This window comes from Paenibacillus sp. GM1FR (genome assembly GCF_002803315.1).
Classification (GTDB): domain Bacteria; phylum Bacillota; class Bacilli; order Paenibacillales; family Paenibacillaceae; genus Paenibacillus; species Paenibacillus amylolyticus.
Genome location: NZ_MKZL01000011.1, coordinates 403701 through 519043, shown reverse-complemented (window position 1 = coordinate 519043; position 115343 = coordinate 403701). Strand labels below are relative to the sequence as shown.

69 protein-coding genes (2 of these 69 cut by a window edge) are annotated in these 115343 nt (G+C 44.9%); 16 read left to right on the top strand and 53 right to left on the bottom strand.

The annotated features are described in order from the left end of the window. Nucleotides 1-384 carry the 3' end of a DUF1385 domain-containing protein gene (locus tag PAEAM_RS08050; protein ID WP_047843628.1) on the top strand. It extends 609 nt beyond the left edge of the window, so only the last 384 of its 993 coding nucleotides appear in the window; its start codon lies beyond the left edge, outside the window; it ends in the stop codon at nt 382-384. Between the two features lie 5 nt (nt 385-389). Beyond that, nucleotides 390-722 carry a hypothetical protein gene (locus PAEAM_RS08045; RefSeq protein WP_017687575.1) on the top strand — a complete coding sequence of 111 codons (333 nt, stop codon included), beginning with the start codon at nt 390-392 and terminating at the stop codon, nt 720-722. A gap of 61 nt (nt 723-783) precedes the next feature. Here the strand turns inward: PAEAM_RS08045 and PAEAM_RS08040 are convergent, their stop codons facing one another. The 3 genes from PAEAM_RS08040 to mntR all read right to left on the bottom strand — a co-directional run bounded on the left by PAEAM_RS08040 (nt 784) and on the right by mntR (nt 4125). After that, nucleotides 784-1785: a patatin-like phospholipase family protein gene (locus PAEAM_RS08040; protein WP_100527181.1), complete on the bottom strand. Its 1002-nt coding sequence runs from the start codon at nt 1783-1785 to the stop codon at nt 784-786. A 91-nt stretch (nt 1786-1876) separates the two neighbouring features. Continuing rightward, nucleotides 1877-3487: a family 10 glycosylhydrolase gene (locus PAEAM_RS08035; RefSeq protein WP_100527180.1), complete on the bottom strand. Its 1611-nt coding sequence runs from the start codon at nt 3485-3487 to the stop codon at nt 1877-1879. Nucleotides 3488-3696: 209 nt separating this feature from the next. After that, complete coding sequence (mntR, locus tag PAEAM_RS08030; RefSeq protein WP_036614415.1) at nt 3697-4125, bottom strand: transcriptional regulator MntR; 429 nt, start codon at nt 4123-4125, stop codon at nt 3697-3699. 192 nt (nt 4126-4317) lie between these two features. On the opposite strand from mntR, the gene splB reads away from it, so the two are divergent. Then, complete coding sequence (gene splB / locus PAEAM_RS08025; RefSeq protein WP_047843632.1) at nt 4318-5388, top strand: spore photoproduct lyase; 1071 nt, start codon at nt 4318-4320, stop codon at nt 5386-5388. Nucleotides 5389-5533: 145 nt separating this feature from the next. Here the strand turns inward: splB and PAEAM_RS08020 are convergent, their stop codons facing one another. The 17 genes from PAEAM_RS08020 to adhE form a co-directional block, all read right to left on the bottom strand. Then, nucleotides 5534-6247 (bottom strand): cytochrome c biogenesis CcdA family protein, encoded by a 714-nt coding sequence (locus tag PAEAM_RS08020; RefSeq protein WP_017687570.1) that lies wholly within the window; start codon nt 6245-6247, stop codon nt 5534-5536. 49 nt (nt 6248-6296) lie between these two features. Further along, on the bottom strand, nt 6297-7100 hold the full coding sequence (locus PAEAM_RS08015) for a metal ABC transporter permease (RefSeq protein ID WP_017687569.1): 804 nt from the start codon (nt 7098-7100) through the stop codon (nt 6297-6299). Between the two features lie 52 nt (nt 7101-7152). Beyond that, entirely contained in the window at nt 7153-7911 is a 759-nt protein-coding gene (locus PAEAM_RS08010; protein ID WP_100527644.1) for a metal ABC transporter ATP-binding protein, read from the bottom strand. Between the two features lie 99 nt (nt 7912-8010). Then, nucleotides 8011-9069, bottom strand: a complete 1059-nt coding sequence (locus PAEAM_RS08005; protein WP_100527179.1) for a metal ABC transporter solute-binding protein, Zn/Mn family — start codon at nt 9067-9069, stop codon at nt 8011-8013. 226 nt (nt 9070-9295) lie between these two features. Further along, nucleotides 9296-11356 carry a methionine--tRNA ligase gene (gene metG / locus PAEAM_RS08000; protein WP_100527178.1) on the bottom strand — a complete coding sequence of 687 codons (2061 nt, stop codon included), beginning with the start codon at nt 11354-11356 and terminating at the stop codon, nt 9296-9298. A 601-nt stretch (nt 11357-11957) separates the two neighbouring features. Further along, nucleotides 11958-12209 (bottom strand): membrane protein insertion efficiency factor YidD, encoded by a 252-nt coding sequence (gene yidD, locus PAEAM_RS07995; RefSeq protein ID WP_017687565.1) that lies wholly within the window; start codon nt 12207-12209, stop codon nt 11958-11960. 2 nt (nt 12210-12211) lie between these two features. Beyond that, nucleotides 12212-12676 carry a Fur family transcriptional regulator gene (locus PAEAM_RS07990; protein ID WP_017687564.1) on the bottom strand — a complete coding sequence of 155 codons (465 nt, stop codon included), beginning with the start codon at nt 12674-12676 and terminating at the stop codon, nt 12212-12214. 338 nt (nt 12677-13014) lie between these two features. Further along, entirely contained in the window at nt 13015-15267 is a 2253-nt protein-coding gene (locus tag PAEAM_RS07985; protein WP_100527177.1) for a stalk domain-containing protein, read from the bottom strand. Between the two features lie 275 nt (nt 15268-15542). Further along, a complete protein-coding gene (nagZ, locus tag PAEAM_RS07980; RefSeq protein WP_100527176.1) occupies nt 15543-17180 on the bottom strand; it encodes a beta-N-acetylhexosaminidase in 1638 nt (545 codons plus the stop codon). A gap of 28 nt (nt 17181-17208) precedes the next feature. Beyond that, nucleotides 17209-18840, bottom strand: a complete 1632-nt coding sequence (locus tag PAEAM_RS07975; RefSeq protein WP_100527175.1) for a response regulator transcription factor — start codon at nt 18838-18840, stop codon at nt 17209-17211. Then, entirely contained in the window at nt 18837-20672 is a 1836-nt protein-coding gene (locus PAEAM_RS07970) for a cache domain-containing sensor histidine kinase (RefSeq protein ID WP_100527174.1), read from the bottom strand. The genes PAEAM_RS07975 and PAEAM_RS07970 overlap by 4 nt, the downstream gene beginning before the upstream one ends. Nucleotides 20673-20704: 32 nt before the next feature. Further along, entirely contained in the window at nt 20705-21535 is an 831-nt protein-coding gene (locus PAEAM_RS07965) for a carbohydrate ABC transporter permease (RefSeq protein ID WP_100527173.1), read from the bottom strand. After that, nucleotides 21535-22419: a carbohydrate ABC transporter permease gene (locus PAEAM_RS07960; RefSeq protein ID WP_036674966.1), complete on the bottom strand. Its 885-nt coding sequence runs from the start codon at nt 22417-22419 to the stop codon at nt 21535-21537. Before PAEAM_RS07960 ends, PAEAM_RS07965 begins: the two co-directional genes overlap by 1 nt. 51 nt (nt 22420-22470) lie before the next feature. Further along, nucleotides 22471-23838 (bottom strand): ABC transporter substrate-binding protein, encoded by a 1368-nt coding sequence (locus tag PAEAM_RS07955; protein WP_100527172.1) that lies wholly within the window; start codon nt 23836-23838, stop codon nt 22471-22473. Between the two features lie 221 nt (nt 23839-24059). Beyond that, entirely contained in the window at nt 24060-24812 is a 753-nt protein-coding gene (pflA, locus tag PAEAM_RS07950) for a pyruvate formate-lyase-activating protein (RefSeq protein ID WP_036614436.1), read from the bottom strand. Between the two features lie 89 nt (nt 24813-24901). After that, on the bottom strand, nt 24902-27160 hold the full coding sequence (gene pflB, locus PAEAM_RS07945) for a formate C-acetyltransferase (protein WP_076327975.1): 2259 nt from the start codon (nt 27158-27160) through the stop codon (nt 24902-24904). A 788-nt stretch (nt 27161-27948) separates the two neighbouring features. Further along, nucleotides 27949-30561 carry a bifunctional acetaldehyde-CoA/alcohol dehydrogenase gene (gene adhE, locus PAEAM_RS07940; RefSeq protein WP_100527171.1) on the bottom strand — a complete coding sequence of 871 codons (2613 nt, stop codon included), beginning with the start codon at nt 30559-30561 and terminating at the stop codon, nt 27949-27951. A gap of 430 nt (nt 30562-30991) precedes the next feature. On the opposite strand from adhE, the gene PAEAM_RS07935 reads away from it, so the two are divergent. Further along, nucleotides 30992-31708: a Crp/Fnr family transcriptional regulator gene (locus PAEAM_RS07935; RefSeq protein WP_036614443.1), complete on the top strand. Its 717-nt coding sequence runs from the start codon at nt 30992-30994 to the stop codon at nt 31706-31708. A gap of 87 nt (nt 31709-31795) precedes the next feature. Here the strand turns inward: PAEAM_RS07935 and PAEAM_RS07930 are convergent, their stop codons facing one another. From PAEAM_RS07930 to PAEAM_RS07905, 6 genes are all read right to left on the bottom strand, one after another. Continuing rightward, nucleotides 31796-32509, bottom strand: a complete 714-nt coding sequence (locus tag PAEAM_RS07930) for a hypothetical protein (protein ID WP_017687552.1) — start codon at nt 32507-32509, stop codon at nt 31796-31798. 197 nt (nt 32510-32706) lie between these two features. Then, nucleotides 32707-33438: a hypothetical protein gene (locus tag PAEAM_RS07925; protein WP_100527170.1), complete on the bottom strand. Its 732-nt coding sequence runs from the start codon at nt 33436-33438 to the stop codon at nt 32707-32709. A gap of 194 nt (nt 33439-33632) precedes the next feature. Then, the gene (locus PAEAM_RS07920; protein ID WP_074096966.1) at nt 33633-33929 is read right to left on the bottom strand and encodes a winged helix-turn-helix transcriptional regulator; all 297 of its coding nucleotides are present in this window, start codon (nt 33927-33929) and stop codon (nt 33633-33635) included. Nucleotides 33930-34442: 513 nt separating this feature from the next. After that, entirely contained in the window at nt 34443-35171 is a 729-nt protein-coding gene (locus PAEAM_RS07915; RefSeq protein WP_017687549.1) for a ThuA domain-containing protein, read from the bottom strand. Between the two features lie 24 nt (nt 35172-35195). Continuing rightward, entirely contained in the window at nt 35196-36164 is a 969-nt protein-coding gene (locus PAEAM_RS07910) for a sugar phosphate isomerase/epimerase family protein (protein WP_017687548.1), read from the bottom strand. A 201-nt stretch (nt 36165-36365) separates the two neighbouring features. After that, a complete protein-coding gene (locus PAEAM_RS07905; RefSeq protein WP_100527169.1) occupies nt 36366-37478 on the bottom strand; it encodes a Gfo/Idh/MocA family protein in 1113 nt (370 codons plus the stop codon). 190 nt (nt 37479-37668) lie between these two features. On the opposite strand from PAEAM_RS07905, the gene PAEAM_RS07900 reads away from it, so the two are divergent. Then, complete coding sequence (locus PAEAM_RS07900) at nt 37669-38487, top strand: AraC family transcriptional regulator (protein WP_036674960.1); 819 nt, start codon at nt 37669-37671, stop codon at nt 38485-38487. 25 nt (nt 38488-38512) lie between these two features. On the opposite strand, the gene PAEAM_RS07895 is transcribed toward PAEAM_RS07900, so the two are convergent. Next, nucleotides 38513-38827 carry a hypothetical protein gene (locus PAEAM_RS07895; protein ID WP_100527168.1) on the bottom strand — a complete coding sequence of 105 codons (315 nt, stop codon included), beginning with the start codon at nt 38825-38827 and terminating at the stop codon, nt 38513-38515. 32 nt (nt 38828-38859) lie between these two features. Continuing rightward, a complete protein-coding gene (locus PAEAM_RS07890; protein ID WP_100527167.1) occupies nt 38860-39798 on the bottom strand; it encodes a Gfo/Idh/MocA family protein in 939 nt (312 codons plus the stop codon). Nucleotides 39799-39919: 121 nt separating this feature from the next. Here PAEAM_RS07890 and PAEAM_RS07885 point away from each other — a divergent pair, with 121 nt between their 5' ends. Together PAEAM_RS07885 and msrA are read left to right on the top strand one after the other, a co-directional pair. After that, the gene (locus tag PAEAM_RS07885) at nt 39920-40609 is read left to right on the top strand and encodes a TVP38/TMEM64 family protein (RefSeq protein WP_165789860.1); all 690 of its coding nucleotides are present in this window, start codon (nt 39920-39922) and stop codon (nt 40607-40609) included. 181 nt (nt 40610-40790) lie between these two features. Beyond that, nucleotides 40791-41753, top strand: coding sequence for a peptide-methionine (S)-S-oxide reductase MsrA (msrA, locus tag PAEAM_RS07880; RefSeq protein WP_100527166.1), 963 nt, complete (start codon nt 40791-40793; stop codon nt 41751-41753). Nucleotides 41754-41959: 206 nt separating this feature from the next. Here msrA and PAEAM_RS07875 read toward each other — a convergent pair whose 3' ends face one another. The 11 genes from PAEAM_RS07875 to PAEAM_RS07830 form a co-directional block, all read right to left on the bottom strand. Next, complete coding sequence (locus PAEAM_RS07875; protein ID WP_100527165.1) at nt 41960-42670, bottom strand: thioesterase II family protein; 711 nt, start codon at nt 42668-42670, stop codon at nt 41960-41962. A 17-nt stretch (nt 42671-42687) separates the two neighbouring features. Further along, nucleotides 42688-43926 (bottom strand): MFS transporter, encoded by a 1239-nt coding sequence (locus PAEAM_RS07870; RefSeq protein ID WP_100527164.1) that lies wholly within the window; start codon nt 43924-43926, stop codon nt 42688-42690. 72 nt (nt 43927-43998) lie between these two features. Next, on the bottom strand, nt 43999-44613 hold the full coding sequence (locus tag PAEAM_RS07865; protein WP_100527643.1) for a TetR/AcrR family transcriptional regulator: 615 nt from the start codon (nt 44611-44613) through the stop codon (nt 43999-44001). Between the two features lie 140 nt (nt 44614-44753). Continuing rightward, a complete protein-coding gene (locus PAEAM_RS31745; RefSeq protein WP_165789859.1) occupies nt 44754-44900 on the bottom strand; it encodes a hypothetical protein in 147 nt (48 codons plus the stop codon). A 28-nt stretch (nt 44901-44928) separates the two neighbouring features. Further along, nucleotides 44929-58911 carry a non-ribosomal peptide synthetase gene (locus PAEAM_RS07860; protein ID WP_100527163.1) on the bottom strand — a complete coding sequence of 4661 codons (13983 nt, stop codon included), beginning with the start codon at nt 58909-58911 and terminating at the stop codon, nt 44929-44931. An 83-nt stretch (nt 58912-58994) separates the two neighbouring features. Beyond that, entirely contained in the window at nt 58995-72509 is a 13515-nt protein-coding gene (locus PAEAM_RS07855) for a non-ribosomal peptide synthetase (protein ID WP_133120420.1), read from the bottom strand. Further along, nucleotides 72502-74940: a non-ribosomal peptide synthetase gene (locus PAEAM_RS32465; protein WP_165789858.1), complete on the bottom strand. Its 2439-nt coding sequence runs from the start codon at nt 74938-74940 to the stop codon at nt 72502-72504. Before PAEAM_RS32465 ends, PAEAM_RS07855 begins: the two co-directional genes overlap by 8 nt. Before the next feature lie 19 nt (nt 74941-74959). Continuing rightward, nucleotides 74960-78736 carry a condensation domain-containing protein gene (locus PAEAM_RS07845; RefSeq protein WP_100527160.1) on the bottom strand — a complete coding sequence of 1259 codons (3777 nt, stop codon included), beginning with the start codon at nt 78734-78736 and terminating at the stop codon, nt 74960-74962. Nucleotides 78737-78753: 17 nt separating this feature from the next. Continuing rightward, nucleotides 78754-80550 carry an aminodeoxychorismate synthase component I gene (pabB, locus tag PAEAM_RS07840; protein WP_100527159.1) on the bottom strand — a complete coding sequence of 599 codons (1797 nt, stop codon included), beginning with the start codon at nt 80548-80550 and terminating at the stop codon, nt 78754-78756. Between the two features lie 27 nt (nt 80551-80577). Further along, the gene (locus PAEAM_RS07835; protein ID WP_100527158.1) at nt 80578-81183 is read right to left on the bottom strand and encodes an anthranilate synthase component II; all 606 of its coding nucleotides are present in this window, start codon (nt 81181-81183) and stop codon (nt 80578-80580) included. Between the two features lie 580 nt (nt 81184-81763). Beyond that, nucleotides 81764-82564, bottom strand: coding sequence for a lipid II flippase Amj family protein (locus PAEAM_RS07830; protein ID WP_100527157.1), 801 nt, complete (start codon nt 82562-82564; stop codon nt 81764-81766). Nucleotides 82565-82955: 391 nt separating this feature from the next. Between PAEAM_RS07830 and PAEAM_RS07825 the strand changes: the two genes are divergently transcribed. Beyond that, entirely contained in the window at nt 82956-83426 is a 471-nt protein-coding gene (locus tag PAEAM_RS07825; protein ID WP_100527156.1) for a DUF2188 domain-containing protein, read from the top strand. 125 nt (nt 83427-83551) lie between these two features. Here the strand turns inward: PAEAM_RS07825 and PAEAM_RS07820 are convergent, their stop codons facing one another. Continuing rightward, complete coding sequence (locus PAEAM_RS07820) at nt 83552-84286, bottom strand: YitT family protein (protein WP_100527155.1); 735 nt, start codon at nt 84284-84286, stop codon at nt 83552-83554. A 292-nt stretch (nt 84287-84578) separates the two neighbouring features. Further along, nucleotides 84579-84806, bottom strand: a complete 228-nt coding sequence (locus PAEAM_RS31740; RefSeq protein ID WP_165789857.1) for a hypothetical protein — start codon at nt 84804-84806, stop codon at nt 84579-84581. A 428-nt stretch (nt 84807-85234) separates the two neighbouring features. On the opposite strand from PAEAM_RS31740, the gene PAEAM_RS07815 reads away from it, so the two are divergent. The 4 genes from PAEAM_RS07815 (at nt 85235) to cysK (ending at nt 88473) form a co-directional block, all read left to right on the top strand. Next, nucleotides 85235-86272, top strand: coding sequence for a nucleotide-binding protein (locus PAEAM_RS07815; RefSeq protein ID WP_083677397.1), 1038 nt, complete (start codon nt 85235-85237; stop codon nt 86270-86272). Continuing rightward, on the top strand, nt 86269-86502 hold the full coding sequence (locus PAEAM_RS07810) for a hypothetical protein (protein WP_091018200.1): 234 nt from the start codon (nt 86269-86271) through the stop codon (nt 86500-86502). The genes PAEAM_RS07815 and PAEAM_RS07810 overlap by 4 nt, the downstream gene beginning before the upstream one ends. Nucleotides 86503-86969: 467 nt before the next feature. Continuing rightward, entirely contained in the window at nt 86970-87353 is a 384-nt protein-coding gene (locus PAEAM_RS07805; protein ID WP_036614473.1) for a YhjD family protein, read from the top strand. A 163-nt stretch (nt 87354-87516) separates the two neighbouring features. After that, the gene (gene cysK, locus PAEAM_RS07800; protein WP_100527154.1) at nt 87517-88473 is read left to right on the top strand and encodes a cysteine synthase A; all 957 of its coding nucleotides are present in this window, start codon (nt 87517-87519) and stop codon (nt 88471-88473) included. Between the two features lie 492 nt (nt 88474-88965). On the opposite strand, the gene PAEAM_RS07795 is transcribed toward cysK, so the two are convergent. Beyond that, nucleotides 88966-90948: an ATP-dependent DNA helicase gene (locus PAEAM_RS07795; RefSeq protein ID WP_076250967.1), complete on the bottom strand. Its 1983-nt coding sequence runs from the start codon at nt 90946-90948 to the stop codon at nt 88966-88968. A 187-nt stretch (nt 90949-91135) separates the two neighbouring features. Here PAEAM_RS07795 and PAEAM_RS07790 point away from each other — a divergent pair, with 187 nt between their 5' ends. After that, nucleotides 91136-92728 (top strand): catalase, encoded by a 1593-nt coding sequence (locus PAEAM_RS07790; protein WP_100527153.1) that lies wholly within the window; start codon nt 91136-91138, stop codon nt 92726-92728. A gap of 553 nt (nt 92729-93281) precedes the next feature. Continuing rightward, the gene (locus PAEAM_RS07785) at nt 93282-94649 is read left to right on the top strand and encodes a right-handed parallel beta-helix repeat-containing protein (protein WP_100527152.1); all 1368 of its coding nucleotides are present in this window, start codon (nt 93282-93284) and stop codon (nt 94647-94649) included. 136 nt (nt 94650-94785) lie between these two features. On the opposite strand, the gene PAEAM_RS07780 is transcribed toward PAEAM_RS07785, so the two are convergent. The 6 genes from PAEAM_RS07780 to PAEAM_RS07755 all read right to left on the bottom strand — a co-directional run bounded on the left by PAEAM_RS07780 (nt 94786) and on the right by PAEAM_RS07755 (nt 103617). Continuing rightward, a complete protein-coding gene (locus PAEAM_RS07780; RefSeq protein ID WP_100527151.1) occupies nt 94786-95067 on the bottom strand; it encodes a DUF6809 family protein in 282 nt (93 codons plus the stop codon). A gap of 112 nt (nt 95068-95179) precedes the next feature. Then, nucleotides 95180-98932 carry an AAA domain-containing protein gene (locus PAEAM_RS07775; protein WP_100527150.1) on the bottom strand — a complete coding sequence of 1251 codons (3753 nt, stop codon included), beginning with the start codon at nt 98930-98932 and terminating at the stop codon, nt 95180-95182. Between the two features lie 270 nt (nt 98933-99202). Beyond that, nucleotides 99203-100642: an ATP-binding protein gene (locus PAEAM_RS07770; protein ID WP_100527149.1), complete on the bottom strand. Its 1440-nt coding sequence runs from the start codon at nt 100640-100642 to the stop codon at nt 99203-99205. Between the two features lie 712 nt (nt 100643-101354). Next, nucleotides 101355-101606 (bottom strand): hypothetical protein, encoded by a 252-nt coding sequence (locus PAEAM_RS07765; protein ID WP_100527148.1) that lies wholly within the window; start codon nt 101604-101606, stop codon nt 101355-101357. Between the two features lie 330 nt (nt 101607-101936). Continuing rightward, nucleotides 101937-102392: a hypothetical protein gene (locus tag PAEAM_RS07760; protein WP_100527147.1), complete on the bottom strand. Its 456-nt coding sequence runs from the start codon at nt 102390-102392 to the stop codon at nt 101937-101939. A 19-nt stretch (nt 102393-102411) separates the two neighbouring features. Then, the gene (locus tag PAEAM_RS07755; protein ID WP_100527146.1) at nt 102412-103617 is read right to left on the bottom strand and encodes a WXG100 family type VII secretion target; all 1206 of its coding nucleotides are present in this window, start codon (nt 103615-103617) and stop codon (nt 102412-102414) included. Between the two features lie 650 nt (nt 103618-104267). Between PAEAM_RS07755 and PAEAM_RS07750 the strand changes: the two genes are divergently transcribed. Beyond that, a complete protein-coding gene (locus PAEAM_RS07750; RefSeq protein WP_100527145.1) occupies nt 104268-104831 on the top strand; it encodes a DUF4879 domain-containing protein in 564 nt (187 codons plus the stop codon). 405 nt (nt 104832-105236) lie between these two features. On the opposite strand, the gene PAEAM_RS07745 is transcribed toward PAEAM_RS07750, so the two are convergent. Beyond that, complete coding sequence (locus tag PAEAM_RS07745) at nt 105237-106124, bottom strand: AraC family transcriptional regulator (protein WP_100527144.1); 888 nt, start codon at nt 106122-106124, stop codon at nt 105237-105239. 213 nt (nt 106125-106337) lie between these two features. On the opposite strand from PAEAM_RS07745, the gene PAEAM_RS07740 reads away from it, so the two are divergent. After that, nucleotides 106338-107096 carry an SDR family NAD(P)-dependent oxidoreductase gene (locus PAEAM_RS07740; RefSeq protein ID WP_243391317.1) on the top strand — a complete coding sequence of 253 codons (759 nt, stop codon included), beginning with the start codon at nt 106338-106340 and terminating at the stop codon, nt 107094-107096. A 656-nt stretch (nt 107097-107752) separates the two neighbouring features. On the opposite strand, the gene yaaA is transcribed toward PAEAM_RS07740, so the two are convergent. The 4 genes from yaaA to PAEAM_RS07720 form a co-directional block, all read right to left on the bottom strand. Further along, nucleotides 107753-108505 carry a peroxide stress protein YaaA gene (yaaA, locus tag PAEAM_RS07735; RefSeq protein ID WP_100527143.1) on the bottom strand — a complete coding sequence of 251 codons (753 nt, stop codon included), beginning with the start codon at nt 108503-108505 and terminating at the stop codon, nt 107753-107755. Between the two features lie 340 nt (nt 108506-108845). Continuing rightward, nucleotides 108846-109511 carry a tetratricopeptide repeat protein gene (locus tag PAEAM_RS07730; protein ID WP_100527142.1) on the bottom strand — a complete coding sequence of 222 codons (666 nt, stop codon included), beginning with the start codon at nt 109509-109511 and terminating at the stop codon, nt 108846-108848. Between the two features lie 14 nt (nt 109512-109525). Next, on the bottom strand, nt 109526-114367 hold the full coding sequence (locus tag PAEAM_RS07725) for an RHS repeat-associated core domain-containing protein (RefSeq protein ID WP_100527141.1): 4842 nt from the start codon (nt 114365-114367) through the stop codon (nt 109526-109528). A 31-nt stretch (nt 114368-114398) separates the two neighbouring features. Next, nucleotides 114399-115343, bottom strand: the end of a protein-coding gene (locus PAEAM_RS07720) for an RHS repeat domain-containing protein (RefSeq protein WP_100527140.1). 2352 nt of this gene lie beyond the right edge of the window; the window shows 945 of its 3297 coding nt (coding positions 2353-3297); its start codon lies beyond the right edge, outside the window; it ends in the stop codon at nt 114399-114401.

The window sequence follows — 115343 nt, the reverse complement described above, 5'->3', positions numbered from 1 at the left end:
CAAAAGTACAGCCGACTGCACTACCGCTGCGGAAGCAGTTTCATTATGTTGACTGTTATCATTGGAGTGTTTCTATACTCCCTCTTCACGTACGATAACCTCTGGGAACGGATGGGTCAGCGTCTATTGTTATTGCCAGTTGTGCTAGGTATTTCTTTTGAACTCTTAAAGCTCACGAATTCGGTACGTGATATTCCTGTACTGCGTTATCTCGGATACCCGGGATTGTGGCTGCAATTGCTGACAACAAAAGAACCGACCAACGAACAGGTAGAAGTATCCATTGCTTCGTTTAACCGCATGCGTGAGTTGGATGCCAAGCTTGCCAATGTCTCTGCTACGTCAGAAGTACCTGTTGCAACACTCGATCCTGTGAAAGGGTGAATGATATGAACAAGCAGGCAATCTTATTTTGGACGTTCATCGCACTAGCTGCTGTTGGAGTCTTGACTTGGCTGGGGAACGCTAGTCCATCCAGGATCATTATTCCTCTGGTCGTGTTCGGAGCCGTATTCCTGCTGTACAAATATCCGCCTCGTCGCTGGGCACAAAAAGCCAAATCACCAAAGATTAAGCCATCTGCACGAACCATGGCAAAAGTCAATGCACAGTCCAGTGCCAGAAAGAGCAGCGGCTCTTCAAAGAAACGCAAGGATTATCCTTTCCAAGTGATTCAGGGACAAAAAGGGAAAAGCGATGAAGATATACCGAAATTTCACTAAAAGGTACTGAACAACCAAAAAAGCAATTCTCCCAACATGCGGAGAATTGCTTTTTTCACGTTTATACAGGAATCAGAGGTGGAGCTTCTGCCTGTTTCTTGCGTAATTCTTTTCTTTGTTTGTCCAGCTGTTCACCATACATTTTTGTATTCCATCCGTTGAAAAACTCGTTCCCTGCGGTTGCGCCTGATCGATATAAAGCTGTGCTATCCTGTAACGATAAATGAAATTGCGTCGGTTTAATGCCAAGCGTTGGTATCTTCACTGTACGAAACCGGTTAATCTGTTCGATGTAGCGTTCATCATGTGCTGTGAGCATCGTCTCCACAAGGGCCTGAAGCATGCTTAGCGGTCCTTTAATCCGGGCAGGTTCCACTTCCGTCTTTCCCACCATTTTGAATCCAACAACCGGAATAACGTCTCCTCCTCGTTCCGAACGATCACCATCGAAGAGCCACAACGGAAAATTGCTAAGTAATCCACCATCCACGACATACACAAACTGATCTTGAAAAGGAAGTCCTTTGGAGAATACTGGTGATTTGCGTATGACTACCGGATCGAAAAAATACGGGATACTGCAACTCATACGAACCGCCTTTGCAACATCCAGCTTCGCAGGGTCAATGCCGAACCGCCGAATATCGTCTGGCAGCACCAGAATGGTCCCATTGGATATATCGGATGCGGTAATAAGCAACTTACCTTGTGGCAAGTCAGCGAATGTGCGAATCCCTTTCTGCTCCAGCATCTTGCGAATCCATGATTCCAGCGCTTCTCCCGAATATAGTCCTTTCTTCAAGAACAGCCTTGCCGTGGGTCCGATCCATCGAGTATTAAATATGGGGGAACGACGAAGCAATGAAACAAAGGGGGTATTCTCAATAATGACTTTCATCTCCTCGGCCCTGTAACCAGCCGCTAGCAGAGCAGCTACAATGGAACCGGATGATGTGCCTGCCACTCGATTAAACTGAATGCCGCAGTCTTGAGCACCCTGCACAGCACCTGCAAGCGAGATCCCTTTGACGCCTCCACCTTCAAACACCGCGTTAATTAACATAACAAAAAACCCCCGTTCTCCAGGCAGCCACGTTTCTACTGCCACTCTATGAGAACAAGGGTTTGTCTTATCACTATATTGTTAAAATGTTTTATAGACCATAGTAGGCTTTTAATTTGGCAATCAAGCCGAGAGGGTTCTTCGTCAGGTACTGTGAACTGAAGAATATATCCCCTTTGACCGAACCATACTTCTTGTTGTAGTTCAGCTGATCGATGATCTCCTGTGATGTCTGCCAGCCAATCTCTGGCGTACCTAACTTATAAGGAGAGTGACCGATATACAATTTTACATTTGTGTTAGCCACTTCATTCGCCCACCAGTCCACGACTTTGTCGTATCGGGCTACGTTCAATGTCATACTCCAATATACCTGAGGGGCAACATAGTCAATCCACTCCTGATTAATCCATGTCCGCACATCTGCATTCATGCTGTCATACGCGGTTACTCCTGCTTTGGTATCAGAGCCTGTCAGATCAACGGATTTATTACGCCATACACCAAATGGACTAATTCCATATTCAACGTTAGCTTTCACGCTGTGAATACTCTGTCCGAGCTGCTTAACAAACTGATTGATATTGTCCCGACGCCATTCAGCACGGTCTTTGGTATTCAATGTGTTGTAAGTTTTGAAGGCTGCATCATCATTAAACATCACATTGGATGGATAGAAATAATCATCCAGATGTACACCATCAATATCATACTGATTGACCACTTCCATGATCGTATCGATAATATGCTGTCTGGCTTCCGGGATACCCGGGTTAATATACATTTTGCCTGATGCATTCACAATCCAGTCGGGATGAAGCTTTGAGATATGGTTTGCAGCCAAGTTTGATGTACTTGCTGAGTTCGTTGCTCTAAACGGATTAAACCAGGCGTGGAACTCCAGACCCCGTTTGTGTGCTTCCTCAACCATAAACGCGAGGGGATCATAACCTGGATCTTTACCTTGTGTTCCTGTCAATACGCTGTTCCAAGGTACCAGACCGGAAGGATAGATGGCATCCCCATTGGCTCTCACTTGGACAAATACGGCATTAATGCCCATACCTTGCAACGTATCTAGCTGTTTCGTATACTCCTGTTTTTGCTTCTCTACATTTCCCTTGGCACCGGATGTAGGCCAGTCTCCATTCACAGTGGAAATCCAGGCTCCCCGCATCTCTTCAGAAGCTGGTACAGTGCCCGTGCCCCCAGGCTCCGCTGGGGTTACCGGGGTTGGTTCAGGAGTTGGGACTGATTCGTCTCCTGTGTAAAGATCAATGGTCTGGGCAGCCTGATTCCAGTTCACTCGAATGCCCAGGTTCTCACTGACGAATCGAATGGGTACCATGACCCGACCCTGTTTCAATTCGACCGATGCATCCAGACCAACTACAGCGTTATCCACCGTCGCCTGCTGGCGTCCGCTCGTCATAGAGATGACCGAATCGGATTTCTTAATGGTCACGGTACGAGTAGCTTGAGACCATAGAACAGACGCACCTAGTCCTTCGCTAATAACACGCAGAGGCACCATCGTTACATTTACTTTAGGCAAGATGTAGGGTGATACATCCGATTCCAAACGGTTGCCGTCTAGAAAAATAGCGATTTCCTTCTGCCCGGCCGCTTGTGCCGTCATACCTGCTGTCTGTAATCCAAGTACAAAAATGAGCAGCAACATCAATCCTTTACGAACGTTCATTAGTGCAGTCCTCCAAAATCATTATAAATTTGCGGTAAATTCTACTAGTTTAATAGACGCTCTTACCGTTCGTTTAGTTGCGAAAATCACCAAATTTTGGTGTGATTGCAGACAAAAAAATGCTTCCTGCCATTGAAACGGCAAGAAGCATCCTTTGATCACGGGATACGATTCATTGTATATCACCATGTGTATTCCACTGCTGAAACTTAAGACTCCGTATTACTCATGACGTCCTGAAGGTTTTTGAGGTCACGCAAACGGCTCTCATCCTGACGGAAGTATTCAACCAAGGACTCGATGCATGTAATGGAGTCCCAGCTCAGATGATGTTCAATGCCTTCAACATCATTGTAGATATTTTGTTCCTGAACACCAATCGTTGTCAAAAATTGTTCAAGCAGATGATGGCGCTCCATCAAACGTTTGCCCATCTTTTTGCCTTTTGGCGTAAGCACCAGTCCGCGGTACTTTTCATAGATCAGGTACTCGTCTTTGTCCAGCTTTTGGATCATCTTCGTCACCGATGAAGGATGTACTTCCAGTCCTTCAGCTATATCAGACACACGAGCATAGCCCTTTTCATCAATTAATTTGTATATACGCTCCAAATAATCTTCCATACTGGGCGTTGGCATCTGCTTCCCTCTTTTCTCTCTGACCGGCCCCTATTCGTGCCTGGTCCCTATCTTATAATGATACATGTTATCAATACGCATTGGCAAGTCCTGTACAGTTCGGAGCGCGCTGTTACACAAGTAATTGGCAGGCGTGACTTCTCCCCAAACGAGGCAAACTAAGCAAAGTTCCGCATCGAAAGGAGTGATTTCGTGAGTACAAGTGTAGCCTCACCGCCAGTTCGTAAAGCAAAAGGTACTAAACCCTTTATTCCCGATTTGGTGTATTTTGAACCCGGTGCGTTGGAATATGACAAAGGCAAACGGATTATGGAATGGGTGACATCCAAAAACATACCTTATCAGATGACCACATCCCATAATCGAATCACAAACTTGCCGGGTGAAACCGAACAAGAAAAATATCGAATGGCAAAGCGTACTCTGGTCGTTGGTGTGCGCAAGACACTCAAGTTTGACCAGTCGAAACCTTCAGCGGAATATGCCATTCCCATCTCTACCGGTTGTATGGGGCACTGTCATTATTGTTATCTTCAAACTACACTTGGTGCGAAACCTTATGTCCGTGTCTATGTCAATACCGAGGAGATCATTCAGGCAGCCAAAGGATACATCGAAGAACGCGCGCCTGAAATCACACGATTTGAAGCTGCCTGTACGTCTGATCCCGTAGGACTCGAGCATATCACGGAGAATTTAAGTGACCTGATTCGTTTTATGGCGGAGGAAGAATATGGACGCCTGCGATTTGTAACCAAATATCATCACGTTGATCCGTTGCTGAACATTAAGCATAACGGCCACACCCGTATCCGGTTTAGTGTCAATTCGGATTATGTCATCAAAAACTTTGAACCGGCTACCTCCAGATTTGAGGAACGCATTGAAGCTGCTGGCAAAATTGCACATGCCGGTTATCCCCTTGGATTCATTATCGCTCCGATCATGTGGTATGAAGGCTGGGAAGAAGGATACTCGGATCTGTTGCAGAAGCTGGCAGATACGCTTCCAGAGGAAGCAACCAAGGATCTTACCTTTGAGATGATCCAGCACCGTTTTACCAAAACGGCCAAAGCAACCATTGAGAAACGTTATCCTAAAACCAAGCTGGAGATGGATATCGAGAAACGCAAGATGAAATGGGGCCGCTGGGGTCAGTACAAGTATGTGTATAAGGATGACCAGCAAGATGCGCTGCGCGAATTCATTACGGAACGGATTTTTGAACATTTCCCACTAGCCAGTATTGATTACTTCACCTAAACGAAAAACAGGATTCCCCAAAATCATATGCAGTTAAAAGCATTCCTAACAAACGATTAAAAAGCAGGTTACATGACCCAGATTGACTCTGGTAACATGTAGCCTGCTTTGTCATGCATTTTAAATTCAAATTCAGTTCATCCGTTTAAATGATCATCCAGTCTGGTGTAATCTGCTGCAACCAGATCGTAATCTTCGTCATCTGATCTGTAAAAAGCAATACCCCAAGGAACAACATTAATGCTCCCCCGACTTTCATCATGACATTGGAATACCGTAAGATCCAGCGTGTTGAACCGATGAAAAAGGCCAAAATGAAAAACGGGATTGCAAACCCTGCCGTATAACCTGTAATCAGCGCCAGCCAGGTTGTGGGCTCACTTGCAGCCATAGCAATGATTGTTGCCAGAATAGGGCCAATACACGGCGACCAGCCTGCTGAGAAACCGATGCCAAATATAAAAGAGCCCAGATAGCCTGCTGGTTTCCATTTCATATCCAGCTTGCGTTCCTTCATCAGAAACTGTGGCTTGAACACACCAAGCAAAAATAACCCCATAAGCATAATCAAAATCGCAGACAATTGCCGAATCAGTTCTCGGTTATCATTGAAAAATTGGCCAAACAGTCCAGCACCCAGGCCAAGCGAATAAAATACAGCCGAGAAGCCTAAAATAAACGCCAGCGTATGCGTCATCGTCTTAAAGCGGACTTCGCGCTGATTGCGGTCATCCTTCAATTGTTGCACCGTCATACCTGTAATGTAGGAGAGGTATGATGGATACAACGGAAGACAACATGGTGATATAAATGAGACTAAACCTGCTACAAAAGCCATCCATACATTAACATCAGGCATGAAGCGGATGTCTCCCTTCCCCGGGCTCTCGTGCTTGTTCGTTTAGCCGTCAGGCTCGGAACCCTTTTTTTCCAATCATCGTCAGAATCAGCATCATGATCAGCAATAATACAATCGTTGCTCCAGGTGCGAGGTTCCAGATACCTGCTACAACCAGTCCAAGGACTACGGCAATTTCGCCAATCACCACGGACAAAATAATAGCGGATTTGAAACTTCGGGCCATCAACAGGCTGACCGCTACCGGAATGGTCAATAGCGCTGACACCAGGAGCGCACCGACAATCTTGATCGCCGTGCTTATGACAAGTGCTGTCATCACAGTGATTAACATGTTCAGAATTCTCACAGGCAACCCTGTAACCGCTGCCGCATCTTCCTCAAAGCTGAGCAGGAAAAATTCCTTATGTAACAATGCCACTACAATCACCACGATCAGCGTAACCACACCTACGAGCTTCAGATCCGTAGCGTCTAATGTATATATACTGCCGAATAAATAACTCATGACATCTGCATTATATCCTTTGCCCAGCGTGAAGAACAAGGAAGCAAGAGCCACGCCACCGGACATGATAATGGCAATCGATAATTCGGCGTAACTCTTGTACGCTTTGCGCAATTTCTCTATCGCAAATGAAGCAAGCACGGCAAATATCAAGCCCACTGCAATGGGATACACTTCAATCAGGAATCCAAGTGCAACACCGGCAATGGTCACATGAGACAAGGTGTCTCCGATCATGGATAACCGCCGCAAGACCAGGAACAGTCCGATTAACGGAGCGGTAATGCCAATTAACAACCCACCCGCCAGGGCACGCTGAAAAAAATCACTCATTAATATTTCCAAAACAAACACGACTCCTTCGGCCTTACTCTAATCTAATGGGCCATAAATACGGCTAGCGAACCTGTGCAGTGGTATGTTGCAGATTGGTCTCAGCACAATCCTGTACCTCATGCGAATGACGGACATGGAAATTAATTTTGCCATTCGTTACCGCAGCTTCAGAACCCAGATAACTCTCCATCCGATCCATATCATGAGACACCATTAGAAAAGTCATGCGGTGATGTTCATGCATATGGGTAATCAGTTCAAAGAAACTGGCCTGTGATTCAGCATCAATACCAACGGTAGGTTCATCCAGAATCAATAGATCCGGGTGATTGATAAGCGCTCGTGCCAAAAATACACGCTGCTGCTGCCCGCCGGACAATTGACCAATACGTTTGTTCGCCAGATCCTCGATCCGCATGACCTGCATCGCATCCGTGCACTGTTGCTGACATTTGCGAGACATTCGACGGAACATGTTTTTGTTATTATACAAGCCTGACATGACCACTTCACGAACGGTCGCAGGGAACAACGGGTTAAATGCATTCTTTTGTGGCACATACCCGATTCTGTCCCAGTCCTTGAACCTGCGGATCGACTCTCCGAATAGTTTGATATCTCCCTGCGCAGGAGGAAGAAGTCCTACCAGCATGCGCAGCAATGTCGTTTTACCCGCCCCATTGGAACCGATAATCCCGACAAAGTCCCGTTCCTGGGCCATAAAATCGAGATTCTCAATCACTCGCTGGTCCCCGTAGGAAAATGATAGTTTCTCGATCTCTATAATTGGATCATGACATAGTGGCATGATTTGCTGCATGGCAAAGCCGCCCTTCATTATATATAAGAATCCCATAGCGTCCTAAGAGCCTTCACCGTGAACGGTAAAGACTCTTCGATCTGAATTCTTCATTATATCTTATTTTAATGCGATCAGCAGATTTTGCAAATTTTTCTCCATGAGGGTGAAATAATCATCCCCGTTTGTTGCCTGCTCCTTGGTCAATCCCTCAACCGGATTAAGGACCATGGTCTCCACTCCTGCTTCACTTGCCAATGTTTTCGCCAATTTGTCAGATACTAGCTCTTCGAAGAAAATGTATTTAATGCCTTCATCTTTAACGAGTTTCGCAAGCTTCACAATATCCTGTCCTGTCGGTTCAGCATCCGGGGAAAGTCCCATAATGGCATGCTGGGTTAATCCATAATCACGTGCAAGGTAGCCAAACGCTTGGTGCGAGACAACAATCTCGTTGTTTGGTACGTTAGCCAATTCATCTGTAAAACGCTGATCCAGCGTCTCAAGCTTCGTACGAAGCGCTTCATAACGTTGTTCGTAACCTGCTTTGTGATCAGGATCTGCCTCGACCAGACTATTTTTGATGTTTTCAGCCATGATCATCGCTGATTTCGGACTAACCCACGTATGTGGATCAATATGATGATCAGCGACATCTTCACTGGTAGCCTCATCTGTTTGTTCATCTGTATGCTCGTCTTCGTGCTCTTCGCCGTGACCGTGCCCATCATCACCCTCAGCGGTTAACAGCTTAACACCTTCGCTAACGGCAACAGACTTCACCTGTGTATCACTATTCAGCGACTTCAGGAAATTTGGCACCCATCCTTCCAGTCCAGCTCCATTATAGAAAAACAGCTGTGCCTTGGACGTATTAACAATATCCTGACTCTTCGGAGTCCAGTCATGTGGCTCTACTCCCGTTGGCAGCAGGTTAATAACATTGGCATCCTCACCACCGATTGCAATCGCAAAAGCATATACAGGATAAAATGTCGTCACAACGTTTACCTTGCCTTCCACAATCTTCGCACTATTAGAACTATCCTGCCCACACGCTGACAATACCAGCAAAGTGAGAATAAGCAAACCCGTCCAAAGTAACTTCATGTTGCCTCTTTTGCTCGTCTTCCCTGTCCGGTTATCCTGAGCTTGATGTTGCACTTTATAAAATGTCATTATGATTCACTCCGCATCTCTTAATCGTAAACATTACTGAAAGAATTATAGGTAACCTGAACCTACTTGTCAAGTTATCTCGTCCTATTCATTCTTTCCTGAAGTACGGAGTTCATAACAGTATATGCTTGTTCTCTTCCCTTAAGATGCGATTTATATCAACAAAAAAAGGGACCCGAATTATATCGGGCCACCTTGAGTCATTTTTATGACAGAATTTGATTTCTTATTTCACTTGTGCGCCATTAGGCATGTTGTCTGGTACTGTAGCCAGTGTAAGTTGGTCGCCATGGGATGCTGCAAGGATCATACCCTGAGACAATTCACCACGAAGTTTCACCGGTTTGAGGTTCGTGACACAGATGACTTTGCGTCCAACCATCTCTTCTGGCGAATAGAACTTCGCAATTCCAGATACGACCTGGCGCTGCTCATAACCGAGATCGAGCTGCAATTTCAGCAACTTATCCGCTTTTTTGACCGGTTCGCAGGCAATGACTTGCGCGACACGCAGTTCAACTTTGGCAAAATCGTCAATACCGATCTCTTCCGTACCTTCAGGTGCGGTTACCGGTTCAACAGGTGCTGAAGCTCCAGCATTTGCTTGACTTGTTTCAGGCTGTGCTGCTTTTTGGCCACCAGTCATTGCTTCGGAAATATAAGCAATTTCCTGTTCGGAATCCAAACGCGGGAAGATTGGATCACCTTTTTGCAATGCGTTTCCAGCTGGAACCAGACCCCATTGCTTGGCTGTATCCCAAGCCGTAAGTTCACCTTCCTGAATGCCGAGCTGTGCCCAGATTTTATGAGGAGCACGTGTCAGGAACGGTTGCAACAGAATCGAAGCAATTCGCAAGCTTTCGATCAGGTGAGCCATAACGGATGCCAATTCATCACGTTTTGCTTCATCACGAGCCAGCGCCCATGGCTGCGTCTCATCAATATATTTGTTGGTGCGGCTGACAAACTGGCTGATCGCTGTCAGTGCTACGGAAAACTGCAGGTTTTCCATCGCCTGTTCCACTTTTTCCACCGTAGCATGGCCTGCTTCTTCCAGCGAAGCATCAAATTCCGTTACATTCGATGCAAACGCAGGGGCTTTGCCTTCAAAATATTTGTCTACCATGGCAACGGTACGGTTCAACAAGTTACCCAGATCGTTCGCGAGGTCGGAGTTAACACGTTCTACGAAGCTCTCTGGTGTAAAGGTACCATCGGAACCAAACGGTACTTCACGCAGCAGGTAATAACGCAGTGCATCGAGACCGTAACGGTCAATCAGAGTCACTGGATCAACGACATTACCTTTGGATTTGGACATTTTGCCATCCTTCATCAACAACCAGCCATGTGCAAACACTTTCTTCGGCAAAGGCAGATCCAATGCCATCAACATAATTGGCCAGTAGATCGTATGGAAACGAACAATTTCTTTCCCTACCAGATGTACATCCGCAGGCCAGAACTTGTTATACAGGGATGCATCGGATGAACCGTAGCCCAGTGCTGTAATATAGTTGGACAACGCATCAATCCACACATAAACCACGTGTTTTGGATCACCTTTAACTTTGACGCCCCATTCAAATGTAGTCCGCGATACGGCCAAATCTTCAAGACCTGGCTTGATGAAGTTGTTGATCATCTCGTTCTTACGGGATTCCGGCTGAATAAAGCCCGGGTTCTCTTCATAATATTTCAACAAACGATCTGCATATTTGCTCATACGGAAGAAGTAAGATTCTTCTTTGACCAATTCAACCGGGTGTCCGCTATCCGGGCTCTTGGCCGAGATAATCTCACCCTTCTCATTTTTCTCTACATCCACCAGTTGAGTCTCCGTGTAATACGTCTCATCCGGAATGCTGTACCAGCCTTCGTACTCACCTTTGTATATATCTCCCTGTTTCAGCAAACGGTCAAAGATATCCTGAACAATGGTTTTGTGACGTTCTTCGGTTGTACGGATAAAGTCGTCATTGGAAATGTCCAACTTGTTCCACAGTTCCTTGATCCCCACAACGATATCGTCGATAAAAGCTTGCGGTGTCTGACCTTTCTCTTGTGCCTTGCGCTCAATCTTCTGGCCATGTTCGTCGGTTCCTGTCAGATAATGAGCATCATAACCACGTAGACGCTTATAACGAACCATCGCATCTCCCGCTACAGTTGTATACGCATGCCCAATATGCAATTTGTCACTCGGATAATAAATCGGGGTTGTCAGATAAAATGTTTTTTGGTCAGCCATGAATGACTTCTCCTCCTTCAAATGTTCCTGCTTCATGTGATCCCTTCGTCCAAATCAACTAAAAAAGAACACAAAAAACTCCCGCCCCTATGGGACGAGAGTTGCTCTCACGTGTTACCACCCAAATTCCCCATGTTTTTCACAAAACACAGGCTCTGTCGGTCCTTCGACCGCCCATTAACGCTGGATCACGCCTCAGCCTTACGACAGCAGCTCTGAAATCACTGTCTGCACGCTCGAAAGAGGTTCCTCCGGGACCATATTCCATCCTCCTCCCAGACCGGTTCTCAGCTCATCCGGCTCTCTGCACTGGGGGTGTGTCTGTACTTATCCCTTCACTGGAAATCATATAGAAGTTGCTCAAAAAGTCCACTTTTGATTACGAATCATGCCTACCGGCATCATCAGCATCGAAGTTGAAATTCAGCCGAAATGTCCGTTGCTCACGTAGGTTTCCTACGCTCCGCTACTCCATTTCTAACTTCATCCCATCTTCTTGGTACTGAAAACTAGACTTTTTGAACTCGCATATATAGGAAAAATATACTGAAATGCGGACCCCTTTGTCAAGTGGACAGCATACTCAAGTTCAATCCTGGCCTGCTTCCAGGCCACCCGAATACTTCAAGTTACATCGTTACTCTGATACCATCATGGATTTCTCCGCCTTTGGTGGCACCAGATCTACACCGCCTGGATGAAACGGGTGACATTTGGCAATACGTTTCGCTGTTAACAACGAACCTTTGAGCGCACCGTGCACTTCAATCGCCTCCATGGCGTAAGCCGAACAGCTCGGATAGAACCGACATGTTGGCGGTGTTAATGGAGAGATATAGTTGCGGTACACCCGAATGGGTGCCTGAGCAATTCTGCGCGATAACTTCATGGTCAGTGCTTCCCATGAGCGTGTGTATGTCCCGATGCCGCTTTGGCCGGAGCATGCTCTGCACAGTCCTTGCAATATCCAAATACCTCGAACTTGTGGTCTACAACCTGAAATTGCTCAGGCGCATCCGCAAGCTGCATCGGGCAAAAAATAATAGGATATGTCTTCTGACACTTCAGACAGATCATATGATGGTGATGATGATCTTCACTACAGTGCGCTTTGAATTTAACGCCATCTTCGAAGATGACCTGTTCCAGTACACCCAGTTCCTGCATCACCCGCAAATTACGATATACTGTGTCAAAACTCAGTCCGCTGTAAGTCTTACCCATATATTCATAGACGTCCTTAGGTGTAAGATACCCCGGAGACTCGGCAAATAACCGGGCCAGTGTTTTCCGCTGATCGGTAATGCGAAGCCCCTGTGAGGACATGGTCGAAATAATCTGTTCTGTCGACAGCATGATCTAAAGCACCTCCTGTCATACGAGCATTTTGCATCATTCATAGAGCGACAGTTTATTCGGCAAAAGCGAAAACTTTTGCTTTCTTGTATACCTCTAATAATGCATCAAATTACGATTAGAGTCAACGAAGACACCGGGTTAGGTCATTCCAACCTCACATAAAAAGGACTCCATGCACATGCATTGCCATCAGTCTAGCTTGAGCTAATGACATTACATTTTGATGGAGTCCCTTCCTGACGGTTCAGATGATCAATCGTTCGGGCGACTTTTGGGGTGAACGGGTATATATGATATAAGCTTTCACTCCAAACCGTCCGTGCATGTTCATGGTATTACTTTTCAGCCGGAAGCGGCGTGAACAGCAGGTTAACAGGCAAGTTACTTCCTGGTGCCGCCGAGAAGAGAATAGTTACACTCTCGCCGTACGAACCTGTGCGATACATAACACTTTGCTCATTAGGTGCAGTTACAGATTTACCTGTGGAAATCTGAACGACCTGTCCATTCACGAGTGCCACACCTGAATATCTGCCTCCACGAGGGTTGAATGAAATCAACGTGCGCGGAGCAACATTATTCAATGTAATTTTGTACAATACACCGAAGTTACCTGCGTTGGACGCTTCAGTGAAAGCCATAGGGTCCGTTCCCACAAGGTTTGGATCACTTGCATTGTCTCCAAGTGGAAGACGTGCAGGTTTCGACCCTACTTCTTGATCATACGTAATGATCCGTGTTGCATTTGGATAGGTACCACGGTTGTGAACTCCATCACGATCCAGAACCGGCAGGCTCGATAACACTTCCATCGGGTCCTTGTTTTCTTCGATCATGATAATGTTGTAATCCAGTTCATAGTCACTGAATACATCCGAATACAAGGAAATGACTTGTCCCTGTTTCATCGGAAGAACGCTCAGATCATTAAGAATCAGCTTGCTTTCTCCTGGCTGGATGTACACTTTCTTTTGTCCGGTACCATTCTGCATGGACTGGAACCAACGGTCAATGGACAGCTTTCCAGCTACCGTTGCAAAAGGAGACGGTCCTGCAAAACCCATGTTTTGCTGGTCAATGGACGCCGTGTATGCATTGTTATTTGTCGCTACAACATACATTTTTACGCTTTTGCCCGTGTTGTTCACATGGTGAATCATGAAACGTGTCTGTCCAAAGGAAGATTCCTTGTACACAATACCTTCCGTATTCACGGTTTCAGGGCTGTTACTGCGGATCAACAGACTTGGTTCATCATAATAAGTGAAAGGTACTTTCTCCAATGCCGGTACTCCACCACCGTCAAAAGTGAACTTCTCACCGACTGGTGTGAACAATTGATTAAAGTCAGTCACACTATAAAGTGTTTCTCCCGTAATATTGATCATCTTGGTATAGCTATCGCTAGCACCATGTTTATCGGTAACTGTAATCGTTACGGTCTTCGGTCCTGGAACAAAGAATGCAAGTGCATTGTTATCCCATTCTGTTTTTACAATTGCGTTCTCATCATCTGTACTTTGATCAATATAAGTGATTTTCTCACCCATTTTGTATTCTTCTTTATCTGTCGTAAACATCGCGACAGGTGGCAGATTCGGTCTTTCAACCTTAATCGTAACCGAATACGGATCGCTCCATTGACCACTTGAATCCTGGACCGCATAGGTTACTGTGTATACACCTGGTTGGTCGAATGAATCCTGACGGCCTGTCCAACGCTCATCTACAATGCTGAGTCCCTTGGGAGAGCTGGATCTGGTTGTGTAGGTTACCTGGTCTCCGGCAAAAACCTCTTTTTGTACCGTGAAGCTTGCCACCGGTTTGGTACTCAGATTCAATACAACCGTTTTGGCAGATTGGTTTACTTTATACGTAATGTCCAGAGCCAGTGTAATTGAAGTCAACGGCACCATGAACGTATTTTTTTGTTGATAAGCCGCGCCCTTCATCGTTCTGGACACACCATTAACGGTATAGATCTTGCTGTTTGTTTTGAAACGCAGCTCATCTTCACCACTAATAATGATCGTTTCTTTAGTTGTGTTATCATATTTAACATCATAGCCAACCCGATCAACGAGAGCACGGATCGCTACATAGGATACACCATTTTTTACAGCCATCGGCTGTCCAGCAAGATATGTTTTGCCATCTTGCATCATTTTATTACTGTTCATATAAAGAGTGAGGTCTCCACCCCGGCCTCCAGCAACAGATGAACCACCTGTAGATGGTTGCTCCACTTCTACTGGTGCAGGTGCTGGTGTTTCCTCAGCTGTACCTTCTTCGTCCGTAGGTTCAATTACCGGCTCAACAGGAGTCGCGTCTGTTCCTGTAGGAACATCTGTCTCAGGGTTCACTTCTTCTGTTGTTTCATTATTTGATGTTGGAGTGTTTGTTCCGGATTTCACTTCGGATTCCGCGATGGTCTGTTCTTTCTTCACAACCTCCACGGATTTAACTTTGGCTGTATTCACTGATGTAGTATCGCTCTGATCTGCTGATTGTGCATTGGCAGGAATCACTGCAAACGCCTGAAACACAGCAAAAGCGGTAAGTATGGACAATTTCTTCTTCAAATTCATTCTTTGTCTTTGGCTCCTTCTGCTCCCATTTTATAAATATCCCCCTCAAAAAGTCATATTATTAGACGCTTGGAACCGGGAAAAGTTGCTAAAAAGTTAAGAGGAGAATTGTAAACTTTTAATAGAAGGAAAATACTATGAAAATAGTTATCTATTAATTATCTTTTTGGCATTCATATCCCATAATTAACCAATAGAAAATTCCAACAAAAAAATCTCTCCGGGAGATGGTCAATCAGCACCATATCGCAGAGAGATGTAAGGATTGAATAGGCCTAGCGCAAACGAACAGGCAGACTTCCTGTTGGCTGCAGTCCACCGGTTAACACATGGGACAGTACCCGAACAACTGCAGGTGTATTCTCATACGTACACACATAACTACCCGGCCTCGAAATCTCCAGCAGATCATATGGATTGCGCAGAGCAATTACAATCAGCGAATGATTCTTACTAAGCTTTTCAACCAAATACTGTTGCCCTTTCGGAAGATGACCTGCCGATGTGTACGTACATACGATAACTTGTTCATTATCCGACACATCAGCCAATATCCGATCTGCTTCATCATAAGTGGGCTGAGTAGTAATTTTGTGCTCACGAACTCTGCCTCGCAGCTGCGATAGCGCCATACCCAGCGATTCTGTATGGGACCATGGTTCATCCACCTCTGTCCGTTGCACAACCTCAGGCCAGATGACATATACGCCCTTCTCTGGGTCCAGGGGCAGCAACCCATCATTATGAACGATGGTAATACTGCTTGAAGCAATCTTGAACAACGTCAATTCGTTGGGCACACTGGGTTTAGTGGATTCAGTGCAATCAACAGGTTCGACATCGGTTGCTTCGACCGGTTCACTCGCTTTCGGCGAAACAAGAAGATCATTCTGCTGGCCACAGCGCTTTTTTTTCCATGTCATAATGCGTTCCAACGCCTGATGAATAACCTCTTCCGATACTCGCCCCGTTCGAACTGCTTCCACAATGGCTTCCAGCGCAGCAACCTGATCTTGCAAGGTATGACTCACCAGAATCAGATCTGCTCCTGCTTCCACAGCACGAACGGCAGCTTCAGCTACCCCATATGGCTTGGATATTGCATGCATTTCAAGACAGTCTGTAATAATAATGCCTTCAAAACCCATTTCCTCACGTAGCAGACCCGTTAACACCTTATGTGACAACGTAGCCGGAATGGGCTCGGGCTCAATCGAAGGGAACATCACATGAGCTGTCATAATAGCATCAACTCCGGCCTCAATCGCCTTGCGGAACGGTAACAACTCCATCTGTTCCAGCCTGTTTCGATCATGAGGTACCGTAACCATACCAAGATGAGAATCTACAGCGGTATCTCCATGTCCAGGAAAATGTTTGGCAGTAGCAGCTATGCCCTGTGATTGATATCCGGTGATGGCTGCTACGCCATGAGTGGCCACACTTTCAGCATGTTCACCATACGAACGCACGCCGATGACCGGGTTAAGCGGGTTGTTATTCACGTCGACCACTGGCGCAAGGTTCATATCAATACCGATGTTTTTTAACTCACGACCCAGAATTTGAGCACACTCCAGGGTATATTCCGGATTGCCTGTCGCACCAAGTGCCATATTACCCGGCACTTGAGTCATTCCCTCTTTATCAATCCGTGCAACCATGCCACCTTCCTGGTCCACCGAAATCATGAGTGGTAGGGCCCCCACTTCAGCAGCTATATCTTGCAGTTCGGCGGACAGCCGTGTCAATTGATCTATACTTTCGACATTACGCCGGAAATAAATGACACCCCCGACGTGATAGTCACGGATTAAGCGAGTAACCTGTTCATCTGCGTGCTGACCGTGAAATCCACACATCAACAATTGGCCTACCTTTTGCTCCAATGTCAGATCATTCAAGGGTTTCATTCGACCTCTCCTCCCGTTTCCCTTGCTACTACAAACCCAATTGTTTACTCTGCCTGTACTCGGAGGGTTTCATGTGAAAGTGTTTATGAAACACCTTGGAGAAGTAACGGCGCTCCTTGAAACCTGTGGCTTCCCCAATCGCTGTAATGCTCCATTCGGTTGTACTCAACAATAAAGCGGCACTTTCCATCCGTTTCTGCGTCATATATTCCACAAAAGTAACACCCATTTGAGTTTTAAATAGCTGGCAAAAGTATCCCGGGCTGATTCCAAGCCAATCTGAGACTTCATCTATTCCCAAGTCCTGTTGCAGCCGTGCGTCCATATACTCACATGCAGAGAGGATCAGTTCCGATACAGAAGGACGTGGTTGCGTTTGTTTGCCCTGACAGGCATGGGCAACAACCTCTGCAAGTTCAAGAAGTTCCCTCATGGATACGGCCCCTTGCAGTGCATTCCAATAATTCACTTCGTGTTCTTCAGCGAGGACCTGTACTTCACGCAATTCCCGAAGCATGTGTACAAGCATAAACCGAAGATTGGTTTCATCTATCTTGCTGAAGGATTGTCCTGAATTCCCTATTTGCTGTTTAAGCCGATCCAATACATCACGTAACCCCTGCTTGTTCCCTTGACGAATCCACCGAGTAACCAACTCCAGATCTTCTCTTGTAATCCATGAGTTAGCCCCTTTGGAGGCCGTATGATTATACGATAAGGTGGTTTCGGGACAACCTGCCTTCAGCACCTTGTCTTCACTCTCCGAATGGGACATCAGTATTTTTTGACAATGCCGGTATCGCTCCAGAATTTGACTTTCCAGGTTCACGGGCACAGCATCCTGAACAATCCTAACCTTCACATTTGAATCCAGAGACAATATCACATTTAATTCGAGACACAGTTGATGGGCCAGTTCCTCTGAGCGACGTTTCCACTCACCTGATGCCTCCAGCAGGATGCACCACTCCCCTTTGCGGGTCGAAAGAATCTGACAGTCCTCCGTAATTCGATCTGCCACTTCCCTAAGTCTGGAACTTATGGTCTCATGCCATCGTTGATGATGAAGCTCGGACCAGCCGATAGAATGGCGAAAATAACCGACCGCATCCACCAGCAGCAACGTATACGGTGTAGCAGTTGTTATGAATTCAGGAACAGAGGCAGGATAGACAACCTTCAATGGTGCTTCTCCTCGTAACAGGTCAATCAACTGTTTGTGTCTGATCCAGCTTTCCATCTCTTGGCTGCGATAACGTTGCGATTCGTTTTCCAGACGTCTCTTCTGGATCTGCCCGGCAAGCTCACGCAGTTTATGTTCCAGATTCAAATAATCAATTGGCTTACATATGTATTCATGTACGTTATACTTGATAGCGGTTCGAGCATATTCAAACTGCTGATAACCGGTCAGCAAAATAATCTCACACGTTTCACCCTGCTCTCGCAGCAAACGAATAAGTTCCAATCCATCCATAGACGGCATCCGAATATCACACAAGAGAATGTCTGGATGACTTTCTGTTACTTTCCCCAGCGCTTCTACACCACTTCTCGCTGTACCTGTGATTTCAATCCCCATCTCTTCCCAGGGTAAAATGTAGTTCAGATTCTCCAGAATCGGCAGCTCATCGTCAACCAGCATTGCAGTCAGATTCATCCGGCTTCCTCCTGCTCATATAATGGAATGATGCATCGAATAACTGTGCCATACCCCGTTGCTGAACATATAAATATGCCATACCCGGCCCCATATTGAATACGAATTCGATCTGCCACACTTCGTAATCCCAATCCCCTGCGTTCAGTTATGGACGATAATGATTCCGCCCCTTCCGCGAGCATATCTTCCGGTGGATCTTCTGCCATATACTCAAATCGTGCGAGCATTTCCTGGGGAATACCGATCCCATTATCCTCAACACATAACACCAGATGACCCCGTTCCGCATATGCGCTTATCCGCAGTACACCTGGGTAGGTGATCCCCTCAAACCCGTGTTGAATGCTATTTTCCACCAGAGGCTGAAGGGTAAGCTTAAGCAGAATTGAGCTGTATAGATGGGGTGGAATGTCAATCTCATAGGTGAACAAATCACTGAATCTGTACTGTTGAATCTCCAGATAACTCTGCAAATGCCTGATTTCCTCACCCAGCGGAATCTCCTCCTGATCCTGAATGCTGATACGAAGCATATTGCCAAGTCTGGTCACCATCTCGCTTACTTTGCGGCCCTCCCCTCGCAGCGCTAATCCATTAATGGATTCCAATGTGTTAAACAGAAAATGAGGTTTGATCTGGGCCTGTAGTACACGCAGTTCCGCTTGGGCCTTCTGCTGTTGCTCTGCCCGAACACGACGGAATAATCCCCCGATCCGATCCAATAGTTCATTGAACCCTTGCGCAAGCAGCTGCATTTCATCGAATCCTTTTCCTTCCACCCTCGCATTAAAGTCACCATCATCCACACGACGCATAAACCTTACAAGTACAGCAATGTTACCCGTAATGCGATTCATGAAAAAAAGATTAAAGATCATCGCTGCGAGCAGGCATGACAGAATAATGATGACAGACCAACCTGCAAAGGCATTGGTTTCCGCAGATAAGGCTTCCCATGAAGTCACACTGACGAGACTCCAGTTATAGTTCTTCAGATGATATTGCGAAATGATGCTCTCTTTGCCGTCAAAGACCGTTCTGACACTGCTAAAACCGGGACCGTACCTGCTGGATTGAGCACCAAGGTTTTGCATGTTCTCACCGTTATAAATCCCTGCAGGATCATAAACGACCAGCCCTTCTTCGTTAATTAACAGGAACGACGTATCCTGTGCCGAATCGCTGATCTGCAGGTGACGGAAGATCCGGTCGATCTCTCCTTTTTTGATCTGAACAACAAGCACGCCGATATTTTGAAAATAACTGAGTTCTTTGACCAGTCTGATCTGGGTGAAGACAGGTTCTACCCCGGTTAATTCGGGATATTCCAGAGGTGCGAGCCATTTAGGCACGCCATTAAGTTGCTGAATTTCGTTGAATAAGGGATGCACTTTGAATTGCTGAAAAGGAAGGGCTTGAAAGTTTTCTTTGGTGAAAATGGAGACAATCTGGTTATTCTCGGACGAACGCAAATCATATAAAAAGGCATAACTGATGAATGGATAATTATATAGAAGGGAACGGAAATTGCGCTGGCTGGCATTCAGGGATAACTGATTACCGGTTCCCAGATCCTGCTTGGTTGGATCTTTGGCGTTCAACGCCATTTGAAAAACCGATGTCGCTATCCCGTTGTCAGTCACATTGTTAATCTGCTGAAATACATTCTCGATATTATAACTAATGGCCTGAAGCGCATATTCGGCCTGTTGATTGTATTTTTTCTCAATCGTATGTGATGTGACCAGAAACATGCCAATGCCCAGTGCACACATCGGTACAATAATCAGCAGCAGAAATGCCAAGGCCAGCTTCATTCGCAAGTTCATATCCCGTTCTCCCTATTAACTGGTTCATGGTATTAACCTTTGACACCACCTGCAGTTACTCCTTCTATAATTTTCTCCTGGAGTATAGCGTAGATCACAAGTACAGGTACAACGCTGTATACAATACCTGCCGACATCTGAGCATAGTTCATCTGATATTGATCCCGAAACTGGACCATGCCCACTGGCAGCGTACGCAATTTATCGGTGGATAAAAAATAGTTGGCGAGTAAAAATTCGTTCCAGTTGCCGAGGAAATTAACGATAAAAACCGTAACAATGGCTGGAACTGTAAGAGGTATCACTATTTTAGCAAAGATACCCGGGGCCCTCAAGCCGTCCATGACCGCCGCTTCCTCAATCTCCCCAGGCAGAGAACGCATAAAAGCCGCCAGGATAATAATTGTAAAGGGGATCGCATTGGCCACATAGGGCACGATCAACGCCAGATGCGTATCCAATATGCCCATTTTGCGTACAAGCAGATAAATCGGCAGCATGAGTGCATTGTTGGGAATAAGCATACCCGCCAGAATCAGACTGTACAGAAACAGGCTCCATTTCCGGTGTCTCATCCGGGTTACGGCAAAAGCAAACATGGCACCGAGCACAATCGTACACGCCGACGATAAAATCGAAATGTACAGGCTGTTCCAGAAATACGTACCAATCTTGGCATTCACCCAGGCCTCCACATAATTGTTAAACTCCCATGTTGTAGGCAAACCGAATGGATTCAGGGCGATTTCATTGTTATCCTGCTTGAAGGAAGAGAAAATTACAAATAAAAAGGGAAACAAAATCGCGATTAAATACAACATTAACAACACATGAGGTATACTGCTTTTTATGCTTTTCGCCATCAATATTCCACCTTCTCGCCCCGCCTCGCCACCAGCAGTTGATACACCGCAGTGAGCACAAGCGTCAGAGCAAAGATCAACACTGCAATGGTATTGCCATAACCATATTTGAAGTTGGTAATTGCATATTTGATCATGTATGTCGCCAGAACCTCGGTGGACCCAGCGGGCCCACCTTTGGTCATGACAATCACGATGTCGGCTGCTTTCATGGCACCTGCGATGGACAACATGATCACCACCGAAATGATCGGCCGGATCAGCGGCAACGTAATTCGCATTGCACGTTGTACCGCCGTTGCACCATCGATTGCGGCCGCTTCATCCAGATCACGGGGAATCGCCAGTATGGCCGCCAGCACCATGACAATGTAAAATCCCGTCCACTGCCAGGCATTGGTCACCAAGATGGACAACATGGCAAATCGGTTATCCGATAACCAGTAGATTGGATCGATTCCCAGCACATGAAGCATTTTGTTTAATAGCCCGATATTCGGTTCATAGATGAATCCCCATAAAATACCGATAACGGCTGTCGACATGATGGATGGTAAAAAAACAGCGGTTTTATACAAACCTTTCAGCCTTTTCACATTGGCAATCAGAAGCGAAAACAGGACGATCAAGGGTACCTGAATCAGTACCGAAAATCCGATGAAAAAGCCGTTATTCCGTGTGGAAATCCAAAACCGTTCATCGGTCAGTGCCTTCACATAATTGGATAAACCCACAAAACGTGGCTCAGCCGATACCCCATTCCAACTCGTCAGACTGTAATACAGGGAGCTACCAATAGGGTATAGAAAGAACATTACAAACAGGATTAGGGCTGGCATTACAAACAACGTATAGATTAACGGGCTGCGGAGTGAAGTATTCATGGTCAGCCTCCTTCAGTCACTTCAACGATCGCAGTTTCGACTTGAATTGGTTTATTCCACTGAAGCGTTTGCTTCTTCCTGTACCTTTTGCAGCTCTTCTGCCATTTTCTCTGGCGTCGTCTGCCCACCAATCAACTTCTGAATCTGTAGATTGCTGATCTCTGTCGTCACATCGGCCTGAACGAGTGCATCAAATGCCGGGAACGACGTCTTGGACGCATTAAGCACGGCCACAATTTCTTTCATCAGATCATCGGTAATGCTATCGGTCAGCACTTTCTCGTCCAGCTTCATGGCAGGCAACACACCATCTTCCACAAGGCCGCGGATCTGCATATCTTCATTGTAGAAATTTTTGATAAAAGCTTTCACTGCTTCCAGCTTCTGCGGGTCATCCGCCACTGCTGCCGAGAATCCGTATCCATTGTTCACATCCCGCATCAAAGACGTCTGATCTCCTGCTCCGTTCTCTACCGGAGGCATATTGAAGAATCCAACCTTGCCAATGAGCGATTCACCGCTCTGACCTTCCTTAAATACAGATGATTTCCATGTTCCGTCATACATTAATACCACTTCTCCGCTCGTAAATTGCGTGGTATATTCGGCATACTCAAAGCCCAACTCACCTTTTTTGAAATAACCCTTATCCACCCATTCCTTATGTTTGGCAAAACCTTGCACAACACCCGGATCGGTCCACTTCGCTTCACCTGTTGCAAACTTTGCGGTAATCTCCGGCCCGGCATACCGGGACCACAGATGGTTGGTTAACATAAGCGGCACCCAGCCCGCCTTAGATGCGGAAGCAAGCGGTACTTTGCCATCAGCCTTGATCTCAGCCAGTATATTGTCCAGTTCAGCCATGGTAGTTGGGGCTTTCCATCCTTTTTGTTCAAAGTACTCTTTATTATAGAAAAAACCTTCGCCCGAACCGCCAATCGGCAGTCCATATACTTTGCCTTCATACGTAAACGGTTCAAGGGATGTAAACTGGTCCTGAATGCCCAGCTCTTGCAGGATTGGGGTCAGATCAAGCAGCATACCTTCCTTGGCATAAACTTTGGAATCCGGGCTACCGAACAGTTCAAATATATCCGGCGGGTTGCCTGCCGCCATCTCTCCGCGAAGCTTTTCCTTACGATTCACATCGGATTCGACACCATCCAGCGTAAAGGTCAGATTGGGTACCTCTCCCTCAACTTTGTCCACAACATCCTGCAGAATGGCCAGTCTTTTCTGTTTGTCGGCTCCCACCTGTGTGTGGCGGAGAAGCATTTCAACCGGTTCCTTACTTGTTTCCTCCACAGGTGTATTGCCTGCGCCTTGCTGTGGCTCGTTACTTGAGCTTGCACATCCCGCCAAAGTCCATGAAGTGATAAGCAATAATGAAAGCAGTAATGTCATTCTTTTTTTCATCTGATTGACCCTCCTCAAGATATTGAGCATTTGGCTTTACACTCTGATTATAAAAAGCCGGAGCTTACATCGTAAGGATGACAATTCATCAATGGAGGGATAAAATCCTTCACTGGACCCATAATCTTACATTTACAATGGATAACAGCAAAAAAACAGCCCCTGCGAAACATGTTCGCAAGGACTGCTTGGTTGATTGTTTTTATTATTTAAAGGTCAGATTACTTACCTGAACAAGCCATGCCAGCTGTTTCCTGGCGACCTTGTTCGATCAGGCGATACGCCCGCTCCACTTCTTCTTCACTTGGTGAAGGAACTCCATCCAGTGGATATACTTTACCGAGCGCCTCCCATTTGTAGATCCCCATCTGATGGTATGGAAGAATTTCGAACTTTTCGACGCCATTTAATGTTCCAATAAACCGTCCGAGGTTAAGCAGATCCTCTTCCTCGTTATGAATGCCAGGCACATACACGTGGCGTATCCACATTTTCCGACCTTGCTCCGATAACCACTTGGCCGTTTTCAACGTTCTCTCGTTGGATTTGCCTGTCAACTTGATGTGTTTCTCATCATCAATATGCTTGAGGTCCAGCAGAACCAGGTCTGTGTGATCCAACAGATCGTGAATCCGTTCCGGTTCGTTAAAACCGTTGCTATCCAGTGTCGTATGCAATCCCCAGCGCCGCTTCACTTCCTTGAAGATCTCAGCTACAAAGTGGGCCTGTAACGTTGGTTCTCCGCCAGATATCGTGAGCCCGCCTCCGGAGCTGCGGTAGTAGGATAGGTACGGCTCAATTTCAGCCAATACCTCCTCAAGCGTCATTTCTTTTCCGCCATCCAACGCCCAAGTATCAGGGTTGTGGCAATACTGACATTTGAGTAGACATCCTTGCATAAAAAGCACAAAGCGGATGCCTGGGCCGTCAACCGTCCCGAAAGTTTCGAGTGAATGAATATGTCCGTTAACCATGCTGCCTCTTCCTTTCTGTATCCGCATCCGCTGTGCGTTTAATATGATTTGGAATACCTTGCTCTAGCGGTCTTCTACTAGCAAATTACTTACATCGAGCCATGGAACGTACGGTTGATGACATCCAACTGTTGTTCACGAGTCAATTTAATGAAGTTAACGGCATATCCGGATACCCGTATAGTCAGTTGTGGATAGCTTTCCGGGTGATCCATCGCATCAATCAATTGCTGACGATCAAATACGTTAACGTTCAGGTGATGAGCGTTTTGACCGAAGTAACCATCCATCATCGCAGTCAGATTGGATTTACGTGTAGTCTCCTCTTTACCCAATGCTTTTGGCACGATGGAGAAGGTATTGGAAATCCCGTCAAGACTGTGTTCATAAGGCAATTTGGCTACCGAGCCAAGGGATGCCAGTGCACCTTTTTTGTCACGACCATGCATTGGGTTTGCACCTGGAGCAAATGGTTCACCTGCTTTACGACCATCCGGTGTAGTCCCTGTTTTCTTACCATATACCACGTTGGAAGTGATCGTCAGAACGGATTGTGTTGGAACTGCGTTACGGTAAGCTTTGTGCTTGCGAATCATGCCCATGAAGTTCTCGACCAGTTCAACAGCAATGCTGTCTACGCTGTCTTCATTGTTACCGTAACAAGGGAAGTCTCCTTCGATTTCGAAATCAACAGCGATGCCTTGTTCGTTACGAATTGGTTTTACTTTGGCATATTTGATTGCACTCAGTGAATCTGCTGTAACCGACAGACCAGCGATACCACAAGCCATCGTACGTACAATATCACGGTCATGTAATGCCATTTCGATACGCTCATAGCTGTATTTATCGTGCATGTAGTGAATGACGTTGAGGGTGTTCATATACAGCTTAGCCAGCCACTCCATCATTGGTTTGAAGCGTTTCATAACCTCATTGTAATCCAGCACTTCGCTAGTGATGGCAGGATACTCAGGTCCAACTTGTGCTCCGGATTTCTCGTCACGACCACCGTTGATCGCATACAGGAGAGCTTTTGCCAGGTTGGCACGAGCGCCGAAGAATTGCATTTGTTTCCCGATCTTCATCGCTGATACACAGCAAGCAATACCGTAATCGTCACCGTAGATCGGACGCATCAGATCATCATTTTCATACTGGATTGAGCTGGTTTCAATGGATACTTTACTGCAATAATCTTTGAAAGCTTCTGGAAGTTTCGTTGACCAGAGAACAGTCAAGTTTGGTTCTGGTGCAGGACCCAAGTTGTGCAGTGTATGCAGGAAACGGAAGCTGTTTTTGGTTACACGTGTTTCGCCATTCACGGACATACCACCGATGGACTCAGTCACCCATGTTGGATCTCCACTGAACAGTTCGTTGTAATCCGGTGTACGCAGGAATTTGACGATCCGCAGTTTCATTACGAAATGGTCAACCAATTCCTGAGCCTGTTCTTCGGACAAAATCCCTTCTTGCAGGTCACGTTCAATGTAGATATCCAGGAAAGAAGATACACGTCCGAGTGACATCGCAGCACCGTTCTGTTCTTTGATCGCAGCCAGATAACCGAAGTACAACCATTGGAATGCTTCTTTTGCTGTTGTCGCTGGCAAGGAAATATCGAACCCGTGCATATCGCCCAATTGTTTCAATTCTTGCAATGCACGAATCTGCTCAGACAATTCTTCCCGCAGACGAATGACATCTTCATCAATAACATCAACTTCGAGTGCATTCAGTTCGCCTTTTTTGTTACGAATCAGGAAGTCTACCCCGTACAAAGCTACACGACGATAGTCACCGATGATCCGGCCACGGCCGTAAGCATCTGGCAGACCTGTAATAATCCCTGCTTTACGCGCTGCACGCATGTCGGAAGTATAAGCATCGAATACACCCTGGTTATGTGTTTTGCGAATGTTTGTAAATATATCAATGACGCCCTGTGGCATTTCAAAGCCATATGCCTCACATGCGTCAATCATCATGCGAATTCCGCCTGTTGGTTGAATGGAACGTTTGAACGGAGCATCGGTCTGAACGCCGACAATCTGTTCTTTGGATTGATCCAGATAACCGGGTTGGTGAGAAATAATAGTACCTGGTGTGTTCACGTCAACGTCAAGGACACCGCCGTTATCCCGTTCTTTTTTGGTCAGATCAGATACGATCTCCCACAATTCTTTGGTATTCTGGGTTGCACCTGCGAGAAATGCTTCGTCGCCGTAATACGGAGACAAGTTGTGTGCCAGAAAATCATTCACATCTACGGATTTGGTCCATGTTCCTTTGGTAAAGTTTCTCCAGCCTGTTTGTTGTTTGACATCTTTTTCAATCACCGACATCGTAATCCCTCCACTAATTTGGATTTCTGGACACATAACATCTTGCTTCATTCGTAGCATTGTGTGCCCAGAGCCGCGATTAATGTGAATTGTTTCACATAAACCGGAACATGTTCTCTCTACTTGGGAACCGGAACCGCGGGATGAATGTTTTTCTTACATTTTCAGTATACGACTTGGGGCTTTCATCATCTGTGATTTTTGTCACAAAGCCAGTGAACTAACTCACTCCACCTGCGCTGTGTCCCATTACCCCCTGTACATTCACACTTAGCCACTGCGCGGGCAGAACAACTTCCGATCGCTGTTATCCCCGGATTTTTTCAATTTTATTTTTCAAAGGGTAAAATCCGGGGATAAAGGCGAACGCTCCGCTTCTTCAGTTTTTTCTGCCCTCTCCGTTAATGTGTGAACATCTGGCTTAAACAGTCACATCACGGATTCCATACCACCTCTCTAGAACCCGTTGCTCCTCTATGCTCGGAGCAAACCAAATCTTAGATTAAATCCTGAAAAACAGATGCTCGCTCTTCTGTTTTTCTGCCCACTCCGTTATTGTGTGAACATCTGGCTCAAACAGCCACGTCACGGATTCCGTGTAACCTCTATAGAACCCGTTGCTCCTCTATGCTCGGAGCAAACCAAATCTTAGAATAAATCCTGAAAAACAGATGCTCGCTCTTCTGTTTTTCTGCCCACTTCGGTATGGTGTGAAAGACGGCAATCGGGGCTCCCCTCTCGGGGAACCCTGATCTTCTTGCCGTAAGGCACGCTTCGTTCTAAGTTTATTATTCAAACTTTCCGTAGAAAGCGTTGCGGTAAACATCAGCCAGTTCAGTTACCAGCGGCAACTTCGGATTGGCGGTTGTACATTGGTCTTCGAAGGCACGGTCAGCCAGATAATCGACATGTGCTTCAAAGTCTTTGGCATCAAATCCGATTTCCTGGAACGATTCTTCAATGCCCAATGTTTTGTTCAGTTTGCGAATCGCATTGATGAGACTGGTTACGCCTTCTTCTGTTGTACGAGCAGGCAATCCCAAGATGCGGGCGATTTCGGCATACCGCTCATCCGCTACAAAGTGCGAATATTTCGGGAACGATGCAAATTTGGTCGGTTTTTTCGCGTTGTAACGAATGACGTGTGGCATCAGAATGGCATTGGTGCGTCCGTGTGCGGTGTGATACTGACCGCCCCATTTGTGCGCCAAGCTGTGGTTAATGCCCAGGAATGCGTTGGCAAACGCCATACCTGCAATCGTGGAAGCATTATGCATTTTCTCACGTGCCAGTTTGTCGCCTTGCAGTGCCGATTGCTCCAGGTATTGGAATACCAGTTGAATGGCTTTGATCGCAAGTCCATCCGTATAATCATTTGCCATAACAGATACATAAGCTTCAATCGCATGCGTCAGTACGTCCATACCTGTATCGGCTACAGCCGTTTTAGGCAGGGAGTATACAAACTCCGGATCGACAATCGCTACGTCTGGTGTCAGCTCATAGTCGGCCAATGGATATTTGGTGTTACCTTGATTTTTATCTGTGATAACCGCGAATGATGTCACTTCAGAACCTGTACCCGATGTGGTTGGGATCGCTACAAATTTCGCTTTTACGCCGAGACGTGGATATTTGTAGATCCGTTTGCGGATATCCATGAATTTCTGTTTCAGATCGTTAAAGTCCGTGTCTGGATACTCATAGAACAACCACATGGCTTTGGCAGCATCCATCGGTGATCCACCGCCGAGTGCGATAATGCAGTCTGGTTGGAAGCGGCGCATCATTTCGGTTCCGCGGTCTACCGTTGTTGTGGATGGATCTGGCTCAACATCGGAGAACACTTCGATTGCTACTGGCATTTGGCGTTGACGCAGATAGTGTTCTACCTTTTCAACATATCCAAGCTTCACCATCATGGCATCCGTAATAATGGCCACACGTGTGATGTCAGGCATTTTGGCAAGATACTGTGTTGCCCCTTTTTCGAAGTAGACTTTGTTCGGCACTTTGAACCATTGCATATTCACGGTACGACGAGCCACCCTTTTCACATTGATTAAGTTCACAGCGGTTACGTTGGAAGAAGTCGAGTTACGTCCGTATGATCCGCATCCCAGTGTCAATGACGGCATGTTTGTGTTGTAGATATCCCCGATGGCACCGTGTGTGGATGGTGAGTTCACAATAATCCGTCCGGTTTGCAGACGATCTGCGAATTTGCCAATCACTTCTTCATTTGTGGAGTGGATAACCGAGGAGTGACCCATGCCGCCAAAAGCAACCACTTCTGCTGCACGTTCAATTCCCTCTGCTGCCGTTTTAACTTTGTAACAAGCCAGTACCGGGCTTAATTTCTCAGCCGACAATGGGAATTTGGTACCTACCCCTTCAATCTCGGCCACGAGAATTTTGGTGCCTGCTGGAACTTCAATACCACACAATTTCGCAATGCTTACCGCAGATTGACCAACAATCGCCGGGTTCACCGCACATTTCTCGGTATTAATCGCACCTGCTGTCAATTTTGCTGCTTCATCTTTGTTAACAAAGTAACAGCCATTTGCAATCATTTTTTTCTTCACTTGATCGAAGATCGGTTCTTCAATGATGACCGCTTGCTCGGAAGCACAGATCATGCCGTTATCGAAAGACTTGGACAGGATCAAATCCGTAACTGCCTGATTGATATCCGCGCTTTTCTCGATAAAGCAAGGTACGTTACCCGGTCCTACGCCCAGTGCAGGTTTACCACAGCTGTACGCTGCACGTACCATGCCTGATCCGCCTGTTGCCAGAATGAGAGCCACATCATTGTGATTCATCAGTTCATTTGTACGATCCATGGAAGGATCATCAATCCACTGGATACAATCTGCTGGTGCACCATGTTTCACAGCCGCTTCCAGCAGGATTTTGGCAGCTTCCCGGCTACAATTCTGTGCAGATGGGTGGAAACCAAAGATGATCGGGTTACGCGTCTTGATAGAGATCAGTGCTTTAAACATCGTCGTTGATGTTGGGTTCGTGACCGGTGTAATCCCCATAATAATGCCGACCGGCTCCGCAATTTTCTGGAAGCTCTCATATTCGTTATCTTCAATCACACCTACGGTTTTATCGTACTTGATACTGTGATACACATATTCTGTTGCAAATATATTTTTGGTGATTTTATCCTCATACACTCCGCGGCCTGTTTCTTCTACGGCCATCTTGGCGAGCATCATGTGTTTATCCAGACCCGCAAGCGCCATCGCTTGCACAATCCGGTCAATCTGCTTCTGGTCCATCTTCATGAATGCGGCGTGTGCTTTATTCGCTTTGTCGATTAACGTTTGGATATACTGACCTGCTGTCGGTTCTTTTGCTGGGGCGACTTCGTTCTTTACAGCCATCTCCCTCATCCTCCTAAAGGTTCGTATTAGTTTGTCTCTCTCGTTTACATTCACATCGTAACATGACAATAAACTTAATTATGTGATTTTTTTCACAAAGTATAACAGATTTAATTTAAGTTTTGTAGTGTCCTTCATACGACCATTTCCACTTCCTATTTAAAATATAGAGCTGTAAAATTCATCCTCTCCATTAAAAGTGAATTTTATCACAATGTTTGAAATTTCGTCATTTTTGCCCCCTTTCCTTCCCCCTCAAACGGTAAGATTAGGTATATACTGAACTTAAAAATTGAACCACCGCAATTTGTACCGTCCTTCCTCCCGGCCGAGATGACCCTGATCAGGACGGCAACGGTTTGCGGCGAACCTCGGAGGCTACTGCTTACTACAGAAGGTCGTCCGATGGACATAAAGGGGAGATAGACTTATGAGAGAACTAACAACTGTACTGGAAAAGCGCGGTAATACTAACTGTTTTTCGGAAGCAAATTTCAACCATCTACTGGTTACCATGAAAGATAGAACCTATCCGGAAGGTACACATCTGTACTGGGAAGGCGACATCTCTGACAAACTTTATTATATGAAACGGGGCCGTGCCCAGATCACCAAATCCACGGATGAAGGCAAGGAACTGATCATGTACATGTATCAATCCGGTGATATGATTGGGCAGGCTGATCCCTTCTTTGGCTCTAAACACAGCTTCTCAGCGGAAGTATTGGAGGACAGTGAGATCGGTGTACTGGAACATAAAGACCTGGAAATGTTAATCTGCCAGCATTGTGACTTCGCGATCGATTTTATGAAATGGATGGGCATCCACCACCGGTTGACACAGACCAAATTCCGGGATCTCATGTTATATGGCAAACCGGGTGCACTTTGCTCCACCCTCATTCGGTTGTCGAATTCGTATGGTGAGCCTCATGGAGAGCATGTCATTATTCACAAAAAAATTACCCACACGGACCTGTCCAATATGATTGGAGCCACTCGTGAAAGTGTAAACCGCATGTTAAGCGACCTGCGTAAGAAAGATGGGATTGAATATGACAATGGCATGATTGTCATCAAAGATCTGAAGATGCTGCAAGGAATCTGTCACTGTGAGCTTTGCCCGAACGAGATCTGTCGTATTTAATATTTGACTATGCTGATCGGATCTTGTTTATATATTTAATGAAAAAAAGCCCAGTTCTCTAAAAAGAGATTGGGCTTCTTGGTATACTTAGGATGCATTGGTCAATTCAAGCTTTACCGCATCACGTGGATTTAATTTCATGTCCAGACCATTTTCCATTAATTCTTTGTCATTCACCATAATGACCCACCGCTCATTCATACGAGGCGTGACATTCTCGACCGAAACGACAAATTTGTTATTCTCCGACATTCTTACAATGCCGCTGGACTTCAACACATCGCGAACTGTGCACTCTTGAACGTAGACGCCGGCATATTGACGATTAAGGGTTGGCATAATGTTTCCACCGCTAACCTTGAGTAACGTTGTCTGATATGCAACGCCATCCCCCCCACTGTCAGCGGCTTTCACGTAAATGATCACTTCATCTTTGGCATGAAGCTCCATGTCCCAATCTTCCTGCTCAATATCCTTGCCATTTAATTTGACAGCCCAGCTAAGCGAAGAATCCAGAGAAACTTCACCCACGGATTGAATCCGTTTGCCATCTGCCGTAAAATCAACCAGTCCGCTATTGAGTAATGCTTTTTTGAGTGTCAAACCCTCACTAAAATCTCGCTTAATGGACTTTGTTGCATCAGGCAAAAACGTACTGCCATCTACAGCCACTGTGATTGTATTCGCTGTTTCTGTCTCTTTGACAATTGGCTGCTCAGAAGGCTGTGTCTCACTACAACCAGCCAAGATCGCCAGTAGGAGCAAACATACACCTATGTAACCGGGGATTTTCTTCATCATGTAGGTAACACCACCCTGCGTAAAATCATTCACCCTGTTGTCCATAACCTCTATTATGGCACAACCTTCGGCAAAAAAAAGTGTCAAAGCCGTTACTTTTATAGGGTACCGCCTCCAAATAAGGCTTGTACAAGAAAGAGAGCCTGCACACAGGCTCTCCAATCTATATCATTTTTATGTTCTAATTGGTTACGTTATCATTGGACACTAGCCTGCATGTATGTCCGTCCTCCATCTCCATCTTTCAGATATGGATTAAGCCCGAAGAACTGCTCCTCAGATACGTATACACCTGTCAGCAATCGCCCTTCAAGCAATCCACCGTCAACCTGCACGCAACATGAAGGTGCGTCTACATACTCCTGATACAACGGAATCTGCCCATATTGATGATGGACCTTAAATACCTTGCCTTGCTCATGCAAAGGCCGTTCCGAGAAATAGGTAGGCACAATATAACGGGCAATGACATCCAGTTCCTGCACGCTATAAAAGGGTTCATCACCAAGCCATGGTGCAAACATTCGAATCTTCTCATATTGAGACCAGACAACCGCCTGAATCAGCATTTCTGCCTGAACCAACCGACCTTCTCCCACATCTAAAGCCAATTGCTTAGCATGCATAGTTTCTTCCATCTGAGACATCGTTGAATCAGGTTGTCCCAGCTCACATCCGATACACTTCCAGCCCCTGGACGTTTGAATCCATTTTTGCAGCACCGCCGGAGCTAATTTCGGACCATCGCTGTTCACAGAATGCGTATTCACTTCGGCAAGATCATCCTTAACCAAACGGGAATATGCTGTGCGCTTAAACAACTCTGCAGCTTTTTTGTAAATTAGATGGACCTGAATGGATGCGCTCTCAAGTTCTGCAATATCTTTTTTGCCGTAGCGTACTTCACGGGATAAGCTTTCTTCTCTCATGACAAGTGGGCCTCCTTCGCTCCGGCCGTCTGTGGCCATTTTCTATAGATTATACTACAACTCATGACAACATGTGCATAGCCCAAGAGAAAAACGCCGAACAACATAGTACTTAAGACAAAAACCCCTGATTTCCACAGAAATCAGGAGTCTATGTCATTCATGCAACAAAAGTGGGTGATATTGCTTATGCGTTAGTCAACCCACTGCTCAGCCCAGTCTTGAATTTGATTCATGACAGGCTGGAGCGCTCTACCTTTATCCGTCAGTTCATATTCAATACGAACTGGCGTCTCGGGATAGACGTGACGCACCAGAATACCTTCACTCTCCAGATCTTTCATCCGTTCGGATAACATCTTATCACTCATGGATGGAATCAGATTGGAGATATCCTTGAATCGCTTCGAACCACTCATCAATGTTTGAATAATTAAACCATTCCAGCGCTTGCCCAAAAAAGAAAACGCCGTCTCAAAACGCGGACACATCCGCAAGTCTTGACCTTCCACATTAATCACCTCTTTAGAGATCACTCAAATCAACTTACATTTTGTTAGTATATTTCATAATAACATATTTAAGCTTCAAAGAAAACGCCTGCAACTAAAAAGTTTAAATTTTAGAAGCATATCATCCAAAATGGATCATACATCCCAGTATACATTACACGCTACGTCGTCACCATGGGAAATATCGTATAACTTCCCCATAGTACTATCTTACCCAAAAAGAACCCAGCTGCCACAGTCATCAATGACTCGGAGAAGGGTTCCTTCGTATACATTTATTAGTATAGTTCAACTAAAGATCATTTTACACTAACACTCCGACGTCAGAACAACTTTCCGATCGCTGTTATCCCCAGATTTTTTTAATTCCTTTCTAAAGGGAAAATCCGGGGATAAAGGCGCACGCTACGCTTCTTCAAGTTATTTCTGCCCTCTCCGTTATTGTGTAAATGTTAGTTGAACTTATATATCTTTCACGAAGCAATTAGTAAATTAGACCAGCACGCCACCAAATGGTCTTACAGGTTCGCTCTTGCCAAATTCCGGCTTAAAGCTGCGGGCAGGATATGCCCATTTCACAGCATTGCTGATCACTCTTAATATTTCCGGTTTGTAATAGGTCGGATACGTCTCATGACCTGGTCGGAAATAAAAGATTTTACCTTCACCACGCCGGAACGTACATCCGCTCCGGAATACTTCCCCACCCTGGAAGTTGCTCACAAACACCAGTTCATCCGGTACTGGAATATCGAAGAATTCACCGTACATCTCTTCTTTTTCCAATACAATCTTGCCTTCGATGCCATCCGCAATCGGATGAGATGGGTTAACACACCATACAATTTCCTGCTCGTCAGCTACACGCCACTTCAGATCGCAGCTTGTTCCCATCAGCGCTTTGAATGGTTTGGAGAAATGACCTGAATGGAGCACAATCATTCCCATCCCGTTCAGCACTCGCTGCGCAACCTTCTGTGAGATCTCATCGCTTACGCGATCATGTGCCATATGTCCCCACCATATGAGCACATCTGTGGAATTCAGCACTTCATCACTTAATCCATGTTCAGGCTGATCCAGTGTAGCTGTACGAATAGCAAAGCCTTCGCCGCCAAGTCCGTCAGCCAGTGCTCGATGCAGACCATCCGGGTAGACTTCCCTTACTTCATCGTGAATTTTCTCATGGACAAATTCATTCCAAATGGTGACGTTGATCATATTCAATTTCCCCCTAGTGTAGCTCTAAACCCACCACATATCGCCCAGCGGTTCTTCGATCAATACTTGCTGGAGATTTTGCACGGCTTTAGAGAATCCTTCTTCAACCGACATCAGACCGTCTTCGTGCTCAATACTTACTACATAATCATATCCGACCAGACGCAAGGCACTCATAATATCTGCCCAAGTCTTGTTATCATGTCCATAACCAACCGAGCGGAACTGCCAAGCCCGATCCAGCATATTGGTATAGTCCTGCATATCCGTTACACCGTGTTTGTTCACGTTTACCGGATCAATCGTTGTATCTTTTGCATGGAAGTGATGAATAGCTCCTTCACGTCCCAAGATGTGAATTGCCTGAACCGGATCAATACCTTGCCACCACATGTGACTTGGGTCCAGATTGGCTCCGATCACTTCACCTGCTGCTTCACGCAGTCTCAGCAGGGTTGCTGGAGTATGAACGGAGAATCCACCGTGCAGCTCCAATCCAACTTTTACGTTACGATCTGCTGCAAATTTACCCCACTCTGTCCAGTAAGGGATCACTTTGTTCTCCCACTGCCACTTCAGGATCTCCTGGAAGTCATTTGGCCATGGTGCAACAGGCCAGTTCGGATATTTGGCATCCTCATGGTCTCCCGGACAACCGGAGAATGTATTCACTACAGGTACTTCCAGCTTCTCAGCCAGTTCTACCGATTTAACAAAATCATCGTGAAATCCTTTGGCAATATCCTTTTGCGGATGTAGCGGGTTACCGTGACAGCTGAGTGCACTGATCGTCAAACCACGTGATTCCACTGCATTTTTGAAGTTTTTCAATGCTGTAGGATTGCTTAATAACTCATCTGGCTTACAATGTGCATTGCCTGGATGTCCACCTGTTCCGATCTCTACTGCTTTTAATCCCTTGGATGCTACATAATCAAGAGCATCCTCCAATTTACGTCCTCCGAATAGTACCAAAAATACGCCGAGTTTCAAGTGCGATTCCTCCCTGGATTAGATATCGTATGATTGCTGAATTCATGAATATTGAACTGTATACAATTACCGTTCAGATCACATGCCTGTTTGATTAGTGTGGAAAATCGAGAGTGTTTCTATCCTGAAATTGAACGTAAGAATACTGGTTATTCTGCTTCACTCGTAAGAGCATCAAGCTTCGAACACTTATTGCTCAGACTAGTGGGATTCCACGGTTTCAATCTCAGTTTGAACTGTGCGAGTTACTGCAAAAGAATCATAGCTGCTTTCCAGATGTATATGCTTGCCTTCAAGTGAAGAACGCTGGAATGAATGCATGGCTTCCAGTACGTGATAAGCAAGCTTGCCACTGGCTTTGTGTTCCCGTCCGGCACGAATGGATTCAACCATTTCCGTTACGCCGATGCCTCGTTCGTTTTGTCCACTTTCGAAGACTGGTTTGACCGTCTCCCAAGTGTCTTGACCGTATCTGCGAACCTTCACTTCCCCGTTAAAATAATTGGGGTCCGGTACACTAAGCGTACCTTCTGTACCATAGATTTCAATACGTGGCAGATCCGAAGCTCCGCGAATATCGAAACTGGTAATCATGGTTGCAATGGCACCTTCTGCAAAATCAATGGTTCCTGCCAAGTGAGTAGGCGTCTCTACTTGAAGCGCTGTACCTTCCTTTGGCCCAGAGCCAATCTTGCGATCTGCAATCTGTATCCCTGCCGAGGCGCTGATTCTGCGTATCGGTCCAAGCAGCGTAATCAGAGCGGTCAGGTAGTAAGGTCCCATATCAAACATCGGTCCGCCACCTGCGACATAAAAGAACTCCGGATTAGGATGCCAAGCTTCTGGTCCTCCACCCATAAAGAATGAAGTCGCTGCAACCGGCTTGCCAATTAGCCCATCCTCAATGGCCTTACGAGCTGTCTGTATGCCTGAACCAAGGAAGGTATCCGGTGCAGAACCAACATACAATCCCTTTTCCTCAGCCAACTCAACAACTTTGCGACCATCCTCAAGAGAAATTGCCAGCGGCTTCTCGGCATACACATGTTTGCCTGCTTCGAGTGCAGCCAGATCGGTCATGGCATGACTGCCAGGAACCGTAAGGTTCAACACAAGTTCAATTTCGTTATTTTGCAGCAACTCATCTACATTGTAAACGTTTGCGATATTAAATTCATCTGCCCGTTCCTGAGCGCGTTCACGAATCAAATCCGCAACAGCCACGACTTCAATGACCGGGTTGTTTTTGAGATTTTCCAAGTAGATGGCGCTGATGTTACCACACCCGATGATGCCTGTTTTCATTTTCTCCACTGTGACGTTCATCTCCTTACGCATGGTGAAAATCTGCGTTTGAATGGTTGAGATACATATGTTTTGTTGGATGTTTCCTGTTCCTTAAATCTAATACTATGGTATTCCGTTTCAGCTTCAATTAAAATGAATAATATGATTGAAACATGAACTATCTGGTCATAATTTTCAAATTGCAAGGAGTATGCCCATGCCGACAGATCAAACCTGCCAAGTTCTTACAGCAGGCTTTTCATTTCATCGTAAACCCTACGCTATGGTGCAGCCTGAAGGGGTGAAGAACTACCTGTTAAGACTGCAAACAGACGGACGTTGCCGTGCACGCATAGACGGGGACATGTCCCTGGTGGATGCGGGTGATCTGCTTCTTTTTGATCCTGATGAACCCTATGAGCTGAGAATAGACAATGAAACCAATCCGATGGGAGAACGACTGGTGGAGAGTGGTGACTATCACATCTTCTTTAATGGTTCCTGGGTAGATGAGTGGTGGAAGCGTCACAAACGGCCGACCCGAATTAAAGTCGAACTGACGGAAAGCCTTTTGGTCCTGTTTCGACAGCTCGTACTGGAGCAACGCCGCATCTCCAATCCTTATCCGGAAATTTCAAGTTATTATATGCGAATTTTATGTCTTGAAGTGGATCGTCTGCTCGCGGAGCATCCAACGATAACCAACACCAATTATGTGGCTTATGAGATCAAAAACTACATTGAAGAAAACGCTTCCTCTTTATTCAAGCTCGATGATGTGGCAACACATATTGGCATTAGTGTCTCACGGGGTGTACATCTCTTCAAAGAAGCGTTTGGCAAAAGCATCATGCAATACACGCTTGACGTACGGCTGAATATGGCCAGGGAACGGATTATTTTCAGTCCAATGACTCTGGAGCAAGTGTCTGAGTCATCCGGCTTTAACAACTATACCTATTTTCATCGGGTATTCCGTTCCCGGTTCGGCATGTCCCCGAAGGAATTCCGCGTCATTCACCGGGAACAGATGTAATCATATTAGTATACGTAAGTTGAACTTATTTGCGCGCGGCTATGGCCTCGGATACAACCATCGCCAGATCTTCATTGCCAAACATGGACAACACGCCAAGTACCGTATCATCCGGAATCTCACCGGCTTCCTCCTTGGATACAATCAGCTTCTGCACCTGCTGCAAACGCTCGTTGCTCTGCTGATCCGGGTAGGCTTGCCGGTACATCTCTTCCGGGTCCAAACCATGATTGACACACCACTGGGCAAATACGAGGATCATCATCTCTTCTTCCTGTTTATAGGTTTCTACAACAGCTTCCTCGATCTGTTTATTACGTTCCTTTTCATATTCATCCATGACTTGTATTCCTCCGTATGTGTATTCTGCAATTATTTGCGAATCAATTGTTCCGCCAGTTCATGACTGTCCATGACATGACTTGCACTGATCAGGCAATCATCAGGTGAGTCCAGACAAGCCAGGAAATTGTCAACTGCTCCGCTAAAACCTCTGCGTGCTAACACGGTGTCCCAGCTCCCGAACGTTTCTTTGGTTTCCAGACTCCCCTGTTCCATGTAGCTGATCGTGTCCATGTTCACCACTTCAACAGATCGTCCACCACCATGCAATTCGATCTTCTCCAGATCTGCCCCAGCTTCACGCACCATATCGAATCGACCGTAGGCTGTTCTGCCCAGCTTGGCCGTTCCGGTTGCATGCAGCAGTCTGTCCAGATCATTCTTCCGAATCCATTGATGAAGCAACTCCACATTATGATCCGAGTACCACAACATCAGATCCAGTATATGGATGAGATCATCATAGATGGTTTCTGCCGCAGGACGATCCTGAATGCCTGTACGATGTTTGGTCACTGTCAAGGATTCAAAACCTTTTCCACCCTGCATCCATTCTTTCGCTTTTTGGTACATCGGTGCGAATCTACGGTTGAAGCCCACGGCCAGTAGCAGCCCTTGTGCCTCGGCAAAAGCAGTCATCTCTTCCGACTCCCGAATCGTATAGGATAACGGTTTGTCTACGTACACGGCTAATCCCTGTTCCAGACATTGCATGACAATGTCAAAGTGCGCTTCCGTTGCTGTATGTACAAACACCGCATCCAAGTCCCAGGACAACAGTTCTTTCAGATCCGTTGTTCCCCGTTCTAATCGATACGCCTCCTGAACGGCTTTGACCGGCTCCGGAGATCGGTTCATAATGCCTACAATCTCCACGTTCGGATGAGCTGTTAACAGCGGCAAATATACTTTACGTGCAATATCGCCGAGGCCGATAATTGCAACTCGTTTACGTTGGGTTGTTTCCATGATGATCATTCCACCTTCAGTTCGGTTCTATATTTCCACGTCCTATAGTGTAACCCTTCGGACAGCAACTTGCCAGTGATTGCAGCACACTTCGCACGAATTGTTCAGACAATGGGCGAACGTGGTAAACTTAGGAGGAACAGCAGTACAGATCGGGACACGACCAGACCTGCCTGATCTGAAAGGAGCGTTTAGGATTTTGCGAAAATGGTTATGGCTTCTGTTATATGTTTTACTTGCAGGAGTCACGTTTATTTACAGATATGAACTGCTGGCCTGGACAGATCTTCATCAGTCCATTCCGCTGTTACTCGCCATGGCAACATTGTTTGCTCTTGTGCCTGTAATTCCTTATAAGTTTGTTATTATCGCCTTTGGTTACAGTTACGGTACCACCACAGCAGCCTGGATATGCTGGCTTGGCACCACACTTGCAGCCATGCTCGTGTATGGCGGAGCAAGAACCATCTTCAGACATCAGGCGAGATCGTACCTCGAACGTATTCGGGGTCTGAACCGTTTTACCACATGGATGGAAGCACATCCGTTCATGGGTGTCATGTCGATGCGACTGTTGCCGATCGTGCCTCAGATGGCCGTTAATATCTACGCAGGTATAACGTACACGCCATTCTGGGTCTTCATGCTTGCCACGGCCATTGGGAAAATGCCAGCGATTTTTGTATTTGCCTATGCAGGTGCACAAGCTGAAACCTCAATCTGGCTGAGCCTGGCCATCCTTGCCGGATATCTGGTGTTCATGGCCATTGTATTACTCTTATTTCGCTTTCGGTCACGCAACAAAGCCTGAATTCAGAATTAGCAAACCGTTCAGATTCAGCTTGTTTTCATTCCGGCTTGGTTGGCTTGCCAATTCAGGATATAATAGAAGAGCAAGCCTAATGCTTGTGTAACAAGTTTTAATAAAACGGTAGATTGCTGGAGCTCGAACACGAGCGCTAAATCTTCATCAGAAATGGAGTGACTATAGCATGGAACAACATTCAAGTGAGTTAGCAACTTTTGCAGGCGGATGCTTCTGGTGTATGGTATCCCCCTTTGAAGAACTGCCCGGTATTCATAAGATCGTATCGGGTTATACAGGAGGACATACCGAGAATCCAACATATGAAGAGGTCTGCTCGGAGACAACAGGACATGTGGAGGCTGTGCAAATTACGTTTGACCCTGCCATCTTCCCTTATAAGAAACTGGTTGAACTTTTCTGGCAGCAGATTGATCCTACGGATACAGGCGGGCAATTCCATGACCGTGGATCTTCCTATCAGACGGCCATCTTCTATCACAGTGAAGAACAGCGCCAGATTGCGGAAGCTTCCAAAGCGGAGCTGGGACAAAGTGGACGTTTTGATAAACCAATCTTCACTCCGATTTTGCCAGCCAAACCGTTCTATGAAGCGGAAGAACATCACCAAAATTATCACCGGAAGAACCCTGCCCATTACAAACGCTACAGCAAAGGTTCTGGACGTGTAGATTTCATCGAACGCAACTGGACCGGTAACGTGGATAAAGGCGGGCTGAAAGAGCGTTTGACGCCGCTTCAATATGAAGTTACGCAGAACAGCGCGACCGAGCCTGCATTCCATAACGAATTCTGGGATCACCACGGTGATGGTATCTATGTGGACATCGTATCTGGCGAGCCATTGTTCAGTTCTACCGACAAATACGACTCCGGCTGTGGCTGGCCGAGCTTCACACGTCCATTGCGTGACCACAACGTGAAGGAAAAAACCGATCTCAGCCACTTCATGATTCGTACCGAAGTGAGAAGTCGTGAGGGCGATTCCCATCTGGGTCACCTGTTCAACGATGGTCCTGCCGAAGCAGGTGGAATGCGTTATTGCATCAACTCTGCGGCACTTCGTTTTGTACCCAAAGAAGACTTGCAAAAAGAAGGATACGGTGAGTACGCCGTCCTTTTCCAATAAGTTATAATGCAAATACAAAAAGAGCAGTGGGATGATCCCGCTGCTTTTTTGTTGTACGTTCTTGTTTTAAATAAACATGTAGGAGTCCCAATAGTCAAAGACTCACGTTAAAGGGACCCTACTTGATCATGCTTTTTGTTATTTATAGAGACTGAGTTATGGTGCATAATACTGCACCTTGCTCAACCGATAAGCTTACACTCTCGTCATGCATGATACTCGCTCAGTACACGGGCGATCTGCTCCGTGATCCGATTATACTGCTGATGAATGAAGAAGTGGTCACCCGGATAGACACTTAGCGTACAACTCCCTTTCGTTACTTGGTTCCATGCATGCATGTGTTCCATGGGAATCAGGTCATCTGCCCCCGCAAGAACAGTTATATCTGTATTTAATGGCGCTCTGGACGCAGCCCACTGGTAGCTCTCAACGATCTGCAGATCTGATCTGAGCAGGGGAACGAATATCTCTGCTAATTCTTTATTCTCGAATACTTCTGGTGACATGCCGCCAAGTTGAAGCATTTCCTGTATAAACTTATCGTGAGGCAATGCATGTATCGCTTTTTTATGATTGGTTATATGTGGAGCCTTTCTCGCAGCCACAAAAAGATGCGCTGGATCTCTGCCCTGTTTATCCTTGATGTAATGAGCCAGTTCATAAGCAATAAGACTTCCCATACTATATCCAAATAGAACAATCTTCTCCTCGAACAAGTGGGACGGAATAGATAAATAGGCATCCTCCACAGCCTGTTCCATGGATGTGTACAGAGGTTCGTTCATTCTTCGACCTCTTCCGGACAATTCAACCAGATGTAACTGAATATGAGAAGGGAGGTAATTACGCCAGCGATAATACACCATGGATGAACCCCCAGCATAAGGAAAGCAGATGAGATGTATGCAATTCATGAACTTCCTCCAATTTCCTAGTCTACGGCTTGATGAGCAACTTCCGGATTCAATGTGTTCACGGGAGCAGTCTGCTCATTGCGAAATTGAATTCTCATACCTGGAAGGATACTCAAGATCATCACGGTAACCGAGATGATATAGACGATAAATAAGGATGTGTTATTCATGAGTACACCTGCCATGGAAGATCCGATAAGCATGGCCCCCATGAATAATGGTGTAATGGTACCATTAACTCTCCCAATCAAGTGCTCATCAATCCGGGTAACTAAGTATGTGGAGATAATGACGTTGATAAAAGCCAGACTGATGGAGCTCAGGAAACTTATCACAAGAGTCAGCCAGAACCAACTGGATAATACTTCACCCATCGTGGTTACAGCCAGACACAGCACCCCTACCATTAGAGTCAACGTTTGATTCAACTTGCCACTCAAAGCAGCAGCGATTCCCCCACCGATCAACAGACCTAATCCAGATACACCAGACAGGAACTGTAATGACGTCTGTTCAAGTCCCAAACGTTCGGTGATCAGAAATATTTCAAGTGGGCTGATAAGACCTGAAGAGAGTCCCACACAGACGAATACCAAACTAAGCATTTTTAATGAACGGGATTGCCCGACATATTGCCATCCCTCCTTGATATCCGCCAGTAATGAGGTGTCCGTTTCTCGCTGAGCGGAATCCTTCGGCAAAAAAGTAAGAAGAATAGCGGAGGTCATGAACAAAATAAGTAATGCATACATTGAAGTTTGAATCCCCATAACGGTATATATGAAAGTTCCGACGATAGGCCCGAGAATTAAGAAAAGAGATTGACCACTCTGTGTAATGGCAATTGCAGACTGCACATGCTCTTCCTCTACATTTCGCTTCACAATTTTCACGGATGATGGCTGTGAAAACTGACTAACGATAGAGGATACAAAAGTGGCGACATATAAAATCTGCCAATAACCAGAAGACAAGACGGCAATAATCATTACAATGGATAATGCACTGAGCATGTCGCCCAGTATCATTGTGCGTTTGGGATTCCAGCGATCAGCAAGTGCACCGCCAATGATGGAGAAAACAAAAATCGGAGCGTACTCAAGGACCGTTATAAGTGAGACCGCTATGGGGTTGCCCTGGGTTTGATCCATCACATAATAGAGGATCGCCATATTCCGTATCCATATAGCCAGATTTTGCAGTAGATCAGACCCCGTGACGATAAGAAAAGCTTTGTTCCTGAATAATGTGCTCATTCTCCATCTCCCTTTAAACCGACTGTCCGGTTTATTAATTTTCAAAAGAAAAACTGATTATACATCAGCTTTTCATTGTTGAAGTTGTTGGATGCCCACTAGCATGCTGGCAATACCTTTTTTGTAGAGTCGTCTGATATCGGTCAGATCCTTCTCATAATAAAGTGTGCTTAATCCGTTAAAAAGACCGTTAATAATGTGCATTAAGTCTTGTGGATCTTCCGGTTTCAACTCGCCATCCTCAATCCCTTTCGAGATGATCCGCTCATAAGTCATATAAGGAATTCGGATCAGGGAAAGCATCTCATCCAGCATCTCTTGACTGACCACCTGACCTGAGACAAACTCGTTAATTGAATGATTGAGCGGATTCGCCAAATCGTCAACATAATGATCTGCAAGACCATACAATTTATCTACGGACGTCTCATACTGATGTTCCTTTTCCAGCCATGAATCCATCCACTCTTCGTTATTGAGTTTGATGAGATACATGAAGAGTTCTTCCTTACTTTTGAAATGATAATATATACTGCCTTTACTTCGATTGTTAATTGTACATATGTCCTCCATAGAGGTTGCACTATATCCCTTTTGGGCAAATAACTCTTTAGTATTACGAGCGATATCTTTCTTGATCTGAGCAACATCTTTTCTCCGTTTGACTTCGATTGAAGACCCCTCCATCAAAAGACTGACCATTCAGTCTAATAGTATCACACCCAAATTTTTCCGTCAATGCACTTTATGTATGTACCCTCTTACATATCTCATATTTTCCTGAGATTTGCAAGAGGGTACATTAGGAAAACTTAAATTATTATCAATTATTTATTTTTATCTTCTTCTTTGAAAGCGTCGCTTAATTCCTGTCTAATCGTCTCAGGCAGTTTCTCTGTTTCTTCCACCAATTCATTGATCTCTTCGGGTACTTCCTCGTCCCTTACAACTCCGAATTTGAAAAATTTGCTCATGTTTTTCTCCTCCTATGAATGGTTTATATTAGTGTATCACAGAATCTTTCCAATGGTTCATCTGATTCAGATGATCAATAAGAATATAAGGCTTCTCCACAATATGGTCGAATAACCTCAGATACTGATTGGTAAACTGCTCCATTTCCTTCCGGGTAAAACTTGCCACCCGGTAGTCAAAGTGGATACTGAAATGTTCTCCAACTTTCTGAGCTGTAACATAGATCTCATACTCACTGAACTTCCATTCATACTTGAATGGAGTAATCTGAATTTCAGAAGTTTCTACAGAGCGCTGAGCAAAATTGTTGAGGTTAAACATGGTATCAAACAGCAAATCCCCATCGGGTGCAGAAGAGAAACCTGCATCTTCCATCATTTTTTCAAATGGATAATCCTGATGATCAAATGCATCTATTTGGTTAGCCTGGAGCTTAAGAAGATATTGGTGATACGTATCACTTGTTGATATTATATTTCGCAAGGGAATTGAATTAATAAACAAACCAACCGTGTCCTGCAATTCAGGTCTTCTTCTGCCAAATGCATACGTTCCCACAATCAGGTCCGTTCTCTCCGTCTTCTGATGCAACGTAAGCAGATATACCGAAAATAAAATAGCGTAGTCCGTTAAGCTTGAATCATGGAGCTTTTCTCTAAGTTGTACGAGATGGCTTGCAGGTAGCTCCACAACTATCTGATCTCCCACATAAGAAGTGAGGTCCTTGTCACTTACACGTTCGCTATTTACCGTAAAAGGTTGGTAGCCGCGAAGTACTTCCTTCCAGAAGATTTGGGATTCTGCATATCCTCCCCGATCAAGCCTGTCCTTTTGCCAAACGGCATAATCTTTATATTGTAACTGGACAAGCGGAAGCGTTATCCCCTGATAGAGCTGAATCAACTCGTGCATCAGAATGCCTACGGATGTACCATCCGATATGGCGTGATGCATATCCATCAGAAGCACTTGATCCTCTTCTCCCATATGGAGAAGTTTCGCACGAAGAAGTGGTGGCCGTGCTGCATTGAACGGTTGAATAAAAGATTCCATGATACGTATTCTGTCTGACTCTGACTCAACGTTCTCTTGAATCAGGTCAAAAGGAGTCCTTTGGTGAATACGCTGAACCACTTGTCCTCCCTCGTTGTGCAATGAGGTACGCAGAGCTTCATGGCGTTCAATTAGAGCCCTAAAACTATTCTCCAGCCGCTTCGCCTGAAGTCTTCCCTTGATATGAAATGCCATTGGCATATTCCAATGATTATTGTCCTCGCTTGCTTCGTAACCGTAAGCTTGATAAGGCGTTGCAGGATAGGTGCTCTGTTCAAGTGCAGGCTGAATAGGCTCGTATTCATCATGATAAAGGGCTGCTCCTTGCTGCTGGATGTAAGCGGCCAACAACTTTATCGTCGGATACTTAAATACATCCTGCAGATCTATCCGGATATGAAGCTGCTCTTGGATAAGTGTATTTAACATCATGGCTTTCAGTGAATGTCCACCGTGTTCAAAGAAATGATCCTCTGTACCTGCACGTTCAATGCCAAGTACCTCTGCCCAGATCAATGCCAAATCCTGTTCAAGCGCATTTTGGGGGGCACAATAGCCACTCGTCAGTTGATTGACTGGCTCTGGCAGAGCTCTTCGATCTATTTTTCCATTGGAGTTACGCGGCAGATTATTCAGAAACTCAAATCTAGACGGGATCATATACTGTGGAAGCATTGAACTTAATTCTTGCCTGATATGAGCCAATTGTTCCTGTGCAGCCTGTTCTTCCCATTGCAGTACAACGTAGGCCACAAGATAGGAATGGCCTTGTTTGTCCCGTTTTGGAACAACTACAGCCTCCCTCACATCAGGTAGTGATATCAAGTGATCCTCGATTTCGGGAAGTTCAATGCGATTGCCACGAATTTTGACTTGCTGATCCAGGCGATCCAAATATTCCAGATTTCCATCAGGCAACCATCTGACCAAATCGCCAGTGCGATAAATGATCTCTCCAGGTGTAATAACACTTTCAATGAATCGTTCTGCTGTCTGCGCAGGCTGATTGAGATACCCCAAGGCCAGGCCATCTCCACCAACATAGAGTTCCCCCGGAACACCAATCGGCTGTCTTTGTCCCCAACGGTTAAGCACGTAGACTGTGGTATTGTGAACTGGACGCCCAATAGGTACATTCCGTCTATCTCTCAGCGTTTCATCCACAGTATAGGTTGCAGCAAAAACGGTCGTCTCTGTAGGTCCGTATCCGTTAGCCAATCGGTGTGGACCCAGATAATCCAGAGCCTTTAGAACATGACTTCGGGAGGCTGCTTCGCCGCCAAAAAACAGTTTTCGAACATGTGTCAGACTGGTCACATCATAATCCACAAGGGTATTGAACAGTGCAGCCGTCATAAAAGCAGAGGAAATCCGCTCTTCTTTCAGCGTTCTGGCAAGTTCAGCTGTGTGTACAACGTCCTCCCTGGAAATCAGCACCAGGACAGCCCCATTAAGCAATGCGCCAAATATTTCATAGGTTGATCCATCGAATGCATAGTTGGACAACTGCAAAACCCGATCTTCCGGCCCCATATCCATGAACCCATTATTCACACTTGTTCTCATGATATTCAGATGCGTAGTGACGACTCCTTTGGGTGCACCAGTCGATCCAGATGTGTACATGACATAGGCAGGTGAATCAGCCGTCCACGTTTGAACCCAGTCAGATACAACCTCTTCTTTGGCCAATTCACCCCATAAGCGCTCGTCTAGCAATATCGTTTGACCCTGAAAATCAGGTACGCCCAGATTAACTTCAGATATCAATAGTTGGGCTTGGCTATCTCTCAGCATGTAGGCTAACCTGTCTTCCGGGAAAGTCGGATCAAGCGGTACATACGCTGCTCCCACCTTCAAAATTCCCATAATGGATACGATCATGCCTATGGAGCGATTAGCCAGTAATCCTACCACTCCACCCGAGGCGATTCCCTTCAGTCGGAGTATCTCTGCAAGCTGATTGGCCCTTATCTCCAACTCTCCATAGGTTATCTCCTCCGTACCCATCACAACGGATGGACGATCCCCATATTGCAGCACTTGCTGATGAAACCTCTGTGATATCGTTTCTTCCCTCGGGTAATCTACGATCTCTCCTCCGAGACTTGCCAGGTTCAGCCTTTCCTCCGGAGTACACATCTCAATCTTCATGATTTGCTCATAAGGGCGAATCACCATTTGTTGCAAAATATGTTCATAATGATGCATCATGCGTTCAATCGTTTCCGAAGAGAACAGATTTTCATTATATTCAACGGTTAGGCTCAGGCCTCCATCGTGCTCAACACTTCCCCATGTCATATCGAACTTGGGCTCACTCGATCCAGAAGGCATCTGACGTATGGAGATCGAACTCTCTTCAGGTGATGAGTGCTCCATGTTCTGCAACACAAACATCGTATCAAATAGCGGATGGCGGTTCAGTTCTCTGGGCAATGCCAGCTGTTCAATTAACTCCTCAAGAGCATACATCCCATGTTCGTAGCCCTGCAGCAACTGGGTGTGTACCTGTTGAATGTATCTCGCTACTTCGATCTCTCCCTCGGGTCTCAATCTCAATGCCAAAGTATTCACAAACATGCCAACGACGGATGCAGCATCTGCATGTTCCCGCCCGGCTGTAGGTACACCGATGATGATATCCTCCTGTCCTGCATATTTGGACAACAGGATGGAATAGCCCGCCATCATGACCGTATACAACGTTGTTTTATTCTCTTCTGCCTGCATCTGCAGCTGTTCAGTCAGCTCTGCTCCAAGCTGCATCTCTACTTGTGCCCCAGTAGCTCTATCCGTTCTGCCATAGGAATTGTCATAAGGAAGATTCAGCACCGATAGTTCACCTTGGAATTGATTCAGCCAGTATTCCTCACTGCTTCGATAGCTTTCCGCGTTCTTCTGTTTCTGTTCCCAGACAGCATATTCCTTGTACTGAACAGGAAGCGGCTCAAACTTTTGTTGTTCATACAACTGAAACAGTTCACTGAAGATAATACCGGTCGATGTACCATCAGAAACAATATGGTGAGTATCCACAACCAGAATATGCTTATTTGCTGAAGTACTTAACAAGCCTGCACGAATAAGCGACTTGTGATCTCTGAGATTGAAGGGGCGAATGAACGAATGAACGTACGTCTTTGTATCAGCTGTAGCTGTTTCCTTCCGTTCAGCCAATGTACGCTCCATCCTCCACTCCAAGTCTGCTGCAGGCCATATACGCTGTCTGAGATCCCCTTGAACAAGTTCAAAAGACGTACGCAAAGATTCATGTCTATGAATCAGGGAGATAAAAGCTTCCTCGAGTCGCTCAGCAGAAAGTTCACCTTCAATTTCAAATATCATTGGCATATTGTAGCTGGTACTCTGCTGATCCATATGCTGAAGGAAAAATAGTCTCTTCTGAGCCGACGAAGCAGGATAGGTTTCTTGAACCGTCACAGGTTGCAGCGATGCATAACGATGGGTCCCTCTAGCTTTTTGAATAAACTTGGACTGATCCAGCACGGAAGTGTAGGTAAACACATCCTGTACCGTCAACTTTACATCAAAAGCTTTATGGATCTGGGCAATAAGAGACATAGCCTTGAGAGAATGTCCTCCAAGTTCAAAGAAATGGTCGTGAATGCCTACTCTTGATAACCCCAGAACATTGGTCCAAATTTCGACCAGTTCAGCTTCGAGCGGATTGGTTGGTGCAACATAACTCTCGGTTACCAGGGGTTGTGGATTCGGAAGGATTCTCTTATCCACTTTGCCATTACTGGTGAGCGGAAAAGAGTCAAGCAAGGTGTATGTTGAAGGCACCATATAATCTGGAAGATCGTGAAGCAACTGCTCCCGAATAATACCCGCCAGCCTAGGCTCAGATGTCGAATGAGGAACGATATATGCTGAGAGAAAGGAGTGCCCTTGCTCATCCCGTCCAGATGTTACCATCGCCTCTTTAACTTCCGGCAATACAAGAAGCCTGCTTTCGACCTCTGTCAGCTCCACTCGATTGCCACGAATTTTGACCTGCTGATCCAAACGATCCAGGAATTCCAAGTTTCCATCAGGTAACCACTTCACCAAATCTCCTGTACGATAGAGTCTTGTTCCTGACTTCAGCGGATTCTTACCAAATCGCTCTTCCGTCAATGCTGGTTGATTCAGATAACCCTGTGCCAGTCCTTCTCCCCCGATATAGAGTTCTCCGGGTACCCCAATCGGCTGTCTCTTTCCCCACGGATTAAGCACATATACCTGTGTATTGTGAACTGGGCAGCCTATAGGCACATTGCTTCTGTCCCGCATACTCTCGTCCACAGAGAATGTTGTTGCAAAAACAGTCGTTTCCGTTGGGCCGTAACAATTAATAATGCGATGGGGACCAAGATAATCCAGTGCCTTCAGGACATGTTTTCTGGAACCGGGCTCCCCACCAAAAAACAGTCTTCGCACATGTTTCAGACAACTCAAGTCGAAGTCTACCAGCGTATTAAACAGAGCCGTCGTCATGAAGACAGTAGTAATTCGCTGTTCATCCAATGTTCGGGCCAGTTCTGTAATATGCAGCATGCCCTCTCTGGAAATCAAGATAAGCGCGGAACCATTCAGCAAAGCTCCGAAAATGTCATAAGTCGATCCGTCAAAAGCATAATTGGACAACTGCAGCACCCGATCCGTAGGCATCATGTCAATGAATCCATTCCGGATACTGGTTTTCATAATGTTACGATGTGTGGTTACGACTCCTTTTGGTTTCCCGGTTGAACCCGATGTATACATCACATAAGCTGCAAGATCCGGTTGGGATGTTTGATCCGACTCGAACTCGTCATTAAAAGGTCCACTCCAGCACTGTTCATTTAACACCATCGTTTTCCCAGAAAAGCCGTGAACTGCTCGACCTTGTTCAGCAAGGAGCAATTGTGCCTGGCTATCTTCAAGCATGAAGGCCATGCGCTCTTGTGGAAAACCCGGATCAATTGGAACGTATGTCGCTCCGGATTTTAGAATGCCGAGAATGGACACGATCATTCCCATAGAACGATCCGTTAACAATCCGACTCTGTCTCCCGGACGAACCCCTTCCTGTTTTAACGTTTCAGCCATCCGTTTAACATTCATACCCAGCTCACTATAGGTCATGCTCAGGGAGCCCATGATCAACGCAGGACAATCTCCATGTTGTCTCACTTGTTTTTCAAACCGCACTGGTATTGTTTCTTCTCTTGGATACTCAACAACTTGTCCTTCAATCTTCTCAAAGTACAGGCTTTCCTCCAATGTGCACAATTCAATATCGTTGAGACTCAGATTGGGATCGTTGACCATCTGTTCAAGAATGTTCGCATAATGGGAAGACACTTGTTGGATCCTGGCATGGGAAAACAAGTCGGTATTATATTCAATCGTCATGGAGATGTCTTCTTTCAACTCATGTCCAGCCCAAGTCATCTCAAACTTGGATCGCCCTGTTGTTGTCTCCATCTGATCAATATTTAGCTGATCCGCCTTTAACTGAGCCCTGTCCATGTTCTGTAGAACAAATAACGTTTCAAACAGGGGATGACGACTCGGCTCCCTGACCATTTGCATATGATCCAGCAGCTCTTCAAGTGGGTACAGCGCATGATTGGAGCAATCCAGTACACGTTGCTTCAATGAAGCCATGTACTCTGCAACCGTAAGTTCCGGCTTGATTTCGCTGCGCAAAGGCAGCGTTTTAACAAACATCCCCACCATGGAAGCCGTTTCGACATGATCTCTGCCTGCGATCGGTGTACCCACAATGATATCTTCCTGTCCGCTATATTTGGATAGCAGAATGTAATATGCGGCTAACAGCAGTACATACAAGGTTGTATCATGGCTCGCCGCGAGATCAGTCAGGCGCTTCGCAAGAACGTCACCCAGCAGGAATGTATGCTGCGCTCCTTCATAGCGCTGTACTCGTGGACGCACATTCTCCAGAGGGAAGTCCAATATCGGTAGCTCTCCCTCATACAGTCGATGCCAATAATCACGAGCAGCACTGTAGGCTTCCGTTGATCGCTGTAGCTGCTCATAGGCAGCGTAATCTTTATACTGTTTCTGCAGAAGCGGCAGCTCTTCATCTTCATATATTCTGAATAACTCGTCGTACATAATCGCTGTTGATATCCCATCCGAAACGATATGGTGAACATCCAGCAACAATAGATGCTGCGTATCCGATTGCTTGCGGACATAAGCTCTAAACAAGCTTGGAGCTGACAAATCAAAAGGAAAAATACATGATGTAACCCATGACGCCTCGTCATGATCTATAGACCCGTATTGTGATGTGCCATTATTTACTTCCGTCATAGTAAGTTTCCAGTCCAGTTCGTCCAGCGCGTGTACCTGTTGCCTAACCTCATCATCTTCCACCAAGAAAGAGGTTCGTAAGGACTCATGGCGCTCAATCAACTGAAGCAGAGCGTTTTCGAGTCGTTCAATATTCAGATGACCTTCGATTCGTAATACCATGGGCATATTATAACTGGTACCCATATTTTCATTTTGCTGAATGATATACAATCTTCTCTGAGCAGAAGTCACATTATAACTTGTATCCTGTTTCACAGTAGGAAGGGAGACATGCCTGTGAAGCTTGTCGTTCCCCTGGATAAGCATTGCCTGCTCCCGAATGGTAGGATGGCTGAAGATATCCTGAAGGCTTAGCTTTACATCAAACTTCTGGTGTATTTTGGCTACCATGGTCATCGCTTTTAGCGAGTGTCCTCCAAGATCAAGAAATGATTCCAACATGCCTGGAAAATCCTTCCCGAGAACTTCGGACCAGATATGCTGCAACTGCTCTTCATACGGGTTAACAGCCTGTATGACCTCCGCCGTATTCCATTTAGCCGAAGGCTTGGGAAGAGCAGCATGATCCACCTTACCATTGGATGTCATCGGTATGGTGTCCACAATAAGAATAAATGCAGGAATCATATATTCCGGAAGTGACTGTCTCAATTCATCCTTCCACTTAGAAACCAGACCGGAGCTGTCCATTTGCTTCGTAGCAAGATCTTCGGGCACTACATATGCACAAAGAAGGGAACCCTCGCCACGCTCCTCTTTGCGCGCAATTAACACTGCTTCATTCACGGAGGAAATTTCTTTCAATCTGGTTTCAATCTCACCGAGTTCTATCCGGTTGCCCCGAATTTTGATCTGATTGTCCATTCTTGCCAAGTACTCCAGTTGACCATCCTCTCTCCAAACCACTAAATCCCCTGTTCGATATATCGTTTCTCCAGGGACAAATGGATCTGGAACAAAGCGCTCTTCCGTTAAACCAGGCTGGTTCAGATATCCTTTCGATACACCTTCCCCCCCGATGTACAGCTCACCAGGAACCCCTATAGGCTGGAGTTGGTTCCAGCGATTAAGCACATACAGTCGTGTATTGTGTATCGGCCTTCCGATGGGAACCCGAACATGTTGACGCAAACTGTTTTCAACCGAATATGTCGAAGCAAAAACAGTGGTTTCTGTCGGTCCGTACCCATTCACAACACGATGCTCACCCAAGTAATCCAGCGCTTTCAGTACATGTTTAATCGATGCGCTCTCTCCACCAAAGAATAGTTTTCTCACATGCTTGAAGCACGTAACGTCATAGTCGACCATCGTATTGAACAATGTCGTCGTCATAAAGGCCGACGTAATTCGTTGTTCATCCATCGTTCTGGCCAGTTCGGCAGCATCGAGTAACGTATGTTTGGCGATTAATAGGAGTGATGCACCATTTAATAGTGCCCCGAAAATCTCATAGGTTGAGCCATCGAATGCATAATTGGATACTTGAAGTACCCGATCGGCAGGGGATAGTTCACTGAAGCCATTGTGAATGGCTGTCTTAATAATATTTCGATGACTGGTCATAACCCCTTTGGGCTTACCGGTCGAGCCCGAAGTATACATCATATACGCTGTTGCTTCCGGTGGGATTGCTGGCAACTTCCAATTTCTGATCTGTTGCTTCGTCCTTGCTGCCTCTTGAAGTATTACATCAAGTGACAGCTGATGTGTTGTACATCCAGCCATAGCTAATTCATTGGCTGTGATCAGCCAATTGGCCTTGCTGTCTTCCATAATGAAACGCTTGCGTTCTTCGGGAAAGGAAGGATCAATAGGAATATACATAGCACCTGTCTTGAGAATCCCAAAAATAGCTATGATCATTCCCAGAGAACGATCTGTCAACAGACCTGCAACATCTCCTTGCTTCATTCCTTTTTCCATCAGTACGCGTGCAAATTGATCTGTCACTTCGTTGAATTCCCTGTATGTCAAGCTCTGATATTTATCCATGACCGCAATCTGATCAGGAGTTCGGGCAGCCTGCTCCTCAATTGCTGACGAAATACTGGATTGACGTGGATATTCTGCCTGAGTTTCATTGCAAGCAAGCATAGCGGATTGCTCATCGTTCGTTAACAAATGGATTTCCTTCAGCCTCATGTAGCGGGCATCACCCATTTGTACAAGTATGTTTTTGAAGTGATCAATCATCTTCAAAATGGTTGACTTTTTATAGATGGAGGAAGCATATTCCACTGTCCAGTTCAAGCCATGGCGATTCTCTTGGCATCCCCATGTCATATCAAATTTGGCATGATTCCAGTCCCACTCTGCTGCAGTAAATGTAGTTCCCGTCAGTTGGATTGGGTGAATATCCATATTTTGCAGTACAAAAAGGGTATCAAACAACGGATGCCGGCTAAGATCCCTTGACAGTTGAAGATGCTCAAGCAGGTCCTCCAGAGGGAACTCTCCATGCTCTTGCGCCTCAACAAAATTGGACTTCACCCGACCTATGAATTCATCCACTGTGAGTTCACCTGGCACGTGATTACGCAGGGCCAGCGTATTGACGAACATGCCCACCATAGGCTGAACATCTTCGTGATATCTTCCGGCAGTGGGTGAACCGACCACAATATCCTCTTCTCCGGTATATTTGGATAACATGATATTATAGGCAGCCAGCAAGACAACATATAGTGTGGTTTTATGCTTAGAAGCAAGACTTTTTAGGCGATCCGTGAGCTCAGATTCAAGTTGAAATGAGATCGAATGCCCCTCATAAGATCGAACGGAAGGCCTGATATAATCAGGTACAATCTCTGTACTCGGAAGTTCACCCTCGAATTGAGCACACCAGTATTTCCGATTATCCTCATATCTCTGACTTGTTCGCTCATTCTGTTCGTATACGGAGTAGTCCTTATAGTGTAGGTTTACGGGTGATAACTCTTCGCCCTCGTATAATCGGGTCAGTTCTTTATAAATGATTCCGGTGGATACACCATCAGATACGATGTGATGAATATCAATGAACAACAGACTTCGATCGGATGTGACTTCAGCAAGGGCTGCACGGATCAACGGACCGGTTGAAAGATCAAATGGCTGTACAAATGTCTCAAGATGTGAGGCAATCATCGTTTTCTTATCATCAACAGCATCCTTGCCGAGATACACCTCCACTTGTTGTTCTTGCATCTCATAGTTGATTAGACCCCAGCTTAGTTCCGCGGGTTCCAGAATATGTTGCCGCAAGTGTTCACCAGACCAGATGAAACGCGTCCTTAGAACCTCGTGCCGTTGTATAAGCTGTATGAAGGCCTTCTCAAGCTTATCGCGGTTAAGCTTACCTTCAATCTCCAGTACCATCGGCATATTGTAGCTGGTCTCCAATGGAGCCAGCTGTTGTGCAATGTAGACTCTTTTTTGCGATGCGGATACTGGGTACGATTCTTGTACTCCCGCGGCAGGAATAGCCTTATATACACTTTTGCGAGAATTTTCAATGCATACAGACATGTCCCGCAGTACTGCTGCACGGAACACTTCATGCAAGGAAAGTTTTACGTCCATCTCCTTATGTATTTTGGCTACCAGCATCATAGCTTTTAACGAGTGCCCCCCAAGTTCAAAAAAGTGATCCCCGGCACCTGGTTTAATGCCCAATACATCTTCCCAGATCTGAGCCAGCTTCTGTTCGGTATCTCCAGACAGTGGCTGATTTTTGGTTTGACCCATCACCTTTGGAATAGGAAGGTTTTTCCGATCGATTTTGCCATTCGAATTAAGCGGAAATGCACGAAGAATCTGGAATTCAGCAGGAATCATATATTCTGGTAAACGGGCTTTCAACGCCAACTTCCACTCCTGAATTTGCTGATTTTGCTCCACATCAGCATCTGCATATTGAACGGGGATGATATATGCACTTAAGTTGGAACTCCCCTGCGCATCCCGCCATGTTGTAACAAGAACATCTTCCACTCCGGAAAGAGCCCTCATCTTCTCCTGCACCTCTCCCAGCTCAATGCGGTGACCCCTGATTTTGACCTGATGATCCTTACGGTCTACAAACTCCAAATTTCCATCAGGCAGACGTTTAACCAAATCCCCAGTTTTATACATTTTCTCATTCGGAGCATATGGGTTACCCACAAAGCGTTCCAGCATCAATTCTGGAGCATTCAGGTAACTGGCCAACCCTTCACCGCCAATGTATAATTCTCCCGTCACACCAATAGGCATTGGATTACGTTTGGAGTTCATGACATAAGCAGTCGTGTTGTGGATTGGTTTGCCTATGGGTACGAGATCAGGCCGCGTAATCGGATAATATGTCGCATAAACCGTCGTTTCTGTTGGCCCATACATGTGCAATAATCGTTCTGGTCCCAAGACAGCAAATGCTTTGTTCAGATGCCTGATTGAAGCTTTCTCACCGCCAAACAGAAGATGTCTTACCTTGCTGAAACAGCTCGGGTTCCAATCCACCATCGTGTTAAATAGCGCAGTTGTCATAAAAGCGACCGTAATCTTTTCCTTGGTGAACATATCGGCAAGTGAAGCTACATTCTGCATCTGTTCTTCAGTAGTCAGTACAAGCGTCGAGCCATTCAACAATGCCCCGTATATATCGAAGGTAGCCCCATCAAAAGCATAATTCGAAATTTGCAGAATCCGATCTTTGGAGTTCAGTTCCACATAACCGTTATTTCGCACAGTCTTGATGATATTTTGATGAGTTGCAACCACACCCTTAGGTTTTCCAGTTGAACCTGAAGTATAGATAATGTACGCGGCATCCCGTGGACCCGAAAGGAAATCAATCTCTTGGTGATTGTTCCTGTTGATTGAACGTTCATGCATCATCAACATATCCAAGGTTAAGATATGTCCCTCATAGTTGGGCAATTCTAATTCAGTGAAACCAAGCAGGGATCGTGCACCACTATCGTGAAGCATATGGGTCAATCTTTCGGCCGGAAATGTGGGGTCAAGTGGAATATAGGCAGCGCCAGCCCGAATAATAGCCAACATGCCTGCGATCATCTCCATGGATTTCCGGGCAACCAGACCTACCTTGTCTCCTGGCTTTATGCCATGCCATTGTATAGCTTGGGCCCACTCTTCAACCAGAGCATGGAGTTCTGCATAAGTCCACGTCTGGTAAGCGAATTGAATCGCTGGATGATCAGGATATAACTCTACCTGTCGAATAAATAATTCTGAAATGGACTGGTCCCTCGGATAGTCTGCTGTGGTCTCGTTCCCTTTCGCCAACATATTGTTTTCTTCCGGGGTCAGGATACGAATATCTGAAACACTTATCTCGGGTTCTCGCGCGATGATTAGACAGGCTTGCTTCAGGTGTACAAACAATCGCTCGATAAAAGAACCCGAATATACCTGCTGGTTGTAATTGATCTTGACCCGAATCTCCTCACCTGGACCTATGGAAATGTTCAGATCATAATTGGTATGTTCATAGGCTTCAATGGAAGTAATATCAAATCCCAGTTCGAACTGTTTGGTATCAAACATGCTGGCACTTGAAGGGTAGTTTTCATACACCATGATATGATTAAAAAGCTGACCATTCTGACCCGCTTCCGCCTGCACTTCAGCGAGAGACAGATAGCTATACTCCTCGGACAAAATGGCATTTTGGTGTGTCTCTTTCAGTAATTGGGCAAATGACTGTTTCTCATCCGACGTTATTCTTACAGGTACAGCGTTAATGAACAAACCTACAATTTTCTCCACATTCGGTATGGCAGCCGACCTTCCAGACACTACGGTTCCAAAAACCACATCGTCAGAATTGCTGTAGTATTGAAGCACTACTCCCCATAATGTCTGAAAAAGACTGCTCATCGTGACCTGATATTTACGGCTAACATCCATTAATTGATCTGTCAGCCCTTTGCCCAAATTAAACGTAATCTCCTGAATCAACGGTGGTTCCGCTGAATCCGAAGCTATTTCCGCAGGGAAGTCCGCTCCGATCTCATAACCAGCGAGATAATTCTTCCAATAGGTTCTGGCTTCGAACTCCTGCTGTTCACCCAACCATTTAATATATCGTTTATAGGGAATAACACGATCAAGTTGTGCAGGTGTTCCGTGAATCTCCTGTTTGTAGAGGGAGAACCACTCCTGAAAAATGATACCCAGGCACCATCCATCAATTAGAATATGATGATTGCTCCAGATCAGCGTATATGCCGCCGGGCCGGTTTGGATCATTTGCAAGCGTAGCAGGATATCTTTGGACAAATCAAAAGACCGCTGGCGATCTTCTTCCACTATCTGCCGGATCATCTTCCGTTGCTCGATAGGATCAGGCTCGGTCAATTGAATGTATTCCAATTTAACTTTTCTGTTTCGCAACACGATTTGTCTCGGCTTGTTGATTTTGTCGTGAATAAAGATCGTCCGCAGCGTATCATATCTCTCGATAACTTTGTTCATGGAGCGTTCCAATGCCTTAACATCGACGAACCCATCAATCGTAAAAGTCATTTGCTCGAAATATACGTCTCCCTGGTCGTAAAGCGAATGAAACAGCAGTGCTTCTTGCATTGGAGATAATGGATAAATATCAGCAATTTCCGGTTTGTTCATCATCCCTTATGTCCTCCCCTTAAATCTATAGATAGCCGAAGGAGCCCCGGAGATCCCCTGTTCATTCTCAGGAGTCTCCGGAATGCTCACAGCTTGCCAATGATATCCGAGATATCATCAAGTTCATCCAACGTGAGGTCTGCATCGCTAAAGTCGCTGGGTGTAAATTCCTCGGCTTCACGAGTCAGGCAGTGCACTATCAATCTCTCCAGATTCGAGCCATAGCGGGCTACTTGCTCCATAGCCTCTCTCTCATCCATTCTTGAAGGATCATAGCGAAGGATCAGTTGGAATTTCCCCTGATCGACTACACAGTTCCACTCTTCAAAATGGGACATTCGGTTAAGTGGACTGATCAATTCCCCCATAGGCATGGGTGACATGGCGAACGACTCGCCTTGTGTATCTCCTCCAAATTGCCCCAGATAATTAAAGACAATGCCGGGATCACACGGTGACTCCTTCACATTCAACTCGGAAGTCAGATATTTCAGGATTGAATACCCGGTTCCCTTGCCAGGAATGCCACGAAGCATTTCTTTCGTATGACGCAGCGCTTCACCAAGTTCTTCATGAGTTGTACGGAGAAGCACAGGATAGATCGTGGTAAACCAGCCTACAGTCCTTATGGTGTCCACATGGTCCAGTATGCCTTCTCTCCCGTGTCCTTCAAGATCGATAACAATGTCTTTTGCATACGTCATGGAGAGGGCCGTCAACAGAATATCCATAACTTCGGTGTGATACGCACGATGAACTTCAGTCAATAGCTGTCGCGTTCTGTAAGGTTCCAGTTCCAAAGTCACTGTTTTGCTATGCTTGAGCAAACCAGGTTTATCGTGATGATCGCGAAGTTGTAGTGCTTTCTGATTTAGCTTGTCCCAGTATGCTTGTTGACGCTTCATCTCTTCCGCTGTGGCTACATTCTGAAGTTCACGACTCCAGAAGGCATAAGAATCCGTCTTCTCGGGCAACTTCACCGTCTTGTCCCCCATGAGAATAGCCTGATACATGCAGTGGAAATCTTCCAGCAGAATTCGCCACGATACACCGTCAATAATAAGGTGATGCATAGCAATAAGCAGATGGTCACCTTCAGGTGTTCTGAACACACCAAGCTGAATTAAGTCATGCCCCAGGTTCACCCTGGATTGAATCGCTGTCGCAAGACGTTCAAGGTGGGCATGATCCCCGTCAGCTTCCACTTCATGTATTTCCATAGGGAAATCCTTATCCTTGTCTATTCGGGAAACACGCTGTACCACACCATCCGGCTGGATATCGAATCGGATACGTAGCGCATCGTGGTGCTCACAAAGTTTATGGAACACCTCATTTACCGTGTCCGTATCCCACCCTTCTCGGTTGAATAACATCATGGATTGATTCCAATGATTCATGTTGCTGTACCTCTGTGCAAAGAACCATTGTTGAATTGGAGTGAGAGGGATGTCTCCTTCAATGATGTCTCGTTGCTCTTTCCTCGTTTCCATAGGTTCCAATAACTCGGCACACTCCGCGATTGTCGGATACAACATCAAATGCTTGACCTGTAGTCTGAGGTGATGACGAGTAAGTCTTGAAGCAATCTGTATGGATTTGATGGAATCCCCTCCGAGGACAAAGTAGTTGTCGTCGATTCCCACACGTTCCACACCCAGTACTTCTGACCAGACTTGGGCCAATATTTGTTCTTCTTGAGTTACCGGTGGACGATAATCCCCTTTTATGATGTTCAGATCCGGTGCCGGGAGAGCTCCTCGATCCAGCTTGCCGTTACGCGTTACCGGGAGCTTGGCAATCGATACAAAATACGACGGCACCATGTATTCGGGCAAACTCTGCTGAACATACTTTCTGAGCTCTTGTTCTTGGAATCCTTCCGATGAAACGATATAAGCACACAGATAATGTCCTGTATTGTCCTGACGAGGAACAACGACCGCTTCCTGTACGTCAGAATGCTGTATCAGCCTAGACTCAATCTCTCCCGGTTCAATTCGGTGTCCGCGAATTTTGACCTGATGATCGATCCGTGTAAGAAATTCTATACAGCCATTAGACATCCAGCGGACTCTGTCCCCTGTCCGGTACATTCGTTGCCCGGGACAAAATGGATCTTCCATGAACCTGTTCAGCGTCAGATCCGGATCTCCTACGTATCTCTCTGCTACACCCTCACCGGAAATATATAGTTCACCTGCTACACCGACAGGTAAAAGATGGCCTTGCGCATTGAGAATATAGGCTTTCGTATTATGAATGGGTCTTCCAATAGGAACCGAACCGTGACCTGCCAGATTGCGTCCGACATTATATGTCGTTGCAAAAACGGTTGTTTCGGTCGGACCATACCCATTCGCGATCCGATCATCTCCCAGATATTGATGGGCTTGCATGACATGAGATTTGGAAAGAGCCTCTCCTCCGACGAATAATCGATGCACATGTTGCAAACAGGTTACATCATGATCGACCAGCGCATTAAACAGTACACTAGTTACAAAGGCAGATGTGATCCGCTGCCCCTTCATAATTGAGGAAAGCTTGTTGATATCCAACATGTCCTCTCTGCTGATCAGTACAAGCGTTGCCCCGTTCAATAATGCACCGAAGATCTCATAAGTTGATCCGTCAAAGGCATAGTTGGAGAGCTGTAACATACGATCCTGTTCATCGATATGGATAAATCCATTATTCACCGCTGTCTTAATGACATTTCGGTGTGTAGTGACCACACCTTTCGGTAATCCGGTCGATCCTGAAGTATACATAATGTACGCTGGCATGGTCGCTTCATCCGGTAATGTCGTTGGTTTACCATCGTATTGAACAGATAATCTGTCCTTCTCTAATAGAGTTCGACTGGACTCTTCCAATGGAACCACGAACCCTTTGAACCCAGGGAGAGGTCTATCCGATGGAGCAACGAGCATTCTTGCATTACAGTGTTCCAGCATGTAGATCATTCTCTCTTGTGGATAGGATGGATCCAGCGGAACATACACGCCTCCTGCTCGCAAGATTCCCAAGATCGACACAATCATGTCAATCGAACGGTCTGCCAACAAGCCGACAGCTTCTCCACGGCGTAAGCCGCTCTGTTCAAGATAGCTGGCAAGCTGACAAGCCTTCTGGTGAAGCTCCTGATAGGTTAGCGTCTCCCCATAAAAGTGCAACGCCGTATGATGGGGACGAAGCGATGCTTGGGTTTCAAACAGTTGGCTAATCGTACGATCACGCGGATACTCTGCGTAAGTGTCGTTGAACTGTCCCAGGATCTCCTGCTCTTCCGAAGGAGTGATCAGCCTGATCTCGTCCAGTAATATGTCCGGAGAGGTGGACATTTGTCTTAACACATGCTCATAATGAAGCGCCATATTTTCCATCTGAGAATGTTCGTAAAGGTCTGTCGCATATTCTATGGTCAGTTTAAGAGATTCCTGATTCTCGTGAACTACCCAAGTCATATCGAATTTAGAAGTGTTACTCGTCCAATCCAGAGGTTCAATATGCAACTCTTGCAGTTCTACCGTCCGGGGCTTGGCATCCTGTAGAACAAACATGGTGTCAAATAACGGATTACGCTCTGGGTCTCTTGCGATTTGCAGCTTCTCAATAAGTTCATCCAATGGGTACTCTCCATGTTCATAAGCCAGCAACGTGTCCCTGCGCACATGACCGATCCACTCGTGAATCTGGAGATCACCACACAATTCTTGTCTCAGCGCCAACGTGTTAACGAACATGCCTGCAACGGAAGATATATCCTTATGAGTCCTTCCCGCAAATGGAATGCCCACAACAATATCTTTTTCCCCCGTGTACTTGGACAGAAGAATGTTATACGCTGCCAACATCACCATAAAGAGTGTTGCATCTGTCTGTTGTGCTAACTGTTTCACTGCGCTACTCAGCTGAGGACTCAGTTCAAACGTATGGGAAGAACCTGTGAATTGTCGCCGGCTTGGGCGACGACCCTCTGTGAGGATGTCCAATACGGTGATGTCTTTCTCGTACCGCTTAAGCCAGTAATCTTCACTCGTCAGGTAGGCCGACTTGCTCTTCTGTTCACTCATCCACACTGTGTAATCCCTATATTGAACTGTCATCTCATCAAGAGGATGTCCCTGATAGAGTTGAATAAAATCCTGATACAGAATTCCGGTCGTCACTCCGTCCGAAACAATGTGATGCATGTCCAAGACCAACACATATTCTATGTCTGAAAGTACACATAACCCTGCTCTCATAAGCGGTGCACATCCCAGATCGAAGGGCTGGACAAATGTGCCAATATACCGAGCCAGCTGTTCATTCCTCTCAAGACCTGCAAGCGTTTCAGGTTCAGTTATAAGTTCCAGTTTCCAATGCATGTCCTTCAGGTCATGAATGTGCTGTCGCAGCTCACCATCAACCATTCTGAAGGAGGTTCTTAGTGATTCATGCCGATGAATAAGTCCTTTCAGCGCAAGCTCCAGACGGATCACATCGGGTTTCCCGTTCATCCTCAGTACCATGGGCATATTGTAACTTGTCCCGGTATCCTCAAACTGTTCCACCAGATATAATCTCTTCTGTGCCGACGACACGGGATAATCGTCTTGTTCTTTGGCACGTGGGATACGAGTATGATTCTGCTTATCCCCTTGGTCAATCAAGGAGGCCATCTGTTGCAGCGTTGGAGCATTAAATAAATCCGGCATGCTTAATTTGATGGCCCATTTCTCCTGAAGCTTCGCTAAGAGAACCATTGCTTTTAGTGAATGCCCGCCCATTTCGAAGAAATGATCATGCAAGCCCGCTTGGGTGAGATCCAGAACTTCAGTCCATAATTGTGCCATTTCCTTCTCCGTATGTGTTGAAGGAGCCACATAATTTGAAGACAGTCTAGCAAGGTCAGGTTTAGGCAGAGCTTTTCGGTCCAGCTTCCCGTTTCGTGTAAGCGGTAAGGATGAGAGCTCGATGAATATGGATGGAATCATATACTCAGGAAGTGTTTCTTTTAAGATTCTTCTCCAGTTCTCAGCTTGATGCTCGTTCTTCGTTTCATTTCGGGCAAGTACACTTGCAGGGTCAATTACAACATACGCCGCCAACATGGAATGCCCTTGGTCATCACGAAGTGCGGTAACTACAGTTTCGTTGACCTCTTTTAGAGCAAGGATGTGATCCTCGATCTCTGCCAGCTCAATCCGATTTCCACGGATTTTCACTTGCTGATCCAATCTACCCAAATATTCAATGGTGCCATCCTTTAACCATCTTACGAGGTCTCCTGTACGATAGACCCTATCTTCCCCTTCCATGTGCCAGGCCAGAAATCTCTCTTCTGTCAGCTCCGGTTGTCCCAAATATCCAGCAGCCAGACCCTCGCCTCCGATGTACAATTCTCCAGGAACTCCCACAGGTTGGAGCTTGCCCCATGTATTCAATACATAGAGCCTTGTATTATGAATGGCTCGGCCAATGGGAACACGCCCGGTTTCCCTTACTCTCTCATCAATGGAATACGTTGCTGCAAAAACGGTCGTCTCGGTCGGGCCATAACCATTTACAATCCGATGTTCTCCCAGTACATCCAACGCTTTAATCACATGATTCACCGAGGCAGCTTCTCCGCCAATAAACAGTTTCCTCATACTACGCAGGCTGTGTACGTCATAATCAACTACCGTATTGAACAGGGAAGTTGTCATGAAAAGGCTCGTGATCCTCTCTTGTCTCAAAGTGCGTGTAAGATACGACACATCATGAACATGTTGATTAGGCATAAGCACGAGCGTTGCGCCATTAAGAAGTGCTCCAAAAATTTCATATGTGGCGCCATCAAATGCATAATTGGACAACTGTAACATTCGATCCTCTTGCCCAATTTCAACAAATCCGTTATTGATACAGGTTTTCACTACATTGCGATGACTCGTTACCACACCTTTGGGCATTCCGGTAGATCCCGAGGTATACATGACATAGACAGGCTGCTCTGCTGAATAGGAGATTGGTGTCTGTATCGAACTACCCTCTGCATAAACTTGTGGTTCGAGCAGGGGGATAATTGTTCCCGTGTAGGAATCAAGGGTCTGATACTGCTCCATGATGAGCCACTGTGCTCCACTGTCCCGTAAAATGTATGTTAGTCGGTCTTCAGGGAATTTGGGATCGAGAGGGACATACGTTCCTCCTGCTTTTAATATCGCCAGGATGGCAATGATCATCTCCGGTTTACGATGTGTTAATAGTCCGACATAGTCACCAGGCTTAATTCCACGTCGCTTGAGTAATGTCGTCATCCGGTTTACGCGTTCGTTCAGTTGTCCATAAGTCACACTCTCTGTACCGTACAGGAGTGCCTCGTGTTCTGGTTGTTCTGATACCATGGATTCAAATGCATCCGTAACAGTCCAGTCTCTTGGATATTCAGCATCGGTTTTATTAAGCTCTCTAAAATACTTTTTTTCTAGCGGGGTAAGCAGCTCCAGCTCCCGCAATTTCTTATCCATGCTATTCAATAGTTGTTCCAGCAAATAAATATAATGACGAGTCATTTGTTCGACGGTAACCCGGTCCCATAAATCTGAACTGTATTCAACCTCAGCCACGAGTTCATCCCCATCTTCATGCCACACCCAGGACATATCGAATTTGGCCTGCTGTCCATGCCAGTCCAACTTGCGAACAGATATATCTTGAAGTGTTTTGACGGGAAGCGTCATATCCTGCAGTACAAACAGTGTGTCAAATAAGGGGTTTCGGTTCGGCTGAAAAGAAAAATGAAGTTTGTCTAATAGATCACTGAGAGAATACATACCATGTTCATGTACTGCCAGCATATATTTTTTGACATGCTGGATATATTCACCAACCGTCAGATCAGCAAATGCATTAAGCTTCAAAGGCAGCGTGTTTACAAACATCCCCACAGTGGGCTCCACATCTATATGTTCTCGTCCGGCAATCGGTGCCCCTATGGTGATGTCCTCATCACCCGTATATTTAGACAACATCAGGCCATACACCGATAAAAGAAGGATGAATGGAGTAGCCCCGTAACCGGCAGCTGCTCTTTTCAATTCCTGTACCTTCTTACTTGGCAAACCAAATGTATAGGATGCCCCCCGGTACGATCTGATGGCAGGACGTGCACGATCCATTGGAAGTTCTGCGGAACTCTCAAATTCCGAGTACTGATCCAACCAGAACTGCTGTGCTTCCTCGTAGGTACGGCTCGTCTGCTGTTTCTGCTTCCACATCACATAATCCTTGTATTGAACACGTATCGGATCAAGTGCCCGTACCTGATAAAGATCAAACAGTTCATCATATATCAGATGAGTAGATACTCCGTCAGACACAATGTGATGTGTATCCAGCGCCAGTACATACCGTTCCCTATCGAATTCAATTACACTTGCCCTGATCAGCGGTGCTTCTGCCAAATCAAACGGCTTAACAAAAGTGGACATCACGCCAGACATTGGATCTGTTTCAGTTCCATCAGATTCCTGGATCGAGGATTCCAATGAATCCATAGTCCACCTTTCAAGCTTCCACTCCACTTCATCTATCGAATGAATGCGTTGAATTAATTCGCTATGTTCCATATTGAATGATGTCCGCAGGGCTTCATGACGTGCGATGACCCGTCTAAAACATGCTTCCAGACGAGCCGTGTCTAATGCTCCTGAGATTTCAAATAACATCGGCATGTTATAACTTGTTCCACTGTTTTCATACTGCTGGGCATAATAGATCTGTTTCTGAACTGATGTAACAGGATATGACTGCATCACCGGAGCCGGCTCAATGGCTCTATACTGATTCCGAGCGGCCTTCTGAATCCATCCAGCCATGTCCCGAAGAATTGGGGCCTGGAATACATCCAGCAAGGTAAGTCTGACATCAAGTTCCTGGTGAATCTTGCCTACTAGTAACATGGCTTTCAGAGAGTGTCCGCCCAATTCAAAGAAATGATCCTGTATTCCTATCTTCTTAATGTCTAGAACGCTTTCCCATATCTCAATCAAGCTCTGTTGGACCGGATTCTCTGCCGGAACATATTGCTGCCCTCGTACAATTGTCGGCTTCGGAAGCTTCTTCCGATCAATCTTTCCATTCGGAGTAAGCGGTATCTCATTCAAAATGGAAAAGACGGTTGGGACCATATACTCCGGCATTTGTTGCTTGAGTTCCTGCTTCCACATCGTTACCAGTTCTTGAAAGGACTGCTTGGCTTCTCCATCCTGAAGTAAAGTGTACGCACATAGATAGGAGTGACCCTGATCGTCACGATCCGCCATCACAATCACTTCATGGATACCTGGCAGCATACGCAGGCGCCCCTCTACTTCCCCCAGTTCGATCCGATTGCCACGAATCTTCACTTGATGGTCTATTCGATCAATGAATTCCAGATTTCCATCCGGCAGCCATTTAACCAGATCTCCAGTCCGATATAGACGTTCTCCCGGAATAAATGGGCTAGCTATAAATTTGTCACGGGTGAGCTCCGGTTGTCCCAAATATCCTTGGGCAAGTCCTTGTCCACCTATATGCAACTCGCCGGGAATACCAACAGGCAATTGCTTGCCTTCATGGTTCAGCACATACACTTTTGTGTTATTCGTTGGCTGACCAATTGGAATGTATTCACCAGAAACGATGGAGTAAAATGTGGCAAATACCGTCGTCTCTGTTGGGCCGTATACATGTACAAGTCTATGCTTGCCAAGCAGATCAACGGCCTTTTTGACATGTGTCCCGGATACTTTCTCACCGCCAAATAGAATTTTCCTAGTCCCGTTCAGGCACGACGGATCCAGATCTACCAATGTGTTAAATAGTGCCGTTGTCATGAAAGCGATCGTGATATGTTGTTCGCGAATGGCCTTGGCGAGAGCACTCCCATCCAGCACCTCTTCGCGTTTCAACAGAACAAGTTCAGCACCGTGTAACAGGGCACCATAGATGTCGAAAGTCGATCCGTCAAAAGCATAATTAGATATCTGCAGCAGGCGGTCCTCAGGGGTGATATCCACGTAACCATTATGAATTACCGTCTTGATCACATTGCGGTGTGTCGTAATTACCCCCTTTGGGGTGCCGGTGGAACCAGAGGTGTACATGACATATAAGGGATCTTCCGGTCCAAGAGACTCGGCATATGCGCTGTTATTCACATTATTTCGTGTGAAAACCGGATTCTGATTGCATTCGTGTGCCCAGACATTTTCATTAAAAATCAGAGCTTCACCTTCATAGTTGGGTATCTGATCAGGATGGTCTGCAATCAACCACCTTGCCCCGCTATCCATCAACATGAATGTCTTCCTGTCCGCTGGAAAGCTTGGATCAATAGGGACGTACGCCCCCCCGCTCTTGACAATGGCGAGCATTGCAACAATGACCTCAATGGAGCGGTCCATGATGAGCCCGACACGTTGCCCAGGCTGAACGCCCTGTGAAATAAGGTATCGTGCAAGACGATTCACGCGATCATTTAACTCCTGATACGTAACACGGTACCCGTCCATCACGACAGCCTGATTCGCGCTACCGAGCTCAACCTGCTGCTCAAACAGCTCAGCCACGGAAACATTTTGAGGATAATCCGCATCGCTGTTATTCCATTCATCTATCTGTGCAATGTCAGATTCGGTTACAAGCTCCAGTTCCCCAATTTTCAGTTCCGGGAAAGCCACAATCTGCTGCAGCAAATGTACATAATGTTGTAACATCCGTTTTACGGTATGTGACTCCCACAGATCCGTTCGATATTCAACCGATAACGTCATATCATCTTCGGAATATGTGCAGACCCATGTCATGTCAAATTTTGATGCATGATGATCCCACTCTGCATACTCGACCTCAAGTCCCGGTATATGCATCTGTGCTGTTGCTGAATCCTGCAGCATAAACATCGTGTCGAACAATGGATGTCGACTTGAATCAAACGGCAGTGATAAGCGATCTATCAGGTCTTCCAGTGGATATCGACCGTATTGATAGGCTGCCAGCGTAATTTCTCTCATCTTCTCCAGATATACACTTACCGACAGTTCTGCCTTGGGTTCACTTCGAAGTGCCAGCGTGTTGGCGAACATGCCTACCATTTGTTCATGCTGGATGGTATCTCTGCTTGTAAAAGGAGTGCCCACTATAACATCTTCTGCAGCTGAATACTTGGACAACAGAATCTGATAGGATGCCATCATAAGCATAAATAAGGTCTGTTGATTGGTCATTGCCGCATCTTTTAATTGACTCACAAGAGCAGGTTCTAACGTTAAGTTCACACGACTTCCCTCAAAACGGCGGATCGGCGAGCGCAGATGATCTGTTGGTATTTCAAGAACAGGGACTTCGATTTTGTACAGGGACAACCAGTACTCCTGACTTTTGTTGTATGCCTCTTGCTGAAGATATCTCTCCTGTTCCCAGACAGCATAATCCTTGTACTGCACACTCAGGTCCGAGAGGTACTGCCCCTGATACAACCGAACCCAGTCGGATATCAGAATCTCTATCGATCGTCCATCCGAAATAATATGATGCAGGTCCAGCAGTAGCACATGACACTCCTCATTAATCCGAAGTAAACCTCTTCGGAACAAAGGAGCTTCTCCCAGATCAAATGGCTGGATGAATTGTTCAGCAAACGACTGGATAGCCAATTCCTCCGTATCTGCTAATGAAGCTTTTTGGAGGCGTAACGGTTCAAAAGATATCTGATCAGGTCCGTGAATACGTTGCCGCAGTTCACCATGGTATAACTCGAATGAAGTTCTCAATGCCTCATGTCTCTGAATCAGCATCTGCATTGATCTCTCCAAGGCATTCACATCCAGCTTGCCATTTAACCGAAGCAGGAAAGGCATATTGTAGCTTACGCCTGCATTTTCCATTTGCTGAACAATGTACATCCGTTGTTGGATAGAAGACGCCGGGTACGTGTCCCTGTAGGGTACGGGCACAAGTTCTTCTCCAGGGTGGTCTGTCGAACGTGCTGCCATGATCCACATGGCCATCTCCCGAATCGTAGGCATGATAAATACATCCTGTAGTGAAACCTTTACGCCGGTTTCCTTCTGCACTCTGGCCACAAGCATCATAGCTTTAAGTGAATGCCCTCCAATTTCGAAGAAATGCTCCTCTACTCCGACGCTCTGTATATCCAGAATCTCTTCCCAGATACGTGCTAATTTCTCTTCAAACACATTAGCTGGAGCAACGAAATGGTTGGTCTGTCTTCTCGTGGGCTTGGGAAGCGCCTTCCGGTCGAGCTTACCGTTCAGTGTCATGGGGAAGGCTTCCAGTGTAACGAACGTATTGGGAACCATATATTCAGGCAGGGTCTGCCTCAGCTCTTTTTTCCAATCCAACACAGGAGTTTTGTTATCACTTGGGACGATATACGCGCATAAATAGGTATGTCCCTGCTCATCCTTCTCTGTCATGACCACAGCGTCCTGAATCGATTCAATCCTGGATAGCCTGCTCTCAATCTCGCCAAGTTCAATCCGGTTTCCACGAATCTTCACTTGCTGATCCAATCTTCCCATGTACTCGAGGTTTCCATCCGGCAGCCAGCGAACGAGGTCGCCTGTTCTGTACATTCTTTCTCCAGCAGAACCGATGACAAAACGTTCTTCGGTTAACTCAGCCTGATGCAGGTAACCTTGCGCAAGTCCATCTCCGGAAATATACAACTCGCCAGGTACTCCAACAGGTTGAAGTTGTCCTTTTCGATTCATTACATGAGTCTGGGTATTGTGAACAGGTCTTCCGATGGGAACTGTGCTATAATCCAGCAAACGTTGATTGACCAGATAAGTCGCTGCAAAAACGGTCGTTTCCGTCGGACCATATCCGTTAGCAATCCGGTCATTCCCCAGAACCTGCAGAGCCTTCTCCACATGCTTTTTGGATCCAGCCTCTCCGCCAAAGAAAAGCCTTCTCACATGTTTCAAACATTGAACATCCCATTCAACAACAGCATTGAACAGTACAGCAGTCATAAAAGCCGAAGTGATTCGTTCACGCTCCAGCGTATCAGCAAGCTCCGACACGTTGAGGACGGTTTCCTTGGGAATCAGCACCAGCGTAGCTCCGTTGAGTAAAGCACCGAATATTTCATATGTTGAACCATCAAATGCATAGTTGGAGAGTTGCAACATCCGGTCCGTTTCATGAATATCCATAAAACCGTTATTGATTACGGTCTTCACAATGTTACGATGTGTCGTTTGTACACCCTTCGGTTTACCTGTAGACCCCGATGTATACATGATATAGGCCACATCTTCAGCGGATCTGTGGCATTTCGTAAACATGTCCACAGCTTGCCGCTCGCCGTCACTCTGCAACTGTTCTTGCTTGAACAGATTGATCTGCTTGCCTTCATAGCCGCTGATGAACAGATCCTTCTCAGCAATAAGTACAGCCACATCACTATCTGCAAGTATGGTACGAATTCGCTCAGTCGGGAACTCCGGATCCAGCGGAATATAGGTGCATCCTGCTTTCAAAATAGCGAAAATGGCCGTTATCATTTCTATGGACCGCCTTGAAATAAGTCCAATATTCTGTCCAGGTTCAACACCAGATTCGAGCAACTGAATTGCAAACTGATCAACTCGCACACCGAATTCACGGTATGATAACTGCTCCTCCCCCATGACAATTGCGGTTCGCTCAGATTGGTGTATGACCTGCTGCTCGAGCAGTTCTACAACGGTTGCCTCATAAGGGTATTCGGCTGTTGTGTCATTGTAAGTTTCGAGTAACGCGTGTTCTTCCTCCGTGATAATATCGGCTGTATCGATCTTCTGTTCAGGTTTGGCAATCAAGCAACCAAGAACCTTCAGATATACGTCAAGCAGCCGATCTGTGAATGCTGTTGGATAAGATGACACCATCTTGACGGACAACTCACCGAGAGTTACTGAAATACTAAAATCAAGGAGAGTGTTTGTTTTCTCATAGCTGTAAGACTTAAATTCAAACATTCCTTTTTCCACAGACTCATACACATGAAAATCAATATAGTTAAAGGCGATATCAAATAGCGGATTTTCTCGGCTGCTTTGCTCCCCAATTGCATTTAGAATCTGAACAAGGGACAACCGGCCATACTTTTTGAGTGCGGCTTGTTTATGATATACATTTTGAGTAATGTCCCCCCAGTTCACCAGAGAGTCAAATTGCATGCGCATAGGAACGGTATTTAGAAAACAGCCCAATATGCGTGCTCCATCCTCATGGACAGGACGTCCATTCTCGACTAGCCCGATCAGGATATCATCCTCATAGGACAACATATATAATGAAGTGACGAATGCAGACAGACACAAGGATTTAACCGTAACACGCTGATTACGTGCCGCTTCTTTTAACTGGGTGTACAGTTCCGATGGAAGGAGAGTCACTGTTGAGTTGGCTACTGAATTGCCATGATGAATCTCGGACTGTTCCGGGAATGCATATTTTCGATAATCCGCCAGTTCTTCACGCCAATACTCCATAATGGACGAATTTCTAGATTGGGCCATCTGATCTATAACATAATCTTTGTAGCTCGTTTTTAACGGATCAGGCACTGACTTCCCCTCCTTTGAGAGCACCGTACAAATTCAGTAATTCCGACATAAAGACGGCAACGCTCCATCCATCCAGAATGGCATGATGAAAGATCCACCCCACATATGACTCCTCCTGGGAGGTGAAAATCACCAGACGCCAGAGCGGAGCTTGCTGGATATCAAATGGCCGCTTCCGGTCAAGCTCCATATAATTCCGAATTTCCTGTTCTATCGATTCGCTATCCAGACTGTCCAGTAGAACCTCCTGAATATCAAAATGTATACGTTCACAACTATATTGGACAGGTACGGGAAAATCGGAAATATTGAAACCAGTACGCAGAATGGGATGCCTGATTATGAGTTCATTCATGACTGTTTGAAGATTCAGCGCCTGAATTCGATGCTCATGAATCTGATATATAAACTGATCGTGATATACACCCAGACCTTCATTTTTCATGTAATGGAACACCATTCCCTGCTGAATATCGCTCATGGGATACACGTCTTCCACATTGGAGGGTAACAAGGCTCGTAATGTCGGGTTCGCCAGCCACTCTGTACGCATCTGTAATAACTCCATCTCTATCTCGTTCCGGACGTTATCGGGTGCATGAAGGGAAGCACGATGTCTAGCCAGTTCGCGAATCGTTGGATAATCGTACATATCAGCAATTTGGATATGAAGTCCAAGCTCTCTGTTCATTCGGCTGATCAGTTCAATTACACGAATGGAGTCCCCGCCAAGCTCAAAGTAATTACACTCTACCCCCATATTGCGGTTATCCAACATCTCCTGCCAAATGTTCAGCATCTGCCATTCCAGTTCATGGCTTGGCATAACCAAATCGGTAACATCCATTGGAGTCACACTGTCGCTAGGAGCGGGAAGTGCTCTGATATCCACTTTGTTGCTCAGTGTCATTGGCAAAGCCTTCATTTGAATATAATGAGCAGGCAGCATATACTGCGGCAGATGTTGAGACAGCCTTGTTCGTAAATCTTTGCTCTGCTGAAGTCGTTCAGAGACATAATATGCACAGAGAACACTCTCTCCTGTGTCACCTTCTCTCACCGTTACGACTGCTTGCTGTATCCCATCTATCTCCAAAAGTCTGGATTCGATCTCACCAAGCTCGATTCGGAAACCTCTGATCTTCACTTGATGATCGATCCTTCCCAAATATTCAAGTTCACCGTTCATCTGCCAGCGGGCGAGATCTCCAGTTCGATATAACCGCTGCGAGGGTGCAAAGGGATGGGGAACAAACCGTTCGGCGGTCAGTTCTTCCCGGTTCAGATATCCCCTAGCCAAACCTTCACCGCCAACATAAATCTCCCCTTCCACACCGATCGGAACCAATTCCCGCTGTTCATCCAGAATGTAAATTTGAAGCGTAGGAATGGGTTTCCCAATGTTGCTTGTTTTGCCTTGGATATCATCCCATTCCATTTCCTTATATGTCACATGTACCGTTGTTTCCGTAATTCCATACATATTAATTAATTGGGTTTCAGGATATTTCTTCTTCCATTCCAGTAGTTGTATAGGTTGAAGAGCTTCTCCACCGAAGATTACCTTTCGAACAGCCAGCGGTGTATCTAAGTCTGACTGTACTTCCAATTTAGCCATTCGGTAAAAGGCAGTCGGAGTTTGGTTTAAAATAGTGACCTGTTCCTTCTGTAGTAATGATAAGAATTGTGCTGGCTCTCTTGTCACATTTAGAGGAACTATAATCAATCTGGCACCATACAATAACGCCCCATACATCTCCCATACCGAAAAATCAAAACAGAATGAATGGAACAGTGTCCACACATCTTCTTTGGTGAAGTCAAACAAGTTTCGGTCATTAAAAAGCAGCCTAACAACATTGGAATGTTCAATCATGACCCCTTTTGGTTTGCCCGTTGATCCTGATGTGTAGATGATGTATGCCAAATCCGATGGTCGATTCACTTGTTCCGGATTTGTTGCATAGTTGCCCTCTTTCCCATCGTCATCCAGCAGGTCTGGAACAATGGCCTTAATCGACATTTCTTCAGGCAGATACTCCTGCTCTTCCGTAATACAGAATTGCGCTTTGCTATCTTCAAGCATGTATTGAATACGTTCCTTCGGGTACTCGGGATCAATCGGCATATAAGCTCCACCAGCCTTAAGTACGGCAAGAATGCTGATAACCATTCCGGGTGAACGTGAAAACAAAATGCCTACAACCTGATTTGGTTTCACGCCTTGCTGTCGAAGATATAACGCCAAGCGGTTGGCCTCACTATTTAATGATGCATACGTCATCTCCGTATGTTCATAACGCAAGGCAACTCGTTCACTAGATCGTTTCGCCTGTTCCTCAATCAAACTAATCAGTGTTGCTTCTCGCGGGTATGTGGTCTTCGTATCATTGAATTGCTCCAGTAGTATACGCCTCTCGGTATCAGGCAATCTATTCAGACTCGACAGCTTAATGCTCAACAACCCCTTCCAGCATGGTGATGTAGAATTGAAGAAGCCTTTCGATGGTTTCCATTCTGTACAAATCCGTGTTGTATTCCATACGCAGCCTAAGAATATCGGACTCTTCATATACATGTAGAATCAAGTCATACTTGGATGTACTTCCTGCTTCAATCATCAACTGCACTGATACGTCCTGAAGCTGATATTGGTGTGTAAATTCATTTTGCAGTGTGAACATGACTTGAAAACCCGGTGTTGATCCCGGTGCCGTATGATACGAAAGGTCAGGTAGCAGCATTTCTATAGGTACTTCTTGATGCTGATAGGCATCCAGGGACATCCCTTTAACTTGTTCCAGCAGATCATCAAACGTCATATCTTCACTAAACTCGACGGGTAAAATAACGGTATTCGCTACAAATCCAATGAGATTCTCCACCTCGGCACGGGTCCTGTTGGACATTACGGTACCAATGGGAATATAGGACTGTCTGCTAAAACGATGGATTAGGTAGCCATACACCGCGAATAAGAGCATAAAGAGCGTAACCCCTGACCGGTTTGCCTTCACTAATGTCTTGGAGGTCAATTGGGAATCTACGATACGTTCGATCGTATTTCCTTTGTACGTTCTGGCCTCAGGATATGGAAAATCACATGGTACCTGTATGATGGGTAATGTTCGGTTTAGCTTATTGATCCAGTACTCTTTTAGTTCCCATAGAGGAGAATCACTGCCTTGCTCCATGGAGGATTGCCACAGCACATAATCCGAGTAAGAGACAGAAAGTGGCGACAACATTCGATGCGAATCTCCCAACTCCGCGTTATATAATTGCACCAATTCGTTGGTGAAAATCTCCACTGACCAGCCATCAGATATAATGTGATGCATGGACACAACCAGAATATGCTTGTCCGGGCTGCAATCAATCAGACACATACGAAGACATGCATCGTTCACAAGATCAAACCGCAAGTTTGCTTCCCGATCAATCTCCATCCTGATTCCAACATGCCTTTCATTTTCCTGAAGCTGGGTAAGATCTATCCGTCTAATTTCTATTTCAGATCCTAGCTCCTTAACATATTGATAAGGTTCCCCATCTTGAATACCATAGCGAACACGCAAGGCCTCATGCCGCATAATCAGTTCTTGTACAGCATTCTGAAGTCTGTATATATGAAAAACACCGGTAAAGTGAATTGAAAAAGTATTGGTATAAAAGGCGCTCTCTGGAGCAATCATGTGCAGAACCCATTGGCTTTTTTGTTTCAATGTAAGCGGAAGTTTCTCTGTTCGTTGCTGCTGTACCGGTATAGGAATATGACTCTTCAACGGTTCCGCATTCTGCAACTCCTGAAGAATTCCATTGATGGTTGCTTGTCTGAAAAAACGCTGTACCGGAATACGCACCTTATACTCGGAAGCAATCATCGCTAGCAGACGAATCATGCGAAGGGAGTCCCCGCCAAGAAGGAAAAAATCATCATGCTTGCTCACTTGGGTCAATCCCAAGACCGATAGAAATGCCTTTTCTAGAAATGCATAGTGCTCAGAAGAAGCCAATGCGCCTTCACCTATATGAGGTTGTCTGTACACTTCAATTCGGTCAAGAAGTACATTATGTTCCTTTACATATTCACGTACTTTGGTGTACACCAAAGCCTCATGACATTGATCCTGCTCTGATGTGTAGTGAATAATGCACAGCTTGCCCTGCTGGATCTGTGCTCCCCCGGTGTCCTCTTCTTCCGCCTGTACCCAAGCAGCCTGTTCAACAGAGGTTGCTGCAACCTCTTCTTCCATCATCATCTGAGCCTGCTGACGTTCATGCAGCATACATTCTATTCGGTTGAGCGTTTCATCAAATTGGCCATCGAGTAGTAGATCTACAAGTTGTAGCCGCTGGATTTTACCTGTAGGTGTACGAGGGAATTCCCTTTTGCTTACTGGAACAATAAACCTCGGATTCACGCCAAATTGTCTCGATATGTTACCTCTCATCTCCTGAATGACGAACAGATTTAATCCTTCATCGTCATTCCAAGGTGTATAAAATAACAACAGCTGATCATTGCCAGACTCTCCACCAGATATTCCTGCCGCTGCCACATAGTCAGCATCAACACCGTATACTTGCTTCATCACGGCTTCAATCTCATAGTTGTATAGATTTTTGCCGTTCATGATCAGCACATCTTTTTCTCTGCCTGTTAATGTCAACATTCCACCTTTAATAAAACCGAGATCCCCTGATTCGAACCACCCATCGTTCGTCAATACGTTGTTAGTCGCTTCTTTATTCTTGAAGTATTCCGTTATAATTGAATCTCCCTTGAGTTGAACTCTCCCCACATGAGCTTCGGGAAGTGGAACATTGCGATCATTTACTATACGCAGACTTATGCCGGGAATCACCTCTCCAATCTCGACAAAGGCTATTGTTTCGTCCGTAATGGGGGAATCTGCAAAGATCAATTCGCTATCCATCGACCCCTTAACAATATGCTGAATTCCACCTGTCTCGGATTGATTAAACGTTCTGCTGAAGCAGAGACTGCCGGAAAATTCAGTCATGCCATATGCAGGAACAATACTATCAGCTCTAAGCTCAAACGGAACTAATTGATGAAGGAATTCTTTGCCTGTTCGAGCTGAAATCGGCTGACCTACATTCAATATGGTACGAATGGATGACAAGTCCCATTGTCTGGCATGAACGGCTTCATGCTGCTGATTCATCTGTGCATAGGCAAAATTAGGAGCCCAGGTGAATGTGACTTGATGCTCCTCTATATCTTCCAGCCATGAGATTGGCGAATTCAAAAAACGCTCAACGGAACTTAACACTTGCTCACTGCCCAGCACAACTCCGAGGATATGATTGGTTAACAATCCACCAGCATGATAGAGAGGCATCCAATTCAAGGTGATCTCATCCGACGTCAGGCCCAGATGTTGTTTAATCCCTATAATGTTCGCAAGAATCTGGCGATTCTGATACCGGACACACTTCGGAGTACCTGTTGTTCCTGATGTAAAGAGGGTAAGGACAGGGGCATGGGGGTCACTACTGTGCCTTTCCTGGGAACGCTCATGCCGCAACAGCTCATTTACCGAAATTACCGCTTCTTCACGTGTGCCCTCCCCTTCGAAAGTACCAGCAGAATCTCCTACAATGAGCGGATAATCCAATAACTCCCACACCTGTTTCAGCTTTGTGTGATCCATGTGATCGGATGGCAAGTGAAGAGCTGGCTTCAGCGGTGCTGGGTTTATACCGCCAAGTATACAAGCCCAGAGTGCAGCTACTAGGTGATCTATCCGTTCAATTTGCAAAATGATGGAATCCCCTGGCCGGACATCTTGTTGAATCAGTCCTTGAAGGATGCGTTCAGCATCCTGAGACAATTCCATATAATCTGATATTCGGACTTCCCCATTTTCCTTCTTATAATACAATTTCTTCTTAGGATGATTCCTGACGGTCAGATCAAAAGCCTCAGCAAGTGTCTTAGGATGTCCTGAACAATCAAGCGGTTTGCCTATCAGAATTGCTGGCTCCCCAGCAGCCGAAAGAGTTGGTTGTGATTCCCACAACTTCGGTCTCTGCCCATATTTGAAATGTTCCTGCGCCTTCAATACGCTGGAAGCAGTCGGTTGGGTCCAGTGTTCATCCCAGGCCCCGGAAGAGGTCATTGCCCGCATGGATATAGAAAGTTGTTGAACCGGGAGCTCATGTCTTATATAACGTTGGAGGCTAGTATGAAATGACATTCGAACGGTTTCTCCTTTCACTGCCCTGAGGTAATGGTGAGTTCATGTAACGAATGGTCCAGACTTTCCTGTGAAACTTCAACGGGGATCCACCCACGGACACTATTGATGAGCCATATATTTGTTGCTTCGATTATGTCTCTGCACGTTAATACCTTTTCCTCAAGAGCTCCGTCATACAGGAGTTGATTTCGTAATGTGCCTGCTAATAATCCGCTATCTCTGGGTGGAGTATATTTTTTACCCTGTTGCTCAATGACAACATTTCCTGTTGTGAATTCAGTAAGTTCCCTATGCTCATTCCACAGCAGAACATCATAGCTATCTCCACACGCCATACGATGAACATCATACATGTTCCGATTCGTGGTCTTGTGATACAAGAAGCGCTGACTGGAGAAAATTGGTGATTTCGCGAGAGCTACCGTTTGTGTTTCTTTTGTTTCAATAAGAGGCGTGCTCTCAACCGAAATTTGTCCTAATGGAGATAACAACACTCTGACCTTATGAAGGCCGGTTGAATGTTTGCTGGCATAAGCAGTCAGTTGGTTATGAATATCCTCTCTAATCACCTCAAAGTTAAAATAGGATGCAGAATCCATCATCCGGTCAAGGTGCCTATCCAAAAGGGAATACTGCCCGTTCTCCAATCGAAGCGATTCCAACAATTCAAAATATGGCTTTTGTTCCGTTAGCATTAACGCTTTTGTTTTGGCCTCTGCATATTCATCCGAAGCTGTCGAATCCCAGGTGATGCCTCCACCCACACCGTATTCAGCCTGATTTCGCTGATGATCAATCCACACGGTACGAATCGCTACATTAAAAACGGATGAACCATCCGGACTCAACATGCCAATCGATCCGCAATAGATCTCCCTTGGCGTATCTTCCAATTCATAAATTAAGTCCATTGTGCTGATTTTCGGTGCCCCAGTGATAGAACCGCAGGGAAAGAGTGCTGAGAACATATCCTCCAACTGTATGTGAGACCTGGCATTTGCTGTAACGGTAGAGGTCATTTGAAACAGAGTATAATATTTCTCAATATCAAAAAGTCTCGGGACATGCACACTTCCCGTCTCGGCTATAACACTAAGATCATTCCGGAGTAAATCCGTAATCATCACATTTTCAGCCCGATTTTTTGGGGATTGATACAGCCAGTCAGCCAATTCGTCGTCCTGTTCCTGATAGAATCCCCGTTTCACTGTTCCTTTCATCGGACGAGTCTCCAGCTGATTTCCATTCTTTTTGAAAAACAATTCAGGTGAAGCACTTAAAATACTAATATCACCGAGTTGCAGCATGGCTGAGTAATCGGCCTGTTGTGCATCACATAGCTTTGTATAAAAAGCGTAAGGGTCACCCTCATATTCCGACCGAAGACGCATCGTATAATTGACCTGATAGGTGTCTCCCCGCGCGATGGCCTCGTGAATTTTATGTATATTCTGATGATAGGTCTTCTCTGTAACCGTTGGTTCCCATCCTGAGATCCGATATTCATCAGATGAAGATGCGTAACCTGTATCATACCCTTCAAAAATACCAAACCATATGAGCGGTAAAGCCACATCTGAATGAACTCGAAAAGCGGGATCGAAAGCTGGCGCAGCCTCATAGGACACATAACCTACTGCATAATACCCCTTATCAACAGCGTCCTGAATCTGTCGCAACGCTGGTTTTACCTCTTCAATGGATGTCGCTTTAATGACTTCAACAGGATTCCTGAAGATTTTGCGCTGTTTACAACGATCCTCGCCTACAAAATCAAATAAGATATACGGATTGGCATCTGATTGATTCATTCAAGAATACCTCCTTGAGAAGTTAGTTTAGAGCGTAACGTAACTTGAGTCGGATTCCGTCTTTTGATAAGAACAGTTCTGCAGAAAGTTAGCCAGAATCTGTTTGCCGGATGGCGTAATAATGGATTCCGGATGGAACTGAACTCCTTCTATACTCCATTTCTTATGACGAAGTCCCATCACTTCCCCATCGCTGGACCATGCGGTGATTTCCAATTCTTCCGGGAGATCAGGATTGACAATAAGCGAGTGGTATCTTGCCACGTTCAGAACGGCAGGCATACCTTGAAATAACGTTTTTCCATCATGCGAGATATCCGAGGTTTTGCCGTGCATAAGATGCCGGGCTGATTCCACTTTTCCTCCAAATGCCTGAGCAATAGCCTGATGGCCAAGACATACACCAAGAATTGGAATCTTTCCAGCAAAGTATCGAATCACTTCAAGAGAAACTCCAGCGTTAGACGGATTAGATGGACCTGGAGAAATCACGATATAGTTCGGCGATATCTCTTCCAATTCTTTTACCGTAATCGCATCATTACGATACACGTTTACGTTCTCACCCAGATCAGCGAAGTACTGCACAAGGTTATACGTGAAAGAATCAAAGTTATCAATCATGACGATCATAAGCAGGTATCCCTCCAATATTGAATTAAAATCCAGAAAAGGATGACTTACAAGCTAGGAGACTGACTATTCGGTCTAAAACGCCATGTAAATAGCCGTTCTGATCTTAGTTATGTTAAGGATACAGGTCCTAAAGACCCAAAAAAAACAGACTGTTCGGTTTAATGAAGTTCATTATTTTGTGTTATGCGCAAAATGATATTCACTACGATGTTAGTGAAATCTGATAAGAGGGTTGATTCTGGAATAAGTGACTTGTAAAGGAGAAGCAAAGAGAACGACGTCTGGTTGCCTTTTTTGTGGTAAAAACTGGAAGTTATCCGAATTGTTACATTTTGTATCATGTAATATTATTATATGTTGGGAATTAAAGTGAAAAACAATGCCTATTTCATAATAACCCATATTAAACAAGTATACCACTGTTGTTTTAAATATTTTGCACTTTGATAACTTATTATGTAAATTTTCAATATAAAATGAGTTTTTTTGTCTTTTTTATGAATCACTTTGAGCCGAAATTCACAAAAAAACTGGCCTTCGGGATGTATGGATACATTCCTGATAAGGCCAGCCTCTATCACATCATACTTACGATCCAACCGATCCAATACGCAAATGGAATTAATAACAACTGTGCCAACAGTGTACCGAATAAACGGGATACAAGCATGCAGCCATAAATCTGATTCATGCGATCCAAACGGATCTCACCACGTAATGATTTGTCACTGAGCAGGGAAATCCGCGGATCAATCAGGATGGTCAGCAAAATCGTTGCTATTCCGTTAATTAGCCCGGTTGATTGGGATGCAGCCACAGCCTGCCCTGGGTAAAGGTACGCTGCGTATAGGCTGGACAGAACACCTGTGGTGTAGATTGCGGTTACCGCTACATGCAGCATCATTAACCGTCTTGGCATCCCATGTTGCACCAAACGTTTGGCCATCTTCCAGGATGGCGGGGTGATGTAATACGTTGCATTTCTAATCTTGCTTCGCTTCAGCATATCGCGAACCATTGCTGGGATAGAACCGGCTGCTTCAAAATGTACAACCATTCTCGATGAGAGCTTCACCATGGTTGGAAAACACAATATGGCTAATGCCGTTCCAATTGTTGCCGCACCCATTAACCAGTGCAGCTGCGCCGCAAAGTGTGGATTGGCTCCACGTGTTGCGGTATCCACCAGATTACCTACCATTGGGCCCTGGGCCATATTCGAGGTTCGAGAAACCAACAGCAAGATACCCGCCAAAGAAATGGCTAGCGCAATTCTGCGAGTGCGTAAACCACCAAGGCGTAGCGCGTATGACAAGCTGTCTGCGGCATGAATCAGCATGGTGAACAGCATAGGGATTGCCAGGCTAAGACTAAACATATGTATGTACTCCTTTATATTCCTGTTATTGAACTTATTTCTTTCATGGACAGCATTATACTCCTCTGGCTTGCAAAAGTATAGGAACGAGATCCTTTTATATAAGTTGAACTAAAGAATGTTTACACTGGGACACTCCGATGACAGAACAACCTTCCGATCGCTGTTATCCCCAGATTTTTTGATTCCTTTTATAAAGGGGTAAATCCGGGGATAAAGGCGAACACTTCGTTTCTTCAGGTTTTTTCTGTCCTCTCCGTTTCGTGTAAATGTTTATTTCAATTTATATAGATCATCGGTAAATGCACTTACGACCTCGGATGTTCATCGTTTATCCCTCCCCTCAGAGGGTAATATACAACTAATCCATTATTGTACAGGAGGGTTTTATATGCCTTGGAACAAACAGGATTATCCGGTATCCATGAAGAATCTGGAACCACGTGTCAGACATAAAGCAATTGAGATTGCCAATGCTCTGCTCGATGACGGGTATGAGGAAGGACGCTCGATTGCCATAGCGACAGCAAAGGCAGAAGAATGGGATGAAAATCATCCCGCACCGGAAAGTTCGAAATCGGACTCCACATCTTCTTCCGATAATTCCAACCCTAAAAAGTCGTCTTCCACGGATCGTCGTCATTCCGAGCCCGTTTCTTCGTCCAAAAGTCATGACAACATCCATGTCGTGCCTACCGACTCCGGTTGGGCGATCAAGGAAGAAGGAAAGTCTACCTATCTGTCGACATTTGATACTAAAGCAGAAGCTGTAGATAAGGCCAAAGAACGGAGTAGCAAACAAAATATTCGAGCGATTATCCATAATCAGGATGGTCAGATTGCTTCTTCGATCAAGCCCTGAATGAATCGGAAAACAACAAAATCCCTTTTGCTGCTGAAGAGCAGTCAAAAGGGATTTTGTATGAACTTTAACTATCAAGACCTGAATATGATGCATACAGGTTATGGTTGTTCTGAAACGTATGGTTAATTGGATACCCCTCTAGCCACCGCAGTCCGTTGTGAAATAGCAGCAGCGTTAACTGCCTTGGCTGCAGCCGATGGCATCGGCAATTTCACAGCCGAAGTTGTAACCACGGTTCCGCGAGCCGGAACACTAACGACGTACGTGATGACTTTACTGGCAATCCATACGGCCAGAATCGTATATAAAGTTTCTTTTACCGGAAGAAAGAAAAGCGACAATCCCAATACAAAAGCATCGCTGACAAAGAAAACTGTTCCCAGCTTCCATCCCTTCCAGCGGCTAACCAGCACGGCGAGAATATCGTCTCCGCCTGTCGCTCCACCGAATCGAAGCACGATCCCAGCGCCTACCCCTGTCAATATACCGGATAGAACTGCCGGAATCCACAGATTTCCGTTAAACGACAATACCAGTGTGGAGTATCGTTCAAAGCCGTCATAGAATAGGGAAAATGCACCGACGCCAAGCAATGCCTGAATCATGAATTTCCAGCCTTTGAGGAACCAAGCCAGGATCATGACCGGAATGTCCAGTAACAACATACCGATAGCAGGTGATAAGCCTGTTGCGTATTTTCCGAGCAGGGCCAGACCAACAAATCCGCCCTCCGATAAATGATTCTGAAAGTTAATGTGATAATAAGCAAAAGCTAAAATAAATGTACCGAGTAGCATAATGGCGAATTTGATCGCCTCTGTTTTAACGTGTTGTAAGGTTAACGATGTTCTCTTCATTCAGGTTCCCTCGCAGTTTGTAGGTTGGTTTTTTAGACCGACCGTCCCCTGCAAAAGGTAAGCCTGGAAGAAATCATCGTGTACGTCCTTCGAATATTCATTCCAATCCCCTCTTTCGCAGAGTCAGCCGTTTTTTTGAACCGGTTGGTGTACTCTACAAGGGGCGCTATGTGTATGAGAGATCGTAACGTTTCCAGATCGTCCTTGGGGAGATTGTCCTTCGGGAACTCATGGTATCCTGATCCTTTCTGTTCTGTTGTGGTTAGCTGTGCTCAGTTAAACTGAAAAATAACTACAATGCATAAGCTTGAACATTTAATTGTACACTTACACTTGGATTACAGTACCCTCTTTTGATCGCGGTTATCCCCGGATTTTTGGAATTCCATTTTCCCTCTGGGGAAATCCGGTGATCGCTTATGCTTCCGAAGCTGCTTTCATTCAAAAAGCTTTCAGGCGAACGCTTCGCTTCTACAGATGGGTTCTGCACTCTTCGTTCCTGTGTAAATTGTAAATCCAACTTACAGCAGTTGCAAGTTCATTCAGTTTAAACACCAAAGCTAACTTGCTTGTTCTTCTATTATATAACACCAACGTGACCGGGTCTAAACAGCAGACCCCTCAAAAACAGGCATAAAGCAGCCTTTGGACTGCTCCAGCAGTCATACGGCAACACCAGGATAAGCAATGCTTGCTAATGGTGCAACCTGCTCCTTTATTCTATGACCAAAGCTTCCAAAAATAACTGTCAGTCACCCAACTGTGACAAATTGGGGCCTTTTTTTATTTTCTTGCGCTTTTTAAAGGAATCATTTTCCTTTTACACATACACTATAGCAAACGTAATCGGCTTATTCTTTGTCCAGTTCAGACGTTTCCAGACTTACTCTGCTGTTTATGGTATAATATAACAATTGAATCCCACTACCGTTTAAGCGAGGCGGATTGATGAAAACGTTAAAGCCAAGAGTCTTTATTGGCTGCTCGCTGGAAGCGAAGCCGATTGCAGCCGCAGTACACGAAAACTTACGTTTTTCAGCCGAAGTTACCCCTTGGTATTCCGGGGTTTTTAATCCAAGCAGCTATACCATGGACGATCTGGAAGTAGAGGTCCGTACGACTGACTTTGCCATTTTTATTTTTCATCCGGATGATATATCCAAAATTCGCGGGAAGTACTACGCGTCGGTCCGGGATAATACAATGCTGGAAATGGGTCTGTTCATGGGTCGTCTGGGACGAAAACGTATTTTTTTCATTCTTCCTGAGGATATTACAGACATCAAGGACACAACCAAGGTCGAAGGATTGCGTATGCCCACAGATCTGCTGGGGTTAAATCCACTCGTATATGAAATCCGTTCTGACGGAAAGTGGGCACCAGCCGTGTCCGTGGCATGTTCCAAAATCGCAGACAGTATTGAGGAACAAGGACGCTGGAGTGATCCAGAATTGGAGAACATCATTGAGGAGCATAAACGCACTGAGGGAGAAGCAAGGTTACAACTGCTTAAGTTGCTGCGGTTCTTTAGGGAATTGCTGCGTACCCGCAAAGCAGATGCCAAGATGCTGGAGCGAATGAGCGATGCCTTGCGTACTGCCTTTGTCTCTCATCCTCCATTCGCTGTACGTGGCACAGCCATATACCGTACAGATGACAGTGGTTACATTGAGCAATTATGTGGTAATGTTGGAGAACCGGGGAGAAAGTATGACTTGTCCGCTAACGACGACAAACAACCGGATGATCCCAAGCGCATTCTGGTGATTGATTCTTACCGGGAGAATAAAATCAAGATTAACCTGTATGATGATTACCTTGAGAAAGAGTATCTGCTATGCTATCCTGTAGCCAAGAGGTATGTAATCACCGTTCACATTATTGGACATATTGAAGCGGATGAGGCGGTATTTCAGCAGATTGACCTACAGAATCGTCAACTGTTCAACGCCATCAACGATTTGTTAGGAGGCGAACCGGAATGAAACCGGAAACGAAAAAAATAAGCAAGCGCTGGGGCAACGAAAAAAAGGTACGCCTCAGTTCTGCGCCCGAATCATCACGACCGGTTCCGGAACCCAAGGAAGAAGATCGTTTCCACAAGCCGGCCGTACCGCTAACTACCATTGGGCCCTCCCTGAAGGGCAAGGAAAGACCTTATAAGGTCATCCTTGAAAAAGAGGCGTTCTACGAAAAGCCTCAATATCTTGCTTAATTTCTGAACACATCATCAAACCTGCCGCTGAATCGGCAGTATTCCATAGGCCCCGCCGCCCAAGGCAGGGGCTTTTTTGTTGCTCATTTTCGCTAAAATAAAACTGCTTCTACTCGTTAACCTGGTGCCATCGTGTTGCGGCAAGTCATTCTGAAATCCTTATTGTAATTCACTGCTTTAATTCATTGCTTGTAATTACTTCTGTAGCAGACTGCATTGCATAAGGCTTATTTGGTTTATGGCCTTAGGTTTCCTGCAAAACCCATAAATTATACCTTATTTTGGAGCAGGCTTGTCCCTAAATCCCTAGCCTCACTCACTATCTGTACCTTTAGGAAAATGCGATAATGTGTGCTTCCAATATTTCTCGGTTGTATTGTGTATCTCCATTACATATATTGATTATAATATAGGAACACATGTTCTGTAAATATAAAATTCCAATTAAAGGTTAAGGAAGTGAACATATGACATCCTCAACTTCCGCCCCATCCCCTGCGGATGAAGACCATCGTCTGATTAAAGGTCTGGTTGTGCGCACGCTATTGCTGGATGTACTTGAACGAGATATTCACACACTGGATACGTTGCTGCTGAAGATGCCCGAAGTCTACATTCTGTCGCTGACCCGCATTCAAAACAATGTGCTCAAGGAGATGTTGGCCCTTCGTAAACAGATGAGAACCCGCGGTGTCAAAGTACTGGAAGAGAAACGGGAAGCCGAGGGTATCGAAACTCTGTATATGTGCAGAGGGTATCGGCAACGGTTCTATATGCTGTGGACATTCGCACGTAATGAAGTCAAAAAAGAACTCAGTCGGCATCTGCAGATGGACTTGGCGCAGACTTGATACAACTCTGACAATATAGAACCCATTCCCCAGCAAAACAAGTTGACCACGGAAGGTTACGTTCATTAAGATGGAATAGATATATCCAACCGTTCCAATAAGGCATGAATTGATTTCAACCGGATATACTCTCAACGTCTTATCAATCAAGGAGTTGTACTTCATGGATTTGAATACACATTCGATTAAACAAACACCCGCACATACAGGCATTGCCGCAGATGTAACAGAACTGATCGGCCAGACACCTGCCGTTAAACTGAACAGACTCACAGGCAGCGACTCCGCTGACGTATACGTGAAACTGGAATACTTTAACCCGAGTGGCAGCGTCAAAGACCGTGCCGCATACAATCTGATCGTTCAGGCTGAACTTGCGGGACACTTGCTCCCTGGTGCTACCATTATTGAACCGACGAGCGGAAATACCGGTATTGGTCTTGCGATGAATGCCGCCGCCAAAGGATATAAAGCCATTCTGATTATGCCGGACAATATGTCCAAGGAGCGCATCAACATTCTGAAAGCCTATGGCGCAGATGTGGTGCTCACCCCTGCTGCGGAGCGGATGCCTGGTGCGATTCGCAAAGCGAAAGAACTTCAAGCAGACATTCCAGGAAGTTTCATTCCGCAGCAATTCGAGAATCCGGCGAACCCGGACATTCACCGGATCACGACGGCTCCCGAGATTATGCAGCAGATGGATGGCAGGCTGGACGCCTTCATCGCTACGGCGGGGACCGGCGGAACCATTACTGGCACCGGGGAAGAACTGCGTAAGCAGTTACCTGACATCCGCATCTATGCGGTGGAGCCCAAAGGTTCTCCGGTGTTGTCCGGTGGCGAGCCCGGACCACACAAGCTCGTCGGTACAAGTCCGGGGTTCATTCCGGACATCCTGAATACCGACGTGTGGGATGCCATCATCCAGGTGTCCGATGAGGACGCACTGGATACGATGCGGCAACTTGCTGCCCGGGAAGGGCTGTTGCTCGGCCCTTCCTCTGGCGCTTCGGTGTGGGCCTCCCTTCGCATTGCGAAGGAACTGGGGCCGGGGCACCGCGTGCTCTGCATTGCGCCGGATACCGGGGAACGGTATCTGAGCATGGGTATTTTTTAACACAGCTAAAATCTGCACACATCAAAAAGGGGCTTCCATCTCCCATAAGTCATGAGCATGACAGAGGCCCTCCCTTATTAGCGCTCATTGGTCATTGGTTCTAATGAACCTGACACACGCAATTCGCTCCTCTTTGCGTGGGTTTGACGTGTAACGAATCACAGCGACGTTATTTCTCCAAATTCGGTCGATTTCCAGGTTGAAAAGCCACTTTCGGACAGGATAACGTTACTGAGATTCGTTAGAATTTACATCACTTAATGATCACCCTAACAAGGTGCGGTAGGTTCGTTAGAATGTTGAAGGAATTGGTAGCGAGGAACGAGGGGAAATCCCTTGAAAAAAGGGAAGAGAAGTACATTGAAGGAACCATCAAAATAAAAAAATAAGCCCTTGCTCACTTACGGATGGTGAATCCGCAGAGAACAAGAACTTATTTTGGCAAGAAACTTTATCATCAAAAATAAAGCAAGAACATGTAACCTAAGCTGGTTAGTGTGTCAGGGTTGTCCATTCCACACCTTCAGGAAGCAGAGCCGCAATGCGGTCTTTGGCTTCCTTTTTGGTATACAGCGATTCATCGAGAATGACCGCGGAACCAGAATCCGTGCTTGTCCGAATCAGACGTCCGAGACCTTGCTTCACACGCAAGAGCATATACGGAAGATCGATCTCTTCGTATGGTGCTGCCGACGCACTGCGTTTTGCATTGAAGACAGGGTCCTGTGGTGGATACGGAAGCGACCAGATCATGACATTGGATAATGACGGGCCTGGAACGTCCAGACCTTCCCACAGATTAACGGAGCACAACACACTCTCCTCATCCTGCTGGAATGCCGCGATCAGATCACTGATCTCCCGGTCGCCCTCATACATAAAGCGCAAACCTTCTGCTTCAGGTACATGAACGATGTCCTGCTTGAACGCACGTAGCTCTTCCATCGTACGGAACAGAACCAGCGCACGTCCTCCACTCTCCTGAAGTAACGACACCGCATCACGCATGCGATTTTCGTTCTCCGGGTGACCCGGTATAGCTTCATCGGTAATTTTCATCTTCATTTTGTCCGCATAATCATACGGGGAAGCCACCGAGAATGATACAAAATCATCAATGCCCAGGCTGTCCGCCACATAACGGAATGAACTGTCCACAGATAACGTCGCGGAGGAGAATACAATTGGAATACCTGTGTTGAACACACGCTCGTTCAGCATTTCCTTCACGGTGCGCGGCATGATCGATAAGGTCGTCTCATCCTCGCTCTCTTCCGCCCAACAGATGTAACCATCTTCCTTGCGGAACAAGGCAAGCGCAGACTGAATCATATCGAGATGTTCTTCCACGACACGCATCTGATAACCATCCAGCGAGAACAATCCGCTCTCAAATACCAGTTCCTCACCGATCGCATCCAGCACACTCGTCAGACGTTCAATCTCACGCAGAAGCGGTGCTTCTACCCGAACTTCTTTCCGTTCCGAACCAGGGATCGCCACCGTATACGTATCCAGCAATGCAAACAGTCGCTCACTGCTCTCAATCGCTTCATCTACACACTCCGCGAGGGATTCACGAATCTCTCCTTCTAACAGGCGAGTGACGAGTTCCTCAAAGATGCGGTGTTTCAGCTTGTAGCTCAGTGCGTTCAGGGCTGCTTCTTCCAGCAAATGTCCTTCATCAAATACAACTGAACTGTGATCAGGCAACAGTGGCAATTGTCCCTCGCGTTTGCGCGCATCATAGGTCCACACATGCTCCATGTAATAATCATGGGAACAGATGATGATGTCTTTGGAACGTCGGTAATGGTCACGCGACAGCGTCAGGCCGCAACGTTGTCTTTTAGGACAAACAAAACAATCCTGGAACGGGTCCCAGTTGATTTTGTTCCACTGACGATCATTCAGATGTGGATACTGCTTGCGGTCACCATACGGATGGAAGGCCTGAAGTGTACCCGGCGTGTTCACAAAATCCGGCAGACTCTCATGCACTTCTTCAATAACAGGCGCATCTTCATCCGCAAATCGCATCGCACTTAGTTTGTTCAGACAGACGTATTGATCCGGTGATTTGCCCAGACGTGCGTCCACTTCCAAGTCCAGATGTGCAGCCAGCTTCGCAATATCTCCACCGGGCTTCACAAGCTGTTCAATCAAGGACTCATCGGCACAGGCGATCACCGCCGGTTTGCCCGTATAACGTGCATAACAGACCGCGTAGAGCAGATAGACTAACGTCTTGCCTGTTCCGACACCGGCCTCCGCCATAATGGTCTTTTTATCTCCATAGGCCCGTTCGAGCTGGTACGCCATAAAAATCTGTTCATCCCGTACCTCGAAGCCGAACTCTGGCAAAATATCGTAAAAAACATCGGCGACCCATTCTCCCAGACGGGATACAAAAGGTTCAGCCGGATCATATGCAAAAGGATAACGTTGTGTAGACAATCCTAGGTCAGCCTCCATTCTTAGACGCGGTCCTCTTTCATTTTCCGTTCAAAAAAGGCCGCAGGGCAAAAGTTAATTATCTCACGCGATGAAGCGGGTGACAAGCTTTTTTTACGAGATTATTTGCGAGGTTTAATGTATAGAACCAATTTTCAGGGAAAATATATACAGGAATCCACTTTAAGGAAAGGCGGTGCTCCACTCCATGAATCATCAGTCTTCACAACCAGAGCATTCCTCAGACAAATCAGCTGAGACATTAACGGATCGACAAGGGCATCCCATTACGGACAATCAGAATGTACGAACCGTTGGCAACCGGGGACCGACTACGCTGGAGAACTATCATTTTCTCGAAAAGATTACTCACTTCGACCGCGAACGTATTCCGGAACGTGTGGTCCATGCCCGCGGCGCTGGCGCTCATGGCATATTTGAAGCGTATGGAACAGCCGGGAGTGAACCAGTATCGAAGTACACACGTGCACGTCTGTTTCAGGAAAAAGGCAAACAAACGCCCGTTTTCGTTCGCTTCTCTACCGTTATACATGGCGGACATTCACCGGAGACACTGCGGGACCCGCGCGGATTTGCTGTAAAATTCTATACCGAAGATGGCAACTGGGATCTGGTGGGTAACAATCTGAAAATCTTTTTCATTCGCGACCCGCTTAAATTCCCGGATATGGTACACGCCTTCAAGCCAGACCCGTTGACCAATGCACAGGATATGGAGCGTTTTTTTGATTTTGTATCATTAAGTCCTGAAGCTACCCATATGGTGACATTCCTCTTCTCTCCATGGGGCATTCCAGCGAATTATCGGCAAATGCAAGGCTCGGGCGTCAATACATATAAATGGGTCAATCAGGAAGGCACGGGCGTACTCATTAAATACCACTGGGAACCGCTCAATCAAGGGATACGCAACCTGCTGCAAAAAGACGCGAGCGAGATTCAAGGACAGAACTTCAATCATGCGACATTGGACCTGTATCACGCTATTGAAAAAGGGGACTATCCCGAATGGGAGCTGTGCGTTCAAGTGATGGAGGACGGCGAGCATCCAGAGTTGGATTTCGACCCGCTGGACCCAACCAAGCTATGGCCGCAAGATCAGTTCCCTTTTCTACCTGTGGGCAAAATGACGCTGAATCGTAATCCCAAAGATTATTTCAATGAAGTGGAGCAAGCAGCGTTTGGCACAGGTGTATTGGTAGACGGGCTGGATTTCTCAGATGACAAACTGCTGCAAGGACGGACCTTCTCCTATTCGGATACCCAGCGTCACCGGGTTGGTGCGAACTATCTGCAACTGCCTGTGAATGCGCCGAAAAACCGGGTGGCAACCAATCAAAGCGGCGGACAGATGCAATATCAAGTGGATCGTGCACCGGGGCAGAATCCACATGTGAACTATGAGCCTTCATCGCTCGGTGGGTTAAAAGAAGCACCCCCACGTGGTAAGGAACATGAACCACTGGTGGAAGGTCGACTTGTCCGTGAGAAGATTGAGCGTACAAATGACTTTGGACAAGCGGGTGATACGTATCGGGCGTTCGAAGATTGGGAGCGGGATGAGCTAATCAGCAACATGGTCGGCGCGTTGGCACAATGCAAACCGGATATCCGGGAGCGCATGATCTCTTACTTCACCCAAGCGGATGCGGATTACGGTCGGCGCGTCTCTGAAGGGTTGGCCTCTGTACCAACCGATGATAGTGCCACAGTCCAACCGAAACATGAACCAAGTGTCGAGCAAGCAGAGAAACGCAGTCGTGAGACGGACGGATATTAAAATAGCTGGACAGCGTTTAGACTGATAAGTCTGACACTGTTAGTACATTTGAGTATTTTGAGTAAGCAAATTACGTTCTGAATTAAACATAGCCCTGATCGTCAAGTTGCCCGTTGCAGCTGCTATCAGGGCTTTTTCATGACTAGTTTGAGTATAATCTCCACTTCAGGATGTAGGCTGCTATTTATTTTAGGTTGAATGAAGTTCATAGGAGTGGATCGAAGGTAAGACTTGTGCTCGTGGGATGGAAAAGCGTACTTCTCTACGTTCATTTCAGATGATTCTTCGTTAAATGAGAGCTATCACCCAATGGAAAGATTACATAATTCACGTGATATTACAGGCATTGGAAGCTTGCAGGCCTGACCTGCCTGCATGTACCTCCATCTGATCAGATGATTATTGATGATAACGCTTACAACATTTACCATAAAGCTGTGTCCTAGAGATTACATCTAACCAGCCGGCATGACCTATCTCATAGGTAACGGTCTGGTACACGGATACCACATGCTCTTCATTCTATTCCCAATTAACCAAGGAGGCTTACGTAATGAAATTATTCCCATCCACATCCACTCATGTATCTGCACGTTCTCTGAAGGAACGCTCCCTCAAATCCAAAATGGCCCATATCTGTCTGAGTGCCGCGTTCCCTCTATTATTAATTGGTGGTGGATCGGCCGGTGCTGAGGAACTGATCGAGAGCAGCTTGCAAAATCCCTCTGAATCGGTAGCGACTTCGAATATCGCGCTTGCTGCTGGTGATCTGTATGTGTCTCCTGGCGGCTCAGCCAGCAATCCGGGAACACTGAACAGTCCAACGTCACTGGCTAACGCATTGACCCAGATCGCACCAGGCAAAACGATCTATCTACGCGGCGGTACCTATAACTTCTCCCAGACCATTACCATTGAACGTGGCAACAGCGGCACATCGAGCCAACGTAAAAACCTGGTGGCGTATGGATCGGAAAAACCGGTCTTTGATTTCTCCGCTCAAGCCTTCGCTTCCACCAACCGCGGGCTGCAAATGTTCGGAGACTACTGGTTCGTCAAAGGGCTTGAGGTGAAGGGTGCAGGCGATAACGGCATCTTCATCGGGGGCAGCTACAACCGCCTGGAGCAGATCGAGGCTCATCACAACCGGGATACGGGTATTCAAATGGGACGTTATGCTTCTACAGCCGCCAAGAGTGAATGGCCTGCATATAATGAGGTGATTCGTTCTTACTCCCACAACAACTATGACCCGGATGACGGCGAGGATGCCGACGGTTTTGCGGCCAAACTGACCGTAGGCCCGGGCAATGTCTTCGACGGTTGTATTGCGGCCTATAACGTGGACGATGGTTGGGATCTGTATAGCAAAACGGACACAGGCGCCATCGGCGCGGTCACGATCCGCAACAGCATCGCCTACGCCAATGGCGCAACCGCAGACGGCACTTCTACCTCCAACAGTGATGGTAACGGCTTCAAGCTAGGCGGCGAGAAGATTGCAGTGAATCATATCGTTGAGAACAGCATTGCGTTTAATAATAAAAAGCATGGCTTCACCTACAACAGCAATCCCGGTTCGATCCAGATGAAAAATAACACCTCCTGGAACAATGGGCAAAGCAACTTTGCCTTTGATGTAGGCACCCACATCTTCACCAACAACCTGTCCTTCCAAGGCGGCGCCAGTGACAAAACAAGCGGAACCGACGTCAGCAGCACTAACGTCTGGTGGAAAAACAAAAAAAGCGAGAACGCCAAAGGCCTGCTCGCCAGCGCAGCCGACTTTGTCTCCCTCGTGCCTTCGGTAACACGTAGCGCGGACGGAACACCTGTCCTGGGCAATTTCCTCAAGCTTGCGGGTGGCAGTGATTTGATTGGTTCGGGTACGCCATCGGGTAAGAATATTGGGGCACGGTAGGTATGTGAGTAAATAAGATAAAAGAATAATTTAAAAGCAAAATCCCCCTTCCCCATTCCGCCTAAGCGGTGGTAATGGAGGAGGGGATTTTTGAATTGCTGTGTATTGTCTGCTGACTTATAAGGTAGATAGATATTCACGGTTTGGCTAAAACCTCAATCATCAGTCTGCCGCCTGTGCGAAAACCTTGCTCGAATGCCGCTTCCACACACATCGACGTGGACTGTCCGATCAAGTCTATCAGTTGTTCCAGAGCATCGTATTCGTTCTCGGTAAGCTGTGTTTTGTAGTCCTGCATCAGGTCCGATATCTGGCGATTGATCTCCTGATACTCGGCCTGCTCAGGATGAATCGACTCGTCCAACCGCAGGTTCCCGTGAAACAAATCTTCGATCAGGTTTGACATGTTATCCTTCATGATAAGGTCACCTCAGGAAAATTGTACATCAAGGGATGAGGTGAGATGGGGATTTAGCGGGAAATCCGCTAAATCAGTCTTTAGTTCATTCAGAAGAAAAACTAAGCTCTTATTAGAAATTGCTCTCTCCCTTTCGAACTAATTCTTTAATTCGTTGATCTATTTTCTCTATTTCATTCACAGGATTCTTCCACCAGTTTCTGCTCCAGATTCGCTCAATGATCCAGCCTCTTGATTCCAGATATCTTTGTCTGTAAACATCACGTTCTCTAGCACTTGGCGAACTGTGATACATAGCCCCATCACATTCTATACCTAGAATATACCTGGAAGAATCATTTGGATGGACAACTGCCATATCAATTCGATATCCCGACATACCTACCTGTGTGGTCAGTACATATCCCAAGTTACGGAGTTGCTGATACACTTGTTCTTCAAATGGAGAATCGAATTGCACGGATTGTTGAACTGTCTGCGTGCTTATTGTTTCATTGATCTCTTGGATCACTGATTTGATATCTTCATTTTTATTTCCAGACACGGCTCTAGCATATTTTAGGTAACTTTTGAATAGCCTAGGACCTGGTTCAGAGGCATTGGCTACATTTAAATCCTCAGGCTCAATGCTGGAAACCACTGTTATACTTTCCTTAGCACGTGTAATCGCCACATTAAGTCGATTTTCACCATTCTTTTGATTGAGTGTTCCAAAACGGTTATGCACTTTACCATCTTCATTTTTAGCGTATGCGATAGAGAAAATGATGATATCTCGCTCGTCTCCTTGGACATTCTCAATATTTTTGACAAAGAGCCTTTCATCTAAGTCACGAGCCATTTGTTCTGTGTAAAGTACCCTGAACTCTTCGTCTTCTAATACTGTTTTATCAATCACGTCAAGAATTTTAGACTGTTGTTTCGCGTTGAAAGTAATAATACCAACCGATTTTTGATCTTGTTCGATTAATATCTTTTTCAACTGCATAACAACTTCCAAGGCTTCGACCTCGTTCGATTGGTTCAACCATCTGCCGTTTACCTTCTTCCAGACAATTGCAGGAGGTTTCTTAAACGGAGTAACGTTTGGCGCAATTTGGACATACCCATTATAAAAAGCATGGTTAGAGAAGTTAATTAGTTCTTCATATTTTGAACGATAATGCCACTGTAAAATTTTTTCTGGAAAGCGTCTTTTCGCTAGATTGAGTAAGCTTACAGACTCGTCGACATCATACTTTGCTTCGTCATCTTCTTCGTCATCTGCATAGCCGGATCTAAACAAATTAGATGGTTGAAGTTGCTTTTCATCCCCAGCTACAATGATTTGCTTACCACGGTATACAGAAGGCATACTACTTTCAACGGTTAATTGCGAAGCTTCGTCAAAGATAACGATATCAAACATTCCCTCTTGAAGAGGAAAAATAGAAGACACCACATCTGGCGAAGCCAGCCAAACGGGTAAAATATCTGCTAATACGTTATCGCTAAATTGGTTTACTAACTTACGAAGAGGCCAAATTAATCTCTTTTTACCCGTTTGATGTTTTAACTCTTTTGTAAATTGTCCTTTATTAAGCTGTAAAAGATTCACATGATTTTTTAATTCGTTAATTAAATATTTTGCGGATACTTTCCGTTTCTCTTCCAATAACTGTGCAAATGATTGGCGTATTCTCTTAAATTCATTTGTAGAAATCTTTTGAACATCGGGATATTTCGCTTCAATTTGATCAATCCAGTGTACATATGCTGAATTTTTAAAAATTTCCACCCAAAACTTATTGAGCGACTGTTCATAATCGACTTCTTTTTCCTGCAACGCTAAAATAACACTTTTTATTTCACTACTGGACTGCTTCCAGAACGTATCCATTGATTTCAAATCATCAAAATCTTGCTGGAAATATTCTAAAAACAAGATTAATTCTTCTAAAGGGATATCGCCGTCCGCTACTCGCTCCTGTAATCTGACTACATGTTCTTCCTTAACTATAGAACGTAATGCATTCAATTCTTCTGTTAGTGTCATGGTTAATTTGCCTAAATCGTGCGTGTTCTTCAAAATCTTTTTAATCTTTACCCACTCGCTTGAATTCGTCCCTTTGAACACCTCTCCATTCAGAATCTGATCAATAATGGACTTGCCTGTAATCCTGGTCCACCAGAATAAGCGTAGCCCTAGAAACGAACGCTTTTGGTCTCCATCAAGTTCTGGGTATATTTTGTTTATCTTTTGTTGTACTTCCCAAGCATAAGCAGGAGTGAACTTTATCAGACCTAGCTTTTCGATAATAGCTATGGCTATTTTTGCTTTGTCGATTAAATCTTCCAATTTTTTAATCGTGTCCAGTTTCTTTTTTATATCAAAGTCAGCAAAACTTTTACGATCACGAAGCGGATAATGTTCTTTTCCATACAACTCATACCATTCTCCATAGGTGAATATAGCCTCCGTCATTTTAGGAAAAGAATCCTTCGCCAACTGATCAGAAACACTTTGCAGCGAAATGATTTTGTTCGAATCGATAATAGGATTGGATAGGCCATAAAGTTCATACAATCTGTAACCAAACGGTTGCTTTTCGTAAAGTGCTTTTGCGATTGTATTAAGTAATTTTTCTTGCTCATTCAGCCTGGAGGTAACGTTTATTAATTCTTCTACAGCTTCAGCAAATTGCAAATCGTTATGCTCTAATACTGTCGTTATCTTTTTATAAAGCAATTTTCGATCAATATTTTCATCGTGCACCATAGCAATATGATCACTTAAACCCAGTGTATTCATCCGTTGATAAACTACATCTAATGCAGCTCGTTTTTGACAGACTACAAGAACTTTTTTCTTCCTATGTAGAGCATCCGTAATTAAATTTACAATAACTTGGGATTTACCCGTTCCTGGAGGTCCGTGGACGACTAGACCTTTTTGAAAACGGGCTTCTCGAATAATTTCCTCTTGCGAACCATCACTTTGCAATACATTTAAAATGTCACCTTTAATATCAACTCGCTCATCAAGTTTGACTGGATTAGCCAGTAACCCTTCATCCCTTAAAGAATTATTATTAAAATCAATCATTTCTCCCACTAATGCAAGAGAGCTGGTCTCATTTAAATGAATTAATTCATCAAAATCACGAACAATGGCTGACCCTCCTTGCGGAAAATCTCCTATCACTGCATTTTCCAGCAATGTCATATTTGCTACTTCTGGAATGTCATTAGACATGTACTCTTTTAAGCGACTTAGCCCCGTTTCTGTATATTCGACCTTTAGCTGTTGCTTTCCTAAGAAATCGATAACTTCTTTAAAATCCATAGAACCTGCAACTGAGACAGCCTCTTCAAAAATCTCTTCTGGGAAATTAAGTTGATTTAATTTCTTTAAGGCCAGGAAAAGCGTTCTATTGAGCTGTGGGCCACCTTCTTCAAGTTGTATCACCCATTTTTGTAGTTTTGTGTTGTCTTTCTCTAATCGGATTGGAAATAAAAAAAGAGGGGCTTGAATAAAGGTACCATCAAAAAGAGTTCCTGATAAAAATGGATAGCCTAAGTATAAATCGTGGACACCTGATTCATCTTCTGTCGCTTTAATTTGACGATAAAGGTCTGTAAGCTTTTTGGATAAACTTATTGATTTTTCATTATCAATTGATGGTTTCAGTAAGGTGATTTTTTCTTTGATCCTCTGTTCTAAAATTCCCTTTAGAATTGATTCCGTTTCTTGCTTTGTTTCCACAATATCTATCATAGAAAGGTCAAAGCTCCATTTTTGATAAATCTTTAATAATCGAATAGAGCGATTACGTTTATTGATATTGTTTAGCTTGTCACGCATATGCACTAACTGATCTTTCAATGTTTTCACTTCCTTAAAACAGAAATTATATCAATATGGTATTATATTACACAAGAAAACTGAACAAACAGCAAAGGAACAGAAAATTGACAGGTAATCAGAAGTAGTACACTGACAACAGCGTTGACAGCTGAAGACGGTGACTCGTCAAGTTACATAAAATTAGACCCAGCATAAGCTGGGCCACATAGTCGTAATTGTAGGTGCAAGTAACATTGTGTAACAAGACAAATATCTTCAATTCAATTATAACCCTAAATGATATCCGTTTTACAACTTAAATAAACCTAAAAATTTCTTTGGTGATTCATTTTTAATAGCATAGGATGTTAGTTGACCAAGCATTTGAGTTAATCCGTTCTCAAACTCTAAAGATTCATCATCTGCACCAGTATACGCATGGGCTATTTCATGTAACAGAGTGCCTGAAAAATCGATTACATTACGTAATTGGCTCCGTTTGATCGTAATCTTCTTTTCTATAGGTTCCCACAATCCAAGTGCTTCAAAACCAGAATAATCGACCCGCATCGTCTCCGAGATTCTAATTTCTTTTATGTTTTTTGTCTGACTACTGGGTAGCCAATTTAAGATTAAATCTTTTACAGCAAAAACCTTTTGTTCCTCTTTTGACAAACTAGAGACAGGTATGTAAGTAAAATGAAAACTTGTATTAAACTCTTCTCGATAACCTTCTAAATCTCGAATAGGACTCCCCTCTATGTCTTGGAGTTTTGTAAGTCTATAAGCAATGGACTCTGGGACGACCACAACTCGGTAACCATCATCCAGGGCATGAGTGACTAAAGAACCACCATTCCTCATTTGGTCAGGTGTGAGAAAAATTACATTTTCGTTAGCATTTAAAATTTTACATGCATGGAGTTGGACATCTGTCCACTGGAGTTCGTCATGAATATAACCTGTTTCGTAATTTTTCAGATCCGCAGCCATTTCATTAGCAACGACTGAATCAGTACATGCAAGCAGTATAGATTTCACTCTATCTGTATAAGCACTGCGCCCGACGTTCGTGCGCTCCCGGTTGAGAGCTTTGCGTAGCGCCGCATTGGTAGAGGTAATATTATAGCTAAACAAGAAATTTTCTTCTTCGGCTACACACAGCCCGTTCACATAAATTCTTGCTTTATTCTCTTTCTTTGGTTTTAAAACCGAACCGTAAGACGTTTTTTCTAATATTTCATCCCCTGAAAAATGTAGAAAGAAATCTTTGGCTTGTTCCATGTCCTCATCGTTGACTCCGTATAAAATTACATCAGTTCCAACAAGGGTAGGATCAGATGGTGACTGAATTACAGCATGCAGGGTAACGATATCATCAAATCCATGCTTATTGCTCTTGTCCATAGTGATATCTGCATGACGAGAACGAATCAAGATTTGGATATTTTGACGGTCAAACGTAGCCATTGCATCCTTCAATCCTACGCCAAATTTTCCAATAACCATCTCAGGATTATTTAACTTTTCCTTATTTTCGTTTTGTGTAAAGTGCTCATATCGTAAACCACGGCCAAAATCACGAATATGCCATGCTCCCTGCTCATCCTTGTAAATCTTTGGTACAGACGTCTCTGATAGTAAATATTCATCGAAGGCATTAGCAATTAGTTCTCGTAAAGCGTAGGCAGGGGTCCAATGTTCAAGTACTTTTTCAATATTTAAGTCAAACTGACGTGCGACTTCCATTATGGTTCTCCTCCTTAGATATATTTCATATTGTCGTTATGTATGGTCATGAATGAGGCTCAACTGCCAGCAAAAATATGAAAGCTTACAATGCACTGATGATCATTTCATCAACTCATACTGTAATAAACTGTGATTCAAATGAAGAAAATCTAATCCTACTTTTCGTATTTTAATTCACAAAACACCTTCCTGTAAAGATTCCCATTTTTGAGACGTTAAGGTTAGGCTTGGTAAAGTTCAATGATATGCCTGTACTTACTCATGTTAGATTTTGAATCATTAATTAGCCGATGTAGCCTTCCACTCTCTTTTTGTAAAGTCAAATTTCAGATAACTTCATATTTAATTTAGGATACTCGGTAGCACTTTTAAATTACTTAATACCTCCTTTGGGATTGTACTTATACGTTTTCTGCTCATCTGATGATGTAAATTTAATTGTTTTAACATTCTTCTATGTTGGTCACGTTCATAACTGCACCAGTTTTTTAAGGACACTAAATAACTCGTTCTTTAACTCTTGTATCTTCTACCGTCCCTGATGTGTCTAAAAGATCCCTGATACTTTTGTAAAGCTTAGAGCGTAGCATGATCTGTTTAAAATACATTACATATCAATAAACTTAATAACTAATTAGACTTTTAGACGTATATACTTAAATCAAAAAAAACCTCGAAAGTGGGATAACCAATCGAGGTTGCGTTGTTCTTACAATTCAAATGTTGTTCTATTTGGAAATTGTCCATTTTCACGATTCAGACACATTGCCAATCTCTGAGCCGCTCTATCAAAATAAAATTTCGACTCGTTATTGGCATTTACTACTGGCGTCACTTCTTGTATCGTTTCATTCTTTTTATTTAGCTCTATCTTTCCCATAATTTGTTCATTCGGCCCAAAATGATAAATAACCTTTTCCTCATCTTCATAATCTTTCAACAATAATACAAACGAAGCCATTACATTCCCTCCATAACAATTTGAGATGACGTCTGGACATTTATATACCCCAATAATCCTTATCACACTCAATCTTTTGTACAGAATCGCAAGCACGTTGGAAATCTGCTTTCGTATAAAGTTCCGTTAACTTATTCGCCTCTTCCTGCCAATCGAGACCACACTGTAAAAGGTAATCTGTAAACCATTCATAGTAGGACGGGTTGATTGGATTCGACAGGATCAATCTTTTATATATCATCATCACACATAGGATCGGCAGAAAGAATCTTGAAACTCAACATTAATCTTTTCTAATAAACGATAAGTATCGTCAACGATCTTTTGCGATTATTGACTCTCAATCTCAGAGATCTCAATATATTTTTTGGTTATCCACTCTAATGCTAATTCCGCTTGTTCTTTCAAGATAACACCTCGCTGGGTTTTATACTGAAAGTTCTCTTTTGCCCACAACAATAGTATCTTTACATATTCTAATGTTTCAATTTCACATGTACTGTCCTCTTCATCTTCTTCTGCAAAGATATCTTCAAAAGTTGTGAAAGACTTATCAGATTTTATTAAGTTCACATTCCCTCCACCTTCGTATAACGTTATTTTCCCTTTCAGTAATTCGATTAAGTTTCCGATCTCTTCCTGGATCGTGGCAAAGTCTCCAAATATATCCGATCCCAAAGAATTACTAATCAAATAACCATTCTTTAATGATGAATCGATGCCTAAGTCCACGATAACTTCGTTGAAATCTTCTTTATATTCGATTGTATACCTGTATTTAATCATGTTCGTATCTCCAATCTTCTTAATACAACGGATAAGCCGATGTGATTTTCTCATTTTTTATAACAAATTCAATAGTCACTCCTGTACTGGAAGTCCCCCTATATCTATTATTTTTAAAAAGAACTTTGTTATCGAATGCTATATTTATTTCATCAATTACTTGTTGTGGTGTCCAATCTTTCGAAAAGAACGTGGTCTTCGCTTTTTTTAGTATTCCATCTACCTCTACATTGGCTCTATACACACCATACTCATTAGGAGGATCAATATTCCCAACAACTTTCCCTTTGGTATTTGGCATACCTTCATAATGAAATCCAACCGCTTGTCCCTTTATTATTTCACCCTCGAAGATATGATTCAATGCATTACTTGTAGTTCCTTTTTTAAAAACCTCAGTATTCTTTAACTCATTGATTTTCCAACTACTGTGCCCCGTACCCTTAATACTCCCCTTTTGCCCATTCGCTTTCCTCGCCTCAGCCGCTTCCAAATTCTTTTTAATCTTCGCCACAGCTGGATGAGAAGAAGGTAGCCGAAAAGGTCCTTTGCCACCCGGCATACTCCCGCGAACCATCTGAAATGCCATAAATAGTTGGCTGAACTTCAGAGAAGTCAACATCATCTGAGCATACTTATCGGATACAGGCTCGCCTGTGAAGGGATGAATTCCATTTTCAAAAGCTTTGATCTGCATCGCATAAATATCTTCCCCGGGCGCTTCAGCATCCGTAGCTTGCATCCGATTGATATCCAAATGCCCCTGATCCTTCTTATATGCCTGAAGGGCTGCCTGATCCGTAACACCATTCTCGTTCACAGGCATCCACATCAGCTTCCCATACACATTGACTTGCGCCATCCGGTAGCCTTTATCCTCCGTACTCGCATCATTACCCAAGGTCTTCATCATTACTCCCGCACCCACAGCGCCAACAGCACTTCCAAGACTCACCTTTTCAGCATCGACATTCTCAAATCGCGTAGCGATCTCCTTGAGTTCCTTGGAGATGCCCACCATACTCTCCAGTGCTTTATCCAATATAGGGCGCGACTGTTCAAACTCATAGTAGAATCGCTCCTGCGTCGCCCCCGTCCACATCATCTGAACGAACATGATCTGTCTCGTCAGTTCACTGCGAATATGCTCCAACTGTTGTCTGGCCTGATCCACCTGATTCGATACGTGATGTAACTGTTCAGGGGTAACTTTAATGGTATTCATCCATTTTCACCGCTCATCTAAGATATGATACAACTATGTTAGCAGAAGTTTAATGGCAATTACATCCGGCTAACCTCCTGATTTCACTGCATGAATCCACGCTCAGAATGATTTATATCCGTCCCTCAGCCCCATAACATTTCTCTGCAGGTGTATACATGTTCCTGAGGGTTGTCCTTCAATTTGATGACTACAGGATACTGCGGCATTTTACTGCGATCAACAGCAGACTTTAACAATTCATGGCATTAATGAATAAACTTGACTTGTGCCGTTGATAGGGGTACTATATGTTTGTATAAATGGAATATATTACAATTTAAATATTTATTTTGGAATCTTATATTAACAAGATGGGTATCCGAGCCTAACATAACTAAGATATCAATGCGTATAAATGAGTTTTACATTTTGTCTGCAACACATAACCATTGGCAGGCATTCATTTTACATATACATTCCTACTTCATAGAGTTTTCTAGCCTGTAGAGTTCTACCTCCTTAATTTCTTTTTCAGTAAAGAAAAAAGGGAAGAACCATTTTCATAAGAGAGGAGGGCAAGAGGCTTTAAGCTGCAAGCAGGTCTATTTGTCGTAACCGCATGTTTTTGTAAAAGAATACCCATATCAAGAAAGGTGGAATTTATTGCTATGAGAAAATTGATTAGTTTAGCTCTTATTCTTGTTCTAATGCTTTCATTTAATGTAGCTGCCTATGCAGACGGTGATGTGACTCAAGCCAAACCTATGACAAAGGAAGAAATTATTAATTCCAAAGAATTCCGTGAAGCTGTGAAAGCGGCTAAGGCTGAATTTGAATCGCAGAAGGCTGATAATGCGGGTGGTCCAGTTCTGTTTGCGCCTGCTCCGAAAGTATCTCACATTAATGTATACGGTGTCGTATCTCCTAATGGCGGCCAAGAAATTTACGACTTCAATAACAACCCACTCTCCACAACCAATGATCATGGTGGGGCTTGGATTCAGTGTATTACTTTCCAGATCGGTTATGACAGCAGTCACTACGGTAAACTCGCCGGCAATACAATGACTAACAACTGGTCTGAAGCTATTGATCTGGACGGTGACCGTGTCGTAGATGCTTGGGCCCATTCTTGGGTTTATGAAGCGCCTAGTACAGGGGGACAATTTGTAGGTACGGTCTATTCCATTAATATTCCAACACTGTGGACCGCTTGGATTAATGTTCGTTAACAGGAAGGATGTAATATGAATATCGGAGGAATTAGCTATCCTGGTTCTATCCTGAGGAATACGAGAAGTAAGCCCAAAGGCTCATCAGCTCCAGATACGAATCGGATCGCACCTAAATTTGATATGGCAGCTCACTCTTCTTCTAACAATTATGTTAGTACATTTGTTCAGGCGCCTTGAAGAATGCATCTCAAGAAGTCCAGGATGCGTGGAACAAAGCAGAGTAAAAAGCAGTGACTTCAAACCCTTAACCGATGCTGATGGTAAACTTGCAGGTTCCTCTTTGTTGGCTGGATTGATGTAAACGGATTTGATTCTTGATCAGGCGCAGGGATATACATCCCTGCGTCTTTTCTCGTACACCATTTGCTTCCCCACTACCTTCAAGTTAGTAGAGGCAGCTAACTAATCCCTCGCGTTTTCGATTAGTCTTAGTTTCTCCGTATCTCGAGCCGGAGATGAACCGAAGAAACGGGAGTATTCTCTATTAAACTGTGAAGTACTCTGATAGCCAACTTGATATGCGGCACCGGCTACTGTATAACCCTCAAATGCAATGAGGTTTCTAGCCTCCAACAGCCTTAATTGCTTTTGAAATTGAATAGGACTTAACCCTGTTGCACTTTTAAACTGACGGTGAAAAGTATTTATAGCCATACCCGATTTGGTTGCCATCTCGCCGACGTCTATTGGACTCATAAAATTATCGCGAAACCATTTTACAATTTGAGAAATCTTCGAAAAATTACTCTCCTGCATACCCAGTTGCCTCAGATACCACCCTTGTGGTCCCATCAGAACACGATATAGGATTTCGCGTTCATAGGCCGGCGCAAGAGCTGGAATATCTCTTGTTGTCTTTGTTAATCGCAATAACCGTAGCCATGCCTCCATAAATTCAATATCTATCTCACAAGCTGCGAACGGCTCCGATGACGTTGGTATCAGATTTTCAGGCAGATCTCTTAATAAGCTTTGAAGGACATTCTGATTCAACGCAAGACCAAGGGACATGTAAGGACCGCCATTAGGGTCTGGATATACCCTCGCCGTTGCGGGAACATGTACCGGCAGAACATAATATGAGGGTCCCCCCAAGGTAATACTACGCTCCCCGATTGAAAGAATCTTTGTTCCTTGAACCGTAAACCCAATCATCGGCTCGTATAGCGCTGCAAGCTGATGTGCGGGTATATCTCCCTTAATCATACTCAGCCCCGGCACTTCCGTTGCAATCGGTCGAGTACCTGCATATTTCATTAAATCTATAATTTCATCCATAATTTTATTCATACACCTATTTTATCAGACGACTCTGTATCCCTCAACACAACACCGACATGAATCGGCACTTTTAGGCTTTTCTTATATATAAAACAAAGGAAATTACAATTACATAAAATTAAACATGGTGGTTTTAGGCAATTATAAGGTGTTATTAGATCTATATAATTTCAGCAGAGGAGACTACAATAAAGTCCAGATCGATCAAAAGAAAGGGTGGATATGATGAAAATTGCAATCGTAACAGGTGGAAGTAATGGCATTGGTAAAGCGACGGCTCTTGAACTGGGCAAGCGCGGAATTAGCGTGATTCTCACATACAATTCTTATAAGGACCGGGCAGAAGCTGTCGTTAAGGAAGTTGAGAAGAATAATGGAGTTCGGGTTGCAGCACTGAAGTTGGATCTGACGCAAGTATCAACATTCGAAGGTTTCTCCCTGGAAGTTAAGAAATGCCTCAAAGACATTTGGGATAGAACAACTTTTGATTACTTAGTTAATAATGGAGGTATTGGCGGACCCATGATGTTCAATGAGATGAGCGAAGAGTACTTCGACAAGATTCTTAATACGAACTTTAAAGGACCGGTTTTTCTAACACAACACCTCGTGCAATTCATGGATGATGCTGGAGCCATCGTAAATACCACAAGTTCATCCAAAAACCAATCATTTCCAGGTTACTCTGCCTACGGTTCGTTAAAAGCAGCCTTCTCCACATGGACTCGTTATATCGCCAAAGAACTTGCACCTCGCAACATTCGGGTCAACGCCGTTTCTCCCGGTCCTACGCACAGCAATTTCGGCGATGGAGTATTCGATAAACATCCCGAATTCATCAAGCCACTGGCTGAGCAATCTGTATTTGGCAGAATAGGCCAACCCGAAGATATTGCGAAGGTCATTGTGAATGTATTGTCCGATGATTTCGGCTGGGTTACAGCTCAGGACATTGAAGTGTCTGGCGGACATTTGCTTTAAAAATGTAAAGACAACACGCTGTGAATAACGGCATATCTGCGGAGTTCCACACTGACATTGCTCTGCTTATAGAACATTTTTCTAGCTGCTACGTTCGATTATACTTGGTTTGTTTAGCTCATGGTGTTTGGCCATGAGCCTTATTTATTTTCGTAAGAGTAGTATTACATTGCTCTCTACGGTTCGTGTATTTCTTGATTTGCTTGTTAAACGATTCGATCAGATGCGTCGGATACAGACTTCTCCAGATCGGTTTGGGAAAGCTGTGAAAGAGTCTTCCTTTTTCTATTTACACACTATATTTTACGCTCTGCTCCGTAGAAGTATTGAGACCGCTACGGCTACTTTCGTTCATTATTATGGAAGTTGATGAATCCGAAAGTGCGTAACCGTTGGTCGGCATCATGGTTCCAAGCGCAAACCATAGACCAGAAAAATGATAAAGCGGTAATAGTAATTTAGTCCTCAATGATAAGGAATATTTTCTTTTATACTTTGATGACATTTGGAATCAATCTGATTAAATAATCAATTTTCGGTAGGAAGGATGCTCGTAAGAGCATCCTCCAAAAGGTTGCTGCATACAACAAAAGCCGCCGGATGGCGACTTTTTAGTAAAAAGCACTTATCATTATAATCTGCTCACATAATACAAACTACTTTTCCTCTGTATATATAAACACATACGTACTCTCATCCGATTTCTCTTCTGAAAAAACAAACTCTAACCGATCAAAGTTTCTTACATCCTTCACATCTGTAATTTTACGTTCTGCCATATATCGTACCATCTCACCTCTAGCCATTTTGGCCCGGGTTGCCTTTTCAACAATCTTTCCATCAACCATTTGTCCAAATACACAAGTGATAAAGCGAGTTTCCTCGCTCAGAAAAGGCGTGATGTTTTTGCTATATTCTTTGGAAGCCAAATTCAGAATACAATTGCTTTCCGTCTGAAGCTGATCTGCGAGTTTACTGCCCCAGAATTGATAGAGCGTTTTGAAGCCCGGACCTTGCAACTTGCCCTGCATCTCCAACCGATAAGGGGTAACGCCATCCAAAGGTCGTAACATGCCATAAAAACCGGATAATATGCGTAAATGCTGCTCCAGATACGCCAGTTCCTCATCTTGAAAAACACCTGGTGCCATATATTGATACTGTATGCCTTCGTAGGAATATATGGCTGGGGTCAGATTATTCTTTATATTCATATTCTGAATCCGCTTCACGTTCTGTTCGGCGATTGCATCGTTACACTTCCACATCGCTTTGAGTTCGTCATAGGATAACTCTTGAAGCAGACTCAATAGCTGTTCTGACTCGTTAATAAAATGCGGCATCTGTGCGATAGCCATAAGATCGGTATCAATCTTCATCTTTTTAGCTGGTGATATGATAATTCTCATCGTGCTGATCCATCCTTAATCTACCGTTGTTTTTGTCGTTATCCATTGTAAAGGATTCATCAGGTGTATCCACTGTTAAACCCCTTCACTTGTCATGGTCCTTTGAAAAGACTCAAACACGAACAAACCAGCCCGCTAATGGACTGGCTTGTTCATTACATTTTGAAAATTCAAGTTCAAAATTTATTTGTACTTTAAATAAGAATTAAGGATTAGTTTCATCCATGGTATAACCTTTGAAACGTGTGAGTACCTGAATTTAATCAATTCGCATTCTTCTATCGACTACAACTGTGTTTTCATGCTAATCCCTCTTTCAAAAAAGAAATTTAGGTAGTTGTTAAATTAAACTAACAATTGAATTGTATCTTCCCTCTGTCATAAAGACGCCAGTAATTCGTTCATTAATAAACCTGATTACATCTAGTGAGTCATAATCTTCGTAACATATATCTTCCTTATAAATAAGTTTAACATTAGCCAATCCACTCTGAATTAATAGTTTTCCTTTATCCATTTCTCCATTTTGTAAATAGTAATTTCCTAAATCAACCCAATTCATTACAAGATAATCACATGTTTTAATTGATTCATCAACAAGAGTAACAAACTTATTTTTGTTTGTAGATTCGTAATGCCATGCCATCAAATACAATATAATGGCTTTCGTTTGTGTATCACTGGAGTTTTTCTTTAATTGCATTAATTTTTCAAGTTGGAAATCATTCATTCCACCCATAAACCATTCACTGAAAAAACTTGAAAGTATTGTGAAATATGAAACATTATCATTGTACTCCATTGCCGAATCTAACAATGATATAGCTCTTTGATAATCTCCAAAAGGAGGTAATGTTTGCAATAAGACTACTCTTGCCCATGCATCTACGTCCTGAGGAAACTTATTTAAATAGTCAAGAATTAACTTCTCTGCTTCTTCCATGGACTCTTCAGTCGACTGATTCACTAACCCATTGACAATATTCTGAATGGATAAATCATTCATCAAAATCCTCATTTCTAATTAATTTGGTTACCAAGAATACGAGTAGCCTTGCCCATAAAGGCATCTACATTAATTATGGTGCCGTTCTTGTCAGCAAAAAACCTAATTGTTACATCATGACCGTTGATTTTTGTAAACATCTGGTTCGAACCTATTTTAATTTTACTAGGATTAACTTGCCCTATCTTACTAGTTATACTGTTAAAAATAGACAATCTATCTTTCCCGAGTTTCATGATCCCTTTTTTAATGTGATCCTGAGAAAACACATGGGATTCATACCGTTTAAATAAATCTGATTTGAAACTAATTTTAGCCGTTGGACTGAGAGCGCCACCTTGGCCTTTCCCTTTCTTGGATCCGGTAGCTTTACCACCAGCAAATCCCATTGCAAGTGCTGCTATATATTCGGCTTCTTTTCCTTTAATCAACGCACTTACTAACTGTTCAGTTGCCCAGCTAATATTACCTGCAGACTTAGTATAAGGGCTTCTACCCAATGCCATATCATACAAGTAATTATACCGATTCTTATCTAAAAAAGAGTTGAAGCCGTAACGATCTCGAATTGTATTCTTATACAGGTTATAATTTGAAGTGTTTATTTGAAAACCTTTTCCTTTAGCATCCTTCAGCATATGTCTGAGTTCTTGAGCATAGTAAGGCTCTGCCATATTGCCGCTAGGATCCACATACTTTAACGGGTTATTACTGACATACGAATACAGGTTCAAACTCAACGGATCATTCAGTTCACCTTCATACGTATCCTCGCCAATAAATCGTGCCATGCCTGGATCGTACCAACGAGCTCTTAGATACTGAAGCCCTGTTGTTTCATCCCAATATTCACCAGCATAACGCAGAACATTTGGAACCGTTTCTTCCGTTGTGAGTGGTCCACCCCAGATGTCATACGTGTACTCGTTCAATACCTGACCAGCATCATCCACAAGTCCGACTACATCGCCATGACCATTCAACTGGTAGTATTCCAGTTTTCCAGTTTGCTTCTCCTGACGTGCCCACAGTTGACCATACAAGTCATAGATATAAGCATAGGTTAGTTCAGCTTTCCCGGACGTCACTTGGGCTTCCGCCATGAGTTTGGCTTCTTCATCGTAGTAATAACGAGTCGTTTTGTCACCTTCAGTGCGTTCGTACAACAAACCATCCCCGTTATAGCTATAGGTTACTGTTTTGCCTTCCCCGGCTGCTTTAACCAACCGGTTCTGACTGTCATAGGTATATTCTGCATCTTTCAGTCCGTATACCTTACCACTGCCGGTACTGTACCGGTTACCATTCGAATCATACGTGTAGGTTTCTTGTAGCGAACCCGATTCCGTTTGGATGCGACTAAGTTCATCATACTTAAACTGATCGCTTGTCCCATTCTGAGTACGGGACGTGATGTTTTTGTTTCCATCGTATTCATAGTCGAATTGATGAATTGAGGTCGTCCCTTGGGAGACGGTGACTCCTGACAGATCATAGCCATCAAACTGATAGCTTGTGCTAAGTCCTTTACCAAACGATACATTTTCCAGCAAACTGTTTGACGTATAACTAAAGGTGATTCGATCCACAGGCGTCTGGGCCGATGCTGCGAGTGCTGAAGCGCCCCCCGTTCCCGAGGTGATATCCATGGAAGTCACCCGGTTCATCGTGTCCAGTTCACCGTGTATCCGCAAGGATTGTTCGTTTGCATCAGTAAGGGTATATCCCAACCGCTGCTGAGTATTGTTTTCATATTCAAGCTGGGTTCCATCCGGGAAGGTAAGCCCACTGAGCATACCATCCGTTTCACGGTATGAATAGGTTGTTTTGCCGTGATCATCTGTCATCGACGTTCTGCGGCCCATCTCGTCGTACGTATACGATACAGAGGTATCCGGTCCTTTGAACCCTGTAAGCATGTTGTCGCTGTTATACGTATACTCGGTGATTTTCCCGAGCCGATCCTGCTTTTTGATCAGATTGCTCTTTTTATCATAATAGAAGGTAGTCGCAGAACCATCCAACTTCGGTGGGGTCTGTTTGATGATCCGGCCCAGTTCATCATATTGTTTGGTCACCGTTTGCCCGTTAGCAGATACAACTTGGGTCACCTGGCCCTGATAGCTGTAAAAATATCGGCTGGTTTCTTGTTTGGGCGTGGTTGCCGTTGCTATTTGTCCGAGCGCATCGTACGTATATGTTGTGCGCTCCCCATTACCATCAATAGAAGCAGTCACGTTTCCGCTGAGGTCATATTCACTTTGCTGCAAAGGTACAAATGCGCCGTCCCGGTATTCTTCTACTGCTGTCGAGCGTCCCAGCAAGTCTTTCTTTTCACGAGTTTTATACCCTGAAGCATCCTGAACCGTTACGGTTTGACCAACAGAATCAATCGTTGTTGTATCCGTAGTTCCATCGGGATATTGGGTATCGGTCGTTTGCCCAAACGCGTTGACCACATACCTCGTCACATTCCCCTCAGCATCTTCCGAAGCCGTCACGTTTCCTTCGCCATCATAGGCATATTTATATGTTGCGTCCGCCGTTTGCTCTTCCACGAGTAAACCTAATGGATTGTATCGCTCGAAAGTCACAATGCCGTCTGGCGATGTGCTTGTAATGATGTTATTTGTATCATCGTATGCGGTCGTCGATTGTGTACCATCGGCATGCTTAATTTGAATTAGACGCCCTGCCTTGTCGTATTGAATTGTTTCCTGCTCTCCGGAAGCATTCGTCGTTGTCTCCAGTTCACCGGAAGGCGTATAGCTATACGACACCACAAGAGATTCATCTTTACCAATGGCATCATGTACAACCGTCGATGTCGATTCCAACAAATGCCCTGCATTAGATTGGTAGCTGAATGTAGCAGTGCTATCTTTAGCCAGCATACCGCCTTTCTCAGTTGAACTGCTGATACGTCCTTTATCATCAATTTTCACTTCCGAATCCGTAAGCAGTTGTCCGCCATATCCATTTTTGGTGGAGGTCTGCAACATATGGCCTTGATTATTGTATGTTATTTCAGTGTATCTTTCCAACGTACTGTTTACCTTGGTGGTGAATCGTACAGGTTTGATCCAGTTATACGGAGCTTTTCCAGTTTCGTACGCATAGGTAGATTCCTGTCCTGTACTTTGTTTTTCGGACGTCACCATGCCGTTGACATCGTAGGTCATGGTCGTGGTTAGCTTCTCGCCCGAACGGCCACTCTCACTTACCCACTCCGTCATTTGAGTCGGAAGGTTTCGCTTCGTCTGGTTATCGTACTGCAACTCCGTGGAATAAGTCACGTCATCTCCAGTTAACGTGTGCTTATCTGCGCGAACCAAATCTGGATGCGCTGCAGCGCTAAACGTTTTGGAGAACGTCCAAATATCTACAGTGTTCTCTGCTTTCACTTTTGTTGTCCATGATGCGGGTTGACCGTATGCTTCCAGGTCTTCTCCAGAATATTCAAAGTTAACCTTGTCCAGAACGCCTTCGCCTTCCGTTGTACTAAACTGGCTCTTGCGCTCTCTTACTTTGAATACGAAATGGGAGGAAGCTTCGCCAATCTGTTTTAACTCCGGAATATATGCATAATCCGTTATAGCTGATGAAGGGCTTGTAATACGCGATAGCAACGCTGTATGCATCACACCTTGAGCATTTTGGTTACTTTGCAAGTCAGGCAGGAAATTGAATTTGGATTCCGGATAATAGTACGTATACGTCGTTGTCCGATCGAGAGCATCCGTGTATTCTCGCAAAATACGAATGCCTTCGTCCTCGCGTTGCGTGTACGTTGCTTTCCGATCCGTTCCGGCAAGCTGTACAGTAACCTTCAGGTTGTCATAAGCAAATGTCAGCGCCTGACCTTCGCTGTTTTCAATTCGTGCAATAGCTTGGTTTCCGTTCAATGTCGTATAGTAAAAATTCACGGTATTGCGGTAGCCATCTGTAATTTGCAACAGTTCTCCGGCTTCATTAAATAGGTAATCGTAGCCGTTTCGGATGGATAGACGATAACTGCTAGATACGCCATTAACAGTCACGGTCGCATCTCGCTTAACGGTTAAGTCATTCCATACGTAACCTTCCAGTTCCAGGTTCGCGTTTAAGCGGTAATTGCCCACGCCTGGAATCTGAATATACTGATTATCGCCACGTTTTTCCATGAAAGGAATGTCCCAACGCCAGCCTTGCCCCAATCCAGCAGAGAGTTCTTCCTTGCGTGGCGTAACCATATTGGAGTACGTTTGTGTCGTTTCATCGTATTCAACGCCAAGTTGTCCAGTGGCTCTAGCGCTATCATAGACTCGTGTCAAATCAAACGGAATGAGTCCAGGTAGCGAAAGGTCAGTACTCTGAATCATCATTTCCCCTGTAGCAGTAGAGATGGATTCCGCTCCATAAGACGTCATATAAAGCGATGCGTCATCTCGGACATCTAAATGGTTAAGTCCAGTTTCGTCCACGGTTGTTCCTGTACCTGGAGCATCCTCATTAAGAGCATTAATCGAGAAGTTGTTTTGCTGTGATGATCCGGAAGGGCGTAGCCCCTCCATTTGAATCGGTTCGCTTATTTCTTGTGCTTCTAGCCATTTCTCTGCAGCCTCGCCGCCTGTGCGATCTGTCTGTAGAGCTTTATACAACTGGTATAGCGAATAACCTTGATCTAGTTTTTTCTCAATCCAATCTTCCTTGATACCAAATTGCTCTTTTAAACTATAGATAGTAATGTAGGTAGCGGAAGGGAGGGAATCCCTGCCTTCTGCCGCCGCTGCTGCTTTTCCTCCATATCCAAAAGAACCGAATCCACTAAGAACCAATATGACGCATAACCAAGTAATCGTTATTTTCTTAAACACTCCATCACCTCAACCTAGATTTAGACAATCATTAATTAAATGGGAAAATCTTTTTCGTTCGTTTCGTTAAATTACCGTTGCGATCATACTCAAACACAATTTGATCTCCTGTAAATAGAACGACTTTAAGCAATTGATTTCCATAGCCGTACTCATAGCTATTGTCATTACGAATGTTCATCCATGCTGCTTTTATGGCTCCCTGAATCGGTTTTCCTTCTTTTTCACTTAGCTTGAGATAATAATTCTGTCCACCTTCAAGCTCCCATTCAAGAACCGTATATTGCTCACCATATACCTGCTCTTGCTCTATTGAAGCAGCTACCGGAATGCTCAATTCCTTATCTGAATACAATTCGATCCGAGGTTCAATGGAAAAATCACCTGATTCCTTTATGGCAATCCGATACTTGTCAGAGCTATACGGACTAAAACGGTAGTACACATTCCCTTGCTGAACTGTCGGAAGCGCCGTCTCTGTGTTTTCATACAAAGTCAGAAACTCCACTTCCACTTCCTTGACCGTAAAGTGCCGATAAGCACCAACAAATTTCAGTGTTTGGGCTGACACGTTATGCACCTGAATGTCAGACTTTCCAGGTACAAATTGTCCTCCTGTAGCGTTCTTTCCTTCCTTAACAACAACTTGATTCTGATTTCGAATAACGTAATCATAGGTTCCTCCTTCAGAAGGAGAACCAACGAGTATAGCCTCATACGATGAGGTATTCGAGAACAAGAGCGTGTTATTTGGCGTCAAATTCCGCTTAATAAGTGCAGGCTCCTTACTGGAGCTGGCTGTCACAGGAGAGGTATATTGAATCGTTACAGGTTCCGTAGATACTACGGTAACAACAAGCGTTGCACCTGCTGGAATATCCCATGTTGCATGACTCATACCTTCCACGAAATACAATGCTTTATTAGATTTGTCGTAGACCGTATAATCCACAACGGAATTTACTCCTGCGATTCG

Bases quoted from the DNA above. Each gene is read 5' to 3' on its own strand.
- PAEAM_RS07960 (WP_036674966.1), bottom strand. From the start codon at position 22,419: ATGAATACTTCACTCCGCAGCCCGTTAATCTATACGTTGTTTGTAATG.
- PAEAM_RS07875 (WP_100527165.1), bottom strand. From the start codon at position 42,670: ATGAATTGCATACATCTCATCTGCTTTCCTTATGCTGGGGGTTCATCC.
- cysK (WP_100527154.1), top strand. From the start codon at position 87,517: ATGGATTTGAATACACATTCGATTAAACAAACACCCGCACATACAGGC.
- PAEAM_RS07915 (WP_017687549.1), bottom strand. From the start codon at position 35,171: ATGATCAACGTCACCATTTGGAATGAATTTGTCCATGAGAAAATTCAC.
- PAEAM_RS07990 (WP_017687564.1), bottom strand. From the start codon at position 12,676: ATGCTGTCGACAGAACAGATTATTTCGACCATGTCCTCACAGGGGCTT.
- PAEAM_RS07790 (WP_100527153.1), top strand. From the start codon at position 91,136: ATGAATCATCAGTCTTCACAACCAGAGCATTCCTCAGACAAATCAGCT.
- PAEAM_RS07830 (WP_100527157.1), bottom strand. From the start codon at position 82,564: ATGTTTAGTCTTAGCCTGGCAATCCCTATGCTGTTCACCATGCTGATT.
- PAEAM_RS07815 (WP_083677397.1), top strand. From the start codon at position 85,235: ATGAAAACGTTAAAGCCAAGAGTCTTTATTGGCTGCTCGCTGGAAGCG.
- PAEAM_RS07765 (WP_100527148.1), bottom strand. From the start codon at position 101,606: ATGGCTTCGTTTGTATTATTGTTGAAAGATTATGAAGATGAGGAAAAG.
- PAEAM_RS07935 (WP_036614443.1), top strand. From the start codon at position 30,992: ATGAGAGAACTAACAACTGTACTGGAAAAGCGCGGTAATACTAACTGT.
- PAEAM_RS08005 (WP_100527179.1), bottom strand. From the start codon at position 9,069: ATGACATTTTATAAAGTGCAACATCAAGCTCAGGATAACCGGACAGGG.
- PAEAM_RS07845 (WP_100527160.1), bottom strand. From the start codon at position 78,736: ATGTCATTTCATACTAGCCTCCAACGTTATATAAGACATGAGCTCCCG.
- PAEAM_RS07865 (WP_100527643.1), bottom strand. From the start codon at position 44,613: ATGGAGGGGTCTTCAATCGAAGTCAAACGGAGAAAAGATGTTGCTCAG.
- PAEAM_RS07925 (WP_100527170.1), bottom strand. From the start codon at position 33,438: ATGAGAGAAGAAAGCTTATCCCGTGAAGTACGCTACGGCAAAAAAGAT.
- pflB (WP_076327975.1), bottom strand. From the start codon at position 27,160: ATGTCGGTGATTGAAAAAGATGTCAAACAACAAACAGGCTGGAGAAAC.
- pabB (WP_100527159.1), bottom strand. From the start codon at position 80,550: ATGAATCAATCAGATGCCAATCCGTATATCTTATTTGATTTTGTAGGC.
- adhE (WP_100527171.1), bottom strand. From the start codon at position 30,561: ATGGCTGTAAAGAACGAAGTCGCCCCAGCAAAAGAACCGACAGCAGGT.
- PAEAM_RS07825 (WP_100527156.1), top strand. From the start codon at position 82,956: ATGCCTTGGAACAAACAGGATTATCCGGTATCCATGAAGAATCTGGAA.
- yaaA (WP_100527143.1), bottom strand. From the start codon at position 108,505: ATGAGAATTATCATATCACCAGCTAAAAAGATGAAGATTGATACCGAT.
- PAEAM_RS07820 (WP_100527155.1), bottom strand. From the start codon at position 84,286: ATGAAGAGAACATCGTTAACCTTACAACACGTTAAAACAGAGGCGATC.
- PAEAM_RS07770 (WP_100527149.1), bottom strand. From the start codon at position 100,642: ATGGAAGTCGCACGTCAGTTTGACTTAAATATTGAAAAAGTACTTGAA.
- nagZ (WP_100527176.1), bottom strand. From the start codon at position 17,180: ATGAAACCCTTGAATGATCTGACATTGGAGCAAAAGGTAGGCCAATTG.
- PAEAM_RS08040 (WP_100527181.1), bottom strand. From the start codon at position 1,785: ATGTTAATTAACGCGGTGTTTGAAGGTGGAGGCGTCAAAGGGATCTCG.
- PAEAM_RS31745 (WP_165789859.1), bottom strand. From the start codon at position 44,900: ATGAGCAAATTTTTCAAATTCGGAGTTGTAAGGGACGAGGAAGTACCC.
- PAEAM_RS07985 (WP_100527177.1), bottom strand. From the start codon at position 15,267: ATGAATTTGAAGAAGAAATTGTCCATACTTACCGCTTTTGCTGTGTTT.
- PAEAM_RS07745 (WP_100527144.1), bottom strand. From the start codon at position 106,124: ATGAATAAAATTATGGATGAAATTATAGATTTAATGAAATATGCAGGT.
- PAEAM_RS07900 (WP_036674960.1), top strand. From the start codon at position 37,669: ATGCCGACAGATCAAACCTGCCAAGTTCTTACAGCAGGCTTTTCATTT.
- PAEAM_RS08035 (WP_100527180.1), bottom strand. From the start codon at position 3,487: ATGAACGTTCGTAAAGGATTGATGTTGCTGCTCATTTTTGTACTTGGA.
- PAEAM_RS07965 (WP_100527173.1), bottom strand. From the start codon at position 21,535: ATGGCGAAAAGCATAAAAAGCAGTATACCTCATGTGTTGTTAATGTTG.
- PAEAM_RS07970 (WP_100527174.1), bottom strand. From the start codon at position 20,672: ATGAACTTGCGAATGAAGCTGGCCTTGGCATTTCTGCTGCTGATTATT.
- PAEAM_RS07890 (WP_100527167.1), bottom strand. From the start codon at position 39,798: ATGGAAACAACCCAACGTAAACGAGTTGCAATTATCGGCCTCGGCGAT.
- PAEAM_RS07750 (WP_100527145.1), top strand. From the start codon at position 104,268: ATGAGAAAATTGATTAGTTTAGCTCTTATTCTTGTTCTAATGCTTTCA.
- pflA (WP_036614436.1), bottom strand. From the start codon at position 24,812: ATGGTTAACGGACATATTCATTCACTCGAAACTTTCGGGACGGTTGAC.
- PAEAM_RS07955 (WP_100527172.1), bottom strand. From the start codon at position 23,838: ATGAAAAAAAGAATGACATTACTGCTTTCATTATTGCTTATCACTTCA.
- PAEAM_RS08020 (WP_017687570.1), bottom strand. From the start codon at position 6,247: ATGCCTGATGTTAATGTATGGATGGCTTTTGTAGCAGGTTTAGTCTCA.
- PAEAM_RS07870 (WP_100527164.1), bottom strand. From the start codon at position 43,926: ATGAGCACATTATTCAGGAACAAAGCTTTTCTTATCGTCACGGGGTCT.
- PAEAM_RS07895 (WP_100527168.1), bottom strand. From the start codon at position 38,827: ATGGATGAATATGAAAAGGAACGTAATAAACAGATCGAGGAAGCTGTT.
- mntR (WP_036614415.1), bottom strand. From the start codon at position 4,125: ATGCCAACGCCCAGTATGGAAGATTATTTGGAGCGTATATACAAATTA.
- yidD (WP_017687565.1), bottom strand. From the start codon at position 12,209: ATGAAGTTATCGCGCAGAATTGCTCAGGCACCCATTCGGGTGTACCGC.
- PAEAM_RS07755 (WP_100527146.1), bottom strand. From the start codon at position 103,617: ATGAATACCATTAAAGTTACCCCTGAACAGTTACATCACGTATCGAAT.
- PAEAM_RS07810 (WP_091018200.1), top strand. From the start codon at position 86,269: ATGAAACCGGAAACGAAAAAAATAAGCAAGCGCTGGGGCAACGAAAAA.
- PAEAM_RS07930 (WP_017687552.1), bottom strand. From the start codon at position 32,509: ATGATGAAGAAAATCCCCGGTTACATAGGTGTATGTTTGCTCCTACTG.
- PAEAM_RS08045 (WP_017687575.1), top strand. From the start codon at position 390: ATGAACAAGCAGGCAATCTTATTTTGGACGTTCATCGCACTAGCTGCT.
- PAEAM_RS07795 (WP_076250967.1), bottom strand. From the start codon at position 90,948: ATGGAGGCTGACCTAGGATTGTCTACACAACGTTATCCTTTTGCATAT.
- msrA (WP_100527166.1), top strand. From the start codon at position 40,791: ATGGAACAACATTCAAGTGAGTTAGCAACTTTTGCAGGCGGATGCTTC.
- PAEAM_RS07760 (WP_100527147.1), bottom strand. From the start codon at position 102,392: ATGATTAAATACAGGTATACAATCGAATATAAAGAAGATTTCAACGAA.
- metG (WP_100527178.1), bottom strand. From the start codon at position 11,356: ATGAAGCAGGAACATTTGAAGGAGGAGAAGTCATTCATGGCTGACCAA.
- PAEAM_RS07730 (WP_100527142.1), bottom strand. From the start codon at position 109,511: ATGAATGATTTATCCATTCAGAATATTGTCAATGGGTTAGTGAATCAG.
- PAEAM_RS07785 (WP_100527152.1), top strand. From the start codon at position 93,282: ATGAAATTATTCCCATCCACATCCACTCATGTATCTGCACGTTCTCTG.
- PAEAM_RS07975 (WP_100527175.1), bottom strand. From the start codon at position 18,840: ATGAATCTGACTGCAATGCTGGTTGACGATGAGCTGCCGATTCTGGAG.
- PAEAM_RS07805 (WP_036614473.1), top strand. From the start codon at position 86,970: ATGACATCCTCAACTTCCGCCCCATCCCCTGCGGATGAAGACCATCGT.
- PAEAM_RS07740 (WP_243391317.1), top strand. From the start codon at position 106,338: ATGATGAAAATTGCAATCGTAACAGGTGGAAGTAATGGCATTGGTAAA.
- PAEAM_RS08010 (WP_100527644.1), bottom strand. From the start codon at position 7,911: ATGCAGCAAATCATGCCACTATGTCATGATCCAATTATAGAGATCGAG.
- PAEAM_RS07780 (WP_100527151.1), bottom strand. From the start codon at position 95,067: ATGAAGGATAACATGTCAAACCTGATCGAAGATTTGTTTCACGGGAAC.
- PAEAM_RS07860 (WP_100527163.1), bottom strand. From the start codon at position 58,911: ATGATGAACAAACCGGAAATTGCTGATATTTATCCATTATCTCCAATG.
- PAEAM_RS07835 (WP_100527158.1), bottom strand. From the start codon at position 81,183: ATGATCGTCATGATTGATAACTTTGATTCTTTCACGTATAACCTTGTG.
- PAEAM_RS07920 (WP_074096966.1), bottom strand. From the start codon at position 33,929: ATGTGTCCGCGTTTTGAGACGGCGTTTTCTTTTTTGGGCAAGCGCTGG.